Source organism: Paracoccus luteus, assembly GCF_004522155.1.
GTDB classification, from domain to species: Bacteria; Pseudomonadota; Alphaproteobacteria; order Rhodobacterales; family Rhodobacteraceae; genus Paracoccus; species Paracoccus luteus.
In genome coordinates, this window is sequence record NZ_SDEA01000001.1 from 498,090 (window position 1) to 601,392 (window position 103,303).

Sequence of the window (103,303 nt, forward strand, 5' to 3'; positions counted from 1 at the left end):
AAGGAAGAACACGATGTCCGGGACGCCCCGCACGATGGCGGCATAGCCGCGCCCCAGCCAGCGCAGCGGCGCGATCTGCGACCGCGCGGCCAGCGCGCCAAGGAACCCCAGCAGCAAGGCCAGCGGCGCGGTCAGCACCAGCAGCAGCAGCACCGTTCCGAACGACCCATAGAACAGCAGGTGCGTCCCCGAGGTGAGGTAGCACAGCATCCAGTTCAGGCCGTTCAGGGCACTGGGATCGGCGCATTGGGCGAACATCGGTGCGTCGCCGCCACCCCGCGCGGGGCGGCGGCTTTCCGTTCAGGGCATCAGTTCGACGGCTGCGCCGGCGCGGCGGCAGCGTCGGACGTCACAGCGTCGGCCCCGGCAGCGTCGCCCCCGGTGGCGTCGCCGGCAAAGGTCTTGGCCTCGGCCCCCAGCCACTTGACGATCATCGCGTCCAGCGTGCCGTCGGCTTTCATGTCGGCGATGGCCTTGTCAAAGCGCGCCTTCAGCTCGGTGTCGGACTGGCGCATCCCGATGCCCAGACCCTCGCCCACGACCACCCGGTCCTGGCCCTCGACCCAGACCAGCTCATCCGAGTCGCGCTCGAACGGGACGAGGAAGTCGCGGTCGGCGAACACCGCCTCGGCCTCGCCGTTGCGGACGGCGGCGATGGCCTCCTCGCCGGTGGCGAACTCGATCAGCGTCGCGCCGGATTCGGCGACGAATCCGGCCTGAATGGTGTTCGTCTGCGCGGCCACCACGCCGGCAATGTCGGCGTCCGGCGTCAGCGCCAGATAGGCCGAGGGCGGGGGCGGCGTATAGGCGTCCGAAAAGGCGATCGACTTCCTGCGCTCGTCGGTGATGTTCATCCCCGCCATGATCGTGTCATAGTTCGAGCTGACGAGGTTCGGGATGATCGAGTCCCAGTCGTTGCGGACCCAGGTGCATTCCGCGCCGATACGCTTGCACAGCTCGTTGCCCAGCTCGATCTCGAAGCCGTCCACATCGCCTTTTTCATTGACGAAGTTGTAGGGAGGATAGGCGCCCTCGGTGCCCATGCGCAGCGGCTCGGCAAGCGCCGCGCCGGCGGTCAGCGCCAGAACGGCGGCGGCGGTCAGCAGGTTCTTCATCGTGGTCTCCCGTTGGTCATGTCTCAGGCGACCGTGGTCGCGTTGAGGAATTGGCGCAACCGGTCGGTCCGGGGTGCGCGGAAAATCTGGTCGGGCGGCCCCTGCTCCTCGATCCGGCCCTGATGCAGGAACACGACATGATCGCTGACATCGGCGGCCAGCCGCATGTCGTGGGTGACCAGGATCATCGTGCGATGTTCGGCCGCCAGATCCTTGATCACCTTGACGACCTCTTGCTGCAACTCGGGGTCGAGGGCGCTGGTCGGCTCGTCGAACAGCAGCGCGCGGGGTTCCATGCACAGCGCGCGGGCGATGGCGGCGCGCTGCTGCTGGCCGCCGGACAGCTGCGCGGGCCAGGCGTCCGCCTTGTCGCCGATGCCGACCTTGGCCAGCAACGCGCGGGCGCGGGCCTCGACCTGGGCCGGGGGCTGACCCAGCACGGTGACGGGCGCCTCGGTCACGTTCTGCAGGATGGTCAGGTGCGACCACAGGTTGAACTGCTGGAACACCATCGACAGGTTGGTGCGGATGCGCGTGACCTGCGTCCGGTCGGCGGGCGTCCGCTGGGCGCCGGTGCCGGTCCAGCGCACCGGCTCGCCCTCGAACAGGATGTCGCCGGCCTGACTGTTTTCCAACAGGTTGCAGCAGCGCAGCAGCGTGGATTTCCCCGACCCCGACGATCCGATCAGCGTCACGACATGGCCGCGCGGCGCGGTCATGTCGACGCCCTTCAAGACCTGAAGCGGGCCATAGGCCTTGTGCAGGCCGCGGATCTGGATGACCGGCGGACCGCTGTCGGCAGAAACCGGGCTGGGGTTCGGAAGAACGGCGTCAACGGTCATGATCGGGTCATCTGGCGCGATTCCGGGCCGGATTGCAACGGTGTCGTGACGCCGATGCCGCCGGGGCAAGCGCCGGCAGCGGTCAGGCCTGACCGCCCACCGCGGCCGGGCCCAGATGGTCGGGCTGTCCGTCGCGCTCACGCTCGACCCGTTGGCGCGCGGTCGCACTTTCCACGTCGCTGACGCCCAGCAGGTTGGCCGCCAGCCGGACGGCCGCGTCCTCCTCGGGGCTGCGGTGGCCGTCGGCCAGCGCCACGTCCCACAGGGCGCCGATCACCTCGACCCGGCGTTCCAGCGGGATGCGGTCCTTGATGGCGCGGGTGAACCGGACCGTGTCGGGGGCCTCGGCCTCGATCATCTCGGCGGCGGCGCGGCGGTCGGCGGCGGCCGAGGCGTCCAGATGGCGCCGATGCGCCAGCAGGTGATCGATGCGCGCCCGTTCGGCCGCGCCATAGCGTTCGTCCGCCCGCGCGACGCGCACCAGAAGGGCTGCGACGGCAAGTTCGGCGTCATCGGGCGCCAGCGACTGGTCCGGCGCGTCCTGCGAAAAAAGGCGAGTCAACAGGTTACGAAACATGACACCATTTCAGCCAAGTAGGGTGGCGGACGCAAGATGGCGCGTTTGAACGAACGTCAATCGTGATCGGGCGCATCCCAACCCGCAAAGATCGCCAGATCGGCGGTGCTGCACGGCAGTCGCAGCGCCATCGCCCGGCGATATTCGGGGCTGTCATAACACGCGTGCGCAGCCTGGACAGTGGGAAACTCGATCACCACGGTCCGGCCGGGCATCGCGCCCTCGGCCACCCGCGCCTCGCCGCCGCGGACCAAGAACCGGCCGCCGTATTTCTGGAACGCGGCCGCGTTGGCCTGGCGATAGGCGTCATAGGCGGCGGGATCGTCCACCGTCACATGCGCCACCCAGTAACCTTTCGGCATCAGTATCTCTCCGGCACATACAGGTCGCGCGGCAGCACCTCGCGTTCATAGTCGGGGTTGAACACGCGGTCGGGCAGCGCGACGGGATCGTGGAAAACCTCGGTATAGGGGATCAGGCCCAGCAGATGGTCGATGCAGTTCAGCCGCGCGCGTTTCTTGTCGTTGCCGGGCACGATATACCACGGCGCCTCGGGGATCGAGGTGCGCTCGAACATGTCCTCCTTGGCCTTGGTATAGTCCTCCCAGCGGATGCGGGATTGCAGGTCCATAGGCGACAGCTTCCACTGTTTCAGCGGATCGTGGATGCGCATGAGGAACCGCATCTGCTGTTCCTCGTCGGTGATCGAGAACCAGTATTTCACCAGCCGGATGCCCGAGCGGACCAGCATGCGCTCGAACTCGGGGACGTCGCGGAAGAACTGCTCGACCTCATCCTCGGTGGCGAAGCCCATCACCCGCTCGACGCCCGAGCGGTTGTACCAGCTGCGGTCGAACAGCACGATCTCGCCGCCCGAGGGCAGGTGCGGCACATAGCGCTGGAAATACCACTGGGTCTTTTCGCGGTCGGACGGCGCGGGCAGGGCCGCCACGCGGGCCACGCGCGGATTCAGCCGCTGGGTGATGCGCTTGATCGCGCCGCCCTTGCCGGCGCTGTCGCGCCCCTCGAAGATGACGACGACCTTTTCCTTGTGATGGCTGACCCAGTCCTGCAGCTTGATCAGCTCGGACTGCAGGCGCAACAGCTCGCGGTAATAGATCTGGCGCGGCAGCGGATTGGGATGCAGCGCCTTGTAGTCGGCGATGATCTTTTGGGGGATCAGCGCATCCTCAAGGTCCAGCTCGAAATCCTCATCAAGCGCCTCTTCCATCGCAAGGGTGTTGAGATCGTCCGACATGGTTTTCCCTGGCTGATCGCGTGGCTGCTTGAACCATGCAAAGATGACGGAATTGCGACAGCTGGCAAGGGCGGGGTGGCGTGTCGCGGCTGGCGAGGGCCGCGCCCCGGCGCACCCGCGTTGTCGGGGCAAGGGGAGCGGCGGTTCCGTCAGCGTCGGTTCCGGAGGCCGCGTGGTTCCGGTCGCGTCCCGAACTGGGCTGGGCCGCTGAGCGGGCTGGGCTGGACTGGCCGGCGCCGGGGCGGATGCCTGCCCGACGCGCAGGCGACCGGCACCCGGGCGGATGCCCGGCCCGGCGGGCGTGGCGACCGGCATCCCGGCGGATGCCCGGCCCGGCGGGCGTGGCACGTTCGGCTCATCTCGTGCGCGATACCGCAGGCGCGGACCCCGCAGTGTAGCGGAGGGAAACGGGCGCGACCCGGCAGGTTGCGCCCGTTCCGTTTCTGCCCGCGCCGGGGTGTCCGGCTGTTCGTCGCGGCGCCCGCAGGGGCCGCGGCCGCTCACTCTGCCGTCAGCAGGGGCGGGCGGTCCTTGGTCAGGCGCGGGGTCGAGGGGCCCTCGATGTCGAAGACGCATTTGTCGTCCTCGATCCGCACCCGGACCACGCCGCCCTTGGTCAGCCGGCCGAACAGCAGTTCCTCGGCCAGCGGCTTCTTGATCGATTCCTGGATGACGCGGCCCAAGGGGCGCGCGCCCATCCGGTCGTCATAGCCCTTTTCGGCCAGCCAGTTCGCGGCTTCCGGAGTCAGCTCGATGTGGACGTTGCGGTCCATCAGCTGCGCTTCCAGCTGCAGGATGAACTTTTCGACCACCTGCACGATGATGTCGCGCGACAGGGCCGCAAAGCTGATCACCGCGTCCAGGCGGTTGCGGAACTCGGGCGTGAAGGTCCGCTCGATCGCCTCCTTGTCCTCGCCCACGCGGCGGTCGCGGCCGAACCCGATCGCGGCCTTCGCCTGGTCGGCCGCGCCCGCGTTCGAGGTCATGATCAGGATCACGTTGCGGAAATCCACCTGCCGGCCGTTGTGGTCGGTCAGCTTGCCGTGGTCCATCACCTGCAACAGGATGTTATAGACATCCGGGTGCGCCTTCTCGATCTCGTCCAGCAGCAGCACGCAATGCGGGTGCTGGTCCACGCCGTCGGTCAGCATGCCGCCCTGGTCAAAGCCGACATAGCCGGGGGGCGCGCCGATCAGGCGGCTGACGGCGTGCTTCTCCATGTATTCCGACATGTCGAAGCGCAGCAGTTCCACCCCCAGCGTGCTGGCAAGCTGCTTGGCCACCTCGGTCTTGCCGACGCCGGTCGGGCCGGCGAACAGATAGTTGCCGATGGGCTTTTCCGGCTCGCGCAGGCCGGCGCGCGACAGCTTGATCGCGCTCGCCAGCGCCTCGATGGCGTTGTCCTGGCCAAAGACCAGCCGCTTGAGCGTCTTTTCAAGGTCGCGCAGCACCTCGGCATCGTCCTTGGTGACGTTCTTGGGCGGGATGCGGGCGATCTTGGCGACCACCGCCTCGATCTCTTTCGGGCCGATCACCTTGCGGCGCTTGCTTTCGGCCACGACATGCTGGGCCGCGCCCGCCTCGTCGATCACGTCGATTGCCTTGTCGGGCAGCTTGCGGTCGTGGATGTAACGTGCCGACAATTCGACCGCGGTCCTGATCGCCTCGCTGGTATAACGCAGGTCGTGGTGCTTTTCGAAGCTGGGCTTGAGGCCCATCAGGATCTTGATCGTGTCGGGCACCGTCGGCTCGTTCACGTCGATCTTCTGGAACCGGCGGGCGAGCGCGCGGTCCTTCTCGAAGTGCTGGCGGAACTCCTTGTAGGTCGTGGACCCCATGCAGCGCAGCTTGCCGCCGGCCAGCGCCGGTTTCAGCAGGTTCGACGCGTCCATCGCCCCGCCGCTGGTCGCGCCGGCGCCGATGACGGTGTGGATCTCGTCGATGAACAGGATCGCGTCGGGATGCTCCTCAAGCTCCTTCACGACGGCCTTCAGCCGCTCCTCGAAGTCGCCACGATAGCGGGTGCCCGCCAGCAGCGCGCCCATGTCCAGCGAATAGATCGTGGCACCCTTCAGCACCTCGGGCGTCTCGCCGCGGGTGATCTTCAGCGCCAGCCCCTCGGCGATGGCGGTCTTGCCGACGCCGGGGTCGCCCACCAGCAGCGGGTTGTTCTTGCGCCGGCGGCACAGCACCTGGATGCAGCGTTCCACCTCGTCGGCGCGGCCGATCAGCGGATCGACGTCGCCGCTGGTCGCCTTGCGGTTCAGGTCCACGCAGTATTTCGCCAGCGCGCTGTCGTCGGACTTGCCCGTCGCCGCGTCGTCCTTGGCGGTTTCGCCGTCGGCGCCCTGGACGCTGCGCGGTTCGGAGAACGACGGGTTCTTGGCGACGCCGTGGGCGATGAAATTGACCGCGTCATAGCGGGTCATGTCCAGTTCCTGCAGGAAATAGGCGGCGTTGGATTCGCGTTCGGCAAAGATCGCGACCAGCACGTTGGCGCCCGTCACCTCGGACCGGCCCGACGACTGGACGTGGATCGCGGCGCGCTGGATCACGCGCTGGAACGCGGCCGTCGGCACCGCCTCGGACCCTTCGATGTCGGTGATCAGGGTGGACAGGTCGTCCTCGATGAAATCGGTCAGCAGGCGGCGCAGTTCGCCCAGATCGACGTTGCAGGCGCGCATGACCTTGACCGCGTCCGCCTCCTCGGTCAGGGCCAGCAGCAGGTGTTCCAGCGTGGCCAGTTCGTGCCTGTGCTGGTTGGCAAGCGACAGCGCGGCGTGGATGGCCTGTTCCAGGGTGTTCGAAAATGACGGCACGAGTCGGCTCCTGTCAGTCGGCTGGCGGTCTGGGCCCGATTGTGGGCCCACCTGACCAGACTGTCACGATACAGTTAAGAATTGGTGCATTTCGTCCGGGCGCAAGCTGTATTCTGCGACATGCCGGCCGAAACTGCGGCGGTTGAGGCTGATGTGATCACGCGCGGGGGCGATTTCAACCGCGTCCTAGCCGCGAAACCCGTCCTTCCCGGCCCGCAGCCGGGCAAAGGCCGACAGCGCGCTTTCGTCCGGGCGGGCCAGTTCGGGCGCGCGCAGGAACGGGTTGGTGGCCTTTTCCTCACCCAGCGTCGCGGGCGAACAGGGGCGCCGGCCTGCCGCGACCGCGTCGATGCGCGCCCGCAGCGCGGCGTTGTCCGGGTCCACCGACAGGGCGAACGCCCCGTTTCCACGGCAATAATCGTGCCCCGAGCAGACCAGCGTGTCATCGGGCAGCGCCGCCAGCCGCGACAGGCTGTCCCACATCTGCGCGGCCGTCCCCTCGAACAGGCGGCCGCAGCCCATCGCCATCAGGCTGTCGGCGGTAAAGACCAGCCGCGAGGCCGGAAAATGGAACGCGACATGGCCCACCGTATGGCCGGGCACGTCGATGACCGTGACATTCTCGCCGCACACAAGCGCCGTCTCGCCCGCCACCAGCGCGCGGTCCAGCGGCGGCAGGCGGTGCGCGTCCGCGCCGTTGCCCCAGACCTGCGCGCCGGTTGCGGCGACGATTTCGGGGACGGCCTGTATGTGGTCGTCGTGGTGGTGGGTCAGCAGGATCGCGTCCAGCCGCCCGCCGATGCCGTCCAGATGGGCCAGGATCGGCCCGGCCTCGGGGGCGTCGACCAGCACCGTCTGCCCGCCGCCCTGGACAAGATAGGCATAGTTGTCGGACAGGCAGCGGATCGTGTGGACCGTGGCCGGCATTGGCACCCCCCGGTTGTTCTGGCACCGTCAGCCAAGCCGAAACCCGCCGGGGACGCAATGCATCACGACGTCATCGACCTGCGCGCCTTCTACTATCAGCGGGCGCTGGGCCGCGCGGTCCAGCGCATCCTGCGCGACCGCATGGCGGTGCTGTGGCCGGCCGAGGGGACGACCGGCATGACCGTCGCGGGCTATGGCTTTGCGGTGCCGCTGCTGCGCCCCTATCTGGCCCGTGCGCGCCGGGTCAGCGCGCTGATGCCGGGTCCGCAGGGCGTCATGGGCTGGCCGCCCGGCGCGCCCAACCGCACCGTGATGTGCGACGAGGATGCGTGGCCGCTGGAAACCGGGAGCGTGGACCGGCTGGTCATGCTGCACGGGCTGGAAACCGCGGACCACCCCGCCGCCCTGCTGGCCGAGGCGTGGCGCGTGCTGGGGCCGGGCGGGCGGATGCTGGTCATGGCGCCTAACCGGGCCGGGCTGTGGGCGCAAAGCGAGGCGACGCCTTTCGGGCTGGGGCGCAGCTATACCCGCGGACAGCTGGACGCGCAGGCGCGCGCGGCGGGGTTCGTGACCGAACGCACCGGGGCGGCGCTGTATATCCCGCCCTCGGACCGGCGGTTCTGGCTGAAAAGCGCGCAATGGTGGGAACGGACGGGGACGCGCATCGCATCGGTGCTGGTCGCGGGGGTGGTGCTGGCCGAACTGACGAAACAGGTTCACGCCCCGGTCGGGCCGGGCAGCCGCGTCAGAGTGCCCAGCCCCCTGCAGGTGCTTGAGGGGATTCGCCGTCCCCGCCCGGCCGCCCCGTCGGTCCCGCGCGGCCCCGCGCGCGGGCCGGGGATCTGAAGCGATTCGCACAGCTGCGCGCAGGGTAAAGGGCGCTGTTTGCCGGGGTCCGGACCGCGCCCGCAGGGTCGTTTTCCACAGCTTGCGCCCACGCCCGCGGCCGCGTTAGCGCAACCCGTCCGACTTTGCGCCCGGGCATGGATTTTCAGCCCCCCGAACAGTTGCGAGCCCCAGCATGTGCTGCTAGAGACGCCGCAGATTTCAGGGACCGGCCCGGCCTGACCGGCGCGGTTCCAATGTCCGCGCCCCGCGACTGACCGGCCTGCCGCCGGCCCGGCCTGCGGGGTTTCGCGCTAACCAAAGGGGTGTCCGTGGCCAATACCGCGTCTATTTCCGCCAACATCGCCGGGCGTTACGCGCAAGCCGTGTTCGATCTGGTCAAGGAACAGGGCGCGGTCGACGCGCTTGCCCCCCAGGTCCAGGCGCTGGGCACGGCGATCAGGGACAGTGCCGACCTGCGCACGCTGATCGGCTCGGCCGTGTATTCGCGCGACCAGCAGGAAACCGCGATCGGCGCCATCGCCGACCGCATGGGCCTGACGCCCGTGCTGGGCAACACGCTGCGGCTGATGGCGCAGAACCGCCGCCTGTTCGCGCTGCCGCAGCTGGTCGACCGGCTGTCGGCGCTGATCGCCGAGGCGCGGGGCGAGGTGACGGCCGAGGTCGTGGCCGCCGCCCCCCTGAGCGCCGAGCAGGAACGCCGCCTGACCGAGACGCTGGCCTCGAAATCCGGCAAGACGGTGAAACTGAACACCCGCGTCGATGAGACCCTCATCGGCGGAATGATTGTCAAGCTGGGCTCGCAGATGATCGACAGCTCGATCCGCTCGAAGCTCGCTTCCCTGCAGAATGTCATGAAAGAGGTCGGATAATGGGAATCCAGGCTGCCGAGATTTCGGCGATCCTCAAGGATCAGATCAAGAATTTCGGTCAGGACGCCGAGGTGGCCGAGGTCGGCCAGGTGCTGTCGGTCGGCGACGGCATCGCGCGCGTGCACGGTCTGGACAAGGTTCAGGCCGGCGAGATGGTCGAGTTCCCCGGCGGCATCCGCGGCATGGTGCTGAACCTTGAAACCGACAACGTCGGCATCGTGATCTTCGGCGACGACCGTTCGATCAAGGAAGGCGACACCGTCAAGCGCACCCGGTCCATCGTGGACGTGCCGGTCGGCCCGGCGCTGCTGGGCCGCGTCGTGGACGCGCTGGGCAACCCCATCGACGGCAAGGGCCCGATCGACGCGACCGAGCGCCGCGTGGCCGACGTCAAGGCCCCCGGCATCATGCCGCGCAAGTCGGTGCACGAGCCGATGGCGACCGGCCTGAAATCGGTGGACGCGATGATCCCCGTCGGCCGCGGCCAGCGCGAGCTGATCATCGGCGACCGCCAGACCGGCAAGACCGCCATCGCGCTGGACACGATCCTGAACCAGCAGAACTATAACGGCCGTGAAAACGACGGCATGAAGACGCTGCACTGCTTCTATGTCGCCATCGGGCAAAAGCGGTCCACCGTCGCCCAGCTGGTCAAGAAGCTGGAGGAAAGCGGCGCGATGGCCTATACGACCATCATCGCCGCGACCGCGTCCGAACCCGCGCCCATGCAGTATCTGGCCCCCTATGCCGCGACCGCGATGGCGGAATATTTCCGCGACAACGGCAAGGACGCGCTGATCATCTATGACGATTTGTCCAAGCAGGCCGTGGCTTACCGCCAGATGTCGCTGCTGCTGCGCCGCCCGCCGGGGCGCGAAGCCTATCCGGGCGACGTGTTCTATCTGCACTCGCGCCTGCTGGAACGTTCGGCCAAGCTGAACGAGAGCCACGGCGGCGGCTCGCTGACCGCGCTGCCGATCATCGAGACGCAGGCGGGCGACGTGTCGGCCTATATCCCGACGAACGTGATCTCGATCACCGACGGCCAGATCTTCCTTGAAACCGACCTGTTCTTCCAGGGCATCCGCCCGGCCGTGAACACCGGTCTTTCGGTGTCGCGTGTGGGTTCGGCCGCGCAGACCAACGCGATGAAATCGGTCGCCGGTCCCGTGAAACTGGAACTGGCGCAGTATCGCGAGATGGCGGCCTTTGCGCAGTTCGGGTCCGATCTGGACGCGGCGACGCAAAAGCTGCTGAACCGCGGCGCCCGCCTGACCGAGCTGATGAAGCAGCCGCAGTATTCGCCGCTGACCAACGCCGAGATCGTGGCCGTCATCTATGCCGGGACCAAGGGCTATCTGGACGCCGTCCCGGTGCGCGAGGTCGGCAAGTGGGAACAGGGGCTGATCCAGTTCATGCGCAACCAGCATTCCGACGTGCTGGACTGGCTGACCCGTGAGGATCCCAAGATCAAGGGCGAGGCCGAGACCCGGCTGAAAACCGTTCTGGACGCCTATGCCAAGACGGCAGCCTGAGGAGTAGGGGACAATGCCCAGCCTCAAGGATCTGAAGAACCGGATCGGCAGCGTCAAGAACACGCGCAAGATCACCAAGGCGATGCAGATGGTCGCCGCCGCCAAGCTGCGCCGCGCGCAAGAGGCGGCCGAGGCCGCGCGCCCCTATGCCACCCGCATGTCGGCGGTCATGGCCGGGCTGACGGCCGCCGCCGCCGGGTCCGAGGGCGCGCCGCGCCTTCTGGCCGGGACCGGGTCGGACCAGCGCCATCTGCTGGTCGTCCTGACCTCGGAACGCGGTCTGGCCGGCGGCTTCAACAGCTCGATCGTCAAGCTGGCCCGCCAGCGTGCCGAGGAGCTGGCCGGGCAGGGCAAGACCGTCGCGATCATGACCGTGGGCAAGAAGGCCCGCGAGCAGCTGAAGCGCGAGCATGGGCAGCGGTTCGTCCATCACGTCGATCTGTCCGAGGTCAAGCGCGTGGGCTATGAGAACGCCCGCGGCATCACCGACGAGATCCTGAACCGTTTCGACGGCGGCGATTTCGACGTGGCGACGCTGTTCTACAGCCGGTTCGAATCCGTCATCAGCCAGGTGCCGACCGCCCGCCAGATCATCCCCGCGGTGATCGAGGGCGGCAGCGACACCGGCGGCGCCAGCGCGCTTTACGACTATGAACCCGGCGAGGAGGCGATCCTGACCGAACTGCTGCCGCGTTCGGTGGCGACCCAGGTCTTTGCCGCGCTGCTGGAAAACGCCGCGTCCGAACAGGGCGCGCGGATGACCGCCATGGACAACGCCACGCGCAACGCCGGCGACATGATCGACCGCCTGACGACCGTCTACAACCGGTCGCGGCAGGCGGCGATCACCAAGGAACTTATCGAAATCATTTCGGGCGCCGAGGCGCTCTGACCGAAACGCAGGGGTAGAAGATGGCAGCCACAGGCAAGATCACCCAGGTCATCGGCGCGGTCGTGGACGTTCAGTTCGACGACCACCTGCCGGCGATCCTGAACGCGCTGAACACCGAGAACAACGGCAAGAAACTGGTGCTGGAAGTCGCACAGCACCTGGGCGAGAACACCGTCCGCGCCATCGCGATGGACGCGACCGAGGGTCTGGTCCGCGGCGCGGCCGTGACCGACACCGGCGGTCCGATCATGGTGCCGGTGGGCGACGTCACGCTGGGCCGCATCCTGAACGTCGTGGGCGAGCCGGTCGACGACCGCGGCCCTGTCGGCGACAGCGAGAAACGCTCGATCCACCAGCCCGCGCCCGAGTTCGCGGCGCAGGCCACCAGCTCGGAAATCCTCGTCACCGGCATCAAGGTCATCGACCTGCTGGCGCCCTATTCCAAGGGCGGCAAGATCGGCCTGTTCGGCGGCGCGGGCGTGGGCAAGACCGTTCTGATCATGGAACTGATCAACAACATCGCCAAGGTTCACTCGGGCTATTCCGTGTTCGCCGGCGTGGGCGAGCGCACCCGCGAGGGCAACGACCTTTACCACGAGATGGTGGAATCGGGCGTCATCAAGGAAGACAACCTGGCGGAATCGCAGGTGGCGCTGGTTTATGGCCAGATGAACGAGCCTCCGGGGGCGCGGATGCGCGTGGCGCTGACCGGCCTGACGCTGGCCGAACAGTTCCGCGACCAGTCGGGCACGGACGTTCTGTTCTTCGTGGACAACATCTTCCGCTTTACCCAGGCGGGTTCCGAGGTGTCGGCGCTGCTGGGCCGCATCCCGTCGGCCGTGGGCTATCAGCCGACGCTGGCCACCGACATGGGCACGCTGCAGGAACGCATCACCTCGACCAAGGCGGGGTCGATCACCTCGGTGCAGGCGATCTATGTTCCGGCCGACGACCTGACCGACCCGGCGCCCGCGACCTCGTTCGCGCACCTCGACGCCACCACGGTGCTGTCGCGCGCGATCTCGGAACTGGGCATCTATCCGGCGGTTGACCCGCTCGACTCGACCTCGCGGATCCTCGATCCGGCGGTCGTCGGCGAGGAACACTACGGCGTCGCCCGCGACGTCCAGGGCATCCTGCAGAAATACAAGTCGCTGCAGGACATCATCGCCATCCTCGGCATGGACGAGCTGTCGGAAGAGGACAAGCTGACCGTCGCCCGCGCCCGCAAGATCCAGCGTTTCCTGTCGCAGCCCTTCGACGTCGCCAAGGTGTTCACCGGGTCCGACGGCGTGCAGGTTCCGATCGAGGACACGATCCGCAGCTTCAAGGCGGTGGTCGCAGGCGAATACGACCACCTGCCCGAGGCGGCCTTCTACATGGTCGGCGGGATCGAGGACGTGAAGGCCAAGGCGCAGCGCCTTGCGGCCGACGCGGCATAAGGGGGCGACATGGCCGACACGATGCAGTTCGACCTGGTGTCGCCGGAACGGAACCTCGTGTCCGTTCCCGCGCGCGAGGTGCGGCTGCCGGGCATCGACGGCGATCTGACCGCCATGCCCGGCCACGCCGCGACCATCGTCACGCTGCGGCCGGGTCTGGTCACGGTCGTGGACGGGCAGGGCACGGCGACCGAGTTCGCCGTGACCGGCGGCTTTGCCGAGATCACCGGCGACAGCGTCAGCCTGCTGGCGGAACGCGGCCACGCCCGCGCGGACATCACGCAGGACATCTATAACGAGATGATGCGCGACGCGCAGCGCGCCAAGCAGAGCGCCGAGGCAAGGCGCGGCACGGCGGGCGAGGAATTCGTCGCCGCCGCCGCCAAGATGCTGGGCGACATGGAGGCGTTGGGCACCCATATCGGGCTGGACCCGAACCAGTCCACCGTCCCGGACTGACCGCGCAAGTCGCGGCGCAAACTGGATAAAATGCAAGCCCCGGCATTTCGCCGGGGCTTTTCATGTCATACTCACCCCCAGGACGGCGGGGCGACTCGCGCCCGCCGCAACCTGACGGAGAGTGTCCCATGCTGCGGTTCGACCATGCCGCGATCGGCGTGCTGCGCGGGTCGCAGATCCTGTTCTCGGCGTTCGAGGACGGGGGCGAGATGTGGACTGGAGAGGGCGCGCGGTCGGTGCGCTTTCCGGTCAGCTTTCCACAATCCTTCCTGTCGCCCCCGGTCGTTCATGTGGGGTTGGGCATGTGGGACATGGGTGTCGGGCACAACCAGCGCGCCGACATCGCCCCGGTCGAGGTTGGCGAGGCCGGGTTCGTGCTGCTGTTCAAGACATGGGGCGACACGCAGGTCGCGCGGGTGCGCGCGGACTGGATCGCCATCGGCCCCGTCCCGCATCTGGACACGTTCGACGTCGATTAAGGCGGGGACCATCCGCTTGTGGTCAGGCCCGGTCCAAGTTGGCGGCGATCAGCCCCGCCACCGCGTCGGGATGGGTCAGCGGCGCCATGTGGCCCGCGCCGGGCACCGTCGCGCGTCCGACATCCGCCATCCGCGCCGCCAGCGCCTCGGCGATGGAATGTATCCCGGGGGGCGACTGCGCGCCCGAGATCAGCAGCACCGGCGCCTCGATCGCCTCGATCCCGCCGTCGCGCAGGATGCGGCCCCGGTCGTCGTAAAGATCGGGCATGCTGTCCAGCACCGTCGCCATCTGCGCCTGCATCTGCGCGCGGGCGGGTGCCTGCGCGGCGTCCGGGTCGGTCCCGCCCCAATGGCGCATGAACATGCGCGTCGCACCGGCGCGGTCGCCGGCGGCCTCGGCCGCGAGCAGCCGGTCCATCAGCCCGTCCGCGTCGCGGTCGCGGGCGGGCAGGGCGGCGAACAGAACCGGCTCGACCAGGGTCAGGCTGCGGATCGCCTGCGGTGCGGCGACGGCGATCCGCAAGGCCACGACCGCGCCGAAGCTGTGCCCGATCAGGTCCAGCGGCCTGTCGATGGCGGCGCCCACCAGCCGCGCCGCCGTGGTGGTGATGTCGGGGCCGGGCCCCGGCTGCCATGCGGCGCTGCGGCCGTGTCCCGGCCAGTCCGGCGCCCGCAGGTCGATGCGGCCGTCCAGCCGGTCGGCGATCGGTCCCCAGCTCCTGCCGCTGCCCAGCATGCAGTGCAGCGCGATGGCCGGACGGTCCGCCGCGCCGGGCCAGTGCCGCCAGTGAACCCCGTTCACAGCGTCGCCAGATGGCGGTCCAGGAACGCCAGCCGGTCCTGACCCCAGAACCGCTGCCCGCTGTCGGTCACGACATAAAAGGGCGAGCCGAAGACCCCCGCCTCGACCGCGCGTTCAAGGTTGCGGCCATAGGTTTCCGCGCCCACGAACAGCCCGCGGTCGGCCAGCGCGGGATCAAAGCCCGCGTCCGCCAGCGCCTGCCGGATGACCGCATCGTCGGCGATGTCGCGGCCATCGGCAAAGCGCGCGGCCAGCAGCCGCTGCACCAGCCCGGCCACGTCGCCGCCCGCGTCCTGCGCGGCGATGATGGCATAGGAAGACGGCGCCATGTTGGTCATCGCCACGTCCATCCGCAGCGGCATGCCCAGGTGATCGGCCCAGCGGGGCAGTTCCTGGGCGCGGTATTCCATCCTTGACCGGTGACGGTCGGCCGGACGCGTGCCCCCGGTCCGGTCGAACAGCTGCAGGATGTCCAGCGGCCGATAGGTGATCTGCGCGCCGTGCCGCGCCGCGATCTGTTCCAGCCGGTCGCCGGCCAGATAGGCCCAGGGGCTGATCGTCCCGAAGTAATAGTCGATCTGCGCCATGCTGCACCCCTTCGCCGGTTTGCCGGGACGCTATCGCGGTGCTAATCGGGGCGCAATCGCGCGATTCCCCCGCCCGCCCGCGGACCCAAGACCGGAGATCCCATGCCCGCCATGACCGAACCCAAGCTGATCGCCGGCAATGCCAACCGGCCGCTGGCGACCGCCATCGCGCGGCGCATGTCGATGCATCGCGGCATGAACGTCACACCCGTCGATGCTCGGGTCGAACGGTTCAACGACCAGGAAATCTTTGTCGAGGTGTATGAGAACGTGCGCGGCGAGGACATGTATATCGTCCAGCCCACGTCGAACCCGGCGAACGACAACCTGATGGAGCTGCTGATCATGGCCGACGCGCTGCGCCGGTCGTCGGCCGCGCGCATCACCGCCGTGATCCCCTATTTCGGCTATGCCCGCCAGGACCGCCGCGCCAAGGCCCGCACGCCGATCAGCGCCAAGCTGGTCGCCAATTTGCTGACCGAGGCGGGGGTGGACCGCGTCCTGACGCTGGACCTGCACGCCGCGCAGATCCAGGGGTTCTTCGACATTCCCGTGGACAACCTTTACGCCGCGCCGATCTTTGCGCTGGACGTCATGCACCACTTCAAGGGCCGGATGGACGATCTGATGGTGGTGTCCCCCGACGTCGGCGGCGTGGCGCGCGCGCGAGATCGCGGCCCGCATCAACGCGCCGCTGGCCATCGTGGACAAGCGCCGCGAAAAGGCCGGCGAGATCGCGGACATGACCGTCATCGGCGATGTCGAGGGCAAGACTTGCATCATCGTGGACGACATCTGCGACACCGCCGGAACGCTGGTCAAGGCCGCGCAACTGCTGGTCGATCACGGCGCGACCGAGGTGCACGCCTATATCACCCACGGCGTCCTGTCCGGCCCGGCGGTGGACCGGATCGAGAAATCGGTCATGAAATCGCTGGTCATCACCGATTCCATCGAACCCTGCGAGCGGGTGAAGACCGCCCGCAACATCCGCATCGTGCCCACCGCGCCGCTGTTTGCGCAGGCGATCATGTCGATCTGGAACGGCACCTCGGTGTCCAGCCTGTTCGAACTGGACACGCTGCAGCCGGTCTATGAGGGGCTTTATTCGGCGATGTAAGCGTCAGGGCCGCGATGGTGCGTGGGGGACCACGCACCCTGCGGGGCGCCCGTCATCACCGGGAAGCGATGCGTGGCCCTGCCCACCCGGGCCGCGTCACAGCGCCCGCCAGCCGATGTCGCGGCGGTGGAAACCCTGCGGCCAGTCCACCGCATCGACCAGCGCATAGGCGCGGTCCCGCGCCTCGGCCAGCGTCGCGCCGCGGCCGGTGGCGTTCAGCACCCGCCCGCCCGCCGCGACGATGCGGCCGTCAACCTCGGCCGTGCCGGCGTGGAACATCATCTGCAGGGCGGATTCGGGTGCGCCGTCCAGCCCGCCGATGGCCGTTCCCCTGACCGGGTCGCCGGGATAGCCGTCGGCCGCCATCACCACCGTCAGCGCGTGATCGTCGGCCCAGTTGGCCGAAACCTCGGCCAGCCGCCCCTCGGCGCAGGCCTGGATCAGGTCCAGCGCCTGCGCGCCCAGCCGCATCATCAGAACCTGTGCTTCCGGGTCGCCGAAACGGACGTTGTATTCGACCAGCCGCGCGCGCCCGTCCCGGATCATCAGCCCGGCATACAGCACGCCTTGGAAAGGTGTGCCACGGCGCGCCATCTCGTCCACCGTCGGCTGGACGATCTGCGCCATCACCGCGCGCTGGATCGCGTCGGTCAGCACCGGCGCGGGGGAATAGGCCCCCATGCCGCCGGTGTTCGGCCCGGTGTCGCCCTCGCCGACGCGCTTGTGGTCCTGCGCGGTGCCGATGGGCAGGCAGTCGCGCCCGTCGCACAGGACGAAAAAGCTGGCCTCCTCGCCCTCCATGAACTCCTCGATCACGACCTCGGCCCCGGCCGCGCCGAAGGCGCCGCCAAGCGCGGCATCGACGGCGGCACGGGCCTCGCCCTCGGTCATGGCGACGGTCACGCCCTTGCCGGCGGCCAGCCCGTCGGCCTTGACGACGATGGGCGCGCCCTGCGCCGCGACGTAATCGCGGGCGGCGGCGGCGTCGGTGAACCGCGCCCATCGGGCGGTCGGCGCGCCGCAGGCGTCGCAGATTTCCTTGGTGAAGGCCTTGGACGCCTCCAGCATGGCCGCCGCGCGCGACGGGCCGAAGACGGAAATCCCGGCGGCGCGCAGCGTATCGGCGACGCCCGCGGCCAGCGGCGCCTCGGGGCCGATCACGACCAGGTCGATGGCGTGTTCCTGACAGAAATCCGCCACCGCCGTGTCATCGGTGATCGCCAGATCGGCGCAGCGCGCGATGGCGGCGATGCCGGGGTTGCCGGGCGCCACGATCAGCCGGTCGCATTTCGGGTTCTGCCGGATCGCCCAAGCCAGCGCATGTTCGCGCCCGCCGCCGCCAAGGATCAGGATATTCATGGGACAACCCCTCTGCTGTCGGTGGGGCTTTAGGGGGATCGGCTCAGCCCGGCAAGGGCCGGCCGCCCTCAGCCCAGCACGCGCATGGCGGCGGTCAGCCCTTCCAGCGTCAGCGGCATCATGCGGCGCTGGAAGATCTCGGCGATCATCCCGATCGACGGCGTGTGCCCCCAGTGCTGGCGCGGAACGGGGTTCAGCCACACATGGTCGGGCCAGGTCTCCATCGCGCGGCGCAGCCACAACTGCCCCGGCTCGGGGTTCCAGTGTTCGTTCGCGCCGCCGGGCGCCACGATCTCATAGGGCGACATCGACGCGTCGCCGACGAAGATCACCTTCCAGTCGCGGCCGAACCGGTGCAGCAGATCCCAGGTCGGGACCGTCCGGTCCCAGCGGCGGCGGTTGTCGCGCCACACCGCCTCATACAGGCAGTTGTGGAAATAATAATGCTCAAGATGCTTGAACTCGGACCGCGCGGCCGAGAACAGCTCGTCCACGACGCGGACGTGGTCGTCCATCGACCCGCCCACATCCAGCAGCAGCAGCACCTTGACCGCGTTGTGGCGTTCCGGGCGCGTCTGCACGTCGATATAGCCGTGATCGGCGGTGGCGCGGATCGTCGCGGGCAGGTCCAGCTCGTCCGCCGCGCCGTGGCGCGCCCACTGCCGCAGGCGTTTCAGCGCGACCTTGATGTTGCGGGTGCCCAGTTCCACGCTGTCGTCGAAATCGCGAAACTCGCGCTTGTCCCACACCTTGACGGCGCGGCGGTGGCGGCTTTCGGTCTGCCCGATCCGCACCCCTTCGGGGTTATAGCCATAGGCACCAAAGGGCGAGGTGCCGGCCGTCCCGATCCATTTGCTGCCACCCTGATGGCGGCCCTGCTGTTCGGCCAGGCGCTGGCGCAGTTTTTCCATCAGCGCCTCAAAGCTGCCCGCGCCCTCGACGGCGGCCTTTTCCTCGTCGGTCAGCAGTTTCTCGGCCAGCTTCTCCAGCCACTCGCGGGGCAGGGCGGTCTCGCTGACCAGCGCCTCGACCGGGACGGTTTCAAGACCTGCAAAGCTTTCCGCAAAGGCCCGGTCATAGCGGTCGATGTGGCGTTCGTCCTTGACCAGGATGGCGCGGCCCAGGGTGTGGAAATCGTCCACCGACCAGCCCGCCACCCCCGCCTGCATCGCGCCCATCAGGTCCAGCCATTCCCGCAGGCTGACCGGAACCCCGTGCCGGCGCAGCGAGTCGAGAAAGGGCCGGAACACGGCGTCAGCCCCGCATGGCGCGGTCGATCAGGATCGTCACGAACAATCCGGCGATCGCCAGCGCGATGGCATGCACGGCGGCGTATTGCAGCCGGTCCTTGCCGTTGCCGCCCCGCTTGCGCGCGCAGATCGCCCAGCAGGGCGCCAAGAACAACGGCGGCGATGACGATCATGGGCAATCCTTGGGTTCGCCGCGGTTCTAGGGCGGGGCGCCGCGCGGCACAAGGGCCGGACCCGATGCGGGGTCCGTCTGCGGCGGGCAAATTTCTGCCCAAGGGTTGATCGGCGCGCGGCGCGCGTCTAGCTTGGGGATAACTTGATAGTGGAGGGCGTTCGTCATGGCGCCCAGGCGTCCCGCGGGTGCGGACGCGTTCCCGATACCGACGGTTGAGCCTGCCTGCGCCCGCAAGCCCGACGACGCGTCGCTTTACGCGGCGCTCGATCTGGGCACCAACAGTTGCCGGATGCTGATCGCCCGCCCGACGGGCAGTCAGTTCCAGGTGATCGACAGCTTCTCGAAACCCGTCCAGCTGGGGCTGGGGCTCGAGGCATCAAACCGCCTGTCGCGCCAGTCCATGGCGCGGACGGTGCATGCCCTGCAGGTCTGCCGGCGCAAGCTGGACAGCCACGGGGTCACGCGCATGCGCCTGGTCGCGACCGAGGCGTGCCGGCGCGCGCGCAACAGCCGCGATTTCCTGCGCGCGATCCGGCGCGAGACGGGCCTGCCCGTCGAGGTCATCGGCGCCGAGGAAGAGGCGCGGCTCGCCGTGATCTCGTGCGCGCCGCTGGTCAGCCTGCGGACCGAACAGCTGCTGGTCGTGGACATCGGCGGCGGCTCGACCGAGCTGGTCTGGATCGACCTGTCCGGGGTCGAGCCGCCCGAGCGGCCGCGCGCCATCATGCGGCTGGCCGACGGCTTTGGTGGCGCCGCGCCGGGCGGCGCCCGTGTGGTGGACTGGATCAGCGTGCCGCTGGGCGTGGCGACGCTGCGCGACCAGTTCGACGACGTCGAGGACGACCCCGGCCGCTTTGCCCTGATGAGCTGGCATTTCGAGGAGATGCTGGCCAATTTCTCGCCCTATGCGACGGCCCGCCTGCCGGCCGAGAACTTTCAGATCATCGGCACGTCCGGCACGGTGACGACGGTCGCGGCCAGCCACCTGGGGCTGAAACGCTATGACCGGACGAAGGTGGACGGGCTGGTGATGACCACGACGCAGATCGACCGGGTGATCCATGACTATCTGGCGCTGGGCCCGGAAGGGCGGCGGACCGACCCGCGCATCGGGCGCGAACGCCACGCGCTGATCATGTCGGGCGCGGCGATCCTGCAGACGCTGATGCGGGTCTGGCCGACCACCCGGCTGTCGGTGGCCGACCGGGGCCTGCGCGAGGGCTTGCTCTATGCCCAGATGGTGCGCGATGGGGTGCTGGCGCCCGAGGGGCTGAACGGAGTGGCATGATGGCGGACGGCAGCAAAAGCGGCGGCGCAGGTGGTGGCGGGGCAGGCGGCGGAGGCGCGGGCAGCCGCGCCGGCAAGGCCAGTTCGGGCCGCGGCCAGCGCGACCTGCGGGTGCGTGTCAAGACCGCCAAGGGGCGCAAGCTGTCCAGCACGCTGTGGCTGGAACGGCAGCTGAACGACCCTTATGTCACGCGCGCCAAGCGCGAAGGCTATCGCGGCCGCGCCGCCTTCAAGATCCTCGAACTGGACGACCGCTATGGTTTCCTGAAGCCCGGCGCCCGCGTGGTGGACCTGGGCTGCGCGCCCGGCGGCTGGTGCCAGGTCGCCGTGGCCCGGGTGAACGCGCTGGGGGAACGGTCGGGCAAGCCGCGCGGCACGGTGCTGGGCGTCGATCTGCAAGAGGTGGACCCGATCGCGGGCGCCGAGATCCACCAGCTGGACTTCCTGTCCGACGACGCCGACGCGCTGGTCAAGGGCTGGCTGGGCGGGCGCGCCGACGTGGTGATGTCGGACATGGCGGCGTCCGCGTCGGGCCACAAGGGCACCGACCACCTGCGCATCGTGGCGCTGGTCGAGGCGGCGGCGCAGTTCGCCTTTGACGTGCTGGAACCGGGCGGCACCTTTGTCGCCAAGGTGCTGGCGGGCGGCGCGGAACAAGGATTGCAGGCGATCCTGAAGCAGAACTTTGCCAAGGTGGCGAACGTCAAGCCCCCCGCAAGCCGGTCGGATTCGTCCGAGAAATTCGTCGTCGCCTCGGGGTTCTGGGGTCGGCCGGACGACACGCGGGGCGGCGCGGGGCATGCCGGCGCGGATGGCGATGCCGCGCCCACGTCTGATGACGGGCAGCCCGCAGCCTGAGCCGGGCGCCGCCGGGGACGCCGAGCAGGCTTGCGGGGATTACGAGGCCGCGATTCGGGGCGATGAGGGACAGCCCGCCGCCTGAACCGGGCCGCGCCGGGGACGTCGGGTAGGCTTGCGGGATCACGAGGGCCGCGACTCGGGGCGATGAGGGACAGGCCGCCGCCTGAACCCGCCCTCGCCGGGGTTGCCGGGCAGGCTTGCGGGGATCACGAGGCCGCGCCTCGAACGATGAGGGGCAGCCCGCAGCCTGAACCCGCCCTCGCCGAGGACACCGGGCATGCTCGCGGGGATTACGACTCGCGTCTTGGGGGGATGAGGGGCTGCCCGCCGCCTGAACCGGGCCTCGCCGGGACGCGGAGCAGGCTGGCGCGGATCGCGATGCCGCGCCCATGCCCGATGCGTCACACGCTTCAAACCGGGCGGAACGCCTCGGCCGGATGGCCGGTCGCGGCCATGAAACTGCGGTTCAGGTGGGCCGCGCCGGTGAATCCCAGCTCATCTGCGATCTGGCCCAGGCTGCGGGTCCGGTCTGCCAGCAGCGCGCGGGCGCGCGCCAGCCGCAGGTCATAGCTGAGATCCAGCGCGCCGCGTCCACGCTGCGCGCGGCAGGCCCGGTCCAGCGCCCCGGCCGAGGTTCCCAGCGCGTCCGCCAGATCGGCCAGCGTGCGGCCCCGGCCCAGTTCGCGCCCGGCCAGGTCGATGAAATCCGCGACCAGCTGCCGGTCCCGCGCCGGCCCCTCGACCGGCTGACCCGAGGCGAGCCGGTGCAGCTGCGCCGAGATCAGGCCGATGCGGCAGGCCGCCGTCGCCGATGCCACCGGGTCCGCCGCCCGCGCGGCCAGCGCCGCGAGATCGGCCGAGAACGCATCGCTTGCGCCCGTGCCGACGACCATCGCCGCCGGCAGGGGCACGTCCAGCCCGGCGGCGCAAGCGGGGGTCATCAGCAGCACCTGACCGGCGGCGCCCGGCTGGGGCTGGGCGGCAAAGGCGGTGCCTGCGGGGATGAAGATCACGTTCCCCTGGCCATGATCGGCGTGGCCGCCGGGCAGAACGATGCGCATTATCCCCGCCGTGACCCGGATCAGCGCGTGATCGCCCCGCACCCGCGCCGCCCGGCGGCCCGTCCCGCCCCAGACAAAGCTGTCCAGCGGCACCAGCCGGACGCCGGTCGCGGGCGGGCGCGGCCGGGCGGCATAGGGCCGCAGGGTGGGCGCCGGGCCAGGGTCGTTGGCGGGAATGCGCGGCGCGGGCGCGGACGGCTTGGCAGGCGCAATCACGCTTGGGTCCAGCACCGATGCGGGGGCGCGCAGGGGGGCGCCCGCGTCCCGGGGCGGTGTGTCCAGTTGGCGAAGCGGATCGAAGCTCATCTTGGCGGCCTGCGGGCAAGGTGTTGCAAACGAACGACTAAGCCTGCGGTTGCGTTCCGCAATGAGATAATGTCAGCAATGCAACACAATCTGTGGTTGTGGCGGCCGCGCCACGTGGCAGGGTCAGACTGACGCGGCCACCGGCCGCCAGTCCCGCATCCGGCCCCGGAACCAGATGCGCTGCGACTTGGCGTATTGGCGGGTGGCGATCACCGCGCGGTCGTGAGCCTCGGCCAAGGTGGCGCGGCCCGTCAGATGCGCGACCAGCTCGGCCGCGCCGATGGCGCGCGCCCATTGCGCGGCAGGGAACCAGTGCGGCAGCACGGCGCGCACCTCGTCCAGCGCGCCCTGGTCCAGCATGGCGTCGAACCGGGCCTCGATCCGCTGCGCCAGCCGGTCGCGGTTGGCCTGGATGACCAGCCGCGCCGCAGCGTCCGGGCCGATCAGCGGGGCGGGCGTGTCCGCCTGCCAGTCGGCCAGCCCCCGTCCCGTGGCCGCCAGCACCTCCCACGCGCGCTGGACGCGGGCGGGGTTGCGCAGGTCGATCCCGGCGGCGGTGGGGGCGTCCAGCGCCGCCACCATCTCGCCCAGCCCGCCCGCCGCCAGCCACGCATCGCCGCGCGCCCGGATGCCGGGGGGAACCGGCGGGATGACGGCCAGCCCGCGGGTCAGCGCCGTCAGGTAAAGCCCCGTGCCGCCCGCCACGATCAGCCGCTGGCCGGTGGCGATCAGGGCCGCGACCTCGGCCAGCCAGTCGCCCACGGAATAGGCGCGGTCCGGCGCGACATGGCCGTAAAGCAGATGCGGCGCGGCGGCATGGTCCGCCGCCGTGGGCCGCGCGGTCAGCACCCGCCAGCACGACCACACCTGCAGCGCGTCGGCGTTGACGACGACGCCGCCCTGCCGGGCCGCGATGGCCAGCGCCAGCGCCGATTTGCCCGACGCGGTCGGCCCCGCGATCAGCACATGGCGCGCGGGATCAAGGGTCGCGATGACGCCGCCCGGATCGGCCGCGCTCAGCATGGTGTCGGGGGGCGCGGGCGCCGCCGGGTCATCTGGTTGAACATGGCCCCTGTCTGCGCCATTTTGCGCGCCAGGGAAATCAGCACGGGTGCCGCCATGACCAACGAACTCGCCTCGGCGTCCAGACCCTTCAACCGGGTGATGCTGAAGATCTCGGGCGAGGCGCTGATGGGCGACCAGGGATACGGCCTGCACCCGCCGACCGTCGCCCGCATCGCCGACGAGGTCGAGGCGGTCCACGCGATGGGCGTGGAAATCTGCATGGTGATCGGCGGCGGCAACATCTTTCGCGGGCTGCAAGGGTCCGCCCAAGGGATGGAGCGGACGACCGCCGACTATATGGGGATGCTGGCGACCGTCATGAACGCGCTGGCCGTGCAATCCGCGCTTGAGGCCAAGGGCCTGCATTGCCGCGTCATCAGCGCCATCCGCATGGACGAGGTGTGCGAGCCGTATATCCGCCGCCGCGCCATCCGCCATCTTGAGAAAAAGCGCATCGTCATCTTCGCCGCCGGCACCGGCAACCCGTATTTCACCACCGACACCGCCGCCACGCTGCGCGCGAACGAGATGAACTGCGAGGCGATCTTCAAGGGCACCAAGGTGGACGGCGTCTATGACAAGGATCCGACCCGCCATGCCGATGCGCAGCGTTACCAGAACGTCAGCTATGACGAGGTGCTGCAAAAGCACCTTGCGGTGATGGACGCGTCGGCCATCGCGCTGGCCCGCGACAACAACCTGCCGATCATCGTGTTCTCGCTGGACGAGCCGGGCGGGTTCTGCGGTATCCTGTCGGGCAAGGGCACCTATACGCGGGTCCACGGCTAGGCCCCGGAACCGGCCCGGCGCGCGTTCGTTGAGGGACACGCAGCGCGAGGCGACCATGTCCGACCAGATCCCCCTTTCCTCTGACGCAAGCGCGGTTGAACCCGAACTGGACGCGGCGCGGCGCGACCACACGCACGAGGTCGCGCCCGACCTGGCCTATCGCCGGCTGGGCATCGTCAACGTGGTCTTCGTGGGGCCGGCGGGGGCGGGCGACCGCGAATGGGTGCTGATCGACGCGGGGCTGGCGGGCACCGCCGGCCTGATCCGCAGCGCGGCCGAGGCGCGGTTCGGCGAAGCCTCGCGCCCGGCGGCGATCGTGATGACGCACGGCCATTTCGACCATGTGGGCGCGCTGGAACAGCTTGCCGGCGAATGGGACGTCCCGGTCTATGCCCACCCGCTGGAACATCCCTATCTGAACGGCAGCGCCGCCTATCCGCCCGCCGATCCCGGCGTGGGCGGCGGGCTGATGGCGCGGCTGTCGCGGCTGTATCCGACGCGGCCGGTGGACGTGGGCGCGCGGTTGGCCGCGCTGCCCGAGGACGGCAGCGTGCCGTTCCTGCCCGGCTGGCGCTGGATTCATACCCCCGGCCATTCCGTCGGCCACGTCTCGCTGTGGCGCGAGGAGGACCGCGCGCTGATCGTCGGCGACGCCTTCTGCACCACCGGGCAGGAGTCCGCCTATGACGTGGCCGTGCAGCAGCCGCAGATGCACGGCCCGCCGATGTATTTCACCATCGACTGGGACGCCGCCGAGGCGTCGGTGCGCAAGCTTGCGGCGCTGGAACCCTATCTGGCGCTGACCTTCCACGGCCAGCCGATGCGCGGCGCCGAGATGCGCGACGCGCTGCACCGGCTTGCCGCCGGGTTCCGCACGGTCGCCGTTCCCGAAAAGGGGCGGTATGTGGACGCGCCGCGCCGCGCCTCGGACGGCAGCGCCTATGAGACGCCTTGACCGCCGCAGGACGGCGGCGGACCTATACAACCCCGGCCTGAACCGGGTATAGGACCGAAAACAACCTGCGAGCAGAGCAATGGCCGACGATATCGAGATCGACACGGACGACATCGAGCGCCGGATGAAGGGCGCGATGGACAGCCTGCGTCACGAATTCTCGTCGCTGCGGACCGGGCGCGCCTCGGCCAGCATGGTCGATCCGATCATGGTGGACGCCTATGGATCGCCCACGCCGCTGAACCAGATCGGCACGGTGAACGTGCCCGAACCCCGGATGGTCACCATCAACGTCTGGGACAAGGCGCTGGTCGGCAAGGCCGAAAAGGCGATCCGGGAAAGCGGGCTGGGGATCAACCCGCAGCTGAACGGCACGATCATCATGCTGCCCATCCCCGAGCTGAACGAAGAACGCCGGCGCGAGCTGACCCGGGTCGCCGCGCAATACGCCGAACACGCCCGCGTGGCCGTCCGCAACGTGCGCCGCGACGGCATGGACCAGATCAAGAAGGCCAAGGCCAAGGGCATGGCCGAGGACGACCAGAAGTTCTGGGAGGTCTCGGTGCAGGAACTGACCGACAAGATGATCGCCGAGGTGGACAAGGCGCTCGAAGCGAAACAAGCCGAAATCATGCAGGTCTGATCCCGATGCCCGCCGATGCCGCGCCGGTTCAGGCGACCTCGTTTTCCGGCGGCGGGGGCCGCGCCCGCCACGTCGCCATCATCATGGACGGCAACGGGCGGTGGGCCACCGAACGCGGCTGGCCGCGGCTGGTCGGCCACCGCCGCGGGGCGGAGCGGGTCAAGCAGGTCGTGCGGGCCTGCCCCGAACTGGGCGTGGACTGGCTGACCATCTATGCCTTCTCGACCGAGAACTGGAAGCGCTCGACCGAGGAAGTGCTGGGCCTGATGGGCATCTTCGCCCGCTATATCCGCCGCGAGGCCGAGGCGATGTCGGCCGAGGGCGTGCGGATGCGGTTCATCGGCGGGCGCGAGCGGCTGGACCCCAAGCTGCAGACGCTGATGGCCGGGATCGAGGCGCGGACCGCCGGCAACACGCGGCTGAACCTGACCGTCGCCATCAACTATGGCGGCCGGGACGAACTGGCGCGCGCCGCCACCCGGCTGGCCGGCCGCATCGCCCGGGGCGAGATCGCCGCCGCGTCCGAGGCCGACCTGGCCGCGTGTCTGGACACCGCCGGCCACCCCGACCCCGATCTGGTGATCCGCACGTCGGGGGAGCATCGCATCTCGAACTTCCTGCCGTTCCAGGCGGCCTATTCGGAATACGAGTTCACGCCTGTCCTGTGGCCCGACTTCACCCCGGCGCATCTGGCCGAGATCCTGGGTCGCACAAGCCAGCGCCAGCGCCGTTTCGGCGCGGCATGACGCCGCCCGCGCCCCGCGTCGGACCGCCGGGCCGCTGGCCCGATCTGGCCGAGCGGGTGGGCTCTGCCCTCATCATCCTTGTCGCCGGGGCCGCGCTGCTGGTGATGCCCGTCATGGTGGCAAGCGCGGGGATCTCGATCCTGTTCGCCGCCCTCGTGTGGGAGCTGACGCGCCTTGTCGTGCCCGCGCCCGCGCAGCGGCGGGTCGTCGGCATCGGGCTGCTGGCCGGGCTGGCGATGGCCGCCACGCTGTTTGCCGGGTCATGGGGCGCGCTGGCGCTGATCGTGCCGCTGGCCGTCGGCACCCCGGTCGCCCGGCGCGAGCTGCGCCCGGCCTATGTCGGCTTTTTCATGCTGATGGTGCTGGCCGCCTGGGGCCTGTTGTGGGTGCGGCTGACCTTTGGCCTGGGCGAGGCGCTGTGGATCGTCGCGCTGGTCGTGCTGTCGGACGTGCTGGGGTATTTCGTCGGCCGCAGCGTCGGCGGCCCCAAGTTCTGGCCCGCGATCAGCCCAAAAAAGACCTGGAGCGGGACGGCCGCCGGCTGGATCGGCGCGGCGGTGCTGGGGCTGGTGCTGTTCGCCCTGGGCCTTGCCGAACCCGGCGTGATCGTGATCGGCCCGCTGCTGGCGTTCGCGGGCCAGATGGGCGACATCGGCGAAAGCTGGATCAAGCGCCGCGTCGGCGTCAAGGACAGCTCGCGCCTGATCCCGGGCCACGGAGGGTTGATGGACCGCTTTGACGCGATGGCCGGATCGCTGGCGGCGGCGACCCTGCTGGGGCTGGCCGGCAGGCTGCCCGTGGTCGGCTGACATGCGCAGCGTCTCGATACTGGGCGCGACCGGATCGGTCGGGGAAAGCGCATTCGACCTGCTGATGCAGTCGGGCGGTCCCGCGCGCTGGCGCGTGGTGGCGCTGACCGGGGGGCGCAACGTCGCGCGGCTGGCCCAGATGGCGCGGGCGCTGGGCGCCGAACTGGCGGTGATCGCGGACGACACGCTGCTGCCCGCCCTGCGGGACGCGCTTGCCGGCACCGAAATCGAGGCGGCGGGCGGTGCGCAGGCGCTGATCGAAGCCGCCGACCGACCCGCCGACTGGGTGCTGTCGGCCATCGTCGGCGCGGCGGGGCTGGCGCCGGGCCTGCGCGTGGCCGAACGCGGCGGCGTGCTGGCGCTGGCCAACAAGGAAAGCCTGGTCGCCGCCGGTCCGCTGCTGATGGGCACGGCGGCCCGCACGGGCGCCACCATCCTGCCGGTCGATTCGGAACATTCCGCCATATTCCAATGCCTTGATCGGAACAACATCGAAGCGGTCGAGCGCGTCACGATCACCGCGTCCGGGGGTGCGTTCCGCGACTGGCCGCTGGAACGGCTGGCCCATGCCACGGTGGCCGAGGCGTCGTGCCATCCGAACTGGACGATGGGGCAGCGCATCACCATCGACAGCGCCTCGATGTTCAACAAGGCGCTGGAAGTCATCGAGGCGCATGAGTTCTTTGCCCTGCCCGCCGGCCGCATCGCGGTGCTGGTGCATCCCGAATCCATTGTCCACGCGATGGTCAGCTATGCCGACGGCGGGACGCTGGCGCATCTGGGGCCGCCCGACATGCGCCACGCCATCGGCCACGCGCTGCACTGGCCGCGCCGGGAACCGCTGGGGCTGCCGCGGCTGGATCTGGCCGCGCTGGGCAGCCTGACGTTCCGCGCGCCGTGCGAGACGCGCTGGCCCGCGCTGGCGCTGGCGCGGCAGGTCATCGCGTCGGGCGGCGCGGCGGGCGCGGTCTTCAATGCCGCCAAGGAACAGGCGCTGGACGACTTCATCGCCGGGCGCATCCGCTTTACCGACATGGCGCCTGCGGTGGACCGCGCGCTGGCGGCGGCGGCGGGCCGCGCCGGGTTCGGCGCCAGCCCCGACAGCCTTGCGGCGGTGCTGGACTGGGACCGGCAGGCGCGGCGCGACGCCGCCGCGGTTCGCGGCGTGGCCGGGCAGGGCGCGGCATGATCCAGGATATCATCGCGGCGGGCGGCGGGCTGGTCTGGACCATAGCCTCGTTTGTCGTCGCGCTGTCGATCATCGTCGGCGTCCACGAATACGGCCATTACATCGTCGCCCGCTGGTCCGGCATCCGGTCCGAGGTGTTCTCGCTGGGCTTCGGCCCGCGGATCTGGGCGCGGCGCGACCGGCGGGGCACCGTCTGGCAGGTCGCGGCGATCCCGCTGGGCGGCTATGTCCGCTTTCTGGGGGACGAGAACGCGGCCAGCGCCGGGCCGGGGCAGGCGGTCGATCCGCGCCTTGCGCGCCAGACGCTGGCCGGCGCGCCGCTGTGGGCGCGCTTTGCCACAGTGGCGGCGGGGCCGGTCTTCAACTTCGTGCTGGCGATCGCGGTCTTTGCCGGGGTCATGCTGTGGCAGGGCGTGGCGACCGACCGCATCGTGGTGGGCGGGCTTTCCCCGGCCCCGCCCGGCGTCGTCAACGAACTGCGCCCCGGCGACGAGGTGCTGGCCGTGGGCGGCCAGCCCGTCGCGGACTGGGCCGGGCTGTTCCGTCTGGCCCCCACGCTGCCGGCGGCATCCCCGCAGGACTGGACCGTGCGGCGCGACGGCGTCGAACTGACCGTCTCCGGTCCCGACCCGATGCCCGCGCGGATTTCGGGCGTCGCGCCGCGCAGCCCGGCGGCCGCCGCCGACCTGCGCGCGGGCGACGTGATCCTGGCCATCGACGGCCAGCCGGTCACCCGGTTCGACCAGCTGCGCCCCGCGGTCGAGGCGGCGGACGGCCGTCCCGTCGTGCTGCGCGTCTGGCGCGCGGGCGCGGGCGAGGCGGACTATGCCCTTGCCCCCCGCGAACAGGATCTGCCGGTCGCGGGCGGGTTTGAAAAACGCCTGCTGATCGGGGTCACGGGGGGCGACGGCTATGTCCAGCCCGCCACCCGCCGCGCCGGGCTGTTCGAGGCGCTGGGCGCGGGCGCGCGTCAGACCTGGGACGTGATCTGGGGCTCGCTGACCGGGCTGGTGGCGATGGTCACGGGTCAGATCGGGCGCTGCAACCTGTCGGGCGCGATCTCGATCGCCGAGGTGGCGGGACAGGCGGCATCGACCGGAACGCATAACTTCATCTGGCTGATCGGCGTGCTGTCGGCCGGCATCGGGTTCCTGAACCTGCTGCCGATCCCGGTGCTGGATGGGGGCCACCTTGCATTCTATACGTGGGAGGCGCTGACCGGCCGCCCGCCGTCGGACGGCGCGCTGCGCGTCCTGACGGCCGTCGGCATGGCGCTGGTGCTGACGCTGATGGTTTTCGGCCTGTCCAACGACATTCTGTGCCGCTGACCGCCGGCTTTGTTTTGACAGCACCGCCCCGGCGGGGTTAACCATTGGGCCAAACAGCGGCCGGGAAAAAACCGGCGCCACAGGCGTGCGCGAGGGGCGGCAATGACGGACAGGATTTTCGGCAGGGGCGCCGTGGCGCTGGTTTCCGCGCTGGCGCTGGCGGCGCCGGTCTGGCTGGCCGGTCCCGCGGGCGCGGCGGTCTATACCGGGGTGCAGCTGGAAGGCGCGCAGCGCGTCGATGCCGAAACGATCCTGTCGCTGGCCAACATCCGGCGCGGCGCGGACCTGTCGCTGGGCGACCTGAACGACGCCCAGCAGCGGCTGCAGCAATCGGGCCTGTTCGAGACGGTCGAGATCGTGCCGACCGGCCGGACGCTTGTCATCCGGGTGATCGAATATCCGACGATCAACGTCGTCAACTTCGAAGGCAACCGCCGGCTCAAGGACGAGCGGCTGGCCGAGATCGTGCAGTCGCAGTCGCGCCGCGTCTTTTCGCCGTCGACCGCCGAGGCGGACGCGCAGGCCATCGCCGGCGCCTATGCCGCCGAGGGGCGGCTGGCCGCCCGCGTCGATCCGCGCGTCATCGCCCGGCCGGGCAACCAGGTCGATCTGGTGTTCGAGGTGCGCGAGGGCGCCGTGACCGAGATCGAGCGCATCGGCTTTACCGGCAACCGCGCGTTCACCGACCGCCGCCTGCGCAACGTGCTGCAGACGAAACAGGCGGGCATCCTGCGCGCGTTCATCCGGCGCGACACCTTCGCGCCCGAACGCACGGCGCTGGACGAACAGCTGCTGACCGACTTCTACCGCTCGCGCGGGTATGCCGATTTTCGCGTCCAGGCGGTGGCCCCGGAAATCACCCGTGAACGCGACGCGTTCTTCGTCACCTTCAACATCTACGAAGGGCCGCGCTATACGTTCGGCAACGTGGCTGTGGCCAGCGAGATCGCGGGCCTGGATGCCGCCCCCTTCCGTGCCCAGAACCGCGTGCGCCCGGGCGACGTCTATTCCCCGGCCGCCATCGAGAACACGATCAAGCGGATGGAAACGGTCGCGATCCAGCAGGGGCTGGATTTCGTCTCGATCGAGCCGCGGATCACGCGCAACCCGCGCAACCAGACGCTTGAGCTGACCTTTGCCCTGACCCGCGGGCAGATGATCTTTGTCGAACGCATCGACATCGAGGGCAACACCACCACTCTGGACGAGGTGATCCGCCGCCAGTTCCGCACGGTCGAAGGCGACCCCTTCAACCCGCGCGAGATCCGCAACGCCGCCGAACGGCTGCGGGCGCTGGGTTATTTCGCCGACGCGCAGGTGGAAAGCCGCGAAGGGTCCAGCCAGCAGCAGGTGATCGTCGACGTCAACGTCGAGGAACAGCCGACCGGCAGCCTGGGCTTTGGCGCCAGTTATGGCGCCAGCCAGGGCGTCGGCTTCAACGCCTCGCTGCAGGAAAGCAACTTTCTGGGCCGGGGGCAGGACGTGAGCCTGGGCTTCTCGACCGCCAGCGGGTCGCAAAGCTTCAACTTCGGCTTCATCGAGCCGTATTTCCTGGGCCGCGACCTGCGGGCCAAGTTCTCGGCGTGGTATTCCACCACCGACCAGCAGAACACCAAATACAACACCCGCAGCGCCGGGTTCTCGACCGGGATGGAGTTCCCGGTCAGCGAGAACGGCCGTCTCGAACTGCGCTACAAGCTCAGCCGCGACAACCTGCTGGACGTGCGCGAGATCGAGTTCGACCCCGAGACGGGCGACCTCGTCGGCTCGTCCCCGATCCTGTATTACGAACAGGGCGCGCGGGTCACGTCGGCGCTGGGCTATACCTACAGCTATGATTCCCGCGCGACGGGCCTGGACCCGCTGACCAGCCGCAAGCTGCGCTTTGCGCAGGATTTCGCAGGCTTGGGCGGCGACGTGAAATCGGTCACGACGACGGTGCTGGCCGGCGTGGAAAGCCGCGCCTGGCGCGAAGAGGTGGCGCTGCGGGCCGAGATCGAGGCGGGCGCCATCGTCATGCTGGACGACGACACCAGCCGCATCACCAACCGCTTTACGGCGAACAGCCGCATCCGGGGATTCGAGCCGAACGGCTACGGCCCCCGCGACCTTGCGGCCCCGAACGAGGACGCGCTGGGCGGCAACTATTTCTGGGCCGCCCGGGCCGAGGCGCAGTTCCCGCTGGGTCTGCCCGAGGAATACAGCATCTCGGGCGGCGTGTTCGCCGACGTCGGATCGCTGTGGAGCCTGGACCGCACCACCGGCGCGGGCGGGGTCGAGGTGGACGACGACATGCACGTCCGCGCGTCGGTCGGCGTGTCGCTGTTCTGGACGACGCCCATCGGCCCCTTGCGGTTCAACCTGTCCAAGGCCGTCCAGCAAGAGGATTATGACCTTGAACAGCCCTTCGACCTGACGATCTCGACCCGGTTCTGATGCGGCCGGGGGGCAGCGGGCGAAGGGCGGGTCGCGCGGCGGGCGGTCCGGCGCGGTGGGTCTTGGCAGCCGCGCTCTGCGCCCTTGCGGTGCAGCCTGCCGCCGCGCAGACGACCGGCGCTGCGGCGGTCCCGCCCGCCGCCCAGCCGTCCGGTTCCACCCCCGCGGGCGCCCTGCGGCAGGCCGTGCTGACCGTTGATCAAGAGGCGCTTTACATCGGATCGGCCTGGGGCAGGCGCGCCCAGGCCCGGATCGAGGCGCTGAGCCTGAAGGTCTCGGCCGACAACGACCGCGCCTTTGCGGAACTAACGGCCGAGGAGGAGGCGCTGACCGCCGCCCGCGCCACGCTGGCCGCCGACGCGTTCCGCGCCCGCGCCACCGCGTTCGACGAACGGGTGACGCAGGTGCGCCGCGAACGCGAGATGGCGGCAAGGTCCGTCGCGGTCACGGCCGAGGCCGACCGCCAGCGGTTCTTTCAGGCGGCCGCGCCGGTCCTTGGCAGGGTGATGAAGGACCGCGGCGCGCTGCTGGTGCTGGACCAGCGCACGGTGCTGTTTTCGGACGCCAGCATCGACGTGACCGCGGCGGTGATCGCCCGGCTGGATGCCGAGCTGGGCGACGGGGCGGACGACGGCGGGCGCGGCGAGGTGGATGCGGGCACAGCCGGCGACCGGCCCGCTGGTGCGACGGACGGGGCGGTGCCCGCCGCGCCACAGCCTGCGCCGGGGACCGTGCCACCGCCGGGCGCGCCGGGGACCGTGCCACCACCGGGCGCGCCGGGGACCGTGCCACCACCGGGCGCGCCCGCTGCGCCCGCTGCGCCCGCGGCGCCGGCGCCAGCAACGCCCGCGCCGCCTGCACCCGTGCCGCCTGCGCCAGCACCGGCCACCACAGCGCCCACGTCTGCTGCACCCGCCGCGCCAGCACCAGCAATGCCTGCACCGGCCGCATCCGCTCCCACAGGGCCCGCTCCCACAGGGCCCGCACCCACAGCGCCAGCGCCCGCCGCATCCGCCGCATCGGCACCCACAGCGCCCGCGCCGCCCGCTGCCGCCCTCCCGCCGCCCCCGGCCGCTCTCCCGTCTTTGCCCGATGCACCGGGCTGATCCGCGGCGATGGTGAATGGCAGCCCGCTGGCGTTGCCGGGCCAGCGCATCGGCCTGCTGGGCGGGTCGTTCGACCCCGCCCATGCGGGCCACGTCCATATCACCGACATGGCGCTGCGCCGGTTCCGGCTGGACCGCGTGTGGTGGCTGGTCAGCCCCGGCAACCCGCTGAAGGCGCGCGGCCCCGCGCCGCTGGCCGCCCGCATCGACTGGGCGCGACGCCTGACTTGCGATCCGCGCGTCGTCGTGACCGACATCGAGGCGCGGCTGGGCACGCGGCTGACCGCCGACACCGTCGCGGCGCTGCAGGCGCGCTGGCCCGGCGTGCGGTTCGTCTGGCTGATGGGGTCCGACAACCTGGTCCAGTTCGACCGCTGGGACCGCTGGCGCGAGATCGCCGCGCGCCTGCCCCTCGGCGTGATCGCGCGCCCCGGCACCCGGACCGCAGCCCGGTCCTCGCGCGCGGCGCGCATCATGGCCGCCGCCCGCCTGCCCGAGGCGCAGGCAGGCCGGCTGGCGCTGGCCGCGCCGCCCGCGTGGGTGCTGATCAACGTGCCGATGTCGCCCCTGTCGTCCAGCGAAATCCGCGCCGCACGGCTGTCGGCCGCGCGCCCCGACGCCGGTGCCCCGCTGCTGGGCGTGGGCGGCTGACGCCCTCCGCCGCTTGCCAATCGGCCGGCCCATTTGCTAGGCATGCCGAAACCCCGGAGTCCCCCATGGCCGCCGAGCGCAATCCTGCCCCCGACACCTCTGCCGACCTGTCGCTGATCAAGCGGATCATCCCGCACCGCTATCCGTTCCTGCTGATCGACAAGGTCCGCGACATCGCCGCCTATGAAAGCGCCGTGGGCGTCAAATGCGTGACCGCGAACGAGCCGCATTTCCCCGGCCATTTCCCCGATGCGCCGATCATGCCGGGCGTGCTGATCGTCGAGGCGATGGCCCAGACCGCCGCCGTCGTCGTCGGCATCAGCCTGAACGTGATCGACCGGCCGCTGCTGACCTATTTCATGGGCGTCGACAACTGCAAGTTCCGCCGGATGGTCGTGCCGGGCGACGTGCTGGAACTGCACGTCACCGTCAAGCGCCCCGGCGGCAAGATCTGGAAGTTCCACGGCCGCGCCCTGGTCGATGGCCAGGTCTGCGCCGAGGCGGATTTCACCGCCATGATGCACCTGACCGACGAGGGCGCGCCCCCGAAGGGCGGCCCGTCGGATGGCTGAGGCGGCCGTCCATCCCCTTGCGCTGGTCGAGCCGGGGGCCGAGCTGGCGGCCGATGTCATCGTCGGCCCGTTCTGCCACGTCGGCCCCCAGGTCCGGCTGGCCGCGGGCGTGCATCTGAAAAGCCATGTCGTCGTGACCGGCGACACCGCCATCGGCGAAGGCACGGTGATCTTTCCCTTTGCCTGCATCGGCGAGGCGCCGCAGGATCTCAAGTTCCGGGGCGAGGATACGCGGCTGGTGATTGGCGCGCGCAACCGCATCCGCGAATATGTCACGATGAACCCCGGCACCCGGGGCGGGGGCGGCGTGACCACCGTGGGCGACGACGGGCTGTTCATGGCCGGGGCCCATGTGGCGCACGACTGCCGCATCGGCGACGGGGTGATCCTGGTCAACCACGCCTCGGTCGCGGGCCATTGCGTGCTGGGCGACGAGGTGATCGTCGGCGGGCTGTCGGGCGTGCATCAGTTCGTCCGCATCGGCCGCGGCGCGATGATCGGGGCGGTGACGATGGTGACGGCGGACGTGCTGCCCTATGGCCTGGTGCAGGGGCCGCGCGGGCATCTGGACGGGCTGAACCTCGTGGGCCTCAAGCGGCGCGGCGCGGGCCGGGCCGACATCGCGGCGCTGCGCGACCTGCTGGGCGCGCTGGGGTCGGGGTCGTTCCGCGACACCGCCCGCCGCCGCGCCGACGCCCCCGACCTGACGGGGATGGAGCGTGAGGTGCTGGACTTCATCCTCGGCCCGTCCGACCGCAGCTTTCTTGCGCCGCAGGCATGACCCGCACCGCCGTCATCGCCGGGCAGGGCGCGCTGGCGCCCGCCGTGGCCGCGGCGCTGGATGATCCGGTGGTGATCGCGCTGGACGGGTTCCCGCCCGCGATTCCCGCGCAGGCCTTTCGGCTGGAACGGCTGGTCCCGACGCTGGACCACCTGATCGGCCAGGGCGTGGGCCGGGTGGTCTTTGCCGGCGCCGTCCGCCGCCCGCGCCTTGACCCGGAACTGTTCGACCCGCGCACGGCGACGCTGGTGCCGCGCATCCTGTCGGCGATGCAGTCGGGCGACGATGCCGCCCTGCGCGAGGTCATCGCCATCTTCGAGGAATGGGGCCTGCCGGTCGTCGGCGTGGACGCGATCCTGCCCGATCTGGTGCCGGGGCCTGCGGTGCTTGCGGGCCAGCCGTCCGACGCCGACCGCCGCGACGCCGACCGGGCGGCGGCGATCCTGGACGCGACCGGGGCGCTGGATCTGGGGCAGGGCTGCGTCGTGGCGCAAGGGCTGTGCCTGGCGCTGGAAACCCTGCCCGGCACCGCGGCGATGCTGGATTTCGCCGCCGCCCATCGCGGCCTGCGCGCCGATCCGCAAGGGGCGCGCGGTGTGTTCTACAAGGCGCCCAAGGCCGGGCAGGACCGGCGCATCGACCTGCCCACGCTGGGACCGGACAGCGTGGAACAGGCCGCGCGGGCGGGGCTGGCTGGCATCGCGTGGCAGGCTGGCGGCGTCATCCTGCTGGACCGGGCCGCCGCGGTCGCCGCCGCCGAACGGGCGGGGCTGTTCCTGTGGGCGCGCGGGTGACCGGGCGATGAGGGTGTTCCTTGTCGCGGGCGAGCCGTCGGGCGACAATCTTGGCGCCGCGCTGATGGCCGGGCTGCGGACGCTGGTCCCGGATGTGCGGTTCGACGGCGTCGGCGGTCCGGCGATGGCCGCGCAGGGGCTGGCCAGCCGGTTTCCCATGTCCGAGCTGAGCGTCATGGGCATCGCCGAGGTGCTGCCGAAATACCGCCAGCTGAAACGCCGCATCGCGCAGACCGCGCAGGCGGTGGCCGAAACCGGCCCCGACGTGCTGATCACCATCGACAGCCCCGATTTCGGCCTGCGGGTGGCGCGGCTGGTCAAGGCGGCGGCGCCGCAGGTGCGCCGCGTGCATTACGTCGCGCCCTCGGTCTGGGCGTGGCGGCCGGGACGCGCGGCGAAGATGTCGCAGGTCATCGACCACGTGCTGGCGATCCTGCCGTTCGAGCCGCCGCTGATGCGCGCCGCCGGGATGAGCTGCGATTTCGTGGGCCACCCCATCGTCGCGGAACCGCTGGCCGGGGTCGAACAGGCGGCCGCCTTTCGCGCGGCCCACGGGATCGCGCCCGGCGCGCCGCTGGTCCTGTGCCTGCCCGGATCGCGGCGGGGCGAGGTCGCGCGCCTCGGCCCCCGCTTTGACGAGGCGCTGATCCGCCTCCGCGACCGCATCCCGGAAATCCGCGTCGTGCTGCCGACCGTGCCCGGCGTGTCGGACATGGTGCGCGACATGGTGCGCCGCTGGCCGGTGCCGCCCGTCGTGGTCGAAACCGGCGCGGAAAAGCGGGCGGCGTTCGCGGGCGCGGACCTTGCGCTGGCGGCGTCCGGCACGGTCAGCCTGGAACTGGCCGCCAACCGCGTGCCGATGGTCATCGGCTATGACATGGCGCCGCTCAGCCGCTGGCTGATCGGGATGCTGCTGAAGACCGACACGGTGACGCTGGTCAACCTGGTCAGCGAGACCCGCGCCGTCCCCGAGTTCCTGGGCCGCGCCTGCCAGCCCGGTCCGATGGCGGCCTCGCTGCATCGCCTGCTGGACGACCCCGAGGCGCGCAAGGAACAGCTGGCCGCGATGGCGCTGACGATGGAGCGGCTGGGCCGGGGGGGCGAGCCGCCGGGCCTGCGCGCGGCGCGGTCCGTCCTTGCGGCGGCCGCGGGCGGGGTCCGCCGCTGAGGCGGCCGACGCGCGGGCGATCCGGCCCGGCGATCCGGCCCGGTGCGTTGGCCCCACGGACGGCCCCGCGCGCCGCGTCCGGCCCGCCGCACGGCTTCGGGCACCGGCCCGGACCGAGGCCACACGGATGACCGGCAGACGCGGCGGGGGCGTTGCCGGTCGCCTGATCAGACCGCCGCGGTGACGATGACCTCGACCTTGTAGTCGGGCGTGGCCAGCGCCGATTCACCCGTGGCGCGGGCCGGGGGGTTGCCCTTGGGCACCCAGGCGTCCCAGACGGCGTTCATCGCGGGGAAATCCTTGATGTCGGCCAGCCAGATCTGCGCGGTCAGGATGCGCGACTTGTCGGTGCCGGCGCGCGCCAGCAGCCGGTCGATCTGGCCCAGCACCTCGCGCGTCTGGTCGGTGATGCTGTCGCCGGGTTTGCCGACCTGACCCGCCAGATAGACGACGCCGTTGTGGACGACCGCCTCGCTCATCCGGGTGCCGGGGTCGATCCGGGTAATGTCTGCCATGCCTATGCTCCGTTGATGAAACGCCAGAAGAACACCGCCGTCATGCCGAAGCCGACGACCGCGATCAAGCCGCGCAGCACCGCCACCGGCAGCCGCCGCGCGATCGGCGCGCCGCCGAACCCGCCCAGGATGGTGCCGACCGACATCGCCAGGCATTCCCACCACGCGATCTGCCCGCCCGCGGCAAAGATCGCGAAGGAAATCGCCGACAGCGCAAAGGACAGCCAGCTTTTCAGCCCGTTCATCGCGTGGATGTCGGTCATCCCCCACAACGAGAACAGCGCCAGCAGCACGATCCCCAGCCCGCCGTTGAAATAGCCGCCATAGATCGCGACGGGGATCATGGTGCCCGCGCCAAAGGCGGTGACGCCCCGCCGGTATTGCGAGGCAAGCTCGCGCAGGCGCGGCCCGGTCAGGAAGATGATCGTGGCGGCCAAGAGCAGGAACGGCACGATGGCCGCGAACGCCTCGTTCGACGACACCAGCAGCAGGGCGGACCCGATCGCCCCGCCCAGCATCGTCAGCCCCGTCAGCCGGCGCACCAGCCGCCGGTCGATCTGCGCGATGTCGCGGCGGAACCCCAGCGTCGCCGCCAGATAGCCGGGCAGGGCGGCGACGGTGGTGGTGGCGTTGGCCGCGACCTCGGGGATGCCGGTAAAGACCAGCGCGGGAAAGGTGATGAACGTGCCGCCGCCCGCCACCGCGTTCAGCATGCCGCCGAAGAACCCGGCGATCAGCAACAACAGGAAATCGGCCACGTCATGTCCCTTGCGATTGTGGCGCAACCCTGCGCCGCCAGCCTGCCGGGGGCAACCGGGACGGCACGGGTTTCCGGCAGACGGAAATCCCGGCGCCATGCAACCAACCCGCTTTGGGCGCGTTCGGCCGGGCAAACGCCCGCCCCATGCCGGACCAACATGCCGCCCGATACCCCGTTCGATCTGTCCCGCGCGCGGGTGTGCGTCGTCCTTAACCCCGGATCGGGGCGCAGGGATCGCGGCCGATGCCAGGCGCTGCTGCGCCGCGGGCTGGACGGACGCGCAGCCGAGCTGTCGCTGCGCACCGCCCGGCGCGGGGCAGACCTGCCCCGCATCGCCGCCCGCGCCGTCGCCGAAGGGTTCGACCTGATCGTCGCGGTGGGCGGCGACGGCACGCAGGCCGCCGTTGCCGGCGCCGTCGCGGGCACCGACGCCGCGATGGGGGTGATACCGGGCGGCACCTTCAACTTTTTCGCGCGCGACCTCGGCGTCGGCGACACGGTCGAGGCCGCGATCGCCACCCTGCTGGACGGCCGCATCAGGGCCGTCGACGTTGGCCAGATCAACGACACGGTGTTCCTGAACAACGTCAGCTTTGGCGCCTGGCCCCGCATCCTGGAACGGCGCGAGGCGGTCTATCGCCGCTGGGGCCGCAGCCGCGTCGCGGCCTATCTGTCCGCGCTGGGGGCATTTCGCGACCTGCGCCACCCGGTCGCGCTGAAGACCATCGATGAAGGGGTCGAGACGCGCTATTCCACCGCGCTGGCCTTTGTCGCGAAAAGCGCCGTTCAGCTGGAACAGCTGGGGCTGGAGGGTGCGAACGCGATCCGCGACGGCCATCTGGCGATCTTTGTCGCCCGCGCGCGCGGGCCGCGCCAGCTGGCGGGCGCGGCGCTGCGGCTGGCGTTCGGCTTTGCGGCGCGGGGCAGCGATTTCGACCTGGTGATCGACGACGACCTGGTGATCGATACCATGCCCGCGCGCCGCGACGTGGCCCACGACGGCGAACGCACGCGGCTGACCGGCCCGTTCCGCTTGCGCGTCCGGCGCGGCGCGCTGCGGGTCGTGGTGCCGGCAGGGGGCGGGCCGTGACCCGCATCGCATTCCTGACCGACCTGCATTTCGGGTTTCACCGCGCCGGTCTGGTCGCGCCGCTGCTGGCCCGCCTCAACGCCTGCGCGCCCGCGCTGGTCGTCGTGGGCGGCGACCTTTCGCATCGCGGGCGTCCCGGACAGCTGGCCGCCGCCGCCGCCTTCCTGTCCCGGCTGGACGCACCCTGGATGGCGGTGCCCGGAAACCACGACCTGCCGCTGTTCGATCTGCCGCAGCGGCTGGCGGCCCCGCGGGCGGCCTTTCGCGCGGCCATCGCCGCCGACACCCGGCCGGTGCGGCGGGTGGACGGGGTGCGCGTGATGGGCGTGGACAGCACCGATCCGCTGGCGTGGCAGCGCGGCGCGATCGACGCCCGCCAGATCGCGCGCGTCTGCGCCACCGCCGCGCCGGGGCTGACCAACGTCGCCGTCCTGCACCACCCGCTGCGCCACCGCCCCGGCGTTGACAAGGCGCTGATGCGGGGTGCCGGCCCGGCGCTGGCCGCGTTCCAGGCGGCAGGGATTCATGTCGTGCTGACCGGGCATCTGCATGTCTGGTCGGCGGGCGCGTTCCTTGGGCAGGGGGGGGACGACCGCCTGCTGCACATCCAGGGCGGCACGGCCCTGTGCGCGCGCGCCTCGGACCGGCAGAACGAGTTTGCGCTGCTGACCTTCGACGGGCCGGAACTGTCGGTCGAACGCCACGTCGCGCCGATGCCCGACACCGTGTTCCTGCCGCCCGTGGCCCGGCGGTTCTCGCGCGCGTCGGGGCGGTGGGTGGCGCTGGACTAGCGGCGCTTGCCGCCCTTGCCCTTGCCCGGCCCGCGGCCGCCCATCGCGCGGGCGGTTTCCACGGCGGCCAGCAGTTCCTCGGCGATCTCGGCGGCCTCGTCGGGGTCGAAGTCCAGCGGCAGGTCGATGCCGTCTCCCTCGACATAGATGCGGACCATGCCCTGGTCGGTCGGCCCGATCTGCAGATTCGCGGCGACGTCGCTTTGGCTGTTGATGCTCATGTGCCGGTCCTTTCGCTGCCTTGTCGCCGGGTCTAGCTCCGCCGGCCCCGCGCGGCAAGCGGCGCGCGGGGGGCGCGTGCAACAGGCACTTGCATCCGCGCCGGGTCCGGCGTAAGCGATCCGCCAGTGCCGCCTTAGCTCAGTTGGTTAGAGCGCTAGATTGTGGATCTAGAGGTCCCCCGTTCAAGCCGGGGAGGCGGTACCATTTCCCCCCTGTCCCGTGTCCGACCACCCCGCGCATTGCCGGGGGCGTGGCGCGGCCGGTGTCGCGCAGGTCGGGCAAGAGGGGGTTCATGACCGACGCAAGCGGCATCGACTGGACGGATGCGTTCGAGAACGCGGCCCATATCCCCGATGGCCCCGCCTGGCCCGCCCGGCTGGCGGCCGAGGCCGCGGCGGCGCGCGACCGGCTGGCCGCGCAGGCGTTCCAAACCCTGCGCTATGGCGACGATCCCCGGCAGACGCTGGACCTGATCGCGCCTGCGGGGGCGTCGCGGGGCCTCGCCGTGTTCGTCCACGGCGGCTATTGGAAGGCCTTCGATCCGTCCGCGTGGACCCATCTGGCGCTGGGTGCGCGGGCGGCGGGCTGGACGGTGGCGCTGCCCGGCTATCGGCTGGCGCCAGCGGCGCGGATCGCCGACATCACCCGCGACGTGGCCGCCGCCGTCGCGCGCGCGGCGCAGCTGGTGCCCGGTGGGGTCCGGCTGGCGGGCCATTCGGCGGGCGGGCAACTGGCCGCACGGCTGGCCAGCGACCCAGGGTTGCTGCCCCCGGCCGTCCACGCGCGCATCGCGGCGGTGCTGTCGATCAGCGGGTTGCACGACCTGCGCCCGCTGACCCTCGCGGCGATGAACGCGATCCTGCGGCTGGACGCGGCCGAGGCTGTGTCCGAAAGCCCGGCGCTGGCCCCGCCGCCCCCGGTTCCCGTCACCGCCTGGGTCGGCGGCGACGAGCGGCCCGAGTTCCTGCGCCAGTCCGCGCTGCTGGTGGAACGCTGGCGCGAGGCAGGCGGACAGGCCCGGCTGGTCGTCCAGCCGGACCTGCATCACATGAACGTCGTGGCCGGGCTGACCGCACCCGACAGCCCGATCACCCGCGCGTGGCTGGGCGGCTGAGCCGGGCTATTGCAGCGCCTTGTCGGTGATGGTGCTGGTCCACGCACCCTCGGGCGCCTTGGAAATCACCGGGTCCGATCCGCCCGACAGCAGCGTCTGGACGGTGCGTTCCGCGTCGGCGGGGTCCAGCGCGCCGTTCGACCCGGCGGTCAGCTTGGCCACCTCGCGCACCATGCGCAGTTGGTGGGCCTCGGTCTGGGCGCCGGTTTCGTCGTTCTCCAGCACGATGTCGGCGGCTTCCTCGGGGTTTTCCTCGGCGTATTTCCAGCCCTTCATGCTGGCGCGGACGAACCGGGCCAGCCGGTCCTGCATGGCCGGGTCGGCCAGCGTCTCCTCCAGCACATACAGCCCGTCCTCCAGCGTGGCGACGCCCTGATCCTCATACTTGAAGGTCACCAGATCCTCGGGGGCGATGCCCGCGTCCAGCACCTGCCCGTATTCGTTATAGGTCATGGTCGAGATGCAGGCCGCCTGCTTTTGCAGCAGCGGATCGACGTTGAAGCCCTGTTTCAGCACCGTCACCCCGTCCGGCCCGCCCTGGGTCGGCAGCCCCAGATGGTTCATCCACGACAGGAAGGGATATTCGTTGCCGAAGAACCAGACCCCCAGCGTCTTGCCCTTGAAGTCGGTCCCGGGATCGGTGACGCCGCTTTCCTTGAGGCAGGTCAGCATCATCCCCGACGACTTGAACGGCTGGGCGATGTTGACGATGGGCAGGCCCTTTTCGCGGGCGGCGAGCGCCGCGGGCATCCATTCCACCGTCACGTCCGCCCCGCCCCCGGCCAGAACCTGCGTCGGCGCGATGTCGGGGCCGCCGGGCTTGATCGTGACGTTCAGGTTCTCGTCTTCATAGAACCCCTTGTCCTTGGCGACGTAATAGCCGGCGAACTGCGCCTGCGTGACCCATTTCAGCTGCAGCGTCAGATCGTCCGCCGCCTGCGCCGCGCCTGCCGCCAGCATCAGCGCCGCGGTTGTCGTCATCAGTCTGGTCATCATCCACTCCACTGTTGAAAGGGCGTTTTCGCCCGTTATGGGCGCTGCGACGGGTGCCAGAAGGTGACCCGCCGTTCGATCAGCGCGACGATTGCATAGAACAGCGACCCCGCGATCGCGGCCATCAGAATCTCGGCCCAGACCAGCGCCAGATCCAGCTGGCCCACGGCGGTCGAGATGCGGAACCCCATGCCGCGCGTCGGGCTGCCGAAGAACTCGGCGACGATGGCGCCGATCAGGGCAAGGGTGGTGGTGATCTTCAGCCCGTTGAACAGGAACGGCATGGCGGCGGGCAGGCGCAGCTTCAGCAGGCCCTGCCAGTATCCCGCGCTGAACGTCGCCATCTGGTCGCGTTGCAGCGCGTCGGTCGCGGCCAGCCCCGCGACCATGTTCACGAGGATCGGAAAGAACACCATGACGACGACGACGGCCGCCTTGGACTGCCAGTCGAAACCGAACCACATCACCAGAATCGGCGCGATGCCGATGATCGGCAGGGCGGCGACGAAATTGCCCACCGGCAGCAGCCCGCGTTGCAGAAAGGGCGAGCGGTCGATGGCGATGGCGGTGGCGACCGCCAGCGCCGCCCCGGTCAGCCAGCCGGTCAGCGCGCCGCGGACCAGCGTCTGCCAGGAATCCGACAGGATCATCGGCAGGCTGCCCGCGAATCGCTCCCCGATGGCCGAGGGCGCGGGCAGGATCACCGCCGGGATGGCGAACATCGCGACGGCAAGCTGCCAGGTCATCAGCACGGTCAGGCCAAAGATTGCCGCGACCGCCAGCCGCCGCGGGCGCCGCCAGCGTGGCGCGACCGCCGCGTTGGCCAGCCGGGCATTCGCGGCCCACGCGGCCAGCCACAACAGCACCAGCGGCAGCGCCGCGATCATCGCGCCAGCCCCATGCGGCGCAGGACAAGCCGCTCGGCCAGGCCGATGGACCAGACCAGCGCCGCCGCCAGGATCGCGGCCGCGAACAGCGCCGCCCAGATCTGGACGGTCTGCCCGTAATAGCTGCCCGACAGCAGCCGCGCCCCCAGACCCTGCGTCGCGCCGGCGGGCAGTTCGGCCACGATGGTGCCCACCAGCGCCGCCGCCACCGCCACCTTGAGCGAGGCGAACAGATAGGGCAGCGACGCCGGCAGGCGCAGATGCCGCAGCACCGCGCCCCCGCCCGCGTTCCACGACCGCATCAGGTCCAGTTGCATCGCGTCGGGGGCGCGCAGCCCCTTGACCATGCCCACCAGCACCGGAAAGAACGACAGCCACGCGGAAATGAACGCCTTGGGCAGCAGGCCGGTCACCCCGGCGCTGGCAAAGACCACGATCACCATCGGCGCGATGGCGAGGATCGGCACGGTCTGGCTGGCCACCGCCCAGGGCATGATGGACATGTCCATGACCCGGCTGTGAACGATGCCCACCGCCAGCAGGATGCCCGCCGCCGAGCCGATGGCAAAGCCCGCCAGCGTCGCCGACAGCGTGATCCAGCCGTGCCAGACGAGGCTGCGCTTGGACGTGATCTTCTGCCCCGCCACCCCGTCCCACAGCCCCGCGGCGACCTGATGCGGCGCGGGCAGGACCGGGCGTTCCAGCGTCATCGTCTGGCGCAGCAACTCGCCCGCCGTGACCGACGTGCCCGCCCGCGCCGCCTGGTCGCGGACCCAGGGCGCGTTCATCCAGACCGCCGCCAGATACCACGCGACGACGATGGCGCCCAGCACGGCCAGCACCGGCACGATCCGCCTCATTCCGGGCCCCGCACCATCTTCTGGCGGGAAATATCCCGCGGGGGTCCGGGGGCGCGAAGCCCCCGGTGGCCGCCCGCGCTGGCGCCGCGCTCAGTCATAGGAGTGCCCCGCGCGCAGCCCTTCGCGGACACGCTGCGCAATCTCGATAAAGGCGGGGGTGTCGCGGATTTCCAGCGGGCGGTGCCGGGGCAGAGGGCTGTCGATGATGTCGGCGATGCGGCCGGGGCGCGGGCTCATCACGACGATGCGGGTGGACAGATAGACCGCCTCGGGGATCGAATGGGTGACAAAGCCGATGGTCTTGCCGGTCTTGTCCCACAAGGCCAGCAGCGCCTCGTTCAGGCGGTCGCGCACGATCTCGTCCAGCGCGCCGAACGGCTCGTCCATCAGCAGGATGTCGGCGTCAAAGGACAGCGCCCGCGCGATGGACGCGCGCTGCTGCATGCCGCCAGACAGCTGCCAGGGATACTTGCCGCCGAACCCCGCCAGATCGACCAGATCCAGCACCCGCGCCACCCGCGCGGCGCGGTCGGCGCGGGTAAATCCCATGATCTCAAGGGGCAGGGCGATGTTCCCCGACATCGTCCGCCACGGATACAGCCCCGCCGCCTGGAACACATAGCCATAGGCCCGCGCCCGCCGGGCCGCGTCGGGCGTCATCCCGTTGACCGTCAGCCGGCCCGCGGTCGGCGTTTCCAGCCCGGCGATGCAGCGCAGGAACGTCGTCTTGCCGCAACCCGACGGCCCGATAAAGCTGACAAAATCGCCGCGCCGGATGCTCAGGTCCACGTCTTTCAGCGCATGGACCGGGCCGTCGGCGGTCTGGAAGGTCAGGCCGACGCCCTGCGCCTGCACGACGGGACCGTCCATCACACCCCCGTCGCCGGAATGCCCGACCGCTCGACCGGGCGGGGCGCGGTCAGCTCCTTCCATGTCGACAGGGCGCGGTTCACCCCGCCCTGCGGCGTGCGGGCGACGAACTCGCCGTGGCCTTCGCGGCCGTCCACCTTGCCCTCGGTCACCGCCACGCGGCCGCGGGTCAGGGTGAACCGGGGCAGGCCGGTGACCGCGTGCCCCTCGAACACGTTGTAATCGATGGCCGATTGCTGGGTGGCGGCGCTGATCGTCTTGCCCGCCTTGGGGTCCAGCACCACCAGATCGGCGTCGCTGCCCACCAGCACCGCGCCCTTCTTCGGATACATCCCCATGATCTTGGCGATGTTGGTCGAGGTGATGGCGACGAACTCGTTCGGCGTCAGCCGGCCCGTCGCCACCCCATGCGTCCACAGCATGGGCAGTCGATCCTCGAGGCCCCCGGTGCCGTTCGGGATTTTCGTGAAATCCCCGATGCCGGTGCGCTTTTGCGCGGTGGTAAAGGCGCAGTGGTCCGTCGCCACGCAGGACAGCGACCCCGACATCAGCCCGGCCCACAGGCTGTCCTGATGCTGCCTGTTGCGGAACGGCGGAGACATCACGCGGCGCGCGGCGTGGTCCCAGTCCGGGTTGAAATATTCGCTCTCGTCCAGCGTCAGGTGCTGGATCAGCGGCTCGCCCCAGACCCGGCGGCCCATTGCACGGGCGCGCCGGATCGCCTCATGGCTGTCCTCGCAGCTGACATGGACGACATACAGCGGCACGCGGGCCATGTCGGCGATCATGATGGCGCGGTTGGTGGCCTCGCCCTCGACCGCGGGGGGGCGGGAATAGGCGTGCGCCTCGGGGCCGGTGTTGCCCTCGGCCAGCAGGCGGGCGCACATCTCGGCCACGACGTCGCCGTTCTCGGCGTGGACCATCGCAATGCCGCCCAGCTCGCCTACCCGGCGGAACGACGCGAACAATTCGTCGTCGTTGACCATCAGCGCGCCCTTGTAGGCCATGAAATGCTTGAAGCTGGTGATCCCCCGGTCCACCACCTGCGCCATTTCGGCGTGAATGCCCTCGTTCCAGCCGGTGATCGCCATGTGAAACGAATAGTCGCAATGCGCGCGGGCGGTCTTGTTGTCCCAGATCTTCAGCGCGTCCAGCAGCGACTGGTCGGGCGCGGGCAGGGCAAAGTCGATGACCATCGTCGTCCCGCCGGCCAGCGCCGCCCGCGTGCCGGATTCGAAATCATCGGCGGAATAGGTGCCCATGAAGGGCATCTCGAGGTGCGTGTGCGGGTCGATGCCGCCCGGCATGACATAGCAGCCGGTGGCGTCGAGGGTGGTGTCGCCCGACAGGTTCGGGCCGATTTCGGCAATGCGGCCGTTTTCGATCAGGACGTCGGCCTTGTAGCTGAGGTCGGCGGTGACGATGGTGCCGTTGCGGATGACGGTGGTCATTTTATCTTTCAACCCTGTTGAAACTGGGGGACTACTATCTGGAGAGCTAAAAAAGCAATCCCGATCGCCGCCGTTTTCATTGCACATGCAAAGTACCTGCCACTTTTCTCAAGAACCGCGATGCTGCAGGTGATCGCTTCGTCATTTTTCTTTGCGAGTTCAGCCAGTAGCGTTTCGCATCCTGGGGCGGCGCAGTAGCTTGCAAGCGGAGCGGCGCGGGATCCCGAAGAAAACCCAGTCTTAGGTCGGAATGTATAGGCCGCTATCACCGCAGCTGTAAGAAGCGCAAAAAGTGAAATGATCTGCAAAGTTTGGGACGGCCAGTCGTCAGGTTTGAGCTGTGCGGCTATCGTTATCATTACGCCCAAGGCACTGCAGAACTGGACGGCACGCTGATCAGCGGCTAATGCCGCCGCGCCAATCTCATCGAGGAGGCGCTCGGTCTGACGCAGCCGTTCTTTCTCTGCATCCAGAGCGGTGTAGACTTTCGCTTCTTCTGTCAGAGTGTTAGGCTGCAGCATGTCAATGAACACCGTGAGGCGAGATGTCTGAAAGCTCGAATACGCCTGTGCCGCAGAAGCCACAAGAGACTGGGCCGAAGCCTATCCCAGTTGTCACCTTCGTCCGTGGCGCGGGACCGATCCGGACGAAATAAGTGCGGTAAAACGACTGTGTTTGTCACCCCGCCACCCCCGCCGTCTCCAGCACCGCGCTCAACAGCACGTCCGCCCCCGCACTCGCCCACTCCGGCGTGATCTCCTCGGCCTCGTTATGCGACAGCCCGTCCACGCAGGGGCACATGATCATCACCGTGGGCGCGACCTGGTTGATCCAGCAGGCGTCGTGGCCGGCGCCTGACACGATGTCCATGTACGAATAGCCCAGCCGGTCCGCGGCGTCGCGAACCCGGGCGACCAAGGTTTCGTCGAAGGCGGGCGGGTCGAACTGGCCGACGATCCGGGACGCGAACTCGCATCCCAGCGCCTCGCACAGGACGGGGGCGCGGTCCATCAGCTCGTCCACCATCCCGGTCAGCGTGGGCAGCAGGTGGCTGCGGAAATCGACCGTGAAGACAACCTTTTCCGGGATCACGTTGCGGCTGTTCGGATAGACGTCGATGTGGCCGATGGCGCCGACGGCGGCGGGCTGGTGCCGCATCGCGATCTCGTGGACCAGCTCGGTGATCTGCGCGAGGCCCCGGCCCGCGTTGCGGCGCATCCGCATGGGGGTCGATCCGGTGTGCTGGCCCTTGCCGGTCACGGTGATCTCGATCCAGCGCAGGCCCTGGCCGTGGGTCACGACGCCGATCTGGCGGTTCTCGGCCTCAAGGATGGGGCCCTGTTCGATGTGATATTCGAACATCGCGTGGATCGGGCGGCCGCCGACGGGCTGGTCGCCGCGCCAGCCGATGCGGTCCAGTTCCTCGCCGAAGCGCTTGCCCTGCGCGTCCTCGCGGCTGTTGGCGAAATCCTCGTCCAGCACGCCCGCGAACACGCCCGAGGCCAGCATCGCGGGCGCAAAGCGCGAGCCTTCCTCGTTGGTCCAGTTCACCACCACGATGGGGCGGGCGGGCGTGATCCCCATGTCGCGGATGGTCCGCACCACCTCCAGCCCCGACAGCACGCCCAGCACGCCGTCGTACTTGCCGCCGGTGGGCTGGGTATCCAGGTGGCTGCCGATATAGACCGGGTCGGCGCCGGGGTCCGCGCCTTCCAGCCGCATGAACATGTTGCCTAGGCGGTCCACCTGCATGGTCATGCCGGCGTCCTCGCACCAGCGCCGGAACAGGCCGCGGCCCTCGGCGTCGGCGTCGGTCAGGGTCTGGCGGTTGTTGCCGCCCGCGATGCCCGGCCCGATGCGGGCCATCTGCATCAGCGACTCCCACAGCCGTTCGCCGTTCACGCGCATGTTGTCGGCCGCAGCCGCCCCGCTGGCGCTGGTCATGTCCCTCGTCTCCCTGTCGCGCCGCGCCGCCCTTCGTCGGGGCGGTCGGGCCGTTGTTCGGTCAGCCGGCCACGGCCTGCCGTGTCGGTCCGGCCCGGCCTGCCGGTCGGGCCGGTCGTGTCATGCCGCGGCCTTCAGCACCTGCCCAAGCGTGCCGATCAGTTCGTCGATCTGCGCCTCGCTGATGATCAGGGGCGGCGACATGGCGATGATGTCGCCGGTCACGCGGATCATGATCCCCGCCTCGAACGCGCGGACGAAGGCGTCGAACGCGCGTTTTCCGGGCTGTCCGTCGATGGGCGCCAGCTCGACCGCGCCGATCAGCCCCATGTTCCGGATGTCCACGACATGCGGATGGTCGGCCAGTCCGTGGATGGCGTTCTCCCAATGCTTTTCCAGTTTGGCCGCGCGGGTCAGCAGCCCCTCGTCGGCATAGGTGTCCAGCGTGGCGATGCCCGCGGCCGACGACACCGGGTTGCCCGAATAGGTATAGCCGTGGAACAGTTCGATCACATGATCCGGCCCCGACATGAAGGCGTCGTGGATCGCGCTTGACGCCAGCACCGCGCCCATCGGGATCACGCCGTTGGTCAGGCCCTTTGCGCAGGTGATCATGTCCGGGGTCACGCCGAAATGCTGCGCCGCAAAGGGGCTGCCGAGGCGGCCGAAGCCGGTGATGACCTCGTCGAAGATCAAGAGGATGCCGTGCTTGCGCGTGATCTCGCGCAGGCGTTCCAGATAGCCCCTGGGCGGCAGCAGGACGCCGGTGGACCCGGCCATCGGTTCCACGATCACGGCGGCGATGGTGTCGGCGCCGTGCAGCGCGACGATGCGTTCCAGATCGTCGGCCAGATGCGCGCCGTGCTGCGGCTGGCCGCGGGTCATGCGGTTTTCCGGCAGATGCGTGTGGGGCAGGTGGTCCACGCCCGACAGCGCGGTGCCGAAATACCGGCGGTTGTTGACGATGCCGCCGACCGAGATCCCGCCGAAGCCCACGCCGTGATAGCCGCGCTCGCGCCCGATCAGGCGGGTGCGCTGGCCCTCGCCCCGCGCGCGGTGATAGGCCAGCGCGATCTTCAGCGCCGTATCCACCGCCTCCGACCCCGAGTTGCAGTAGAACACATGGTCGATCCCGTCGGGGGCGATGTCCACGATGCGGTTGGCCAGCTCGAACGCGGTCGGGTGACCCATCTGGAAGGCGGGCGCATAATCCAGCGTGCCCACCATCTCGCTGACGGCCTGGGTGATGCGCGGGCGGCAGTGGCCCGCGTTGCAGCACCACAAGCCCGCGGTGCCGTCCAGCACCTGCTGGCCGTCGGCGGCGGTATAGTGCATGTCCTTGGCCGACACCAGCATGCGCGGCTGCGCCTTGAACTGCCGGTTCGAGGTGAAGGGCATCCAGAAGGCCCGCAGGTCGTTCGGTGCCGGTTTGCGATCCAGGGCCATGCGCTGTCCTTCCGATGGCGTCGCCGGCCGGAAGCCCGGCCGGCAAATTCTTGACCAAATGGTCAGATGAACGCTAGCACGGGCCGGTATGCAGTCAAGCGGGCGCGATCCTCGCGCGGCGACAGGGAAGCGTCATGCCCGATCCGGATGCTCAGCGATCCCGCATCCAGACCCGCAACCGGCAGGCGATCCTGGACGCCGCGCTGGACGCGTTTTCCGGCCACGGCTATGCCGGCGTCACCATCGACCGCATCGCCGAGGGGGCGGGCCTGTCCAAGCCCAACGTGCTGTATTACTTCGCCTCGAAAGAGGCGATCCACCAGGCGCTGCTGGACGGGCTGCTGGACCTGTGGCTGGCGCCGCTGCGCGACATGGACCCCCGCGGCCAGCCGCTGGACGAGATCCTGGCCTATGTCGCCCGCAAGCTGGACCTGTCGCGCCGCTTTCCCCGCGAAAGCCGCCTGTTCGCGCACGAGATCCTGCAGGGCGCGCCGCATCTCGGCCCGGTGCTGGGGGGCGATCTGGCGGCCCTGGTGGCCGACAAGGCCGCGCTGGTCGCTGCTTGGGTCGCGCAGGGCCGGCTGGCGGCGGTCGATCCGCATCACCTGATCATGTCGATCTGGGCGCTGACCCAGCATTACGCCGACTTTGACCTGCAGGTGCGGGCGGTGCTTGGCCCCGGCCACGACCCCTATGCCGAGGCGGGGAGGTTCCTGGACGGCCTCTATCGCCGGCTGCTGACGCCGCCCGGCTGACTGCCTGAAAATCGGGCAGCGCAGGGCCGTTCCCTTGCCCGCGCCGACCTTTCGGGAACTATTCGCGCCGCCCGTCATTCACGCCCTTGTCAACCTGACGGCGCCGGCGCAGATACACGCGCGGTGCAACATGAGGCACATGATGACCGAGCCTGTCGCGGACCCGCGCGGCACCGATGCCGGACGACAGACCTCGCCCGCCACCCCGCACACCGACGCCCACCCACACGCCGATGCGACCCCCGGCCTCGCGCTGATCCTGTCCACGCTGGGGGTGGTCTATGGCGACATCGGCACCTCGCCGCTGTATGCGCTGCGCGAATCGCTGCGCCACGCGCACGAACACGACATGGCGGAAACCGCCGTGATCGGGATTGTGTCGATGCTGTTCTGGACGGTCGTGCTGATCGTCACCCTGAAATACGTCGTGCTGATCCTGCGCGCCGACAACAACGGCGAGGGGGGCACCCTGTCGCTGGTCGCCAAGGCCCAGGGCGCGCTGCACCGCCGGACGTGGTGGCTGTATCTGATCGGGATCGTCGGCGTGTCGCTGTTCTTTGGCGATGCGATCATCACCCCCGCCATGTCGGTCCTGTCCGCGGTCGAGGGGATGGAGCTTGTCTTTCTCGGCTTTGGCGACTGGGTGGTGCCGGTCACGCTGGTGATCGTCATCGCGCTGTTCTGGGTCCAGCGGTCGGGGACCGAGGCGGTGTCGCGCCTTTTCGGGCCGATCATGCTGGTCTGGTTCCTGACGATGGCGGCGCTTGGCGCGCTGCACCTGTTCGACGACGCCCGCATCCTGCAGGCGCTGAACCCGCTGCGGGCGGCGGGCTTTGTCGCCGAGAACGGGTTCGGCGCGCTGCCGGTCATGGGCTCGGTCTTTCTGGCGGTGACCGGGGCCGAGGCGCTTTATGCCGACATGGGCCATTTCGGCCGCAAGCCGGTCCGCATCTCGTGGCTGGCGCTGGTGTTTCCGGCGCTGACGATCAGCTATATGGGGCAGGGGGCGATGGTGCTGTCGCATCCCGAAACGGCGGCCAACCCCTTTTTCCTGCTGGCGCCGTCATGGTTCACGCTGCCGCTGGTGGTGCTGGCGACGGCGGCGACGGTGATCGCCAGCCAGGCGGTGATCTCGGGCGCGTTCTCGGTCGCGCAGCAGGCGGTTCAGCTGGGGCTGCTGCCGCGGCTGGAAATCCAGCACACGTCCGACAAGCAGCTGGGGCAGGTCTATCTGCCCAAGGTCAACACGATCCTGATGTTCGGCGTCTGCGCGCTGGTGCTGTCCTTCGGGTCGTCGGCGCGGCTGGCCAGCGCCTATGGGATTGCGGTGACCGGCGACATGGTCATCACCTCGATCCTGGCGATCATCGTGTTCCGCTATGCGTGGAAATGGCGCTGGATCAGCGTGCTGGCGATCATGCTGCCGGTGCTGGCGATCGAGGTGGTGTTCCTTTACGCCAACATCCTCAAGACGCTGGACGGCGGCTATATCCCGCTGATGTTCGCGGCGGTGGTCATCACCTTCATGGTGGTGTGGGTCAAAGGCACGCAGAGACTGCAGCAAAAGCTGTCGGCCGAAAGCGTCAGGCTGGATTTCCTGGCGGGCAAGCTGACCGACAGCCCGCCGGTGATCGTGCCGGGCACCGCCGTGTTCCTGACCGCCGACCCGGAACTTGCGCCGCCCGCGCTGCTGCACAACCTGAAACACAACCGCGTGCTGCATGAACGCAACTATGTGGTCAAGGTCGAGGTCGCGACGACCCCCCGTGTCCCCGACGACCAGCGCCTGCGGCTTGAGGCGCTTGGCCCGCGGTTCTTCCGCATCTGGCTGCGCTTTGGCTATATGGAACAGCCGAACGTGCCCCGCGCGCTGGCGAATGCCAAGGCGATGGGCCACAAGTTCGACATCATGGCGACGTCGTATTTCCTGAACCGGCGTTCGCTGCGGGTGGGCAAGGGGCGGCTGCTGCCCTTGTGGGCGGCGCGGCTTTACGCGGGCATGTATCGTTCGGCTTCGGAACCGACCAACTTCTATCGCCTGCCGTCCAACCGGGTGGTCGAACTGGGGCAGCAGATCAACATCTGAGACGCCGGGGCGGGGCGCGCCGCCCCGGTCAGACCAGCGCGGTGATGCGGCGGCGGCGCCAGACCAGCAGATACCACGCCCCCTGTCCGACCAGCAGCGCGGCAAAGTTGGCGACATAAGCCCACCAGATGCCCTGCAATCCGAAGGTGCGCGACAGGAACACCGCCAGCGGCAGCTCGACCAGCAGGACGCAGCCCATCGCGATCAGCATCGGCGCGATGACCGTGCCGGACGCGCGCATGATCCCCGAAAAGATCGTGCCGGCCCCGAACAGCAGCGCCGACCAGCTGACGATGTGCAGCAGGTGCTGGGCCAAATCCACGACCTCGGGTTCGGACAGGAACAGCGACACCACGGGGCGCGAGAACAGATAGACCAGCGCGACCAGCCCGCCGGTCAGCGCCAGGTTCATCGCCATCGCCGTGCGCAGCACCGCCCCCAGCCGGTGCGAATGTCCCGCGCCGATGGCCTGCGCGCCAAAGATCGACGCGGCGATGGCGATCGACAGCGCCGGGAACTGCGCATAGGCCTGCACCTGGCTGACCGCGCCGTAAGCCGCCGTCGCGTCCGAGCCGAAGCGGTTGATCAGCCCCACGATCACCAGCCCCGACAGCGATCCGACGACCAGCTGCGCCCCCGTCGGCAACCCGATCCTCAGCACGGTCTTCAACAGCGACGGATCGGGCACCAGCGCCGCCAGCAGCGCCCGCCCCGGCGCCAGCGGATGGGACCGGGCGCGCAGCCACAGCGCCAGCACCACCAGCCCCGCGGCCTGCGCGATGCCCGCGGACCAGGCCGCGGCGGCGACGCCCATCCCCAGCTGCGCCACCATGACGACCGTCATCACGCCCGACACGACAGTCGCCACCGCCTGCACCACCAGCGGCCGGACCGAATCGCCGGTGCCGCGCAGCAGCGCGCCCGCGACGATGAACAGGAACAGCACCGGCATCGTGGCGAACGCCGCGCGGGCATAGGTCACGGCCGCCGCCATGATGTCGGGCGGCGTGCCCATCAGCCGCAGGATCGCGGGCGCGGCCAGCCAGCCGCCGCCGCCGATGACCAGCGCCAGCCCCAGCGTGACGCCGATGGCCGTCCCGCCGATGCGCTGCACAAGGTCGATCTTGCGCGCGCCCCAGGCCTGCCCGATCAGCACGCTGGCCCCCGAGGTCACGCCGATCAGGAAGGCAATGAAGAAGAACGCCAGCGGCATGAAGGTCGCCATCGCCGCCAGCGCGCCCGTCCCCAGCATCCGTCCGACCACGATGGCGTTGATCGTCATCGACAGCGATTGCAGGATGTTCTGCCCGATCAGCGGCAGCAGAAAGACCAGAAAGGCGCGCCACAGCGGGCCGGTGTAAAGCTGCGTTCTGGGCATCGGCGATCTTTCGGCTGGGGCGGTCTGCCCGGTCTGCGGACCGGGGGCGGTTCACCGGCACAACCCGGCGGCGGCGCGCGGGTTCAGTCCGGTCCCGCGCCACCCGCCCGGCGGGCGCGGCAGGCCGCGACGGCGGCGGCGACCGACGCCTGCATCTGCGCGGCCGTGGGCGGCACGTAGCCCCATGCGCGCGCGCGGGCCGAGGACATCAGCTTGGCGCGCATCCCCTCGGGCCGGGACAGATCGTGGGTGAACCGGCCGCCCCAGTCCGCCGCGCGGGCGACCATCGCGTAATAGTCGTTGACCGAGCGATCCTCGTCCGCCCCCACGTTCAGCAGCGGCGGCAGGTCGGCCAGCCGCGGCAGGGCCGACAGGATGAACCGGGCAAGGTGGTCCGCGTCCATGAACTCGCGCCGCGCCGTGCCGCTGCCCCAGATCTCGACCACATCGCGCCCCGCGTCCTGCGCGTCCACGACCTTGGTGATCGCCGCCGCCAGCAGATGCGCCGACGCCGCGCCGAAGTGGTCGCGCGTGCCGAACAGATTGCAGGGGATCAGGGTGCGATAGGCGACGCCCGCCCGCCGCGACAGATATTCGCACAGCCGCGCGCCGGTGATCTTGGCCAGCGCATAGCCCTCGTTCGTGGGCTCAAGCGGCGCGGCCAGGATGTCGCCCTCGACCAGCGGCTGGCGGTGGTCGCGCGGATACATGCAGGACGACCCCAGAAACATCAGCCGCGGGACGCCGGCCCGCGCCGCGCCGTTGATGACGGCGTCGTTGATCCGCAGGTTTTCGGTCAGAAACCCCGCCGGGTCGGCGATGTTGGCGGCGATCCCGCCCACCCGCGCGGCGGCGTGGATGACGGCATCGACGGGGTTCGCCGCCAGCCAGTCCGCGACCGCCACCCGGTCGGTCAGGTCAAGGTCGGCGCGTGCGGGCGCCAGCAGCGTCACGCCCGGCGCGACCTGCGGGGCCAGATGCCGGATCGTGGCCCCCAGCATCCCCGATCCGCCGGTCAGCCAAACCCTCATGTGCGGGAATACACGTCTTCATAGCGGATGATGTCGTCCTCGCCCAAGTAAACGCCGGTCTGCACCTCGATCAGCACCATCGGCACCTTGCCGGGGTTCTCCATGCGGTGGACGGCGCCCAGCGGCACATAGATCGACTGGTTTTCCGTCACCAGCGTCACCGTGTCGTCCACCGTCACCCGCGCGGTGCCGCTGACGACGATCCAGTGCTCGGACCGGTGGACGTGGCTTTGCAGGCTCAGCGCCGCGCCGGGATGGACGACGATGCGCTTGACCTGAAAGCGGTCGGCCATGACCAGCGTCTCGAACCAGCCCCAGGGCCTGTGGTCGCGGCGGAACGTCTCGGCCTGCCGTGCGCCCTTGGATTTCAGCGCCGCCACCGCCTGCTTGACGTCCTGAGCGCGGTCCATGTCGGCGACCAGCACCGCGTCGTTGGTGGCAACCACCATGACGTTGGACAGGCCGATGCCCACGACCTGCATGTCGTCGTGTTCCGACCGCAGCAGCACGTCGCGGCAGTCGATGGCGGTGGACCGCGCGTCCGTCACCACCCCGTCGGGGGCGGGCGCGCCGATCTGGTTCTCGCGCCAGATCGCGTCCCAGCCGCCCAGATCCGACCAGTGGTCGGCAAAGCGCACCACAGACAGCGCGTCGGATTTCTCCATCACCGCATAGTCGATGGACAGGTCGGGCAGGCCGTTCCACGGCTCTGGCGCCAGCCGCAGGAACCCAAGGTCGGGCCGCGCCTGATCCAGCGCCGCCTGCACGGGGTCCACGAACTCGGGCGCATGGGCGCGGAACGCCGCGATCATGGTCGCCGCGGAAAACAGGAAGATCCCTGCGTTCCACAGGAACCGCCCGTCCGCCAGCATCGCCTGCGCGCGGTCCGCGTCGGGCTTTTCGACGAACCGGCGCAGGGGGGCGGGGCCGTCGGTGGCGTCGCCCTCGACCTCAAGCCAGCCATAGCCCGTCTCGGCCCGCGTGGGCTGAATGCCGAAGGTCACGATGCGGCCCGCGCGCGCCAGCGGCAGGCCCTGATCGACGGCGCGGCCGAACGCCTCGGCATCGGGGACGACGTGGTCCGAGGGCGCGACCAGCATCACCGCGTCGGGATCGGTCTGCGCCAGATACAGCGCCGCGGCCAGCACGGCGGGCGCGGTGTTGCGGCCCGCAGGCTCGATCAGGATCGCGGCCGGGTCCAGGGCGACCTCGGCCAGCTGTTCGGTCACGATAAAGCGGAAATCGGCGTTGGTCATCACGACGGGCGCGCCATAGCGCGGCCCCGACAGCCGCAGTGCGGACGCCTGAAACAGCGTGCGCTCCCCGATCAGCGGCGCAAACTGCTTGGGAAACGACTTGCGCGACACGGGCCACAGGCGCGTGCCGCTGCCGCCCGACAACAGGACCGGCGTGATCTGGTTCATTCGACGACCCCATAGGCGCGGCGCGCCAGCCTTTCGGTTTCCAGCAGCCGCCGATCCTCGGCGACCATCTCGGCCACCATTTGCGGAAAGGGCGTGGTCGCTGTCCAGCCCAGTCGGTCGCGCGCCTTGGTCGCGTCGCCGCACAGCCGGTCCACCTCGGTCGGGCGGAAATAGACCGGGTCGATCTGGATCAGGCAGCGGTCGGTGCCGGCCTGATAGCCGCATTCGTCCACGCCCGCGCCGCGCCAGTCCAGCGCCACCCCCGCCTCGGCGAAGGCCATTTCGCAGAACTGGCGGACGCTGTGCATCCGTCCGGTCGCCAGCACGAAATCGTCCGGCGCGGGGTGCTGGACGATGCGCCACATCCCCTCGACATAGTCGCGGGCGTGGCCCCAGTCGCGCAGCGCGTCAAGGTTGCCCAGATACAGCCGGTCCTGCAGCCCCAGCGTGATCGCGGCCACCGCACGGGTGATCTTGCGGGTGACGAAGGTTTCGCCCCGCACCGGGCTTTCGTGGTTGAACAGGATGCCGTTGGACGCAAACATCCCATAGGCGTCGCGATAGTTCACCGTGATCCAATAGGCGTAAAGCTTGGCCGCCGCATAGGGCGAGCGCGGGCGGAACGGCGTCGTTTCGGACTGCGGCGTTTCGGCCACGGCGCCATACAGCTCGGACGTGGACGCCTGATAGAACCGCGTCCGCTTTTCCATCCCCAGCAGGCGGATCGCCTCGAGCAGGCGCAGCGTGCCGATGCCGTCGGCGTTGGCGGTGTATTCCGGCATCTCGAAGCTGACCTTGACGTGGCTTTGCGCGGCAAGGTTATAGATCTCGTCGGGCTGGGTTTCGGCCACGGTGCGGATCAGCGCCGTCGAATCGGTCATGTCGCCATAGTGCAGGTGAAAGCGGCCGTTGCGGTGCGGGTCGATCTGCAGATGGTCGATCCGCCCGGTGTTGAAGCTGGACGACCGGCGTTTGATGCCGTGGACGACATAGCCTTTGGCCAGCAGCATCTCGGCCAGATAGGCGCCGTCCTGCCCGGTGATCCCGGTGATAAGCGCGGTTTTCGCGGTCATGCTTCCCCCTTCAGCCCTGCGCGGCGACCGCGCCCACGACCTCGCGCAGCCGCGCGATCTGGTCGGGGATGGGATAGTGGTGGTTGCCGGTGAACAGCCCGTCGGTGTCGACGGCCTCGGCCGCGGGCACCGGGCCTGCGACGCTGTGGTCCAGCTTGGCGATGACCGGATTTGCCAGGAAATTGCCCGCGACCACCGGGCGCGATTCGATGCCCGCGGCGGTCAGGGCGCGCACCAGCTCGGCCCGCCGCCCGGCCAGCCGGCCGCGCAGGGTCATGGCAAAGCCGAACCACGACGACCTGCCCGTCTCGGCCTGGATGCGGACATCGGGCAGGTCGGCAAAGGCTTGCGCGAACAGCGCCCCGTTGGCGCGCCGCGCCGCCACGAACCCCGGCAGCCGTTCCAGCTGCGGCACGCCCAAGGCCCCCTCAAGTTCCAGCGGGCGCAGGTTATAACCGGGCAGCACGAACCGGAACTGGCGCACGAAGGGGTCTGGATCGACCGGCAGATGCGTGTCGGGGGGCAGGTCGCGCACCCAGCCATGCGCGCGCAGCGACAGCATCGTGTCATAAAGCTTGCGGTCGTCGGTCACGACCATCCCGCCCTCCATCGTGCAGATGTGGTGCGAGAAAAAGCTGGAGAAGGTGCCGAACAGCCCGAACGTCCCGGCCTGCCGCCCGCCCAGCGTGGCGCCCATCGACTCGCAGTTGTCCTCGGCCAGGATCAGCCCGTGCCGGTCGCAGATGGCGCGCAGGTCGGTCAGCGCGGCGGGGTTGCCCAGCAGGTTGACGGCCAGCACCGCGCGGGTGCGCGGGGTGATCGCGGCCTCGACCAGCGCGGGGTCGATGTTCAACGTGCCCGGGTCGATGTCCACGAACCGCAGCCGCAGGCCGTTCTGGGTGACGGGGAAATAGGTGGTGGACCAGCTGACGGCGGGCACGATCACCTCGTCCCCCGCGGTCCAGCCCAGGTCGGGGTGCCAGAAGGCGGCGGCGATGGCCAGCAGGTTGGCGGACGACCCGGACGAGGCCATCACCGCGTAACGGCTGCCGGCCCAGGCGGCGAACGCCTGCTCGAACGCGCGGACCTCGGCGCCCATCGTGAAGCGTCCCGACCGGATGACCCGGTCAAGCGCGGCATACTCGGCGTCGGCCCAGGTGGTCGAGGCAAGAGGATAGAACATGAAGCCCCCGCGGCGTCAGGCCTTTCGGCGGCCCGCCGGTTGTGTGCCCGGTTTGGGCGGCGGTGTCACGGGTGGTCACGCAGGGGGGCGCCTGTCGCCCCGCCGGGGATGCGCGGGGGACGGCAACGGCATCGGCCCGAAACGCAAAAGGCCCGCCAAGCGGCAGGCCCTGTGCATCCGTGCGTCGGGTCGGGCCGGTTCAGCCGCCCCAGGTCCGCAGCGGGCCGCAGTCCATGTGGACGAAGTTCGACCGAGAGTATTTGCCCACGCCGCCCGCCTTGCAGGTGGCCGCGGCCTTGTACATCTGGCCGACGGACCGCGACTTCAGCCGCAGGTCGGCCGCCTTGCCCGTCATGTGCAGCGAGTTGCGCGCCACCCCCGACGACCGCGACCGCAGCATGGCGTTGGTCTTGGGCGAGCGATAGCCCGACAGCATCATATAGGGTTCGTTGGTCTGCAGCAGCCGGTGGCTGGCGGCCGCGATGTCGATCATGCGCGGATCGACCCCGATCACCTGTCCGGTGCGCCAGTCGCGCATGAACACGTTGACCTCGTTCAGGGCGTCGCGGATGTACTTTCCCTCGACCCAATAGACGGTGTCGATGCTTTCGCCCGTCCTGCCCGAATACATGCGGACCCGGCGATAGTCGCCGGCCCCCCGGATGATGCCGAAGGCATTGGCCATCACCGGCGCCGCCGCGACCGTGGTCGCCGCGAATACGCCCAGAATGCCGCGACGCGAGAATTCGAAGGTCATGTTCAGATCCGCCTGTCCTGCGTTCGTTTCTGTGCCACCGGTGCGTGGCCGGTCCGGTTTAGATCCGGAATGACTAACAATATGTCATCAGCCGCGGTGTTGCGGAACGCTTCGTTCCACCCTCTGGCGATTTTGCGCCCGGATCGGCAAAAACTCGCCTAGCGCAACCTTAGGGCGAGTGGATGCAGGGCTTTCTGTTCCATGTTTGCAACGTCAAGGGCGTTTTCGCCACGCTCGCGCGGGCGTGTGTGGACCCCTTGGCCGGGGCCGCGCATTCCTGTGGCATGGCCGCACATCCCTCTTTCCCGCCCGTTTCCGCCCCGCAACCCCGAATCGTCCAGCCTCGCCAAGGGCTACGGCGGCGTCTTGCCGGCGCGGCACTGGCCGCGCTGATGCCGGTGGCGGCGCTGGCCCAGTTTACCGCGCCGAAGCTCGACTTTACCGCCGACCAGATCGCCCTTGCGCGGGCGGTCGCGCCCAACGCGGGACTGGCGTCGTGGTATGGTGGCCGGGGGCTGGCGCCGGTCTTTGCCGGGCCGCAGGCCGCCGCGCAACGCGCAGCACTGATCGCGGCGGTCGAGACGGCCCCCGCGCATGGCCTGCCGCCGCTGCGCTATGGCGCCGACCGCCTTCGGGAACTGGACCGGCCGGACGCGCCGCCGGTCATGGTCGAGGCGGCCTTCGCGCGCAGCTTTGCCGCCTGGGTCCATGACGTGCAGGGCGGCGTGCTGGACCCCCGCAAGATCGATTCGACCAACAAGCGCCAGGTGATCCGCGTGCCCGTCGATGAGCTGCTGGCGCGCTTTGCGACGGCGGCGGACCCCGCCGCGGTCCTGGCGCAGCTGGTGCCGCGCGACCCGCGCTATGCGATCCTGCAGCGGGCGCTGGCAGACGAAGGCGCGCTTGCCGCCCCGCCGGGCACGCCCGCCGTCCCGCCCGGCGCATGGCGCGAGGGGGTGCGCGGCGAAGGCGTGGCCGCGCTGCGCGCCCGCCTTGCCGCCATCGGCTTTGCCAGCGCCACGGCCGATCGGGCGCTGTTCGATGCCGCGCTGACCGACGCGGTCGCGCGCTATCAGGATCGCGCCGGACTGCCCGCCGATGGCGTGGCCGGGCCGAAGACCATCGCCCGGCTGAACCAGGGCCGTGGCCCGCGGGAACGCGCGCTGATGATCTCGCTGGAACGGATGCGCTGGCTGAACGGGCACGATCTGTCCGCGCGCCACCTGTGGGTCAACCTGCCCGAATACAGCGCCCATATCGTCGAGGGGGGACAGTCCGTCTTCCAGACCCGCGTGGTCATCGGCAAGACCGACCACGACATGCAGACGCCCGAGTTTTCCGACCAGATGGAGCATGTGGTCGTGAACCCCCGCTGGAACGTCCCGCGGTCCATCACCGTGCGCGAATACCTGCCGCGCCTGCAGGCCAACCGCCACGCCGTCGCGCATCTGGACATCATCGACGCAAAGGGGCGGGTGGTGTCGCGCGACCGCATCGACTTCGGCCGCTATACGGCGGCCAGCTTTCCCTATCGGATGCGGCAGAAACCCAGCGACGACAACGCCCTGGGACAGGTCAAGTTCATCTTCCCGAACCCGATGAACATCTATCTGCACGACACCCCGTCCAAGGGGCTGTTCAACGAGACGCGGCGCGCGTTTTCGCACGGGTGCATCCGCGTCGCGCGGCCGGTGGACCTGGCCCACGAACTGCTGCGCGGGCAGGTTGCGGACCCCGAGGCCAGCTATTCCCGCGCGCGGGCGTCGGGCAAGGAAAGCTGGCTGGGGCTGGACCGGACGCTGCCCGTGCATCTGGTCTATTTCACCCTGATCCCGGACCAGGACGGCACCATCCGCAGCTTTCCCGATGTCTATGGCCGTGACGCGGCCGTCTGGGCGGCCTTGGAAAAGGCGGGCGCGGCGGCCGGGGTGGAAACGCTCGCGCTGGCCGAGTAGAAGATGGCCTCGACAGGAGGCGCCGATGACCCTGACCATGACAGAGCTTGCCCGCGCGCTGGATGCGCGTCTGTGGGGCGATGGCGATATCCGCATCACCGGCGCGGCGGAACCGGCCGACGCGGGTGCGGTCCGGGACGGGGCGGGGCTGATTGCGATGGCGATGGCGCCCGCCTATGCTGCGCAGCTCGCGCCCGGCGCGGCGGCCCTGCTGTCCGAGGGGATGGACCCGCAGGCGCTGGGCCTGGCCGCGGCGGTGCTGGTCGGGCGGCCGCGGCTGGCGATGGCGGGGCTGACCCGCGCGCTGGACCGGGGCGCGGGCATGGCGCCGGGCATCCACGACAGCGCGGTGATCGACCAGACCGCCGAAATCGGCCCCGACGCCGCCATCGGCCCGTTCGCCGTGATCGGGCCGGGCGTGCGCATCGGCGCGCGGGCGCGGATCGGCGCCCATGTCGTGATCGGCCGCGACACCCGCATCGGGGATGACGCGCTGATCCACGCCGGGGTGCGCATCGCCCACGGCGTCACCGCCGGCGACCGGCTGATCGTGCAGTCCGGCGCGGTGATCGGCAGCGACGGGTTTTCCTTCGTCACGCCCGAGGAATCGGGGGTCGAGCAGGCCCGCCGCAATCTCGGCGGCCGCGGCGAGGTGACGCAGCAGCACTGGGTCCGCATCCATTCCCTGGGCGGGGTGACGCTGGGCCACGATGTCGAGGTCGGCGCCAACACCAGCATCGACCGGGGCACCATCCGGGCCACCAGCGTCGGCGACGGCAGCAAGCTGGATAACAACGTCACGCTGGGCCACAACGTCCGGGTCGGGCGCGATTCGCTGCTGTGCGGGCAGGTGGGCGTCGCGGGGTCGGCCCGCATCGGCGACCGGGTCGTGCTGGGCGGCCAATGCGGGGTCAGCGACAACATCTTTGTCGGCGACGACGTGATCGCGGGCGGCGCGTCCAAGATATTCACCAACGTCCCGGCGGGCCGCGTCATCCTGGGTTCGCCCGCGACGCGGATGCAGACCCAGGTCGAGATCCAGAAGGCCACCCGCCGCCTGCCCCGCATGGCCGCGCAGCTGGCCGAGCTTCAGAAAATCGTTACACGCCTGCTGGAAAAGGGCTGACCGGAGATTTCCCATGACGTCAGACGTCCACGACCGCACCCTGGCCATCATAGCCGAACAGGCGATGCTGGACCCGTCCGAAATCCAGCCGCAGATGACGCCGGCCGAACTGGGCATCGACAGCCTGGGGCTGGTCGAATCGATCTTCGCCATCGAGGAGGCGTTCGACATCTCGATCCCGTTCAACGCCAACGAACCCTCGCAATCTGATTTCGACATCTCGTCGATGGGGGCGATCGTCGCGGCCGTGGAAAAGCTGGTCGCCGCAAAGGGATGAACGCGAAACGCAAGCACGCCGACAAGGACCGCGACCGCCCCGCCGCACCCGCCGTCGCCGCGCCCCCGGCCGAGGCGCGGGGCGGGCTGCGCCGCGTGGCCATCACCGGGGCGGGCACGGTCAACGCGCTGGGGCTGGGCGTCGCCGACACGATGAAGGCCCTGCGCGACGGGCGCTGCGGGATCGGAGAGCTGAAGTTCCGCGACGTCGAGCGGCTGTCCGTCCGCATCGGGGCGCAGGTCCACAACTGGGAACCCGAGGCCTATTTCAACCGCCAGCAGATCGCGCTGTATGACAAGTTCACGCAGTTCACGATGCTGGCCGCGAAAGAGGCCATCGCCCAGGCGGGACTGGATTTCGCGGGCCGGCTGGGGCTGGAATGCGGCGTCATCCTGGGCACCGCCGGCGGCGGGCTGAACACCTGGGACGAAAACTACCGCGCCGTCTACGAGGAGGGGAAGAACCGTGTCCACCCCTTCGTCGTGCCCAAGCTGATGAACAACGCGGCCGCCAGCCACGTCTCGATGGAGTTCGACCTGCGCGGCCCGGCGTTCACCGTCGCCACGGCCTGCGCGTCGTCCAACCACGCGATGGGGCTGGCGTTCCAGATGGTGCGATCGGGGGCCGCGCGCGCCATGCTGACCGGCGGGTCCGAGGCGATGCTGTGCTTTGGCGGCGTCAAGGCGTGGGAGGGGCTGCGCGTCATGTCCAAGGACGCCTGCCGCCCGTTTTCCGCCAACCGCAACGGCATGGTTCAGGGCGAAGGCGCGGGCGTCTTCGTCTTCGAGGACTGGGACCACGCGCGCGCGCGGCGCCGACATCCTGGCCGAGGTGGTGGGTTTCGCCATGTCCGCCGACGCGCAGGACATCGTGATGCCCTCGGCACAGGGGGCCGAACGGGCGATGGCGGGCGCGATGGCCGACGCGGGCCTCAACCCCGAGCAGATCGGCTATATCAACGCCCACGGCACCGGGACGGCCGCCAACGACAAGACCGAATGCGCCGCCGTCGCCCACGCCTTTGGCCATCACGCTGACCGGCTGATGATCTCGTCCACCAAGGCGATGCACGGCCACGTCATCGGCGGCACCGGCGCGATCGAGCTGCTGGCCTGCATCATGGCGCTGCGCGAGGGCGTGATCGCGCCCACCATCGGCTATGAGGAGCCGGACCCCGAATGCGCGCTGGACGTGGTGCCCAACGTCGCGCGCGACGCGCGGGTGGATGCGGTGCTGTCGAACGCCTTTGCCTTCGGCGGGCTGAACGCGGTGCTGGCGCTGCGCCGCGTCTGAGCAAAGGGGCCGTCCGGGGTATCCCACGCTTGCGCCGCTGCTCGGCGCCCTGCCGTCCACCGGCATCGCGCTGCGACGCTGGGGCGTGCCGTGGCCGGTTCGTTTCTCGCCTGTCGGCACACGGGGCATCCTGACCTGAATCCTTGCGCGGGTGGCGCGGCTGCGTTCGAGTATTTCAGCCAAGAAGAAACCGCAGGGTGCGCCCCGGCCACCCCCGCCGGTCCAGCGGGAACGGGATGTCTCACCCGGCGACCGGGGCGGCTTCTCCTTGGGCGGTCATCGGCTCTCCAGCCTGTACCGCACGGGCAGCGTCGCACCGGGGTCTGAAGATCGGGTTAACGGCGGGCTTCTTCTTGGCGAAAATACTCATTGGACCGCGCCGCATGGCGGTCCGGTCCCCCCGTCGCCCCAGCCCTCGCACTTTCATTCGCCGCGCCGCTGCCCTATGCCTGCGGTGCGCAGACAAGGGCGAAGCAATGGCGAAGATCACCTATATCGAATGGAACGGCACCCGGCACGAGGTCGAGGTCAGGCCCGGCATGACCGTCATGGAAGGCGCGCGCGACAACAACGTGCCCGGCATCGACGCCGACTGCGGCGGAGCCTGCGCCTGTTCGACCTGCCATGTCTATGTCGCGCCGGAATGGGTGGACAAGCTGCCGCCGCGCGACCCGATGGAGGCGGACATGCTCGATTTCGCCTGGCAGCCCGATCCCGTGCGCTCGCGCCTGACCTGCCAGATCAAGGTCACGCCGGGGCTGGACGGGCTGGTCGTGCAGATGCCGGAAAAGCAGATCTGACGACGCCCGCGTCGCAATCCGACCGCCGCGGTGTCGTCCTGCGCCCGCGCCGCGCGCGGCCCGCGGCACATCATGCCCCATCCCCAGCAGCCAAAGGCGTGCCCGATGTCCGATCTTGTCCTGACCGTCGCCTGTCCGTCCCGCCGCGGCATCGTCGCGGCCGTTGCCGGCTTTCTGGCGCGGCATGGCTGCAACATCACCGACTCGGTCCAGTTCGACGACCAGGACAACGGCCGCTTTTTCATGCGCGTCGGGTTCCGCCCCGAGACGGGGGCCGATGCGGACAGCCTGCGCGCCGGGTTCGACGAGGTGGCGCAGCCCTTTGACATGGACTGGGCATTCCACGTCCAGGGGCACCGGGTGCGCGTGCTGCTGATGGTGTCCAATTTCGGCCACTGCCTGAACGACATCCTGTATCGCTGGCGCATCGGCGCGCTGCCCATCGACATCGTCGGCGTCGTGTCGAACCACCTGACCTATCAGAAAATCGTGGTGAACGCCGACATCCCGTTCCACCACATCCGCGTCACTGCCGCCACCAAGCCCGAGGCCGAGGCGCGGCTGATGGCGCTGGTCGAGGAATCGGGGGCCGAGCTGGTGGTGCTGGCGCGCTATATGCAGGTGTTGTCGGATGCCTTCTGCGCCCGCATGGCCGGGCGGATCATCAACATCCACCATTCCTTCCTGCCCAGCTTCAAGGGCGCGAACCCCTACAAGCAGGCGTATCAGCGGGGGGTCAAGCTGATCGGCGCGACCGCCCATTACGTGACCGCCGACCTGGACGAAGGCCCGATCATCGAACAGGACACCACCCGCGTCACCCACGCGCAGTCGCCCGAGGATTACGTCAGCCTGGGCCGCGACGTCGAGGCGCAGGTGCTGTCGCGCGCGATCCACGCGCACATCAATCACCGCGTGTTCCTGAACGGAAACAAGACCGTGGTGTTCCCGGCAAGCCCCGGCGGCTATGCCTCGGAACGCATGGGCTAGGCCGGCTGCGGCGATCAGGCGGCCGGCGGCTGCCAGGCCATCAGCATGTCGATGAAATCGGTGATGGTCGCGGCCATCTCGTCCCCGGCCGAGGTGCCGGGGCGCATCCAGACCTCCAGCCGGTTGTCCAGCGCCAGCGTCGTGATGCCGAACATGAAGCTGCGCCCGATCGCCGCGCGGTGCGAGGCGCGGCCTTCGGTCTCGCCCAGCAGCCGGCGGACCAGCGGCACAAAGCTGGCATCATAGCGGTGGAACGCGAAGGCGCCGCCATCCGTCGTCAACAGCCGTTCGGACACGATGCCGTAAAGGCCGCGGTTTTCCTGCGCCCAGGTGACATAGGCCGTCGCCAGCGCGATCAGCGCCGCGCGGTTGTCGCCCGGGCGCGCGGTGGCCACGGCGCGCGACATGGCGTCGGTCAACTGGACCGCGACATAGTTGCCGACCGCCTCGGTCAGGGCGCGGTCGTCGGCGAACAGCGTGCGCAGCGCAGAAACCTCGACCCCGGTCCGTTCCGCAAGCTCCTCGACCGTCAGGCGATGGGCGCGCACCTCCTGCAGGCACTGGATGGCTGCGTTGATCATGCGGTCGATCTGCGGTTCGCTCGGGGGCATGGCGTGCTCTGTCGTCAAAGATGGGGGCGTCAGCATGCGGCGCGCGGCCGGGATCAACGGCCCGGCCCGCGCATGTCTTGCGGGGGCATCAGCATCAGGCGGGGCCGCGCCCGCGTCCACCCCGACCTTCGTGGGTCATGCGCCGGCGCGCGACTGGCGCTTGCGCTCGTGCGGGTCCAGATGGCGCTTGCGCAGGCGCACGATCCTGGGCGTGACCTCGACCAGCTCGTCGTCGTCGATATAGGCGATGGCCTCTTCCAGCGACATCCGCACCGGGGGCGTCAGGCGCACGGCCTCGTCCGTGCCGGACGCGCGGACGTTGGTCAGCTTCTTGCCCTTCAGCGGGTTCACCTCAAGGTCGTTGTCGCGGCTATGCTCGCCGATGACCATGCCCTGATAGACCTGCTCCTGCGCGCCGATGAACAGCTTGCCGCGTTCCTCGAGGTTCCACAGCGCATAGGCCACGGACACCCCGTCCTCCATCGAGATCAGCACGCCCTGGCGGCGGCCCTGGATCGCGCCCTTGAAGGGCGTCCAGCCGTGGAAGATGCGGTTCAGCACGCCATTGCCGCGCGTGTCGGTCATGAACTCGCCCTGATAGCCGATCAGCCCGCGCGAGGGGACGTGGGCCACGATCCGGGTCTTGCCGTGACCGGCGGGGCGCATCTCGACCAGATCGCCCTTGCGGGCGCCGGTCAGCTTGTCGATCACCACGCCGGTATAGTCGTCATCGACGTCGATGATGACCTCCTCGACCGGTTCCAGCCGCTCGCCGTCCTCGTCGCGGAAGATCACGCGGGGGCGGGAAATCGACAGCTCGAACCCCTCGCGGCGCATGTTCTCGATCAGCACGCCCATCTGCAGCTCGCCCCGGCCCGACACGACAAAGGCGTCGCCGCCGGGGGTGTCCTCGACCTTGATCGCGACGTTGGTTTCCGCCTCGCGCAGCAGCCGCTCGCGGATGACGCGGGACTGGACCTTGGTGCCGTCGCGGCCGGCCAGCGGGCTGTCGTTGATGCCGAAGGTGACGCTGATGGTGGGCGGATCGATCGGCTTGGCCTGCAAGGGCGTGTCCACCTCGGGGGCGCAGAGCGTGTCGGCGACGGTGGCCTTGGTCATGCCCGCCAGGGTCACGATGTCGCCAGCCACCGCCTCGTCGATGGGGGTCTGGGTCAGGCCGCGGAAGGCCAGAACCTTGCTGACGCGGAACTGCTCGATCCGCTCGCCGTCCCGCGAAAGCGCCTTCAGCGTGTCGCCGGCGCGCGCGGTCCCCGCCTCGACCCGGCCGGTCAGGATGCGGCCGATGAACGGGTCGGCGCCCAGCGTGGTCGCCAGCATCTGGAACGGCTCGTCCCGGCGGGCCAGCTGCGCGGGGGGCTGGACGTGGCGCAGGATCAGGTCGAACAGCGCCGACATGTCCTTGCGCGGGCCGTCCAGCGTCTCGTCGGCCCAGCCGCCGATGCCCGAGGCATAGACATGCGGAAAGTCCAGCTGCTCGTCGCTGGCGCCCAGGTTCGCAAACAGGTCAAAGACCTCGTTCAGCGTCTGGTCGGGTTCGGCGGCGGGCTTGTCCACCTTGTTCAGGACCACGATCGGGCGCAGCCCCAGGGCCAGCGCCTTTGACGTGACGAACTTGGTCTGCGGCATCGGCCCCTCGGCCGCGTCCACCAGCAGGCAGACGCCGTCCACCATCGACAGGATGCGCTCGACCTCGCCGCCGAAATCGGCGTGGCCGGGGGTGTCGACGATGTTGACGCGCGTGCCCTTCCATTCGACCGAGGTGGCCTTGGCCAGGATGGTGATCCCGCGTTCGCGTTCGATGTCGTTGCTGTCCATCACCCGTTCGGCGACGGACTGGTTCTCGCGGAAGCTGCCGGACTGTTTCAACAGCTGGTCGACAAGCGTCGTCTTGCCATGGTCCACGTGGGCGATGATCGCAATATTGCGGATGTCCATGCTCGATCCTGTCTGAAATCTGGCCGTCCCCCTAAACGGGATCGCGGCAAAGGGAAAGCGCAAACAGGGAACGGGCCCCCGCAAGCGGAGGCCCGGCCATTTGACGCGGGGATGGCGGCCCTAGCGGCGGCGATAGGACAGGCCGCCCCAGATCCGGCCCTCGTCGCGGTGCTGCCCGCCATAGACGGCGCCCTTGTAGGCCGCGAAGGCCGCGACCAGCATCGACGCCGCCAGCATGAAGGCCGACAGGACGCCCGCCTTGCGCGCCGCCTCGGCGGCGTTGCGGGCGGTGTCCTCGGCCTCTTGCGCCAGGCGCTGCGCCTCGGCCCGGGCATCGGCCAGGGCCTGTTCGGCGCTGGCGCGCATCTGCTGGGCGCCGTCCACCGCCTGATCGACGCGCTGCCCGATCTCGGCCTCGGACAGGCCGGTGCGGGCGGCGGCGGCGCTGACCAGATACTGCCGGTCGGCGTCGCTGATCTCGCCGGTGCGGACCAGATTGCCGAAGATGCCCGCGATCTCGCGGCGCAGGGCCTCGTCGCCGGTCGCGGCGGCGGGGGTTCCCGCCGGGGCGCCGGCGGGCGCGGCGGCGGGGCGCAGCAGCGTGTCGGTGATATAGTCCAGCGGATTGGCCTCGAACCCGTCGGGCAGCGCCTCGGCCACCGCCGGCGCCGCGGCAGCGGCCGCGCCGCCCGCGGCCTGGCCCAGGCCCGACACGGCCCCGCCAGCCAGTTGCCCCGCGCCCTGCGCAATGCCGCCGACGGCGGATCCCGCCGCCTGCACGGCGGTCGACGCGGCCGAGCCGACGGCGTTCGTCGCGGCCCCGATCAGCGATGCGGCGACCATCGCGCCCAGCACCGCCGCCAGGCCCCAGACCGCCAGCCCGTGGATGCCGTCGCGGGCCGTCACCTCGTCAGCGGTGGCGTTGTCCACGCGCCGCCGCATGCGGCCGGCGATATAGCCGCCCGCCATGTAGGTCGCGATCATCGACACGATGATCCACAGCGCGGGCAGCACGACGGCGCCGAACCCCGGCGCCTCGCCCTCGCGCGCCGAGATGCTGCCAAGCCCCAGCGCCGCGCCGAAGGTGGTGGCGATCAGGCCGATCCCCAGCGCGACGACAGTGCCGGCAAGGATGGCGGGAATGTCGACGTAAGACCCGTCGTGCGGCGTGGCCGGGGCCGAGGCACGGGTCATTTCCTCTGTCCGATCGGCGGCCATCGTCAGCGCAGCCCCAGCATGGACAGGATGAACAGCACGACCACGACCAGACCGACAAGATAGATGATGGAATTCATGGGGCGTTTCCTTTTCGGTTGTTGACCCGGACGGGCCCGGTTCCGTTAGCCAAACCCCGCGCCCCGGCGCGGGTTCCCCGTGGCGCGCCGCGCGCCTGTCGGCGGGCGGGGCGGTGTGCCGGAGGGGCCGCTGCGGTCGGGCGGGCTGCGGCTGTCGCAGGGCGGCCGCGGTGGCGGGGGCCGCCCCCTGTGAATGCGCCCCTTTCGCGCGGGCCGGTCCCGCGAGACGGGACGTCCTGCGAGGGGCGCGCCGCCGTCAGATACCCGACGCCGCCAGATGCGCCGGCCCCGTGGGGGATGCCTGTGGAAGGGCGGCCGCCGCCGTCAGACGGCCGCCGCCAGACGTCCGCCGCCGTCAGATACCCGACGCCGCCAGACGGGCCGACCCCGTGGGGGACGCCGCTGCGGAAGGACGGCCGCCGCCAGACGTCCCATCCCGCCAGACGTCCCACCCCGCCAGATATCCGCCGCCCGGGACGGCGGACCCCGCGGGACGGATGTCCCTGCGGGAGGAGTCGCCGCCGTCAACTGGCCCGCCCCTGTCGTCCGTTCCAGGCGAGGCCGTCGCTGGCGCCCCAGTCAGGCGGCGTTGCCGCGCAGCCAGCGCAGGCCCGCCTCGGTCGTGGTCTGCGGCACGTATTCCGCGCTGACCCAGCCGCGATAGCCGGCGGCGTCCACCCGGCGGAAGAAGTCGGCATAGTCGATGTCGCCCACCCGCGGCTCGTGCCGCCCCGGCGCGCCCGCGATCTGCACGTGGCGGACAAGACCCGCGTGCCGGTGCCAGCAATCGGCCACGTCCCCGGTGATCAGATGGGCGTGATAGGCGTCGAACTGCAGCCCCAGGTTGGGCGCGCCGACGGCCGCGATCACCTCGGCCGCCAGGTCGAAATCGGCCAGGAAGTATCCGGGCATGTCGGCGGGGTTGATCGGCTCGACCGTCAGGCTGGCGTGGGGGGCGCGCGCGCAGGCCCACCGCAGGTTGTCGATGAACGTGGCGCGGGCGGCCGCCCCTTCTCCCTTGCCGGCCATGACATGGATGTGGCGGGCGCGCAGCACCTGCGCATAGCGCAGCGCGCGGTCGAAATCGCGGCGAAATCGGTCCTCTCCGCCGGGGATGGCGGCAAAGCCGCGCGGGCCGCCCGCCCAGTTCGGGGGCGGCGTGTTCAGCAGCACGAACTCCAGCCCCGCCGCCTGCGCGGCGGCCGACAGCTCCTTGGCGGACAGGTCATAGGGAAACAGGATCTCGACCCCGTCGAATCCGGCCCGGCGCGCGGCCGCAAAGCGGTCGATCATCGGCAGCTCGGTGAACAGAAAGGTCAGGTTCGCCGCAAAACGCGCCATTCAGCCCCCCAACGCAAAGACCGCGCCGCAGGAACGCAGCACCAGCCCGCCGTCCGGTCCCGGCTGGGCGGCCTCGACCAGGCGATAGAAGGTCTTGCGGTCGATCAGCGCGTCCAGCCCGCGCCGCACATGGACATAGGGGCGGGGCGCGCCGTCCCGATCCTCGACCCGGATGGGGTGGTCGGGACCGGCGGTCACGACGTCGCCCACGTTCGTCGTCAGCGTGATCGCGTCCGGCGCGATGTCGGCATCGACCGCCAGGAACGGCGCGTCCGCAACCCGGATGCCCAGCTTTTCCACCGGCGTCACCAGATAATACCGCTCGCCCTCGCGCCTGAGGATCGAGGCGAACAGGCGCACCATCTCGGGGCGGGCGATCGGGCTGCCGTCGTGGATCCAGCGGCCGTCGGGTTCGATGACCAGGTCCATCTCGCCGCAGAACGGGGGATCCCACAGATGCACCGGCGGCGGACCGCGGCGCCCGGCCGCGCGCGCGACATCGGCCAGGCCCGCGCCGGGCGCCGTGGTCTGCGCGGATTTCCCCTTGGGTTCGGCCATTGGCGATGGAGCCTTTCGGTTTCACACAATAGAATGGCATCTAGAACAGAACGGGGGCGTTGTCATGGCCGCAGAAGATAAACTGGTATCGGATGTGCGGGCGTTGGCCGAACGGCTGGTCGCCGCCCGTGCCAGCGTCGAGCGGCGCTTCGTCGGCCAGCACGCGGTCGTCGAACAGGCGCTGGCGGCGATCCTGTCGGGCGGCCACGCGCTGCTGGTCGGCCAGCCGGGCCTTGGCAAGACGATGCTGGTCGATACGCTGTCCACCGTTCTGGGGCTGGACAGCGCCCGCATCCAGTTCACCCCCGACCTGATGCCCGCCGACATCCTGGGGGCCGAGGTGCTGGACATCCGCCCCGACGGCACCCGCGCCTTTCGTTTCATCGAGGGGCCGGTCTTTACCCAGCTGCTGATGGCGGACGAAATCAACCGCGCCAGCCCCCGCACCCAGTCCGCCCTGCTGCAGGCGATGCAGGAGGGGCAGGCGACCGTCAGCGGCCAGCACCGCCCGCTGGGCCGCCCGTTCCACGTGCTGGCGACCCAGAACCCGATCGAGCAGGAGGGGACGTATCCGCTGCCCGAGGCGCAGCTGGACCGTTTCCTTGTGCAGATCGACGTGGATTATCCCGACCGCGACACCGAACGCGCGATCCTGCTGGCGACGACCGGGACGGACGTCGGCGCGGCCCATGCGGTGCTGGACGCGGGCCAGCTGATCGCGGCGCAGGCGCTGGTGCGCTCGATGCCGGTCGGCGAGGCGGTGGTCGCCGCGATCCTCGATCTGGTGCGCGGCGCCCGTCCCGGCGCGCCCGAGGCGCCGGGCTGGCTGGCCGACACGCTGGTCTGGGGGCCGGGCCCGCGCGCCGCGCAGGCGCTGATGCTGATGATCCGCGCCCGCGCGACGCTGGATGGGCGTTTCGCGCCCTCGCTGGACGACGTGGCTGCGATGGCCGCGCCGGTGCTGCGCCACCGCATGGCGCTGAGCTTTGCGGCCCGCGCGCGGGGCGACACGGTGGACGCCGTGATCGCCCGCCTGATGGCCGCCCAACAGATGAGCGCGGCGGCGTGATCACATCGGCGGAACCGGCGGGCGCAACGGCGCAGCCCTTCGCGGGTGCGGCGGCGCAGGGGCGCGTCCGCGGGCGCCACCAGGCGCGGCCGGGCGTGCCGCCCCTCGGGCGCGGTTGCGCATGGTAGGATCGCCCGACCCCGCGCGCGCCGACCCTGCCGCCCTGCGCGCCGCGGCCGAGGCTGCGGCGGCGGGGCTGCCGGCGCTGCTGCTGGCGGCCGAGAGGCTGGCCTCGGTCGTCGATGCGGGTGCGCACGGGCTGCGCCGGGCGGGCACCGGCGACGAGTTCTGGCAGTATCGGGCGGCGCAGCCGGGCGACGCGGCCAGCGCCATCGACTGGCGCCGCTCGGCCCGCACCGATGCGGCCTTTGTGCGCGAGCGCGAGAAGCAGTCGCCGCAGGCCGCCGCCCTGTGGGTGGCGGCGACCCCCGGCATGGACTGGTCCGGCGATCCAGCGCGGCCCAGCAAGCAGGCCCGCGGGATGCTGCTGGCGCTGGCGCTGGGGCTGGTGCTGCTGCGCGGCGGCGAACGTGTGGCGGTCGCCGGGCGGCCCGCGCGGGGCGGCCGCGCGCAGGCCGAGGCGCTGGGCCGCGACCTGATTGCGGCGGCGGGCGCGCTGCCCGATGCGGGCGCGCTGCGTCCGGGGCAGCGGCTTGTGCTGGTCGGCGACTTCCTGGACGACCCGGCGCCCCTTGCCGCGCTTGCGCGGCAGGCAGCGGCGCTGGGCGTCGGCGGCGCGCTGCTGCAGGTGCTGGACCCGGCCGAGGAGACGTTCCCCTTTGCCGGTGCGATCCGGTTCCGGGCGGCGGGCGGCGCTGCTGCCGATCACCTGACCCGCGACGCAGGCGCGCTGCGCGCCGCCTATCTGGCGCGGCTGGCCGACCGCCGCGTCCTGCTGGCGCAGATGGCGGATGCGGCGGGGCTGCGCTTTGGCACCCACGACACGGCCGCGCCACCCGCGCAGGCGCTGATGTGGCTGTATCAGGCGCTGGCGGAATGATCGGCGGCCTTTCCCCCGGCGCGCCATGCGCGCAACCGGCACCGGCGCGCGGATGCTGATGCTCGGCCCCCTGGGCTTTGCCGCGCCGTGGCTGCTGGGGGCGCTGGCCGCGCTGCCGCTGCTGTGGTGGCTGCTGCGCGCGCTGCCGCCCGCCCCGCGCGAGGTGGTGTTCCCCGGCACCGCGCTGATGGCCGGGCTGACCGACCCTTCGGCGCTGGCGCGGCGCACGCCGTGGTGGCTGATGGCGCTGCGGATGCTGGCGCTGGCGGCGGCGATCGCCGCCTTGGCGGGGCCGGTGTGGCGGCCCGACCCGCGACCGGCGGGCACCGGCCCGCTGCTGGTCGTGGTGGATGCTGGCTGGGCGGCGGCGCCCGGCTGGCCCCGGGCGCAGGACCGCGCGCTGGCGGCGATCGAGCAGGCGACGGGCGCGGGGCGGCCGGTGGCGGTGTGGCTGGCCGACGGGCAGGGCGGGCGCGGGACGGTGCGGTTCGGCGCCGCCCCCGAGGCCGCGGCCCGGATGCGCGCCGCGGTCCCGCAAGCCTGGGGCACCCGCTATCCCGATGGCTCGGCCCTGGCGGACGCGCCCGCATCCTTCGATACGCTGTGGCTTTCCGATGGGCTGGATCATCCCGGCCGCGCGGCGTGGCTGGCGGCGCTGGCGGGGCGTGGGGCGGTGACGGTCGTCCCGCCCGCCCGCCCGGTGCGCGCGCTGGCGCTGACCGGTGACGAGCCGCCCGCGCTGGTCCTGCATCAGGCGGGGGCGGCGGGCGCGGACCTGCCCGCCGTGCTGGCCGTCGGCCCCGACCCGCAAGGGGTGCAGCGGCAGCTGGCCCGGCTGGTCCCGCCTGCGCCCGAGACCCTGGCCAGCGGGGCGATTGCGGCAACGGTGCCGCTGGACCTGCCGCCGGAATTGCGCAACCGCATCACCCGCTTTGCCATCGAGGGCGAGGCCTCGGCCGGCGCCGTCGTGCTGGCCGACGACCGGGTGCGGCGCCGCAAGGTCGCGCTGGTCGGCGACGCCCGCGCGACCGAGGGGCAGGCGCTGCTGTCGCCGCTGCATTACCTGCGCCAGGCGCTGGCCGGGCGCGCCGATGTGGTCGAGGGGGGGCTGGCCGACGTGCTGCAGGCTGCGCCCGACGTGGTGATCCTGGCCGACGCGCAGGCCGACACCGACGCCGAGCCGCTGACGCGCTGGGTCGCGGCGGGCGGGATGCTGATCCGCTTTGCCGGTCCGCGCATGGCCGCGTCCGAGGATCTGGACGGCGATCCGCTGCTGCCCGTGCGGCTGCGGCCGGGCGGACGCGACGCGGGCGGGGCGCTGGCCTGGGGCGCGCCGCGCCCCCTTGCGCCCTTCGATGCGCAGGGGCCGTTCGCAGGCCTTGCCGTGCCGGGCGACGTGACCGTGCGCGCCCAGCTTCTGCCCGAGCCGGACCCGGATCTGGGCGGCCGGACCGTCGCGCAGCTGACCGACGGCACGCCGCTTGTCACCCGTGCGCCGGTCGCGCAGGGCTGGGTCGTGCTGTTCCACACCAGCGCCAACGCCGACTGGTCGAACCTGCCCTTGTCGGGGCTGTTCGTGCAGATGCTGGACCGGCTGATCCAGTCGGCCCGCGCGCCGCAGGCGGCGCAGCCCGCGCTTGCGGCCGAGGCCCCGCACTGGACCGCCCAGACCGTGCTGGACGGCTTCGGCCGCCCCGCGGCGCCCGAGGGGCTGGCCCCGGTCGCCGCCGAGGATTTCGCCGCCGGTCCCGCGCCGGGCGCGCCGGCGGGCGTCTATGCCGCCGGGGAACGGCGGGCGGCGCTGAACGCGGGCGGCGCGCTGGTTCCGGCGCTGGCCGCGGCCGACTGGCCGGGCGCGACGCTTTCCTCTGCCGCCCGCGCGCCCGGTCTGGCGCTGGGTGGCTGGCTGCTGGCGCTGGCGGCGGCCGCGCTGGCGCTGGATGCGCTGGGCAGCGGCTGGCTGGCCGGGGGACGCCCGGCCCGACGGACGGGCGTGCGCGCATGACGATCCGCCCCATGATCCGCCGCCGCGCCCTGCTGCTGGCAGCAGCCCTGCTGATCCCTGCCGCGGCCTTGGCGCAGACCGAGCTGCCGCCCCCGGACCCGCGGCTTGCGGCGGCCGCGAACCAGATCGCGCTGGCGCATGTCGCGACCGGCGACGAGGCCGTGGACCGCACCGCCGCCGAGGGGCTTGCGGGCCTGTCGCTGGCAATGGCGTTGCGCACCACGGTCGAACCGGGCCCCCCCGTCGCGGTCGATCTTGACGCGGACGATCTGTCGCTGCTGACGTTCCTTTACTGGCCGGTGACGGACAGCCAGCCGCAGCCCTCGCCGCAGGCCTATGTGCGGCTGAACCGCTTTCTGCGCGCGGGCGGCGTGATCCTGTTCGACACCCGCGACGGAGACGTGGCGGGCTTGGGCGCGCCCGACGGGTCCGCCGCCCTGCGCCGCCTGGCCGCGCCCTTGGACGTGCCGCCGCTGGCCCCGGTGCCGCAGGACCACGTTCTGACGCGCAGTTTCTATCTGCTGGACGATTTTCCGGGCCGCTGGTCGGGCAATCCGCTGTGGGCCGAGGCGCCGGCGAACCCCGCGGACGCGCCCGCCGCCGGGTTCCGCAGCCTGAACGACGGCGTCTCGCCGGTGCTGATCGGCGCGAACGCCTGGGCCGAGGCCTGGGCCATCGACGACCGCGGCCTGCCGCTTTACGCCGTCGGGCGCGGCTATGACGGCGAGCGGCAGCGCGAGATGGCGCTGCGCTTTGGAATCAACCTGATGATGTATGTGCTGACCGGCAACTATAAATCCGACCAGGTGCATGTGCCCGCGCTGCTGGACCGGCTGGGCCGGGAATCGGACGGGGGGCGGCCGTGACCGCGCTGGCGTTCGATCCGCTGCTGCCCTGGGCGGCAGTGGGCGCGCTTGGCGCGCTGGGGCTGCTGGCGGCGGCCGTGGCGTGGTGGCGCGGCCTGCGCGGCTGGGGCTTTCGCGGGCTGGCCGCGCTGGCGCTGACCGCCGCGCTGGCCGGGCCGGTGCTGGACAGCGGCATCCGCCGCAGCTTGAGCGACATCGTCATCCTGATCGAGGATGCCAGCGCCAGCCAGACCCTGCCCGGCCGCGCCGAACAGGCGCGCGCGGGGGTGGACGCGCTGGCGGCATCCGTTGGTGCCCTGCCGGGGACCGAGCTGCGCCGCATCCGGCTGGGCGACGATCCCGACGGCACGCTGCTGGGCGCGGCGCTGACGCAGGCGCTGGCGGCCGAACCCGAGGGCCGCGTGGCGGGCGTGATCGCCGTCACCGACGGGCGCGCCCACGATCCGGCCGCGATCCCCGCGGGCGCGCCCGCGCCGGTCCATGTGGTCCTGACCGGGCAGCCCGCCGACTGGGACCGGCGGCTGGTCATCGACGAGGCCCCGGCATTCGGCCTGATCGGCCAGCCCGTCACCATCCGCCTGCGGATCGAGGATCAGGGCGCGGTGCCCCCCGCCATCGCGGGCGGTGCGGCGACGCTGCGCCTGTCGATCGACGGCGCCGACGAACAGGTGCTGGCGGTGCCGCCCGGCGTCGTCATCGACGTGCCGGTGACGCCCGCCCATGCCGGACAGAACGTCGTGTCGGCCCGCATCGACCCGCCCGAGGCCGCGCCCGCGCAGCTGACCGACCTGAACGACACCGCCGTCATTCAGATCGAGGGGGTCCGCGACCGGCTGCGCGTCCTGCTGGTGTCGGGCGAGCCGCACGCGGGCGAAAGAACGTGGCGCAACCTGCTGAAATCCGACACGAACGTCGATCTGGTGCATTTCACCATCCTGCGCCCGCCCGACAAGATGGACGGCGTGCCCATCGAAGAACTGGCGCTGATCGCCTTTCCGACCGACGCGCTGTTTCGCGACCGGATCGGGGATTTCGACCTGATCATCTTTGACCGCTATCGCATCCGGGGCATCCTGCCGGCCGACTATCTCGAAAACATCCGCCGCTATGTCGAGGAGGGGGGCGCGGTGCTGGTCGCCTCGGGGCCGGAGATGGCGGGCGTGGAAAGCCTGCACCTGTCGCCACTGGGGCCGGTCCTGCCGGGGCGTCCCACCGGGCGCATGCTGGAACAGCCGTTCCGGCCCGCGCTGACCGACGCGGGGCGGCGCCATCCGGTGACCGCCGGGCTGCCCGGCGCCGAGGGCGCGCAGCCCGCATGGGGACGCTGGCTGCGCATGGGCGAGATCATTCCCGACGCCGGTGCCGAGGTGCTGATGACCGGCGCGGCCGATCAGCCGCTGCTGGTCGTAAACCGCGTGGGAAAGGGGCGGGTGGCGCTCTTGACCTCGGACCAGGTGTGGCTGTGGGACCGGGGGTTCGAGGGCGGGGGGCCGCAGCTGGAACTGCTGCGCCGCGTCGCGCACTGGTCGATGAAGGAACCCGAGCTGGAGGAGGAATCGCTGTCGGCGCAGGTCGCCGCGGACCGGACGGTGACGGTGACGCGGCACACGATGGGCGACAGCGCGGGGCCGGTCACGGTGGCCGGGCCGGACGGGCAGACCCGGACGCTGGCGCTGACGGATGAGGGCGACGGGCGCTTTGCCGCAAGCTTTGCAGCCGACCGGCCGGGGCTTTACCGGCTGGCCGACGGCGATCTGACGCGGCTGGTCGCGGTGGCGGCCGCCGCCCCGCGCGAGTTCGAGGAAACTGTCGCCGACCCCGCCGCGCTGGCCGGGCTGGTCGAGGCGACGGGCGGGTCGGTCGCGCGGCTGTCGGACGGCGTGCCGGGCGTGCGCGCGGTCCGCGCCGGACGCCCCGCCGCCGGCATGGGTGTCGCCGCGCCTTGGATCGGCATCACCCCGCGCGGCGCGCAATCGGTCGAGGGCACGACGCGGCGGCCGCTGATGCCGCAGTGGGCATGGCTGGCGCTGATCGCCGGGCTTGCGCTGGCCGCCTGGCTGGTCGAAGGCGGGCGCCTGCGAGGCCGCGTCCAGGATCAAGGATAAGCTGCAAGTGACTGACATCAGACGACGAACATTCGTGACCGGCCTGCTGGCCGTGACGGCGACCGTGACGGCGACGGGGGCGCTGGCCGATGCGCCGCGCCCGCCCCGCAAGCGGGTGCCCCCGCCCGAGGTGCTGCTGCCCCGCGCGCGGCTGGGGGACGCCCGGCTGGGCTGGGCGGTGGTGGACCGGACCGGCGCGCTGATCGAGGGGCGCAGCGCGGGCGACCCCATGCCGCCCGCCAGCACGCTGAAGACGGTGACCGCGCTTTACGCGCTGGACCGGCTGGGCGGCGATCATCGCTTTGTCACCCGCGTCCTGCGCTCGGGCGACACGCTGGTTCTGGCGGGCGGGGGCGATCCGTCGCTGGACAGCGACCGTCTGGCGCAACTGGCCACCGAGGTCGCCGCGGCCGCGGGCGACTGGCGGCCGGTGCGGCTGGCGGTCTGGGGCGGCGCGCTGCCGCGCGTCGATCAAATCGCGCCGGGGCAGGCGGTGCAGCTGGCCTATAACCCGACGCTGTCGGGCATGATGCTGAACCACAACCGCGTCCGGCTGGGCTGGCGCTGCGCGGAACGCTGCGACCTGACGATGACGGCGACGGGCACCCGGCAGGCGCCGCGCGCCTTCGGCATCGACGCCGCGCTGGCGCCCGCGTGGTCGCACCGGGCGGACGCGGGCGGCGAAAGCTGGGGGGTGCCGCGTTCGACCCTGGGGCGGTCGGGGGAACGCTGGCTGCCCGTGCGCAACCCCGAACTGTATGCGGGCGACGTGTTCCAGACGCTATGCCGCGCCGCCGGCCTGCCGATCCGGGCGGTCGAGGTGGCCGGGGCCGAACCCACGGGCAGCCTGCTGGCCGGATCCGCCAGCCTGCCGCTGCGCGACATCCTGCGGGGGATGCTGAAATACTCGACCAATCTGACGGCCGAGGCGGTCGGGCTGGCGGCCAGCGGCGCGGGCGACCTGCCGGCGTCGGCGGCCGCGATGCGCGACTGGGTGGCCGCGCAGGGCGTCGGCGGGGCCGAGTTCGCCGACCATTCCGGGCTGGGCGCGTCCAGCCGCATCGCGCCGCTGGTGCTGGCGCGGCTGCTGGCGCCGTCCGCAGACGTGCTGCGGCCGCTGCTGAACGCGGACCCGGTGGGGCCGGTGGGATTGCCGGTCAACGCCAAGACCGGGACGCTGAACTTTGTCGCGAACCTTGCGGGCTATGCCACCCGGCCGGACGGGGCCGAGCTGTCGTTCGCCTGCATGATCGGGGACGAGGGGCGGCGGCAGGCCAGCGAGGGCGCGGAACTGCCCGATGGCGTGATCGGCTGGACCGACCGCGCCCGGTCCTTGCAGGCGGCGCTGTTGATGGGCTTGGGCAACGAGCCGCCGCGCCCGCTGCCGCCCGAGATCTGAGGCGTCTCAGCCCTGCAGCAGCTGGTGGCGGGCGCGGGCCGACAGCTCGATCGCGGCGGCGTGCAGGCGCGAGATGTCCAGCTGGTCGCGGATCTCGACCAGCATCCGCAGTTCCGCGTCGCGCAGCCGGCCGTCGGCGGCGGCCACGTCGCAGGCCAGCGCATAGGCCGTGTCGTAAAGCCGGGGCGGCAGGGCGTCGCGCACCAGGCCGAACAGCGCGTCAAGGCCGTCCTCTTCCTCGAACAGGGTCATCACCGTCTGCGACACGGCCCGCAGCCGGTCGATGTCATAGCTGGCAAAGACCGGCGTGTGGTTCACGATCCGTTCGATCGCGACCAGTTCGGCCGTGCGCACCGTCTCGTCCGAGGCAGAGACGGCGACCATCACCGCGACCAGCGCGTCGCAGGGGGAAAACGAGGGAAGTTCGATGGGCACGGGCGGCGGCTTTCGGGGATTGTTGACGATGGCCCGCCCGACCGCTAGGCGGATCGCCGAACGGACGGAGAGAGCGATGACCACCCTGCGCGATGCGGCGATGAATTCCAAGGCCTGGCCCTTTGAAGAAGCGCGCCGGGTGCTGAAACGCTATGAGAAGAAAGACCCGGCCAAGGGGTTCGTGCTGTTCGAGACGGGCTATGGGCCGTCCGGCCTGCCCCATATCGGCACCTTCGGCGAGGTCGCGCGGACGACGATGATCCGCCGCGCGTTCGAGATGATCAGCGACATCCCCACGCGGCTGTTCTGCTTTTCCGACGACATGGACGGGATGCGGAAGGTGCCCGAGAACGTGCCGCAGCAGGAGATGCTGAAACAGCACCTGCAGTTGCCGCTGACCAGCGTGCCGGACCCGTTCGGCGAATACCCCAGCTTTGGCGACCACAACAACGCCATGCTGCGGCGGTTCCTGGACACCTTCGGCTTTGAATACGAGTTCATCAGCGCGACCGAGTTCTATAAATCCGGGCAGTTCAACGACACGCTGCGGCTGGCCGCCGAGCGTTACGACGCCATCATGGAGATCATGCTGGCCAGCCTGCGCGAGGAACGCCAGCAGACCTATTCCTGCTTCCTGCCGATCCACCCGGAAACGGGGCGGGTGCTGTATGTCCCGATCAGGAATGTGGACGCGGCCCGCGGCGAGATCACCTTTGACGACGAGACGGGGCGCGAATGGACGCTGCCCGTCACCGGCGGCAACGTAAAGCTGCAGTGGAAGCCCGACTTCGGCGCCCGCTGGGCCGCGCTTGACGTCGATTTCGAGATGTATGGCAAGGACCATTCCACCAACACGCCGATCTATGACGGCATCTGCGAGGTGCTGGGCGGCCGCGCGCCCGAGCATTTCAGCTATGAGCTGTTTCTGGACCAGCACGGGCAGAAAATCAGCAAGTCCAAGGGCAACGGACTGTCGATCGACGAATGGCTGACCTATGCGGCGACCGAAAGCCTGTCCTATTTCATGTATCAGAAGCCCAAGACGGCCAAGCGCATGTATTTCGACGTCATCCCCAAGGCGGTCGACGAGTATCACCAGCAGCTGCGCGCCTATCCCGACCAGACGCCGGACCAGCAGCTGGCGAACCCCGTGTGGCACATCCACGGCGGCGATGTGCCCGAAAGCCGGATGGTGGTGCCCTTCGCCATGCTGCTGAACCTTGCCAGCGTGTCGGGGGCCGAGGACAAGGACCGGCTGTGGGGGTTCATCCGCCGCTATGCGCCCGACGCCAGCCCCGAGACGCACCCCGACCTGGACGCGGCTGCGGGGTTCGCGGTGCGGTATTACAAGGACTTCGTCGCCCCCTCGCGCGCGTTCCGCGCCCCCGATGCGCGCGAACGCGCCGCGCTGCAGGATCTGGCGGCGCGGCTGGCGGCCTGGGACGGCGCGGCCGACCCCGAGGCGCTGCAGGCGATGGTCTATGCCGTCGGCCGCGACCACGGGTTCGATCCGATGAAGGACTGGTTCGCCGCGCTTTACCAGGTTCTGCTGGGCGCGGAACAGGGGCCGCGGTTCGGCGGGTTCATCGCGCTGTTCGGGATCGGCGAAACCGGGGCGCTGATCGGACGCGCGCTGGACGGCAGCCTGACCGCCTGAGGTTTCTGCCCCAACCGTTTGATTTCTGATTGTTCATCCGCGACGGCGGGCCGCTGTCGCGGCTTGGCCGTTGCGCGCCGCGCCGTTGCCGCGCGCGCCGGGTTAACGCTTTGTCAACGCGCCGGCTGCAGTCTCTGCCCGATCGCGGGGTTTGTCGCCCCGCAGCCGATACGGGAGAAGACGCATGAACATCGCCATCACCGCCGGATTGCAACTGATGCCGCCCGCGTTTTCGGCCGGGCTGTCGGCCTGGTCCAGCGAGAACGGGTTGACCGGGGACGCAAGCTGGGCCGGTGCTGCCAACGCGGCCATCGTGCCGGCCGACCAGGATTTCGGCGCCTGCCTTGAAATCCTCAAGCAGCAGGACGTGACGCGGCTGCGGTTCCGCGGCGAGACGCCGATCCTTGCCGGCACCTATCTGCGGATCTCGGCCCGGATCAAGGCGGTGGCGGGCAACCTGCCGCAGGTGCGGATCGGGGCCTGGGCGGGTACCGCGGGGCGCGTCCGCGTCCCCGGCGTGACCGAGACCGGGCCGGCCGTGCCCCTGCCCGCATACGGCCAGATCGTCGAGGTCGCGGCGGTGGTGGCCACCGGCAACCGGCCCGGCGTCGACATGGCCTGGGGCAATACGGCCAGCCTTGGTCATTTCGGCATCGACCTGATCGGCCCGAACGGCGGCGCCGTCCGCATCGAAAGCATCCGCATCGAGGACGTGACCGCGGCCTTTCTGCCGGGCCTGATCGACTGGGTCGACGTGCGCGATTTCGGCGCGCGGGGCGACGGTGTGACCGACGACCGCGCCGCCTTCCTGCGCGCCGACACCGCCGCCGCGGGCGGGTCGGTGCTGGTCCCCGAGGGCGTCTATTTCATCGGCGACGACCTCAGCATGGACAGCCCGGTCCGGTTCCGCGGCTCGCTGAAGATGCCGCGCGCCGCGCGCCTGGGGCTGCGCCGGGGGTTCGACTTTCCGACCTATGCCGATGCGTTCGGCGACGAGACCGAGGGGCTGAAGCGCGGCCTGCAGGCGCTGTTCGATTATGTCGATCACGGCAGCTTTGACCTGTGCGGGCGCAAGGTGGACCTGACCGAGCCGCTGGTGATGAAGGACATCGCCCCCGGCCTGACGGTGTTCAGCGCGCGGCGCGTGCTGATGAACGGCCAGATCGCCATCGCCAACCCCGCCGCCTTTGCGACGCGGACGGTCAGTTCGGTCGGCACCTATGATCCCGGCAACGCGACCGAACTGCGCGGCGTGGCGCAGGTCGCCCAGATCGAGGTGGGATCGCGCGTCACCGGCCCCGGCGTCGGGCGCGAGGTCTATGTCCGCGCCCGCAACATCGCCGCCGGCACGCTGACCCTGTCGCAGCCGCTGTATGGCGGGGCGGGCACCCGCAGCTATACCTTCCTGCGCTATCGCTATGCGTTCGACTTTTCGGGCGTGGCGCAGATCGACCGGTTCCACTTCCTCAACATCGACTTCGGCTTGGATGACGGGGCCAGCGGCGTCATGCTGCCGCCCGAAGGGTCGATCTGGACGTTCCGGGACTGTTCATTCGCCAGGCCGAAGGACCGGGCGATCACCTCGATCGGGGGCGGCTGCCAGGGCATGGTCGTCGACCGCTGCGATTTCCTGGCCCCCGACATGGGCGAGCTGGCGCAGAACCGCACCAGCGTGGCGATCAACATCAACAGCAACGACAACAAGATCCGCGACAACCGCTTTGTGCGCTTTGGGCATTTCTGCGTGGCCGCGGGCACGGGTCACATCATCTCGGGCAACCACTGGTTCCAGGGCGATACCGCCGATCAGGGCGTGCGCTTTGCCGGGCTGGTGCTGACCAGCCGCAACGCGCAGACGACGATCACGGGCAACTATGTGGACAACGCCTCGATCGAATGGACGAACGAACACCATGCCCGCCCGGCCGAGGTGACGAACACGCCGTTCGGCGGGCTGACGATCACCGGAAACACCTTCCTGTGTTCCCACACGGTCCCGAACTTTGCCTGGCTGGTCATCAAGCCCTTTGCGGCGGGCTATTTCGTCCACGGGCTGACCGTGACGGGCAACGTGTTCAAGGCGCTTTATGCCAACATCACGCGGGTGGACAAGGTGGACACGACCTTTGGCGACCTGGACATGGCAAGGATGCGCAACATCCGGTTCGAGGGCAACAGCTTCAACGGCATCGCCACGTTCACGGCCAATCCCTGCGACGTGACATTCACCCAAGGGGCCGCGTCCAACCGCTGGATCGTGCCGACCGATGGCGTGCTGCCGTTCGGCGGCCATGCGATGAAGGTCGAATCGATCATCGCCGAAAGCGCGATCACCAGCGCGGCGGGCGCCCGGATCGGCGAGGTGCCGTTCGTCCAGAACCAGCAGGGCGCGGTGAAAACGGCGGTGGCGCTGAACTTTGCCACGGCGGTCAAGGGCTCGGTCTCGGTCAAGGTCAGGATGGACGCGCCGAACTGATCGCGTTTTCCCGACGATTGGCCCCCCGGCAGAGCGATCTGCCGGGGGGCTTTGTCATGCCGGGGTGTCGGGCGCCGCAAGGTCCGCGGGCGTCATCAGATGGGCGCGGCCGAAACCCGCGTTCAGCAGCCCGCCCACCGGTTCCAGCCGCCAGAACCGGAAATCCGACAGGCCCAGATAGATGGCGGCCTTGGGGTCGCGCCTGCGCCAGTCCGCGGCCTGCGCCGGGCGCAGCGACGGGTCGGCGGGGGCCGCGCGCACCTGCAGCGACAGTCGCGGCCCGCTTAGCGGCGAGCCGCGCGCGTTCGCGGGGCCGTCGATCAGCAGGGCGGCGCGGGGATCGCGGCACAGCGCGCGGCTGTGCAGCGCCAGGTCCGACAACAGCGCCAGCGGCACGCCATCCGCGCCAAGCTGCAAGCCGATGCGCGAGGTCATCGGCCAGCCCGCCTCGTCCAGCACCGCCAGCGTCGCATGGCGCGCACCCTGCAGCAGCGACCACGCCAGCGCGCGCGAGGCGGGATCGGCGGATCGGTGCGGCTGAGGGGCGGCGGCGGGGTCTTGCGGCGGGCCTGTCGGCAATGGGTCCATGCGGCAGTCCCCCGGCGGTGGCGCGGCCCTGTCCGACGGCCGGCCCAGCGGCATGATCCCGACGCCCCCTGTTTACAACACAGCACACTGAATGCGCGACATTTGCAATATTTGCATGTGACAAGTGACCCGGTGTTTCGCTAGTTTCGCAGCAAGCCGGTCGCGCGAGCGGCCGACCCCGGCCGCGTGGAGGGTGGCCGGGACGATCGCCGAGGAAAGGGGAGGTTCCATGTCCGTCGAAGCAGCTGCCAAGCATCCGATTCCCGAGGGTTTCGCCGCCGCGCATGCCACGGCCGAAAGCTATGGCCGGATGTATGCGGAATCGATCTCGGACCCGGATGCCTTCTGGGGCCGGGAAGGCCGGCGACTTGACTGGATGACGCCCTATTCCAGGGTCAAGAACACGGATTTCACCCTGGGGCAGGTGTCGATCAGGTGGTTCGAGGATGGCGTGCTGAACGCCTGCGTCAATTGCGTGGACCGGCACCTGCCGCAGCGCGCCGACCAGACCGCGATCATCTTCGAACCCGACGACCCGGCGACCCCTGCGCGGCACATCACCTATGCGGATCTGTCCGACAAGGTGAACCGCATGGCCAACGTCCTGCTGAGCCAGGGGGTGATGCGCGGCGACCGGGTGGTGATCTATCTGCCCATGATCCCCGAGGCGGCCTATGCGATGCTGGCCTGCGCGCGGATCGGGGCGATCCACTCCATCGTCTTCGCCGGGTTTTCGCCGGACGCGCTGGCCAACCGGATCAACGACTGCGGCGCCAAGCTGCTGATCACGGCGGACACCGCCCCCCGCGGCGGCCGGCGCACGGCGCTGAAATCGAACGCCGACGCGGCCCTGCTGCATTGTTCTGAAAAGGTGCGCTGCCTTGTCGTCAAGCACACGGGCGACCAGACGACCTGGGTGCAGGGGCGCGACGTGGACGTGCTGGCGATGATGGAACAGGTCGGCCCCGAGTGTCCGCCGCGCCCGATGGGGGCCGAGGATCCGCTGTTCATCCTGTATACCTCGGGGTCCACCGGCCGGCCCAAGGGGGTCGTGCACACGACCGGCGGCTATCTGGCGTATGCGGCGATGACGCACCAGTATGTCTTCGACTATCAGGACGGGGACGTGTTCTGGTGCACGGCCGACGTGGGCTGGGTCACGGGCCACAGCTATATCGTCTATGGCCCGCTGGCCAACGGCGCGACCACGGTGATGTTCGAGGGGGTGCCCAACCATCCCGACCCCGGCCGGTTCTGGCAGGTCTGCGCCAAGCACAACGTCACTCAGTTCTATACCGCGCCCACCGCCATCCGCAGCCTGATGGGGCAGGGGCCGGACTGGGTCGATCGCCACGACCTGTCGTCGCTGCGCGTGCTGGGCACCGTGGGCGAGCCGATCAACCCCGAGGCGTGGACCTGGTACGACAAGCACGTGGGCCAGGGCCGGTGCCCCATCGTGGACACCTGGTGGCAGACGGAAACCGGCGGGCACATGATCACCAGCCTGCCCTATGCGATCGAGACCAAGCCCGGCGCCGCCACGCTGCCGTTCTTCGGCGTCAAGCCCGAGGTGCTGGACGCCGCGACCGGCGCCATCCAGCAAGGCAACGGGGTCGAGGGGGTGCTGGCCATCGCCGACAGCTGGCCCGGCCAGATGCGGACGCTGTGGGGCGACCACGAGCGGTTCGAAGAGGCGTATTTCCAGCAGTATCCCGGCTATTATTTCACCGGCGACGGCTGCCGCCGGGACGAGGACGGCTATTACTGGATTACCGGCCGCGTCGATGACGTCATCAACGTCTCGGGCCACCGCATGGGCACGGCCGAGGTGGAAAGCGCGCTGGTGGCCCACCCCAAGGTCGCCGAGGCGGCGGTGGTCGGATACCCCCACGACCTGAAGGGGCAGGGCATCTATGCCTATGTCACCGTGATGAACGACGTGACCCCTTCGGACGAGCTGCGCAAGGAGCTTGAGATCTGGGTCCGCACCGAGATCGGCCCGATCGCCAAGCCGGACCTGATCCAGTGGGCGCCGGGCCTGCCCAAGACGCGGTCGGGCAAGATCATGCGCCGCATCCTCCGCAAGATCGCGGAAAACGACTATGGCAGCCTGGGCGACACCTCGACCCTGGCCGAGCCGGGGGTCGTGGACGAACTTATCACGAACCGGATGAACCGCGTCTGAGGAGGCAGCGGGCGGTTCGTGAGGGAGGCGTGGCCGGCAGCAAGATCGGCCACGATGGAAGACATGGAAGGGAGACAAGGGATCCATGGCACAAACTGAAACCTGGACGGTTGACCGTTCGCGGCCGATGACCGGCGAAGAGAAGAAGGTGATCCTCGCCTCTTCGCTGGGCACCGTCTTCGAATGGTACGACTTTTACCTGTATGGGTCGCTGGCGGCGATCATCGGGGCGCAGTTCTTCACCGCGTTCCCCGAGGCGACGCGCAACGTCTTTGCGCTGCTGGCCTTTGCGGCCGGCTTTATCGTGCGCCCCTTCGGCGCGCTGGTGTTCGGTTCGCTGGGCGACCTGGTCGGGCGGAAATACACCTTCCTGATGACCATCGTCATCATGGGCCTGTCCACCTTCATCGTCGGCCTGCTGCCCGGCTATGCCAGCTGGGGCGTGGCCGCGCCGGTCATCCTGATCATCCTGCGCATGCTGCAGGGCCTGGCGCTGGGCGGCGAATACGGCGGGGCCGCGACCTATGTCGCGGAACACGCGCCGATCAACCGCCGCGGCTATTACACCGCCTGGATCCAGACGACCGCGACGCTGGGCCTGCTGCTGTCGCTGATCGTCATCCTGATCGTGCAATCCTATGTGAACGGCAACTATGCCGCCGTCCCGCAGGTCAACCTGGACGGAACGCCGCTGCTGGACGCGAACGGCGCGCAGGTCATGCTTGAGCCGTTCAAGGCGTGGGGCTGGCGGATCCCGTTCCTGGGGTCGATCTTCCTGCTGATGATCTCGCTGTATATCCGGCTGCAGATGGAAGAAAGCCCGGCCTTCAAGCACATGAAGGACGAGGGCGCGCTGTCCAAGGCGCCGCTGCGCGAAGCTTTCGGCCAGTGGAAAAACGCCAAGATCGCGCTGATCGCGCTGTTCGGCCTGGTCGCGGGGCAGGCGGTGGTCTGGTATTCGGGCCAGTTCTACGCGCTGTTCTTCATCAACAACGTCGTCAAGGTGGACACCTTCACCTCGAACGTGCTGGTGGCGTGGTCGCTGATCCTGGGCACGGCGGGCTTCGTGTTCTTCGGCTCGCTGTCGGACCGGGTGGGGCGCAAGCCGATCATCCTGGCGGGCTGCGCGCTGGCGGTGCTGACCTTCTTCCCGGTGTTCAAGGCGATCACCGCGACGGCGAACCCGGCGCTGCACGCGGCGCAGACGAACACGCCCGTGGTCGTCACCGCCGACCCGGACACCTGCTCGTTCCAGTTCAACCCGACCGGCACGGCCAAGTTCACCTCGTCCTGCGACATCGCCAAGGCGTCGCTGGCCAAATCCTCGGTCAATTATGAAACCGTGGATGCGGCGCCCGGCACGCAGGCGTCGATCCAGGTCGGCGACACGGTGGTGCCGTCCTACGAGGGCACGCTGGCGGGCGACGAGCTGAAGGCGGCCAAGGCCGGCTTTGACACGGCGCTGAACGGGGCGCTGTCGGCGGCGGGCTATCCGCTGGTCGCGGCGGACAACACCACGGTCGTCAAGGCGGACCACTTCTTTGACATCTTCAACGGGCAGGCGCTGAAGCTGGTCGTGCTGATGACCTATCTCATCGTGCTGGTGACGATGGTCTATGGCCCGATGGCGGCGGCGCTGGTCGAACTGTTCCCGACCCGCATCCGCTATTCGGGGATGTCGCTGCCCTATCACATCGGCAACGGCTGGTTCGGTGGCCTGCTGCCCGCGACCGCCTTCGCGATCAGCGCGCAAAGCGGCAACATCTATGCCGGCCTGTGGTATGCGATCATCGTTGCCGGCGCGACGGTCGTCATCGGGCTGCTGCTTGTGCCCAACAACGGCCACAAGCGCAGCCTGTTCGCCGACGATCCGTCGCATGACGTGCATCGCACCGGCTATCCCGACGCGCCGGATTACCGTTCGGTCCGCTGAAGGATCGCCATGCGACGGAATGGGCCGGGGTTTCCCCCGGCCTTTTTCATTGCGTCAAAGCTCGGTCTGCTGACCGCCGGAAAGCGGCGGCAGCGTCGGCGCTGGCGCGGGGTTGCGGTCCGGGACCAGCGCGTTCAGTTCGTCCAGCGGCGGCGGGGGCGGCGCATCGGCCTTGCGGCGGATCAGGATGTCGCCGTTCGGCAGGCGCTGCGGCGGCTGGTAATTGGCGATGTCGTCCATCAGCCCGGTCAGCTGCTGGAAGGCGGGACCATAGTCCGACACCGCGCCCTGCAGCTCGTTCGCCAACCCTTCAAGATGCGGCTGCGCGCGGCCCAGCAGATCCTGCAGGATACCCTCAAGCCCGCGCGGGATGCCGCTTTCAGCGTCCGGGTCCGTGTCGGGGTCCGTGAGGGGCGCGGTTGCGGCCGGCGGGTCGTCGGCCTTTGGCATCTGGAACGGCGCGGTCTGGGCCGGGGCCGCCGAGGGCAACGCCGACAGCGACAGCGCACCGACCGCCAGCCGTGCCAGAATGGAATGAAGCGTGGTCATCGCGGCGCCTTTGCACATGGGCCAGCGGGCCGGGGCCCGCTGTGACGCATGTCAACACGCCGGACCGCTGCGGCGTTCCCCCGGCCGGTCAGCCGGCGGCGCGCGCGATATCGGCCGGGGCGACGCCGTGGGCGCGTGCGATCCGCGCCCGCGCCGACAGCAGCCGCGGATCGTCCGGGCGCAGCCCCAGCGTGCGGATGAACTCGGCCCGCGACTGCGCCCGCAGGTCGTCGCGCGAAATCGCCGTGCCCAGCAGCCGGTCGATGACCTCGCCGCCCGGCGAGACGTGGAACCAGCGCGAGAAATCGCGGAAATGATGCTGGTTGTGCAGCGTCGCCACATGCCGTTCGACGGCCGTGCGCCGCACCGGCAGATGGGCGGTCATGTGGAACCATTCATAGACAAGGAACGTGCCGACCCCGCCGGTCAGCGTCACCGCCGCCGCGATCCGCCATCCCATGCCGGGGAAAAGCCATTCGCCCAGGGCGGCCGCGGCCAGCGCATGCAGCGCCAGCATCGGCAGCGCGACGAAACCTGGGACGAAGAACAGCGACGCGCAGGACGGAAAGTCGTGGTGCCCGTAATGGGCGCGATAAAGCAGGTCGAACGCCCATTGCGCCCGCGGCGGGCGCAGGTGGAACAGGAAGCGGTGCATCAGGTATTCGTTCACCATCTGCAGCAGGACGCCCAGCGGCACCAGCGCCCACAGCCGGGCGGGTCCGGTCAGCGTGACCGCCAGCCCCGCGGCAAAGGCCAGGACAAAGATTGCGATGGCGGGATGCGACAGCATCAGGCGGATACGGCTCATGCCGCCAGCAAAGGCCCGTGCCGCGCGCCTGTCAATTCCGCCGTGGCGTCAGGGCGCCCCGCCCAGGAACTGGGCGCGATAGGTCTGCCAGGCGGCGTTGATGGCGCGGGTGCGCGCCTCGGCCAGGCGGACCGCCTCGGGCGGCAGGCCGTGGGCCTGGGCGCGGTCGGGATGGTTCTCGCGCACCAGCTCGCGCCAGCGCGCGCGCGCCTGCGCCAGGGGGGTGCCGGGGCCGATGCCCAGAACCTCGCACGGCGGGCACGGGTTGTCGCGGTCGTGGCGCGCGGCAATGGCCGCGACCGTGGCGGGGGGCACGCCGAAGATGCGCGCGACCTCGTCGATGAACAGCCGTTCCGCCTGGTGCAGCGCGTGATCGGCGGCGGCGATGATGTGCAACCCCTCGACCACATCGACCAGCACCGGGTCGCCGGGCGGAAACAGCGCCGCGATCCGGCGCGCCCAGATGTCGAACCCCGCGACGTCCTTGCGGGCAAGGTCGAACACATGGGCGGCGTGGCGTTCCTCGGTCCGGGGGATCTTGAAGATGCGGCGAAAGGCCGCGACCTCTTCGCGCGCGACCCGGCCGTCGGCCTTGGCCAGCTTGGCCCCCAGCGCGATGATCGCGATGGTGAAGGCGACGGATCGTTCCGGCGGCACGGCGGCGCGCGGCCGCCCCACCAGCGCCGCCAGCCGGTCGCCCATGCGTTGCCAGAAACCCCGCGGCGGGGGCAGGTGCGGGGCATCGCGCGCTGGCGCCGTCCCGGCCGCGCGCGGATCGCCGGCGGTGGGGGCCAGATCATCCATGCGCCCAGTCTAGCCGGGACCGCCGCCACGAGAAAGGGACGAGGGCCGCGTGGATCGCCCGTCAGCCCAGATCCTTGCCCATCAGCACCAGATCGTGAAACTGCCCGAACTTCCATCCCGCGCGGGGGATGCGCCCCCACACGCCATAGCCCATGCGGTCGTGAAACGCGATTGATCCCGCGTTCGAGGCGGTGATCGCGCCGATCATGATGCGCCCGCCCGCGTCCCGGGCGTGCTGTTCCAGCGCGGTCAGCAGCGCACGGCCCACACCCCGCCCGCGCGCGCCGGGCGCGGCGTGGATCGAATGTTCCAGGCTGCGGGCATAGCCTGCGCCGGACCTGAACTGCGCATAGGTGCCAAAGGCCAGCAGCCGCCAGTCCGCCTCGGCCACCAGGAAGGCGTGCCCGTCGCGCTGCCGCGCGGCGATCATCGCGGCGATCTCGGCGGCCGGACGCTCGGCAGGCCAGAAGGTGATGGCCGTGTCGCGGATGATCGGGTTCCAGATCGCGGCGATGGCCGCCGCGTCGTCCGTGGTCGCAGTGCGGATGCGGGGCAGGGCCGCTGCATCGCCAGTCAGATCGTCCGATGGTGACATGGCCCCTTCATCACGGATGCGCGGGGGCCATGCAAGGTTTCCGCGACAGGCGGGGGATCGTCTTGCGTCTGCCGCCGCGCGCAGCCGGTGTTGCGGCGAACCGGCCAGACGGCGGCGTCAGGCCGCGGCATCGTAATGCGCGACGATCAGCCGGTCGCGGCCGCCGTCCTTGGCGCGGCGCAGCGCCTTGTCGGCCCGTTCCAGCAGTTCGGCCGCGTCAGTCGAAACCGCCTTGCCCACGGTGCTGGCGACCCCGGCCGACAGCGTGATCCGCAGCGATCCGCCCCCGGTCAGGGCGGGCAGCGGCATGGCCTGCTGGCCCACCGCGCGGCGCATCCGCTGCGCCAGTTCCGCCGCGGTGTCGGTGTCGGCGCCGGGGATGACGGCCAGGAACTCCTCTCCGCCCATGCGGGCGACGAAGCCGGGCGCCGGCAGCTCGGCCCGCAGCCGTTCGGCGACCGCGGCCAGCACCGCGTCGCCTGCCGCATGGCCGTGGCGGTCGTTCACCGTCTTGAAGCGGTCGATGTCCATCAGCGCGACCGCGACGCCGCCGCCGGGCGCGACCGCGCGGCACAGCGCGTCCAGGCGGGGCAAGGCAAAGCGGCGGTTGGGCAGGCCGGTCAGCGCGTCGATGCGCGCCAGCGCGCGTTCGGTGTCGGCGGCGGCGCGGCGGGCGTCGGTCAGCCGCTTGCGGCCAAGCAGCGCGGTGATGCTCAGCGCGGCCTCGTCCGCCAGCGCCACAGGCGCGCCCGGCAGCCCCAGCAGGCTGGACAGCACCTCGCCCGCGCCCAAGTCCAGCGCGACCGTCGTCATGTCGGCACGGCCGGGCCGCAGCATCACCGCAAAGCCCGCGTTGCACGAGACGGGCCGCGAGCGCAATTCCGACAGCAGCCGCAGCCCGTCGCCCGGCTGCGCGATGTCGGCGGCGATCAGATAGATGTCGGGCACGTTGCCCAGTGCGGCGTCGGCCAGCGCGCGGTCCGCCTCGCCCAGCGTCAGCTGCGCGTCCAGCCGCGGCGCCAGCGCCTGCCGCCAGGATCGCGCCGTCGCGGGCTGGTCGGCGATCAGCATGACCTGCGCCGGCTGTGTCCAGGGTCGCGGCGCCGCCACGAACGCCGCCTGCGCCTCGGCCATGCCGGGGGCCGGCGCCAGGTCACGCGGCTCGGACAGGCTGTCGCGCAGCAGGCCGCGGACCCGCGCCAGCAGCGTCAGATCGTCGGACTGCGGGTCCAGCACCGCGGACGCCCCTGCACGCAGGGCGGCCACCCGCTGCGCCGCCGGCGCCAGCATCACGACGGGCATCCGGCTGTCGGCGGCCGCCACCATCATCCGGCACAGCGCCACCGCGGTCATGTCCGCAGGCTCGCCCCCCAAGACCACAAGGTCGGGGCTGGTGCGCGCCAGGCAGGCCAGCGCCTCGGCCCCCGACCGCGCGGTCAGCGTGTCATAGCACGCCGCGCTCAGCCGCACCTTCAGGGTGATGCGGCTGGTGGTGGCGCGATCGACCACGAGGATTTGTCCCGACATCCGACACCTGTTCGCTTCGATCCCGTGCTGTGTCACCATGACGCGGAATCGTTAACAATTCCTTTCCACCGCAGATTTCGACGAAAGATTCCCATGACCGACTGGACCCGCGCGACCGAGATCGCCCACGCCGTCCTGCTGCATCTGGCCCAGGACCCGGATTTGCTGGGCCAGCTTTGCGCCGAGACGGGGCTTTCGCCCGCCGATCTGCGCGACACTGCCGGTCAGCCGGGCTTCGTCGGCGCGATGCTGGATTTCATCGCCGCCGACGACCGGCGCCTGCTTGATTTCGCAGCCGAGGCGGGCGTCGCGCCCGATGCCGTCGCCCGTCTGCGCGCCGCGGTCGAGGCGGGGATCGTCCGGCCCTAACCGAATCTTAACCCGTGGGTGCTAGGCCCTGCGCAAAGGGGGACGTCCATGCATGGCATGATCAACCGCGCGATCGAGGATTTCGTCCGCGACGCCTATGGCGAGGCGGCATGGCAGGCGGTCGCCGCGGCCGCGGGCATCGACGCGCACGGCTTTCGGCTGCTGCAGGATTATCCCGACGACCTGACCCGCGCGCTGCTGGCCGGGGCGGGCGCGCCGATGGGCAAGTCGGCGGTCGATGTGGCCGAGGATCTGGGGGCGTGGCTGGCCGCGCAGTCCGGCTTGCGGCGGCTGCTGCGCTTTGCGGGCAGCGATTTCAGCACATTCGTCCTGTCCCTGGCCGAACTGCCCGGCCGGGCGCGGATGGTCGTGCCGGGGCTGATCCTGCCGCCCGTGCAGGTGGAAACCGACGGCGAGGCCTATCGCATCCGCACCGACGGCAGCGACCCGCTGTGGCTGCACGCGCTGGCGGGCATGCTGCAGGCGATGGCCGACGATTATGGCGTGCTGGCCGTGCTGGCCCTGGACGGCGACGGGCTGCGGCTGTCGGTGCCGCTTGCCGGCTATACGCAGGGGCGGCCGTTCTCGATCAGCGATCCGGCGGTCGGCGCGGCATGATCGCGGCCGCCGACGTCGTCGCCATGCTGTGCCGGCTGATGCCGATGCATCTGTGGCTGGACCGGGTGGGCGCGATCAGGTCCGCCGGTCCGACGCTGCGCAAGCTGATCGGGGACGCGGCCGATTTCGGCACCGCGTTCGAGGTGATCGGCGGCGCGGGGGCCGATCTGTCCTGGGACGCGACCGGCACGGCGGACCGGCTGTTTCTTCGCCTCAGGTCGGCGCCGCAGGTGGTCCTGCGCGGGCGCGGCGCGGCGCTGCCGTTCGCGACCGGCGCGCCGGGCGAGGGGGCGCTGATCAACCTGGGTTTCGGCATCGGCCTTGGCGACGGCGTGCGGCAGTTTGCGCTGACCGACCAGGATTTCGCCCCGGCCGAACTGGCGATGGAGCTGTTGTTCCTCAGCCAGGCCAACGCGGCGATGATGGCAGAGCTGTCGCGGTTCAACCTGCGGCTGGAAGAGGCGCGCATGGCCGCCGAGGCGCAGGCGCTGACCGATCCGCTGACCGGCGTGTTCAACCGGCGCGGACTGACCATCGCGGTCGAAGCGGCCCTGCTGGGCGCCGGCGCGGCGGGCGGTCCGGGTTTTGCGCTGCTGCACATCGACCTGGACCTGTTCAAGGCGGTCAACGACACCCACGGCCATGCGGCGGGCGATGCCGTGCTGCGGGCGGTGGCGGCCCGGCTTTCGGCCGAAACCCGGCTGTGCGACAGCGTGGCGCGGATGGGTGGGGACGAGTTCGTGCTGTTGCTGCCCGGCCTGACCGACGCGGACAAGCTGCTGAAGCTGGCGCGTCGCATCATCGAGCGGGTCGAGGAGCCGGTGCGGGTCGCGGAGGCGGACTGCCGCATCTCGGCCAGCATCGGGGCGGTGGTCTCGACCTGGTATGACACGCTGGATGCGCAGCGCATGCAGCGCGATGCCGACGCCGCGCTGTATGCGGCCAAGGCGGGGGGGCGCGGCGCCGTGGTTCTGGCGGATGCGACGTCCCGCAAGGGCGCGGCGTGACGGTGGGTGCCGTCGTCGGGTCTTGGGCGGCTGTCGCCCGCCAGCAATCGTCACGGGACGGCCGTCCGCGAACGCCCGGGCGGGATCGACGGGGCGGCCGTCCGCAAGCGCCCCAGCGGAACTGACAAGGCCGGTCGTCCGCGAGCGCCCCAGCGGAACCGAGGGGGCGGCCGTCCGCAAGCGCCCCAGCGGAACCGACAGGGGCGGCCGTCCGTGAACGCCAGCGCGGATCGCCGGAGCGGCCGCTGGCAAACGCCCGCGTATAACCTGCTGGCGTCCGTGAACGCCCGCCCGCAATAGACGGGGGCGGCCGCCGGTGCCGCCCCCCTCTGTCACCCGGCCGGCCAGCGGCGCCTGACCCCGCCGGCTGCCGTCCCGATCAGAACGTCGAGGTCATTCCCAGCCACAGCCGGCGGCCTTCCTGATAGGTGTTGTTCTCGGCCGCCGTCACGTCCTCGTCCAGCAGGTTGTAGACCGCGCCGTTCAGCGTCAGCTGGTCGTTGAACTGATAGTTCGCGCCGACATCGACGGTCGTATAGGCGTCATACAGGAACGCGATCGGATCGCCGTCCTCGTCATAGGCATAGGGCGTGCCGTTGGTGCCGATGCGGGCGCCCGCGTTCACCTCTTCCCCGTGATGGTTCACCGCGCCCCAGGCCGACAGCCCCTGGACCGGCGTGTCCCAGTCCAGTTGCAGGCTGGCCATGTGCTTGGGCGTGCGGGTCAGCGGCAGGCCCTCATAGATGCCCGACAGCTGTTCGGAATCGGTATAGGTATAGCTGGCGCGCAGCGTCAGGTCGGGGCGCAGTTCGGTGTCGGCGGTCAGCTCGATCCCGCGCAGCCGGGCGTCCTGCACGTTGATCTGTTCCCAGCGGTTGAAGGTGTTGCCGCCGACCACGATCGTTTCGCCGGTGTTGTAGCTTTCGATCTTGTTCTCGAAATCGGTCTGGAAGGCGGTCGCGCTGAACTGCGTGCCGTCGCGTTCCCACACCGCCCCCAGCTCATAGCTGGTGCTGTTTTCCGGCTTCAGGTCGGGGTTCGACACGATCACGCCCGCGCCGCGCTGGGTGGTATAGTAATAGCCCGGCACGATCTGGCGCAGGTCGGGCGTGCGATAGCCGGTCGAGACCCCGCCCTTGATCGTCAGGCCGTCGCGGGGCTTCCACACCGCATAGGCGCGGGGCGTCAGCTCGCCGCCGAAATATTCGTGGTCGGTCCAGCGCGCGCCCAGCGTCAGCGACAGATCGTCGCGCAGCTCCCACTGGTCCTCGGCATAGACGGCCCACTGGTCGGCCGAGAAGGTCATCACCTCGTCGGTGCCCAGACCGGGGTTCTGGTCGCGCAGTTCGGCCCGCTGCCAGACCAGCCCGCCGACCAGCATGTGCGACTGGCCGCCCAGCGTCAGGGGCGCCGTGACCTTGGCGTCAAGGATGCTGTTTTCGATCTCGGGCGCGCGCAGGTCGCGGACCAGCACGTCGTCGTCGTCCAGCGACCAGCCGGTGCGCTGGCCCGTTTCGCGGCTGAAGGACAGTTCGGTCGTCGCGTCCTGCCAGCGGCCGACATGGGTCAGCGACCAGTGGTCGCGGTCGTTGTCCTGGCGGTCGCGCTCGCCGTCCGCGGCGACCGTCCGCCCCGGCGTCAGGAAACGCTGCAGGCGCGAGGTGCCGTAGTCCAGCATCATTTCCTGGTTGTCGGTCGGCGCCCAGGTCAGGCGGCCGGTCAGGTCGAACTCCTCGGCGCCCTGCAGACCGTCCAGAACCTCGCTTTCATCGCGCTCCAGCACCCGGCCCCAGACCTGCAGGCCCAGCTGGTCCGCCGCGACCGGTCCCGACAGATAGAACGAACCCTGCGTCGCCGAACCGTCGCGGTCGTGCTGGGGCAGCGTCGTCTCGGCCGTGACCGAGCCGCCCCAGCGGTCGGCGACCTTTTTGGTGATGATGTTGACGACGCCCCCCATCGCGTCGGACCCGTACAGCGACGACATCGGGCCGCGCACGATTTCGATCCGCTCGATGGCGGCGGCGGGGGGGATGAAGCTTTGTTCATACCCCGACGATCCGTTCGGGCGGCTTTCGCGCGTGCCCTGCCGCTTACCGTCCACCAGGATCAGCGTATATTGCCCCGGCAGCCCGCGGATCGAGATGTCCTGTTCCGCCGCGATCCCCGTCGTCACGACGCCCTGCACGCCGCGCAGCGCATCCGACAGGCTGGTCACGTTGCGCCGGGCCAGTTCCTCGCTGTCGATGACGGTGACGCTGGCGGGCGCGTCGGCGACCGCCTGTTCGAACCCGGCAGCGGTGATGACGACCTCGTCCAGGACGACGGCCTCGGACAGTTCCTGGCCGGTCGCGGGAAATGCCAGGGCGGTGCAGGACAAAAGGGCGGCGTGCGCCGAGGCGCGGCGCAGGGCGGGACGGGGCATCTTGCGTATCTCCGGTTGGTGCAGAACGGGTCGCCGCGTGGACCCCTGGCTGCGAAACCGGTTGGCTGGAGGATCGGCACCGCCCTCTAGGCGGATGGCGAAGCCGGGGTCAAGCAATACCAAAGTTATTTCATCAAGATTGTGGACAGCGGCAAGGCGCGGCGGTAACACCGTCCCGACTTCGGCTTTGCGCCCTTGAAAAGGATTACCCTTATGCGTTCGCTGGCTCTTGCCCTGGCCATGACGGCCACCCATGCCCTGCCGGTCCTGGCGGCCGATGTCACCATCCCGACCGCGCTGGGCGACTCGACGGTCCCGGCCGCCCCGGCCCGGATCGCGGTGCTGGACGTCGGCGCGATCGACACGCTGAAGGCGCTGGGCGTCACCCCCGCCGCGGTGCCGGAAAAGCTGTTTCTGGACCACCTGCAGGACGCCGCCCCGGACGCCGCCAAGGTCGGCACCGTGAGCGAGCCGAACCTCGAGGCGCTGGCGGGCGCCGGTCCCGACCTGATCGTCGTGGCCAACCGCACGGCGACGAAAAGGGATGCCGTGGCGCAAGTCGCGCCGACCATCGACATGACCGTGGACGGTGCCCAACTGATCGCCGACACCAAGGCGCGGCTGGCGGGTTTCGCCACGCTTTACGGCAAGGACGCCGAGGGCGAGGCGCTGGCCCGCGCGCTGGACGACAAGCTGGCCGCCGTCGCCGCGGCGGGGCAGGGCAAGGGCACGGCGCTGGTGGTGCTGACGAACGGCACCAAGATGTCGGCCTATGGTCCCGGCTCTCGCTTTGGCTGGGTCCATGACATCACCGGCATGGCCCCCGCCGCGCCAAAACTGGACGCCAAGGCCAACCACGGCGACGCGATCAGCCACGAGTTCATCGCCCAGACCAACCCCGACTGGCTGTTCGTGATCGACCGGGGCGCCGCGATCGGGTCCGACGTGCAATCCGCGCAGGCGACGCTGGACAGCGAACTGGTCAAGGGCACCAAGGCCTGGACCCAGGGCCACGTCGTCTATCTGCCGTCCGACAACGTCTATCTGGCGGCCGGCGGCTATACCGCGCTGACCGAGATCCTGGACAGCCTGGAAACCGCGCTCAAGCAGTAAGGCCGTCGCCGGATGAAATGGTACGCGCCGGGGCTGGCGGCGCTGCTGGCCCTTGCGGTCATCAGCGTCAATGTCGGGGCCGCCGACATCGCGATCCGCGATGCGGCGTCCGACAGCTGGACGGCGCTTGTCGTGATGGAGTCGCGCCTGCCGCGCACGCTGGCGGTCATGCTGTCGGGGGCGGCGCTGGCGGTGGCGGGCGTCCTGATCCAAAGCCTGGTGCGCAACCGCTTCGTCGGCCCCGACACCTCGGGGACCAGCGAAAGCGCGGCGCTGGGGCTGCTGGCGGTGACGATCTGGGCGCCCGGCGCGGCCCTGTGGGTAAAGATGCTGTGCGCCAGCGTCGCCGCGATGGCGGGAACGGCACTGTTCGTCGCCGTCATCCGCCGGCTGCCCGCGCGCGAGGTGATGCTGGTCCCCATCGCCGGGCTGGTGCTGTCGGGCGTCGTGGGATCGGTGGTGACCTGGGTCGCGTGGCAGGCCGAGATGATGCAGTATGTTTCGATCTGGATGAGCGGCGAGTTCTCGGGCGTGACCGCCGGCCGCTACGAGCTGTTGTGGATCGGCGGGCTGGCCGCGGGGCTGGCCTGGCGGGGCGCGGACCGCTTTGCCATCCTGTCCTTGGGCGATCAGGTGGCCACCGGGCTGGGCCTGTCGGTGGCGGGCGTCATGCGGATGGGGCTGGTCGTCGTCGCGGTCGTGTCGGCGATGGTCGTGACCACGGTCGGCATGGTGCCCTTTGTCGGGCTGGTCGTGCCGAACATCGTCGCGCGGATCATGGGCGACGACCTTCGCCGTTCGCTGCCCGTCGTGGCGGCGGGGGGCGCGGGGCTGCTGCTGGTCTGCGACATCCTGGGCCGGGTGCTGATCGCCCCTTACGAGATCCCGGTCAGCGCCATCCTGGGCGTCCTGGGGGCGGTCATCTTCCTGTTCCTGCTGTACCGGCGGCCCGCGCATGGGTGAGCGGACCGGCCTTGCCGTGGTGGGCGCACTGGCGGCGCTGTTGGTGCTGTCGTCGCTGGTCTGGATGTTCCAGGGCATCGGCGGCGGCAACCGCGGCTTTATCCTGACGCTGCGCGCAACCAAGCTGGCGGGGCTTGTCACCGTGGGCGCCGCGGTCGCGGTGGCCACCGTGCTGTTCCAGACCGTCGCGGCCAACCGCGTCCTGACCCCGTCCATCATGGGGTTCGACGCGCTTTATGTCCTGCTGCAGACGCTGCTGGTGGCGGGCTTGGGCACGACGGGCTTTGTCTCGCTGAACCCGTCGGTCAAGTTCCTGGCCGAAACCGCCGCCATGATCGTGCTGGCCGGGCTGCTGTTCGGCACGCTGCTGGGGCGCGGGGCCCGCGACATCCCGCGCATGATCCTGACCGGCGTCATCCTGGGGGTGCTGTTCCGGTCCATCGCGGGCTTTGTCGCGCGGGTGCTGGACCCCAACGCCTATGCCGTCGTCCAGTCGGTCAGCTTTGCCAGCTTTGGCAGCCTTGACGCGGCGCTGCTGGTGCCGGGCGGCGCCGTCGCGCTGGCCGCGATCGCGGCGGCGCTGCTGATGGCGCCGCGGCTGGACGTGCTGGCGCTGGGACGCACCGCGGCGGTGTCGCTGGGGCTGCGGTTCGACCTGATGGTGGTGGCGGCGCTGGGTCTGGTGGCCGTGCTGGTGTCGGTGTCCACGGCGCTGGTCGGGCCGGTCGCGTTCTTTGGCCTGCTGGTCGCGGGGCTGGCGCATGGCCTGTCGCCCACCGACCGCCATGCGGTGCTGCTGCCCACGGCGGGGCTGATCGGGGCGCTGATCCTGGTCGCCGGGCAGACGCTGTTCGAACGCGCGATCAGCCAGCCCGCCACCCTGTCCGTCGTGGTCGAGTTCGCGGGCGGGCTGTTCTTTCTCTACCTGCTGCTCAAGGGGCGAATCCGATGATCGAGATCGAGGGCGTTCAACATCGCATCGGCGCGGCCAGCATCCTGTCCGACATCGGCCTGCGCCTGCCGGACGGCAAGCTGACGGCGCTGATCGGCCCGAACGGCGCGGGCAAGTCCACGCTGCTGCGGCTGATCGCGCGGCTGGAGCCGTTGCAGGACGGCACGATCCGCGTGCAGGGCCAGGACGTCGCGACCACGCCCACCGCCGCGCTGGCGCGCACGATGGCGATCATGGTCCAGCACAACAGCGTCGCCAGCCGGCTGCGGGTGCGCGAGCTGGTCGGCTTTGGCCGCTGGCCGCACCATCAGGGCCGCCCCCGCGCCGCCGACCGCGCGGCGGTCGAGCGCGCGCTGGACGCCTTTGGCCTGCAGCCGCTGGCCGGCCGGTTCCTGGACGAGCTGTCGGGCGGGCAGGCGCAGCGCGCCTATCTGGCGATGACCTTCGCGCAGGACACCGGCTGGCTGCTGCTGGACGAGCCGCTGAACAACCTGGACGTGGCCCACGCCCGCGCGCTGATGGCCCGCCTTGCCCGGCTGGTGCGCGAGACGGGGCGCAGCGTCGTCACCGTCGTGCACGAGGTGAACTATGCCGCCGCCTGGGCCGACCACGTCGTCGCCATGAAGAACGGCCGCATCGTGGCGCAGGGCGCGGCCGACGACGTGCTGACCGAATCCCTGCTGTCCGACCTTTACGAAACCCCGGTCGAGGTCAGCCGCCACGACGGCCGCCCGCTGGTGCTGCACCACCATTCCCACAGCCAGATCGACCAGCGCGAGCGCGGCGTCGAGATGCTGCACTAGGGGGGCGGCGGGGGCGCTGATGGCGGGGCGTCAAGGCGCGCCGTCAGCGCGGGACCGGCCCGCACGGACACATGCCGCCGCCCCCTGGGGTGGACGATAAGCCGCTGATCTTGTGGAATATTGGTGGAGCCAAGGGGCGCGCAACCCGCGCCGGCATGTCGGCTTTGTTCCTGTTTTTACTTGATTTTTCTGCGCTCTTGCCTCGACGATCCGCCCGAAATGTTACGGGATTTGTTCCGGGATTAGAAACGGTAAAAAATCCGGGTTGTCCTGTTGCGGGACGGTCGGGACGCGGTCAACCGGGCGGCGCGAGGCGTGGC

Annotated in this window: 96 protein-coding genes, 1 tRNA gene and 2 pseudogenes (1 of these 99 running past the window's edge); 54 read left to right on the forward strand and 45 right to left on the reverse strand. The window is 70.3% G+C overall.

The annotated features are described in order from the left end of the window. The 8 genes from EPA64_RS02415 to gloB all read right to left on the reverse strand — a co-directional run. Positions 1 to 258: the 5' end (the start) of an ABC transporter permease subunit gene (locus tag EPA64_RS02415; RefSeq protein ID WP_134724621.1), read on the reverse strand. It extends 627 nt beyond the left edge of the window; the window shows 258 of its 885 coding nt (coding positions 1-258); its start codon is at positions 256 to 258; its stop codon lies beyond the left edge, outside the window. A 50-nt stretch (positions 259 to 308) separates the two neighbouring features. Next, positions 309 to 1,115, reverse strand: a complete 807-nt coding sequence (locus EPA64_RS02420) for a transporter substrate-binding domain-containing protein (RefSeq protein ID WP_134724622.1) — start codon at positions 1,113 to 1,115, stop codon at positions 309 to 311. Positions 1,116 to 1,138: 23 nt separating this feature from the next. Next, the gene (locus EPA64_RS02425; protein WP_134724623.1) at positions 1,139 to 1,957 is read right to left on the reverse strand and encodes an ABC transporter ATP-binding protein; all 819 of its coding nucleotides are present in this window, start codon (positions 1,955 to 1,957) and stop codon (positions 1,139 to 1,141) included. An 82-nt stretch (positions 1,958 to 2,039) separates the two neighbouring features. Then, positions 2,040 to 2,534, reverse strand: coding sequence for a tellurite resistance TerB family protein (locus EPA64_RS02430; RefSeq protein WP_134724624.1), 495 nt, complete (start codon positions 2,532 to 2,534; stop codon positions 2,040 to 2,042). Between the two features lie 56 nt (positions 2,535 to 2,590). Next, positions 2,591 to 2,896, reverse strand: coding sequence for a DUF1330 domain-containing protein (locus tag EPA64_RS02435; RefSeq protein ID WP_134724625.1), 306 nt, complete (start codon positions 2,894 to 2,896; stop codon positions 2,591 to 2,593). Continuing rightward, on the reverse strand, positions 2,896 to 3,792 hold the full coding sequence (ppk2, locus tag EPA64_RS02440; protein WP_134724626.1) for a polyphosphate kinase 2: 897 nt from the start codon (positions 3,790 to 3,792) through the stop codon (positions 2,896 to 2,898). Before ppk2 ends, EPA64_RS02435 begins: the two co-directional genes overlap by 1 nt. Positions 3,793 to 4,292: 500 nt before the next feature. Continuing rightward, on the reverse strand, positions 4,293 to 6,611 hold the full coding sequence (gene clpA, locus EPA64_RS02445; protein WP_134724627.1) for an ATP-dependent Clp protease ATP-binding subunit ClpA: 2,319 nt from the start codon (positions 6,609 to 6,611) through the stop codon (positions 4,293 to 4,295). Between the two features lie 186 nt (positions 6,612 to 6,797). Further along, complete coding sequence (gloB, locus tag EPA64_RS02450; protein ID WP_134724628.1) at positions 6,798 to 7,538, reverse strand: hydroxyacylglutathione hydrolase; 741 nt, start codon at positions 7,536 to 7,538, stop codon at positions 6,798 to 6,800. Positions 7,539 to 7,595: 57 nt separating this feature from the next. Between gloB and EPA64_RS02455 the strand changes: the two genes are divergently transcribed. The 7 genes from EPA64_RS02455 (at position 7,596) to EPA64_RS02485 (ending at position 14,063) form a co-directional block, all read left to right on the forward strand. Further along, complete coding sequence (locus tag EPA64_RS02455) at positions 7,596 to 8,384, forward strand: class I SAM-dependent methyltransferase (RefSeq protein WP_134724629.1); 789 nt, start codon at positions 7,596 to 7,598, stop codon at positions 8,382 to 8,384. A gap of 311 nt (positions 8,385 to 8,695) precedes the next feature. Continuing rightward, complete coding sequence (locus tag EPA64_RS02460) at positions 8,696 to 9,256, forward strand: F0F1 ATP synthase subunit delta (RefSeq protein ID WP_181953489.1); 561 nt, start codon at positions 8,696 to 8,698, stop codon at positions 9,254 to 9,256. Continuing rightward, on the forward strand, positions 9,256 to 10,791 hold the full coding sequence (atpA, locus tag EPA64_RS02465) for a F0F1 ATP synthase subunit alpha (protein WP_134724631.1): 1,536 nt from the start codon (positions 9,256 to 9,258) through the stop codon (positions 10,789 to 10,791). Before EPA64_RS02460 ends, atpA begins: the two co-directional genes overlap by 1 nt. A 13-nt stretch (positions 10,792 to 10,804) precedes the next feature. Then, complete coding sequence (locus tag EPA64_RS02470; protein ID WP_134724632.1) at positions 10,805 to 11,683, forward strand: F0F1 ATP synthase subunit gamma; 879 nt, start codon at positions 10,805 to 10,807, stop codon at positions 11,681 to 11,683. Positions 11,684 to 11,703: 20 nt separating this feature from the next. Then, positions 11,704 to 13,125 (forward strand): F0F1 ATP synthase subunit beta, encoded by a 1,422-nt coding sequence (gene atpD, locus EPA64_RS02475; RefSeq protein ID WP_134724633.1) that lies wholly within the window; start codon positions 11,704 to 11,706, stop codon positions 13,123 to 13,125. Positions 13,126 to 13,134: 9 nt separating this feature from the next. Continuing rightward, complete coding sequence (locus tag EPA64_RS02480; protein ID WP_134724634.1) at positions 13,135 to 13,584, forward strand: F0F1 ATP synthase subunit epsilon; 450 nt, start codon at positions 13,135 to 13,137, stop codon at positions 13,582 to 13,584. Positions 13,585 to 13,712: 128 nt separating this feature from the next. Then, positions 13,713 to 14,063 carry an H-type lectin domain-containing protein gene (locus tag EPA64_RS02485; protein ID WP_134724635.1) on the forward strand — a complete coding sequence of 117 codons (351 nt, stop codon included), beginning with the start codon at positions 13,713 to 13,715 and terminating at the stop codon, positions 14,061 to 14,063. Positions 14,064 to 14,085: 22 nt separating this feature from the next. On the opposite strand, the gene EPA64_RS02490 is transcribed toward EPA64_RS02485, so the two are convergent. Next, the gene (locus EPA64_RS02490) at positions 14,086 to 14,865 is read right to left on the reverse strand and encodes an alpha/beta fold hydrolase (protein WP_134724636.1); all 780 of its coding nucleotides are present in this window, start codon (positions 14,863 to 14,865) and stop codon (positions 14,086 to 14,088) included. Next, positions 14,862 to 15,452 carry a 2-hydroxychromene-2-carboxylate isomerase gene (locus tag EPA64_RS02495; protein WP_134724637.1) on the reverse strand — a complete coding sequence of 197 codons (591 nt, stop codon included), beginning with the start codon at positions 15,450 to 15,452 and terminating at the stop codon, positions 14,862 to 14,864. Before EPA64_RS02495 ends, EPA64_RS02490 begins: the two co-directional genes overlap by 4 nt. Before the next feature lie 183 nt (positions 15,453 to 15,635). Between EPA64_RS02495 and EPA64_RS02500 the strand changes: the two are divergent. Beyond that, a pseudogene (locus tag EPA64_RS02500) lies at positions 15,636 to 16,572 on the forward strand (ribose-phosphate pyrophosphokinase). A gap of 96 nt (positions 16,573 to 16,668) precedes the next feature. On the opposite strand, the gene purD reads toward EPA64_RS02500, so the two are convergent. From purD to EPA64_RS16215, 3 genes are all read right to left on the reverse strand, one after another. Next, complete coding sequence (gene purD / locus EPA64_RS02505) at positions 16,669 to 17,931, reverse strand: phosphoribosylamine--glycine ligase (protein ID WP_134724638.1); 1,263 nt, start codon at positions 17,929 to 17,931, stop codon at positions 16,669 to 16,671. 68 nt (positions 17,932 to 17,999) lie between these two features. Continuing rightward, complete coding sequence (locus EPA64_RS02510) at positions 18,000 to 19,181, reverse strand: vWA domain-containing protein (protein WP_134724639.1); 1,182 nt, start codon at positions 19,179 to 19,181, stop codon at positions 18,000 to 18,002. Between the two features lie 4 nt (positions 19,182 to 19,185). Then, the gene (locus EPA64_RS16215; protein WP_167626546.1) at positions 19,186 to 19,329 is read right to left on the reverse strand and encodes a hypothetical protein; all 144 of its coding nucleotides are present in this window, start codon (positions 19,327 to 19,329) and stop codon (positions 19,186 to 19,188) included. 190 nt (positions 19,330 to 19,519) lie between these two features. Here EPA64_RS16215 and EPA64_RS02515 point away from each other — a divergent pair, with 190 nt between their 5' ends. Both EPA64_RS02515 and EPA64_RS02520 read left to right on the forward strand, forming a co-directional pair. Then, positions 19,520 to 20,644, forward strand: a complete 1,125-nt coding sequence (locus EPA64_RS02515; protein WP_134724640.1) for a Ppx/GppA phosphatase family protein — start codon at positions 19,520 to 19,522, stop codon at positions 20,642 to 20,644. After that, entirely contained in the window at positions 20,644 to 21,501 is an 858-nt protein-coding gene (locus tag EPA64_RS02520) for an RlmE family RNA methyltransferase (RefSeq protein WP_134724641.1), read from the forward strand. Before EPA64_RS02515 ends, EPA64_RS02520 begins: the two co-directional genes overlap by 1 nt. A gap of 413 nt (positions 21,502 to 21,914) precedes the next feature. Here EPA64_RS02520 and EPA64_RS02525 read toward each other — a convergent pair whose 3' ends face one another. Beyond that, a complete protein-coding gene (locus EPA64_RS02525; protein ID WP_134724642.1) occupies positions 21,915 to 22,871 on the reverse strand; it encodes a helix-turn-helix domain-containing protein in 957 nt (318 codons plus the stop codon). Between the two features lie 123 nt (positions 22,872 to 22,994). Beyond that, entirely contained in the window at positions 22,995 to 23,894 is a 900-nt protein-coding gene (gene miaA, locus EPA64_RS02530) for a tRNA (adenosine(37)-N6)-dimethylallyltransferase MiaA (protein ID WP_134724643.1), read from the reverse strand. Positions 23,895 to 23,990: 96 nt separating this feature from the next. Here miaA and pyrH point away from each other — a divergent pair, with 96 nt between their 5' ends. From pyrH to lpxB, 14 genes are all read left to right on the forward strand, one after another. Then, complete coding sequence (pyrH, locus tag EPA64_RS02535; RefSeq protein WP_134724644.1) at positions 23,991 to 24,725, forward strand: UMP kinase; 735 nt, start codon at positions 23,991 to 23,993, stop codon at positions 24,723 to 24,725. Positions 24,726 to 24,780: 55 nt separating this feature from the next. After that, the gene (locus EPA64_RS02540; RefSeq protein WP_134724645.1) at positions 24,781 to 25,680 is read left to right on the forward strand and encodes an MBL fold metallo-hydrolase; all 900 of its coding nucleotides are present in this window, start codon (positions 24,781 to 24,783) and stop codon (positions 25,678 to 25,680) included. A gap of 79 nt (positions 25,681 to 25,759) precedes the next feature. Then, positions 25,760 to 26,323 carry a ribosome recycling factor gene (gene frr / locus EPA64_RS02545; RefSeq protein WP_134724646.1) on the forward strand — a complete coding sequence of 188 codons (564 nt, stop codon included), beginning with the start codon at positions 25,760 to 25,762 and terminating at the stop codon, positions 26,321 to 26,323. A gap of 5 nt (positions 26,324 to 26,328) precedes the next feature. Next, the gene (gene uppS / locus EPA64_RS02550; protein ID WP_134724647.1) at positions 26,329 to 27,069 is read left to right on the forward strand and encodes a polyprenyl diphosphate synthase; all 741 of its coding nucleotides are present in this window, start codon (positions 26,329 to 26,331) and stop codon (positions 27,067 to 27,069) included. Beyond that, positions 27,066 to 27,878, forward strand: coding sequence for a phosphatidate cytidylyltransferase (locus EPA64_RS02555; RefSeq protein ID WP_134724648.1), 813 nt, complete (start codon positions 27,066 to 27,068; stop codon positions 27,876 to 27,878). Before uppS ends, EPA64_RS02555 begins: the two co-directional genes overlap by 4 nt. A gap of 1 nt (position 27,879) precedes the next feature. Then, entirely contained in the window at positions 27,880 to 29,067 is a 1,188-nt protein-coding gene (gene dxr / locus EPA64_RS02560) for a 1-deoxy-D-xylulose-5-phosphate reductoisomerase (RefSeq protein ID WP_134724649.1), read from the forward strand. Then, positions 29,064 to 30,395 (forward strand): RIP metalloprotease RseP, encoded by a 1,332-nt coding sequence (rseP, locus tag EPA64_RS02565; RefSeq protein ID WP_134724650.1) that lies wholly within the window; start codon positions 29,064 to 29,066, stop codon positions 30,393 to 30,395. Before dxr ends, rseP begins: the two co-directional genes overlap by 4 nt. A 102-nt stretch (positions 30,396 to 30,497) precedes the next feature. Then, complete coding sequence (bamA, locus tag EPA64_RS02570) at positions 30,498 to 32,831, forward strand: outer membrane protein assembly factor BamA (RefSeq protein ID WP_134724651.1); 2,334 nt, start codon at positions 30,498 to 30,500, stop codon at positions 32,829 to 32,831. A 62-nt stretch (positions 32,832 to 32,893) separates the two neighbouring features. Next, positions 32,894 to 33,937 (forward strand): OmpH/Skp family outer membrane protein, encoded by a 1,044-nt coding sequence (locus EPA64_RS02575; protein WP_167626563.1) that lies wholly within the window; start codon positions 32,894 to 32,896, stop codon positions 33,935 to 33,937. Positions 33,938 to 33,946: 9 nt separating this feature from the next. After that, positions 33,947 to 34,588, forward strand: a complete 642-nt coding sequence (locus EPA64_RS02580) for a nicotinate-nucleotide adenylyltransferase (RefSeq protein ID WP_134724653.1) — start codon at positions 33,947 to 33,949, stop codon at positions 34,586 to 34,588. 65 nt (positions 34,589 to 34,653) lie between these two features. Next, entirely contained in the window at positions 34,654 to 35,160 is a 507-nt protein-coding gene (gene fabZ, locus EPA64_RS02585) for a 3-hydroxyacyl-ACP dehydratase FabZ (RefSeq protein ID WP_134724654.1), read from the forward strand. Beyond that, positions 35,153 to 35,941, forward strand: coding sequence for an acyl-ACP--UDP-N-acetylglucosamine O-acyltransferase (gene lpxA / locus EPA64_RS02590; RefSeq protein ID WP_134724655.1), 789 nt, complete (start codon positions 35,153 to 35,155; stop codon positions 35,939 to 35,941). Before fabZ ends, lpxA begins: the two co-directional genes overlap by 8 nt. After that, the gene (locus EPA64_RS02595; protein WP_134724656.1) at positions 35,938 to 36,735 is read left to right on the forward strand and encodes an LpxI family protein; all 798 of its coding nucleotides are present in this window, start codon (positions 35,938 to 35,940) and stop codon (positions 36,733 to 36,735) included. Before lpxA ends, EPA64_RS02595 begins: the two co-directional genes overlap by 4 nt. Positions 36,736 to 36,742: 7 nt before the next feature. After that, positions 36,743 to 37,903 carry a lipid-A-disaccharide synthase gene (gene lpxB / locus EPA64_RS02600; RefSeq protein WP_134724657.1) on the forward strand — a complete coding sequence of 387 codons (1,161 nt, stop codon included), beginning with the start codon at positions 36,743 to 36,745 and terminating at the stop codon, positions 37,901 to 37,903. 167 nt (positions 37,904 to 38,070) lie between these two features. Here lpxB and EPA64_RS02605 read toward each other — a convergent pair whose 3' ends face one another. Both EPA64_RS02605 and EPA64_RS02610 read right to left on the reverse strand, forming a co-directional pair. Continuing rightward, the gene (locus tag EPA64_RS02605) at positions 38,071 to 38,418 is read right to left on the reverse strand and encodes a RidA family protein (protein WP_134724658.1); all 348 of its coding nucleotides are present in this window, start codon (positions 38,416 to 38,418) and stop codon (positions 38,071 to 38,073) included. A 2-nt stretch (positions 38,419 to 38,420) separates the two neighbouring features. Continuing rightward, positions 38,421 to 39,176 (reverse strand): sulfite exporter TauE/SafE family protein, encoded by a 756-nt coding sequence (locus EPA64_RS02610; protein ID WP_134724659.1) that lies wholly within the window; start codon positions 39,174 to 39,176, stop codon positions 38,421 to 38,423. Positions 39,177 to 39,335: 159 nt separating this feature from the next. Between EPA64_RS02610 and EPA64_RS02615 the strand changes: the two genes are divergently transcribed. Next, positions 39,336 to 40,268, forward strand: coding sequence for a diacylglycerol/lipid kinase family protein (locus EPA64_RS02615; protein ID WP_134724660.1), 933 nt, complete (start codon positions 39,336 to 39,338; stop codon positions 40,266 to 40,268). Next, positions 40,265 to 41,059: a metallophosphoesterase family protein gene (locus EPA64_RS02620; protein ID WP_134724661.1), complete on the forward strand. Its 795-nt coding sequence runs from the start codon at positions 40,265 to 40,267 to the stop codon at positions 41,057 to 41,059. The genes EPA64_RS02615 and EPA64_RS02620 overlap by 4 nt, the downstream gene beginning before the upstream one ends. On the opposite strand, the gene EPA64_RS02625 is transcribed toward EPA64_RS02620, so the two are convergent. Continuing rightward, positions 41,056 to 41,280, reverse strand: coding sequence for a DUF6324 family protein (locus EPA64_RS02625; protein WP_134724662.1), 225 nt, complete (start codon positions 41,278 to 41,280; stop codon positions 41,056 to 41,058). The genes EPA64_RS02620 and EPA64_RS02625 overlap by 4 nt on opposite strands. A 128-nt stretch (positions 41,281 to 41,408) precedes the next feature. On the opposite strand from EPA64_RS02625, the gene EPA64_RS02630 reads away from it, so the two are divergent. Beyond that, positions 41,409 to 41,485: transfer RNA gene (locus EPA64_RS02630), tRNA-His, on the forward strand. A gap of 88 nt (positions 41,486 to 41,573) precedes the next feature. After that, positions 41,574 to 42,395, forward strand: coding sequence for an alpha/beta hydrolase (locus EPA64_RS02635; protein WP_134724663.1), 822 nt, complete (start codon positions 41,574 to 41,576; stop codon positions 42,393 to 42,395). A 6-nt stretch (positions 42,396 to 42,401) separates the two neighbouring features. On the opposite strand, the gene EPA64_RS02640 is transcribed toward EPA64_RS02635, so the two are convergent. From EPA64_RS02640 to aptA, 8 genes are all read right to left on the reverse strand, one after another. Continuing rightward, positions 42,402 to 43,388 (reverse strand): ABC transporter substrate-binding protein, encoded by a 987-nt coding sequence (locus EPA64_RS02640; RefSeq protein ID WP_220443694.1) that lies wholly within the window; start codon positions 43,386 to 43,388, stop codon positions 42,402 to 42,404. A 35-nt stretch (positions 43,389 to 43,423) separates the two neighbouring features. Then, positions 43,424 to 44,275, reverse strand: a complete 852-nt coding sequence (locus EPA64_RS02645) for an ABC transporter permease (protein WP_134724664.1) — start codon at positions 44,273 to 44,275, stop codon at positions 43,424 to 43,426. After that, on the reverse strand, positions 44,272 to 45,135 hold the full coding sequence (locus tag EPA64_RS02650; protein ID WP_134724665.1) for an ABC transporter permease: 864 nt from the start codon (positions 45,133 to 45,135) through the stop codon (positions 44,272 to 44,274). The genes EPA64_RS02645 and EPA64_RS02650 overlap by 4 nt, the downstream gene beginning before the upstream one ends. Positions 45,136 to 45,225: 90 nt before the next feature. Next, positions 45,226 to 46,005 (reverse strand): ABC transporter ATP-binding protein, encoded by a 780-nt coding sequence (locus tag EPA64_RS02655; protein ID WP_134724666.1) that lies wholly within the window; start codon positions 46,003 to 46,005, stop codon positions 45,226 to 45,228. Beyond that, positions 46,005 to 47,456, reverse strand: a complete 1,452-nt coding sequence (gene hydA / locus EPA64_RS02660) for a dihydropyrimidinase (protein ID WP_134724667.1) — start codon at positions 47,454 to 47,456, stop codon at positions 46,005 to 46,007. The genes EPA64_RS02655 and hydA overlap by 1 nt, the downstream gene beginning before the upstream one ends. Before the next feature lie 8 nt (positions 47,457 to 47,464). Further along, positions 47,465 to 47,989: a hypothetical protein gene (locus EPA64_RS02665; protein ID WP_134724668.1), complete on the reverse strand. Its 525-nt coding sequence runs from the start codon at positions 47,987 to 47,989 to the stop codon at positions 47,465 to 47,467. Between the two features lie 145 nt (positions 47,990 to 48,134). Beyond that, the gene (locus EPA64_RS02670) at positions 48,135 to 49,400 is read right to left on the reverse strand and encodes a Zn-dependent hydrolase (protein WP_134724669.1); all 1,266 of its coding nucleotides are present in this window, start codon (positions 49,398 to 49,400) and stop codon (positions 48,135 to 48,137) included. A gap of 120 nt (positions 49,401 to 49,520) precedes the next feature. Continuing rightward, positions 49,521 to 50,846 (reverse strand): omega-aminotransferase AptA, encoded by a 1,326-nt coding sequence (gene aptA / locus EPA64_RS02675; RefSeq protein WP_134724670.1) that lies wholly within the window; start codon positions 50,844 to 50,846, stop codon positions 49,521 to 49,523. A 134-nt stretch (positions 50,847 to 50,980) separates the two neighbouring features. On the opposite strand from aptA, the gene EPA64_RS02680 reads away from it, so the two are divergent. Further along, positions 50,981 to 51,601 carry a TetR family transcriptional regulator C-terminal domain-containing protein gene (locus EPA64_RS02680; protein WP_134724671.1) on the forward strand — a complete coding sequence of 207 codons (621 nt, stop codon included), beginning with the start codon at positions 50,981 to 50,983 and terminating at the stop codon, positions 51,599 to 51,601. A 130-nt stretch (positions 51,602 to 51,731) separates the two neighbouring features. Next, a complete protein-coding gene (locus tag EPA64_RS02685; RefSeq protein WP_246026572.1) occupies positions 51,732 to 53,687 on the forward strand; it encodes a potassium transporter Kup in 1,956 nt (651 codons plus the stop codon). Between the two features lie 28 nt (positions 53,688 to 53,715). On the opposite strand, the gene EPA64_RS02690 is transcribed toward EPA64_RS02685, so the two are convergent. The 6 genes from EPA64_RS02690 to mepK all read right to left on the reverse strand — a co-directional run bounded on the left by EPA64_RS02690 (position 53,716) and on the right by mepK (position 60,533). Next, on the reverse strand, positions 53,716 to 55,065 hold the full coding sequence (locus EPA64_RS02690) for an MATE family efflux transporter (protein WP_134724673.1): 1,350 nt from the start codon (positions 55,063 to 55,065) through the stop codon (positions 53,716 to 53,718). A gap of 83 nt (positions 55,066 to 55,148) precedes the next feature. Further along, a complete protein-coding gene (locus EPA64_RS02695) occupies positions 55,149 to 56,096 on the reverse strand; it encodes an NAD-dependent epimerase/dehydratase family protein (RefSeq protein ID WP_134724674.1) in 948 nt (315 codons plus the stop codon). Next, positions 56,093 to 57,520, reverse strand: a complete 1,428-nt coding sequence (locus EPA64_RS02700) for a mannose-1-phosphate guanylyltransferase/mannose-6-phosphate isomerase (RefSeq protein ID WP_134724675.1) — start codon at positions 57,518 to 57,520, stop codon at positions 56,093 to 56,095. Before EPA64_RS02700 ends, EPA64_RS02695 begins: the two co-directional genes overlap by 4 nt. Next, the gene (gene gmd / locus EPA64_RS02705; RefSeq protein ID WP_134724676.1) at positions 57,517 to 58,593 is read right to left on the reverse strand and encodes a GDP-mannose 4,6-dehydratase; all 1,077 of its coding nucleotides are present in this window, start codon (positions 58,591 to 58,593) and stop codon (positions 57,517 to 57,519) included. The genes EPA64_RS02700 and gmd overlap by 4 nt, the downstream gene beginning before the upstream one ends. Before the next feature lie 10 nt (positions 58,594 to 58,603). After that, positions 58,604 to 59,776, reverse strand: a complete 1,173-nt coding sequence (locus EPA64_RS02710) for a DegT/DnrJ/EryC1/StrS family aminotransferase (RefSeq protein WP_134724677.1) — start codon at positions 59,774 to 59,776, stop codon at positions 58,604 to 58,606. A 199-nt stretch (positions 59,777 to 59,975) separates the two neighbouring features. Next, on the reverse strand, positions 59,976 to 60,533 hold the full coding sequence (gene mepK, locus EPA64_RS02715) for a peptidoglycan L,D-endopeptidase MepK (protein ID WP_134724678.1): 558 nt from the start codon (positions 60,531 to 60,533) through the stop codon (positions 59,976 to 59,978). Positions 60,534 to 60,931: 398 nt separating this feature from the next. Here mepK and EPA64_RS02720 point away from each other — a divergent pair, with 398 nt between their 5' ends. The 6 genes and pseudogenes from EPA64_RS02720 (at position 60,932) to purU (ending at position 66,974) form a co-directional block, all read left to right on the forward strand. Beyond that, a complete protein-coding gene (locus tag EPA64_RS02720) occupies positions 60,932 to 62,488 on the forward strand; it encodes a L,D-transpeptidase family protein (protein ID WP_484217444.1) in 1,557 nt (518 codons plus the stop codon). A gap of 25 nt (positions 62,489 to 62,513) precedes the next feature. After that, positions 62,514 to 63,614, forward strand: a complete 1,101-nt coding sequence (gene lpxD / locus EPA64_RS02725) for a UDP-3-O-(3-hydroxymyristoyl)glucosamine N-acyltransferase (RefSeq protein WP_134724680.1) — start codon at positions 62,514 to 62,516, stop codon at positions 63,612 to 63,614. A 13-nt stretch (positions 63,615 to 63,627) separates the two neighbouring features. Then, positions 63,628 to 63,891: an acyl carrier protein gene (locus tag EPA64_RS02730; protein ID WP_134724681.1), complete on the forward strand. Its 264-nt coding sequence runs from the start codon at positions 63,628 to 63,630 to the stop codon at positions 63,889 to 63,891. 86 nt (positions 63,892 to 63,977) lie between these two features. Beyond that, positions 63,978 to 65,184: pseudogene (locus EPA64_RS02735) on the forward strand (beta-ketoacyl-[acyl-carrier-protein] synthase family protein). A gap of 476 nt (positions 65,185 to 65,660) precedes the next feature. Continuing rightward, positions 65,661 to 65,984, forward strand: a complete 324-nt coding sequence (locus EPA64_RS02740; protein WP_134724682.1) for a 2Fe-2S iron-sulfur cluster-binding protein — start codon at positions 65,661 to 65,663, stop codon at positions 65,982 to 65,984. A gap of 105 nt (positions 65,985 to 66,089) precedes the next feature. Next, positions 66,090 to 66,974: a formyltetrahydrofolate deformylase gene (gene purU, locus EPA64_RS02745; RefSeq protein ID WP_134724683.1), complete on the forward strand. Its 885-nt coding sequence runs from the start codon at positions 66,090 to 66,092 to the stop codon at positions 66,972 to 66,974. A gap of 14 nt (positions 66,975 to 66,988) precedes the next feature. Here the strand turns inward: purU and EPA64_RS02750 are convergent, their stop codons facing one another. The 5 genes from EPA64_RS02750 to EPA64_RS02770 all read right to left on the reverse strand — a co-directional run bounded on the left by EPA64_RS02750 (position 66,989) and on the right by EPA64_RS02770 (position 72,735). Continuing rightward, positions 66,989 to 67,585, reverse strand: coding sequence for a TetR/AcrR family transcriptional regulator (locus EPA64_RS02750; protein ID WP_134724684.1), 597 nt, complete (start codon positions 67,583 to 67,585; stop codon positions 66,989 to 66,991). A gap of 135 nt (positions 67,586 to 67,720) precedes the next feature. Next, a complete protein-coding gene (typA, locus tag EPA64_RS02755) occupies positions 67,721 to 69,541 on the reverse strand; it encodes a translational GTPase TypA (protein WP_134724685.1) in 1,821 nt (606 codons plus the stop codon). 120 nt (positions 69,542 to 69,661) lie between these two features. Further along, a complete protein-coding gene (locus tag EPA64_RS02760; protein WP_134724686.1) occupies positions 69,662 to 70,735 on the reverse strand; it encodes a hypothetical protein in 1,074 nt (357 codons plus the stop codon). Between the two features lie 680 nt (positions 70,736 to 71,415). After that, a complete protein-coding gene (locus EPA64_RS02765; protein WP_134724687.1) occupies positions 71,416 to 72,177 on the reverse strand; it encodes a hydroxypyruvate isomerase family protein in 762 nt (253 codons plus the stop codon). After that, positions 72,178 to 72,735, reverse strand: coding sequence for a DUF1285 domain-containing protein (locus tag EPA64_RS02770; RefSeq protein WP_134724688.1), 558 nt, complete (start codon positions 72,733 to 72,735; stop codon positions 72,178 to 72,180). Positions 72,736 to 72,799: 64 nt separating this feature from the next. On the opposite strand from EPA64_RS02770, the gene EPA64_RS02775 reads away from it, so the two are divergent. The 6 genes from EPA64_RS02775 to EPA64_RS02795 all read left to right on the forward strand — a co-directional run bounded on the left by EPA64_RS02775 (position 72,800) and on the right by EPA64_RS02795 (position 81,179). Continuing rightward, complete coding sequence (locus tag EPA64_RS02775; RefSeq protein ID WP_134724689.1) at positions 72,800 to 73,804, forward strand: AAA family ATPase; 1,005 nt, start codon at positions 72,800 to 72,802, stop codon at positions 73,802 to 73,804. Between the two features lie 121 nt (positions 73,805 to 73,925). Further along, positions 73,926 to 74,804 carry a DUF58 domain-containing protein gene (locus EPA64_RS02780; RefSeq protein WP_134724690.1) on the forward strand — a complete coding sequence of 293 codons (879 nt, stop codon included), beginning with the start codon at positions 73,926 to 73,928 and terminating at the stop codon, positions 74,802 to 74,804. Positions 74,805 to 74,829: 25 nt separating this feature from the next. Next, positions 74,830 to 76,809 (forward strand): BatA domain-containing protein, encoded by a 1,980-nt coding sequence (locus EPA64_RS02785; RefSeq protein WP_342773335.1) that lies wholly within the window; start codon positions 74,830 to 74,832, stop codon positions 76,807 to 76,809. Continuing rightward, positions 76,806 to 77,675: a DUF4159 domain-containing protein gene (locus EPA64_RS16975; RefSeq protein ID WP_342773336.1), complete on the forward strand. Its 870-nt coding sequence runs from the start codon at positions 76,806 to 76,808 to the stop codon at positions 77,673 to 77,675. Before EPA64_RS02785 ends, EPA64_RS16975 begins: the two co-directional genes overlap by 4 nt. Then, on the forward strand, positions 77,672 to 79,780 hold the full coding sequence (locus tag EPA64_RS02790) for a glutamine amidotransferase (protein ID WP_134724691.1): 2,109 nt from the start codon (positions 77,672 to 77,674) through the stop codon (positions 79,778 to 79,780). Before EPA64_RS16975 ends, EPA64_RS02790 begins: the two co-directional genes overlap by 4 nt. Positions 79,781 to 79,787: 7 nt before the next feature. Further along, positions 79,788 to 81,179: a D-alanyl-D-alanine carboxypeptidase gene (locus EPA64_RS02795; protein ID WP_246026573.1), complete on the forward strand. Its 1,392-nt coding sequence runs from the start codon at positions 79,788 to 79,790 to the stop codon at positions 81,177 to 81,179. A gap of 6 nt (positions 81,180 to 81,185) precedes the next feature. Here EPA64_RS02795 and EPA64_RS02800 read toward each other — a convergent pair whose 3' ends face one another. Then, positions 81,186 to 81,614, reverse strand: coding sequence for a tellurite resistance TerB family protein (locus EPA64_RS02800; RefSeq protein ID WP_134724692.1), 429 nt, complete (start codon positions 81,612 to 81,614; stop codon positions 81,186 to 81,188). Positions 81,615 to 81,690: 76 nt separating this feature from the next. Between EPA64_RS02800 and EPA64_RS02805 the strand changes: the two genes are divergently transcribed. Continuing rightward, positions 81,691 to 83,271, forward strand: a complete 1,581-nt coding sequence (locus tag EPA64_RS02805; protein ID WP_134724693.1) for a lysine--tRNA ligase — start codon at positions 81,691 to 81,693, stop codon at positions 83,269 to 83,271. A 184-nt stretch (positions 83,272 to 83,455) separates the two neighbouring features. Further along, positions 83,456 to 85,747 carry a glycosyl hydrolase family 28-related protein gene (locus EPA64_RS02810; RefSeq protein ID WP_134724694.1) on the forward strand — a complete coding sequence of 764 codons (2,292 nt, stop codon included), beginning with the start codon at positions 83,456 to 83,458 and terminating at the stop codon, positions 85,745 to 85,747. A gap of 54 nt (positions 85,748 to 85,801) precedes the next feature. Here EPA64_RS02810 and EPA64_RS02815 read toward each other — a convergent pair whose 3' ends face one another. Beyond that, positions 85,802 to 86,335, reverse strand: coding sequence for a HugZ family pyridoxamine 5'-phosphate oxidase (locus EPA64_RS02815; RefSeq protein ID WP_246026574.1), 534 nt, complete (start codon positions 86,333 to 86,335; stop codon positions 85,802 to 85,804). A 229-nt stretch (positions 86,336 to 86,564) separates the two neighbouring features. Here EPA64_RS02815 and acs point away from each other — a divergent pair, with 229 nt between their 5' ends. Next, a complete protein-coding gene (gene acs, locus EPA64_RS02820; RefSeq protein ID WP_134724695.1) occupies positions 86,565 to 88,520 on the forward strand; it encodes an acetate--CoA ligase in 1,956 nt (651 codons plus the stop codon). An 85-nt stretch (positions 88,521 to 88,605) separates the two neighbouring features. Continuing rightward, positions 88,606 to 90,453, forward strand: coding sequence for an MFS transporter (locus tag EPA64_RS02825; RefSeq protein ID WP_220443695.1), 1,848 nt, complete (start codon positions 88,606 to 88,608; stop codon positions 90,451 to 90,453). A gap of 54 nt (positions 90,454 to 90,507) precedes the next feature. Here the strand turns inward: EPA64_RS02825 and EPA64_RS02830 are convergent, their stop codons facing one another. From EPA64_RS02830 to EPA64_RS02850, 5 genes are all read right to left on the reverse strand, one after another. Further along, on the reverse strand, positions 90,508 to 91,002 hold the full coding sequence (locus tag EPA64_RS02830; protein ID WP_246026575.1) for a hypothetical protein: 495 nt from the start codon (positions 91,000 to 91,002) through the stop codon (positions 90,508 to 90,510). Between the two features lie 88 nt (positions 91,003 to 91,090). Continuing rightward, positions 91,091 to 91,810, reverse strand: coding sequence for a sterol desaturase family protein (locus EPA64_RS02835; protein WP_134724696.1), 720 nt, complete (start codon positions 91,808 to 91,810; stop codon positions 91,091 to 91,093). A gap of 48 nt (positions 91,811 to 91,858) precedes the next feature. Further along, complete coding sequence (locus tag EPA64_RS02840) at positions 91,859 to 92,512, reverse strand: TerB family tellurite resistance protein (protein ID WP_425467008.1); 654 nt, start codon at positions 92,510 to 92,512, stop codon at positions 91,859 to 91,861. Positions 92,513 to 92,675: 163 nt separating this feature from the next. Continuing rightward, on the reverse strand, positions 92,676 to 93,209 hold the full coding sequence (locus tag EPA64_RS02845; protein ID WP_134724698.1) for a GNAT family N-acetyltransferase: 534 nt from the start codon (positions 93,207 to 93,209) through the stop codon (positions 92,676 to 92,678). Positions 93,210 to 93,326: 117 nt separating this feature from the next. Continuing rightward, complete coding sequence (locus tag EPA64_RS02850) at positions 93,327 to 94,736, reverse strand: diguanylate cyclase (RefSeq protein ID WP_134724699.1); 1,410 nt, start codon at positions 94,734 to 94,736, stop codon at positions 93,327 to 93,329. 93 nt (positions 94,737 to 94,829) lie between these two features. Between EPA64_RS02850 and EPA64_RS02855 the strand changes: the two genes are divergently transcribed. The 3 genes from EPA64_RS02855 to EPA64_RS02865 are packed head-to-tail and all read left to right on the forward strand — an operon-like array spanning position 94,830 to position 96,730. Then, positions 94,830 to 95,105: a DUF3572 family protein gene (locus EPA64_RS02855; RefSeq protein ID WP_134724700.1), complete on the forward strand. Its 276-nt coding sequence runs from the start codon at positions 94,830 to 94,832 to the stop codon at positions 95,103 to 95,105. Between the two features lie 48 nt (positions 95,106 to 95,153). Next, the gene (locus EPA64_RS02860) at positions 95,154 to 95,723 is read left to right on the forward strand and encodes a heme NO-binding domain-containing protein (protein ID WP_134724701.1); all 570 of its coding nucleotides are present in this window, start codon (positions 95,154 to 95,156) and stop codon (positions 95,721 to 95,723) included. Beyond that, complete coding sequence (locus tag EPA64_RS02865; RefSeq protein WP_134724702.1) at positions 95,720 to 96,730, forward strand: GGDEF domain-containing protein; 1,011 nt, start codon at positions 95,720 to 95,722, stop codon at positions 96,728 to 96,730. Before EPA64_RS02860 ends, EPA64_RS02865 begins: the two co-directional genes overlap by 4 nt. Positions 96,731 to 97,109: 379 nt before the next feature. Here EPA64_RS02865 and EPA64_RS02870 read toward each other — a convergent pair whose 3' ends face one another. Next, the gene (locus EPA64_RS02870) at positions 97,110 to 99,152 is read right to left on the reverse strand and encodes a TonB-dependent receptor domain-containing protein (RefSeq protein ID WP_134724703.1); all 2,043 of its coding nucleotides are present in this window, start codon (positions 99,150 to 99,152) and stop codon (positions 97,110 to 97,112) included. A gap of 213 nt (positions 99,153 to 99,365) precedes the next feature. On the opposite strand from EPA64_RS02870, the gene EPA64_RS02875 reads away from it, so the two are divergent. The 5 genes from EPA64_RS02875 to EPA64_RS16430 all read left to right on the forward strand — a co-directional run. After that, positions 99,366 to 100,265, forward strand: coding sequence for a siderophore ABC transporter substrate-binding protein (locus EPA64_RS02875; RefSeq protein ID WP_134724704.1), 900 nt, complete (start codon positions 99,366 to 99,368; stop codon positions 100,263 to 100,265). A 12-nt stretch (positions 100,266 to 100,277) separates the two neighbouring features. Then, the gene (locus EPA64_RS02880; protein WP_134724705.1) at positions 100,278 to 101,228 is read left to right on the forward strand and encodes an ABC transporter permease; all 951 of its coding nucleotides are present in this window, start codon (positions 100,278 to 100,280) and stop codon (positions 101,226 to 101,228) included. Then, complete coding sequence (locus EPA64_RS02885; protein ID WP_134724706.1) at positions 101,221 to 102,180, forward strand: iron chelate uptake ABC transporter family permease subunit; 960 nt, start codon at positions 101,221 to 101,223, stop codon at positions 102,178 to 102,180. Before EPA64_RS02880 ends, EPA64_RS02885 begins: the two co-directional genes overlap by 8 nt. After that, positions 102,177 to 102,983, forward strand: a complete 807-nt coding sequence (locus EPA64_RS02890) for an iron ABC transporter ATP-binding protein (RefSeq protein WP_134724707.1) — start codon at positions 102,177 to 102,179, stop codon at positions 102,981 to 102,983. Before EPA64_RS02885 ends, EPA64_RS02890 begins: the two co-directional genes overlap by 4 nt. A gap of 89 nt (positions 102,984 to 103,072) precedes the next feature. Continuing rightward, a partial coding sequence (locus tag EPA64_RS16430; protein ID WP_220443696.1) for a hypothetical protein occupies positions 103,073 to 103,303 on the forward strand: 231 nt, incomplete at its 3' end.

What these genes read in the sequence shown, in the direction of transcription:
- EPA64_RS02420 (WP_134724622.1), bottom strand. Translation starts at nt 1,115, where the DNA reads ATGAAGAACCTGCTGACCGCCGCCGCCGTTCTGGCGCTGACCGCCGGC.
- EPA64_RS02425 (WP_134724623.1), bottom strand. Translation starts at nt 1,957, where the DNA reads ATGACCGTTGACGCCGTTCTTCCGAACCCCAGCCCGGTTTCTGCCGAC.
- EPA64_RS02430 (WP_134724624.1), bottom strand. Translation starts at nt 2,534, where the DNA reads ATGTTTCGTAACCTGTTGACTCGCCTTTTTTCGCAGGACGCGCCGGAC.
- EPA64_RS02435 (WP_134724625.1), bottom strand. Translation starts at nt 2,896, where the DNA reads ATGCCGAAAGGTTACTGGGTGGCGCATGTGACGGTGGACGATCCCGCC.
- ppk2 (WP_134724626.1), bottom strand. Translation starts at nt 3,792, where the DNA reads ATGTCGGACGATCTCAACACCCTTGCGATGGAAGAGGCGCTTGATGAG.
- gloB (WP_134724628.1), bottom strand. Translation starts at nt 7,538, where the DNA reads ATGCCGGCCACGGTCCACACGATCCGCTGCCTGTCCGACAACTATGCC.
- EPA64_RS02455 (WP_134724629.1), top strand. Translation starts at nt 7,596, where the DNA reads ATGCATCACGACGTCATCGACCTGCGCGCCTTCTACTATCAGCGGGCG.
- atpA (WP_134724631.1), top strand. Translation starts at nt 9,256, where the DNA reads ATGGGAATCCAGGCTGCCGAGATTTCGGCGATCCTCAAGGATCAGATC.
- EPA64_RS02470 (WP_134724632.1), top strand. Translation starts at nt 10,805, where the DNA reads ATGCCCAGCCTCAAGGATCTGAAGAACCGGATCGGCAGCGTCAAGAAC.
- atpD (WP_134724633.1), top strand. Translation starts at nt 11,704, where the DNA reads ATGGCAGCCACAGGCAAGATCACCCAGGTCATCGGCGCGGTCGTGGAC.
- EPA64_RS02480 (WP_134724634.1), top strand. Translation starts at nt 13,135, where the DNA reads ATGGCCGACACGATGCAGTTCGACCTGGTGTCGCCGGAACGGAACCTC.
- EPA64_RS02485 (WP_134724635.1), top strand. Translation starts at nt 13,713, where the DNA reads ATGCTGCGGTTCGACCATGCCGCGATCGGCGTGCTGCGCGGGTCGCAG.
- EPA64_RS02495 (WP_134724637.1), bottom strand. Translation starts at nt 15,452, where the DNA reads ATGGCGCAGATCGACTATTACTTCGGGACGATCAGCCCCTGGGCCTAT.
- purD (WP_134724638.1), bottom strand. Translation starts at nt 17,931, where the DNA reads ATGAATATCCTGATCCTTGGCGGCGGCGGGCGCGAACATGCGCTGGCT.
- EPA64_RS02515 (WP_134724640.1), top strand. Translation starts at nt 19,520, where the DNA reads ATGGCGCCCAGGCGTCCCGCGGGTGCGGACGCGTTCCCGATACCGACG.
- EPA64_RS02520 (WP_134724641.1), top strand. Translation starts at nt 20,644, where the DNA reads ATGGCGGACGGCAGCAAAAGCGGCGGCGCAGGTGGTGGCGGGGCAGGC.
- EPA64_RS02525 (WP_134724642.1), bottom strand. Translation starts at nt 22,871, where the DNA reads ATGAGCTTCGATCCGCTTCGCCAACTGGACACACCGCCCCGGGACGCG.
- miaA (WP_134724643.1), bottom strand. Translation starts at nt 23,894, where the DNA reads ATGCTGAGCGCGGCCGATCCGGGCGGCGTCATCGCGACCCTTGATCCC.
- pyrH (WP_134724644.1), top strand. Translation starts at nt 23,991, where the DNA reads ATGACCAACGAACTCGCCTCGGCGTCCAGACCCTTCAACCGGGTGATG.
- EPA64_RS02540 (WP_134724645.1), top strand. Translation starts at nt 24,781, where the DNA reads ATGTCCGACCAGATCCCCCTTTCCTCTGACGCAAGCGCGGTTGAACCC.
- frr (WP_134724646.1), top strand. Translation starts at nt 25,760, where the DNA reads ATGGCCGACGATATCGAGATCGACACGGACGACATCGAGCGCCGGATG.
- uppS (WP_134724647.1), top strand. Translation starts at nt 26,329, where the DNA reads ATGCCCGCCGATGCCGCGCCGGTTCAGGCGACCTCGTTTTCCGGCGGC.
- EPA64_RS02555 (WP_134724648.1), top strand. Translation starts at nt 27,066, where the DNA reads ATGACGCCGCCCGCGCCCCGCGTCGGACCGCCGGGCCGCTGGCCCGAT.
- dxr (WP_134724649.1), top strand. Translation starts at nt 27,880, where the DNA reads ATGCGCAGCGTCTCGATACTGGGCGCGACCGGATCGGTCGGGGAAAGC.
- rseP (WP_134724650.1), top strand. Translation starts at nt 29,064, where the DNA reads ATGATCCAGGATATCATCGCGGCGGGCGGCGGGCTGGTCTGGACCATA.
- bamA (WP_134724651.1), top strand. Translation starts at nt 30,498, where the DNA reads ATGACGGACAGGATTTTCGGCAGGGGCGCCGTGGCGCTGGTTTCCGCG.
- EPA64_RS02580 (WP_134724653.1), top strand. Translation starts at nt 33,947, where the DNA reads ATGGTGAATGGCAGCCCGCTGGCGTTGCCGGGCCAGCGCATCGGCCTG.
- fabZ (WP_134724654.1), top strand. Translation starts at nt 34,654, where the DNA reads ATGGCCGCCGAGCGCAATCCTGCCCCCGACACCTCTGCCGACCTGTCG.
- lpxA (WP_134724655.1), top strand. Translation starts at nt 35,153, where the DNA reads ATGGCTGAGGCGGCCGTCCATCCCCTTGCGCTGGTCGAGCCGGGGGCC.
- EPA64_RS02595 (WP_134724656.1), top strand. Translation starts at nt 35,938, where the DNA reads ATGACCCGCACCGCCGTCATCGCCGGGCAGGGCGCGCTGGCGCCCGCC.
- lpxB (WP_134724657.1), top strand. Translation starts at nt 36,743, where the DNA reads ATGAGGGTGTTCCTTGTCGCGGGCGAGCCGTCGGGCGACAATCTTGGC.
- EPA64_RS02605 (WP_134724658.1), bottom strand. Translation starts at nt 38,418, where the DNA reads ATGGCAGACATTACCCGGATCGACCCCGGCACCCGGATGAGCGAGGCG.
- EPA64_RS02615 (WP_134724660.1), top strand. Translation starts at nt 39,336, where the DNA reads ATGCCGCCCGATACCCCGTTCGATCTGTCCCGCGCGCGGGTGTGCGTC.
- EPA64_RS02625 (WP_134724662.1), bottom strand. Translation starts at nt 41,280, where the DNA reads ATGAGCATCAACAGCCAAAGCGACGTCGCCGCGAATCTGCAGATCGGG.
- EPA64_RS02635 (WP_134724663.1), top strand. Translation starts at nt 41,574, where the DNA reads ATGACCGACGCAAGCGGCATCGACTGGACGGATGCGTTCGAGAACGCG.
- EPA64_RS02640 (WP_220443694.1), bottom strand. Translation starts at nt 43,388, where the DNA reads ATGACCAGACTGATGACGACAACCGCGGCGCTGATGCTGGCGGCAGGC.
- EPA64_RS02645 (WP_134724664.1), bottom strand. Translation starts at nt 44,275, where the DNA reads ATGATCGCGGCGCTGCCGCTGGTGCTGTTGTGGCTGGCCGCGTGGGCC.
- EPA64_RS02650 (WP_134724665.1), bottom strand. Translation starts at nt 45,135, where the DNA reads ATGAGGCGGATCGTGCCGGTGCTGGCCGTGCTGGGCGCCATCGTCGTC.
- EPA64_RS02655 (WP_134724666.1), bottom strand. Translation starts at nt 46,005, where the DNA reads ATGGACGGTCCCGTCGTGCAGGCGCAGGGCGTCGGCCTGACCTTCCAG.
- hydA (WP_134724667.1), bottom strand. Translation starts at nt 47,456, where the DNA reads ATGACCACCGTCATCCGCAACGGCACCATCGTCACCGCCGACCTCAGC.
- EPA64_RS02670 (WP_134724669.1), bottom strand. Translation starts at nt 49,400, where the DNA reads ATGACCAGCGCCAGCGGGGCGGCTGCGGCCGACAACATGCGCGTGAAC.
- aptA (WP_134724670.1), bottom strand. Translation starts at nt 50,846, where the DNA reads ATGGCCCTGGATCGCAAACCGGCACCGAACGACCTGCGGGCCTTCTGG.
- EPA64_RS02680 (WP_134724671.1), top strand. Translation starts at nt 50,981, where the DNA reads ATGCCCGATCCGGATGCTCAGCGATCCCGCATCCAGACCCGCAACCGG.
- EPA64_RS02685 (WP_246026572.1), top strand. Translation starts at nt 51,732, where the DNA reads ATGAGGCACATGATGACCGAGCCTGTCGCGGACCCGCGCGGCACCGAT.
- EPA64_RS02690 (WP_134724673.1), bottom strand. Translation starts at nt 55,065, where the DNA reads ATGCCCAGAACGCAGCTTTACACCGGCCCGCTGTGGCGCGCCTTTCTG.
- EPA64_RS02695 (WP_134724674.1), bottom strand. Translation starts at nt 56,096, where the DNA reads ATGAGGGTTTGGCTGACCGGCGGATCGGGGATGCTGGGGGCCACGATC.
- EPA64_RS02700 (WP_134724675.1), bottom strand. Translation starts at nt 57,520, where the DNA reads ATGAACCAGATCACGCCGGTCCTGTTGTCGGGCGGCAGCGGCACGCGC.
- gmd (WP_134724676.1), bottom strand. Translation starts at nt 58,593, where the DNA reads ATGACCGCGAAAACCGCGCTTATCACCGGGATCACCGGGCAGGACGGC.
- EPA64_RS02710 (WP_134724677.1), bottom strand. Translation starts at nt 59,776, where the DNA reads ATGTTCTATCCTCTTGCCTCGACCACCTGGGCCGACGCCGAGTATGCC.
- mepK (WP_134724678.1), bottom strand. Translation starts at nt 60,533, where the DNA reads ATGACCTTCGAATTCTCGCGTCGCGGCATTCTGGGCGTATTCGCGGCG.
- lpxD (WP_134724680.1), top strand. Translation starts at nt 62,514, where the DNA reads ATGACCCTGACCATGACAGAGCTTGCCCGCGCGCTGGATGCGCGTCTG.
- EPA64_RS02730 (WP_134724681.1), top strand. Translation starts at nt 63,628, where the DNA reads ATGACGTCAGACGTCCACGACCGCACCCTGGCCATCATAGCCGAACAG.
- EPA64_RS02740 (WP_134724682.1), top strand. Translation starts at nt 65,661, where the DNA reads ATGGCGAAGATCACCTATATCGAATGGAACGGCACCCGGCACGAGGTC.
- purU (WP_134724683.1), top strand. Translation starts at nt 66,090, where the DNA reads ATGTCCGATCTTGTCCTGACCGTCGCCTGTCCGTCCCGCCGCGGCATC.
- EPA64_RS02750 (WP_134724684.1), bottom strand. Translation starts at nt 67,585, where the DNA reads ATGCCCCCGAGCGAACCGCAGATCGACCGCATGATCAACGCAGCCATC.
- typA (WP_134724685.1), bottom strand. Translation starts at nt 69,541, where the DNA reads ATGGACATCCGCAATATTGCGATCATCGCCCACGTGGACCATGGCAAG.
- EPA64_RS02760 (WP_134724686.1), bottom strand. Translation starts at nt 70,735, where the DNA reads ATGACCCGTGCCTCGGCCCCGGCCACGCCGCACGACGGGTCTTACGTC.
- EPA64_RS02765 (WP_134724687.1), bottom strand. Translation starts at nt 72,177, where the DNA reads ATGGCGCGTTTTGCGGCGAACCTGACCTTTCTGTTCACCGAGCTGCCG.
- EPA64_RS02770 (WP_134724688.1), bottom strand. Translation starts at nt 72,735, where the DNA reads ATGGCCGAACCCAAGGGGAAATCCGCGCAGACCACGGCGCCCGGCGCG.
- EPA64_RS02775 (WP_134724689.1), top strand. Translation starts at nt 72,800, where the DNA reads ATGGCCGCAGAAGATAAACTGGTATCGGATGTGCGGGCGTTGGCCGAA.
- EPA64_RS02780 (WP_134724690.1), top strand. Translation starts at nt 73,926, where the DNA reads ATGGTAGGATCGCCCGACCCCGCGCGCGCCGACCCTGCCGCCCTGCGC.
- EPA64_RS02785 (WP_342773335.1), top strand. Translation starts at nt 74,830, where the DNA reads ATGCGCGCAACCGGCACCGGCGCGCGGATGCTGATGCTCGGCCCCCTG.
- EPA64_RS16975 (WP_342773336.1), top strand. Translation starts at nt 76,806, where the DNA reads ATGACGATCCGCCCCATGATCCGCCGCCGCGCCCTGCTGCTGGCAGCA.
- EPA64_RS02805 (WP_134724693.1), top strand. Translation starts at nt 81,691, where the DNA reads ATGACCACCCTGCGCGATGCGGCGATGAATTCCAAGGCCTGGCCCTTT.
- EPA64_RS02810 (WP_134724694.1), top strand. Translation starts at nt 83,456, where the DNA reads ATGAACATCGCCATCACCGCCGGATTGCAACTGATGCCGCCCGCGTTT.
- EPA64_RS02815 (WP_246026574.1), bottom strand. Translation starts at nt 86,335, where the DNA reads ATGGACCCATTGCCGACAGGCCCGCCGCAAGACCCCGCCGCCGCCCCT.
- acs (WP_134724695.1), top strand. Translation starts at nt 86,565, where the DNA reads ATGTCCGTCGAAGCAGCTGCCAAGCATCCGATTCCCGAGGGTTTCGCC.
- EPA64_RS02825 (WP_220443695.1), top strand. Translation starts at nt 88,606, where the DNA reads ATGGCACAAACTGAAACCTGGACGGTTGACCGTTCGCGGCCGATGACC.
- EPA64_RS02830 (WP_246026575.1), bottom strand. Translation starts at nt 91,002, where the DNA reads ATGACCACGCTTCATTCCATTCTGGCACGGCTGGCGGTCGGTGCGCTG.
- EPA64_RS02835 (WP_134724696.1), bottom strand. Translation starts at nt 91,810, where the DNA reads ATGAGCCGTATCCGCCTGATGCTGTCGCATCCCGCCATCGCAATCTTT.
- EPA64_RS02840 (WP_425467008.1), bottom strand. Translation starts at nt 92,512, where the DNA reads ATGGGCGACCGGCTGGCGGCGCTGGTGGGGCGGCCGCGCGCCGCCGTG.
- EPA64_RS02845 (WP_134724698.1), bottom strand. Translation starts at nt 93,209, where the DNA reads ATGTCACCATCGGACGATCTGACTGGCGATGCAGCGGCCCTGCCCCGC.
- EPA64_RS02850 (WP_134724699.1), bottom strand. Translation starts at nt 94,736, where the DNA reads ATGTCGGGACAAATCCTCGTGGTCGATCGCGCCACCACCAGCCGCATC.
- EPA64_RS02855 (WP_134724700.1), top strand. Translation starts at nt 94,830, where the DNA reads ATGACCGACTGGACCCGCGCGACCGAGATCGCCCACGCCGTCCTGCTG.
- EPA64_RS02860 (WP_134724701.1), top strand. Translation starts at nt 95,154, where the DNA reads ATGCATGGCATGATCAACCGCGCGATCGAGGATTTCGTCCGCGACGCC.
- EPA64_RS02865 (WP_134724702.1), top strand. Translation starts at nt 95,720, where the DNA reads ATGATCGCGGCCGCCGACGTCGTCGCCATGCTGTGCCGGCTGATGCCG.
- EPA64_RS02870 (WP_134724703.1), bottom strand. Translation starts at nt 99,152, where the DNA reads ATGCCCCGTCCCGCCCTGCGCCGCGCCTCGGCGCACGCCGCCCTTTTG.
- EPA64_RS02875 (WP_134724704.1), top strand. Translation starts at nt 99,366, where the DNA reads ATGCGTTCGCTGGCTCTTGCCCTGGCCATGACGGCCACCCATGCCCTG.
- EPA64_RS02880 (WP_134724705.1), top strand. Translation starts at nt 100,278, where the DNA reads ATGAAATGGTACGCGCCGGGGCTGGCGGCGCTGCTGGCCCTTGCGGTC.
- EPA64_RS02885 (WP_134724706.1), top strand. Translation starts at nt 101,221, where the DNA reads ATGGGTGAGCGGACCGGCCTTGCCGTGGTGGGCGCACTGGCGGCGCTG.
- EPA64_RS02890 (WP_134724707.1), top strand. Translation starts at nt 102,177, where the DNA reads ATGATCGAGATCGAGGGCGTTCAACATCGCATCGGCGCGGCCAGCATC.